Here is a 110,800-nt window from a genome sequence, read left to right as displayed (position 1 = left end):
GAGAGCGGCCTCCTTCTCGCTGATCTGCCGAGTGAGCGTGTTCAGCGAGGTCTGCAGTGGGGTGAGCTGGTTCTGCAGCGAGAGGATCGCGTTCTCCGCGGCCGTGATCGAGGAGTTGAGGCCGGCGAGGGTCGTTCCGAGCCTGGCGACCTCTCCGTCGAGGCGGGTGACCTCGGCGGTCTCCTTGGTCACCGCGGAGTCGGCTGCGGTGAGGGTTGCCTGCAGGCCGGGGAGAGCGTCCTCGAGGGCCGCGAGCTCAGCCTGCTTCTGCACGATCTCTGCCTTCGCCGTGGTCACGTCCCCGGTCAGGCCCGGAAGCGCGGCCTCCAGAGCCGCGAGCTCCGTCTTCTTCGCGGTGACGGCAGCGTCGGCGTCGGTCAGGGCGGTGTTCGCCGGGGCCCGGGCGGCGTTGGCGTCGGCCAGCGAGTCGGCGGCCGAGGTGACCTGCCCGTTGGCCCCGGCCAGGCTGGTCTGCAGGCCGGGCAGCTGCTGCTGGAGATTGCTGCTCTCCTGCTGCTTCGCCGACAGCGACGAGTTCAGCGTCGCGAGCTGACCCTGCAGCGTGGTCAGGTCACCGTTCAGGGCGGTGATCAGCGCGGTCTTGTTCGCGGCGGCCAGCTCCGCGGCGGCGATCTCCGTCTTCTTGGCGGTGATCGCGGCGTTCAGCTCCTGCTTCTTCTTGTCCGCGTTGCCCTTGATCGCTGCGAGCTCGGCCTCGAGGGTGGCGAGCTGCGTCCGCAGCGCGGCGGCGTCGGCGACGGGCGTCGCGGAGGCGGCGGCAATCTCCTTCTGCTTCGCGGAGATCTCCGCGGTCCTGGTGGTGATGTCACCCTGCAGACCCGCGATCTCCGCCTGCAGCACCGGGAGGCCGGCCTCGATGGTGCCGATCTGCTGGGTGAGCGTCGTGACGCTCTGCTCGGCCAGGCGCAGGTTCTCCTCGGCCCTGACCACCGTGGCGGTCGCCTCGGCGGCATCGGTGTCAGCAGTCCTGGCCGCGGTCTCCAGCACCGGCAGTGCGAGGCGGGCATCCGCCAGCTTCTTCTCCGCCGCATCCACCAGCGCCTGCGCCGCGTCGCCCCGGGCGACCAGAACGGCCAGCTCCTCGGTGCCCTTCTCGATCGCGGCGACCTGGCCGTCGACCGTGGTCTGCGCCGTCGTCGCCGCGGCGGTCGCGCCGTCCAGGCGGGCCCTGGCAGCGGCCAGGTCGGTCTCCTGGGCCCCCTTGTCGGCGAGAGCCCGGGTCCTGCTCGTGTCGAGGCCGGCGAGCTCGGTCCGTGCAGCGGTGAGCTGCGCCTGCAGCGGCGTGACCTGGTCCACCAGCGCCGTCTTCTGCCCCTGCAGCGCCGTCAGCTCGGTGTTCGCTGCCGCGATCGCCGCCGTCATCGTCGTCTTGTCCGCCTCCAGCCTGGTCAGCGACATCGTCACCGAGTCGATCTGCCCGACCAGTGTGGCGTACCGCGCGTCCAGTGCGGCGATCTCGGTCTCGGCTGTCGTCACCTGCGCGGTCAGGGAGTTCTGCGTGGTGACCAGCGCGGTCCGCTCGGCGGTCAGCGTCGCGATCCGCTCCGCGTTCTGCTTCGCCGCGGCCTTGAGCAGATTCGGCTGCGCGTTCCCGCGGTGTGCGAGCTGGTTGGTCACACCGTTGCAGATGCCCGCAACAGGGGCGGACTCGGCCGACGCCTGCGGGGCCAGGACCAGCATGCTGGTCAGGACTCCCGGCAGGATGACGGCGCTCGCAACGCGGCGGATGAGGACTGATGTCGCGTTGATATCGTGCAAGGCTACTCCTGGAGACCTGAAGGGAACGTGGGGGTGACGTCCAGAATCTACGGAGATCGGTTGCGCGGAGACACGGTATCCAGTACCCGACCTTCCCCTCTGATACTCGTTCCCCGTCCCGTTTCCTACGTGGTACCGCGCGATCACTGCAGGAACGGGCGGTGGCCGACAGGCCACGGGCATCGCCCGGCGCAGCGATCCGCCGGGGTGCTGCGACCAGGGTCTGATTGAATCGGAGGATGAGCACTCCAGAGCACATCCAGGACCTCGGCGCCTATGTGGCGGCGTCCCCGTCGAGCTTCCACGCCGTGGCAGAGGCCGGCCGACGGCTCGCCGCCGCAGGATTCCGCCGGCAGACGGAGCAGGACGCCTGGGAGGGCGGTGCAGGTCGCTTCTACGTCATCCGGGACGGCGCGCTGATCGCATGGTCCGTCCCCGACGACGCCGGCCCCACGACGCCGTTCTCCATCCTCGGCGCCCACACCGATTCGCCGTCGTTCAAACTCAAGCCGAAGCCCACCACGGGAAGACACGGTTGGCTGCAGGCCGGGGTCGAGGTCTACGGAGGCCCGCTGCTGAACTCGTGGCTCGATCGGGAACTCGCGCTCGCGGGCCGCCTGACGCTGCACGACGGCAGCGAGCACCTGGTGTCCACCGGGCCGTTGCTGCGGTTCCCGCAACTCGCGATCCATCTGGATCGAGCCGTCAATGACGGGCTGGCGCTCGACAAGCAGCGGCACATGAACCCCGTGTGGGGCCTCGGCGACCCGGCGGAGGCCGACCTCCTCGGACTGCTCGCCGCCCGGGCGGGCATCGATCCGCACGACATCGGCGGCTTCGACGTCGTCGTCGCCGACACCCAGGAACCGCGTGTCTTCGGCGCGCAGGGGGAATTCCTCGCGTCCGGACGACTCGACAACCTCTCGTCCGTGCATGCCGGGCTCACGGCGCTGATCGACGCTGCCGGTGGTCCTTCCGACGGGCCCATCGCGGTCCTGGCGGCCTTCGACCACGAGGAGGTGGGCAGCGGCTCCCGCTCGGGCGCCAGCGGTCCCTTCCTCGAGGACGTCCTCCTGCGCATCTCACTCGGACTCGGGGCCGGTACGGAGGAGCGCCTGCGTGCCCTCGCGTCGTCGTTCTGTGTGTCGGCGGACGCCGGCCATGCGGTCCACCCCAACTACGCGGAGCGGCACGATCCCGCGAACCTGCCCGTGCTCAACCGGGGACCACTGCTCAAGATCAACGCCAACCAGCGGTACACCACGGATGCACCGGGCGCCGCCTACTGGGCCGCACTGTGCCGGGCGAGCGGTGTGCCCTACCAGGAGTTCGTCTCCAACAACGTCATGCCGTGCGGCTCCACCATCGGTCCCCTCACAGCGACACGCCTCGGTATCCGCACGGTCGACGTCGGGACGCCACTGCTGTCCATGCACTCGGCGCGTGAACTGTGCGGCGTCGAGGATCCCGGTCACCTCGCGAAGGCCACCACGGCCTTCTTCCGCGGCGGCCTGTAGGGCTCGTGTTCGTCCGCGGAGGATCGTCCGGTAACATTGATACGTCCGTGCCACAGCCGGTCGGTGGTAAATACCGCTGACGGCGGCCGGATCAACGCTAAAGAACCTCCTGTTGCGGAAAGACCGCGACCGTTCAGCCCAGAGGAGGTGGGTTCACACATGCGTGCATATGAATTGATGGTAATCATCGACCCCGACGTCGAGGAACGCTCCATCGACCCAACACTCGAGAAGTTCCTGAATGTCGTCCGCAACGGCGGCGGCACCGTGGACAAGGTGGATATCTGGGGACGTCGGCGCCTTGCGTACGAGATCCAGAAGAAGACCGAGGGCATCTACGCCGTCGTCAACTTCACCGCGACCCCGGCCGTGGCTTCCGAGCTCGACCGCCAGCTGAGCCTCAACGAGACGATCATGCGCACCAAGATCATCCGCCCCGAGGAGCAGAAGGTTTCCGCCGAGTAGTCTCGGCAGATCCCTCATCCATCCATCCCGCTCCGGCGGGTAGGAACTCAAGGAGGCACCATGGCAGGCGAAACAGTCATCACGGTGATCGGCAACCTCACCAACGATCCCGAGCTCCGGTTCACGCCGTCGGGATCGGCGGTTGCCAACTTCACCATCGCGTCCACTCCTCGTACGTTCGATCGCCAGACCAATGACTGGAAGGACGGCGAAACGCTGTTCCTCCGAGCATCGGTATGGCGTGAAGCCGCGGAGAACGTCGCCGAGACCCTGACCAAGGGAACCCGCGTGGTTGCCCAGGGCCGACTCAAGTCACGTTCGTACGACACCAAAGAAGGCGAAAAGCGCACCGTCATGGAGCTCGAGGTGGACGAGATCGGTCCGTCCCTGCGCTATGCGTCCGCGAAGGTCACCCGTACCCAGCGCTCCGGCGGCGGGAACGGCGGCAACTCCGGTGGTAACTCCGGTGGCGGCTTCGGCGGTAACTCCGGCGGCTCGAACTCCGGTTCGGGCTGGGGTGGAGGCCAGCAGGCCCAACAGCCGGCGGAAGACCCCTGGGGTGCACCCTCGGGCGGGAATTCGCAGGGCTGGGGCAACGGCCCCGACTCCGAGCCTCCCTTCTAGGCAGCAGGGTCCCGTTCCCGGGACCCCTGCCGCAGTCACTCCTGTGACTGGCAGTTCCCATCCCGCAGAACCGTTCTGCGGGCTCCAACAGAAAAAGGAGCACCACGATGGCTAAGGCTGAACTCCGTAAGCCCAAACCAAAGTCCAACCCCTTGAAGGCCGCTGACGTCACCGTCATCGACTACAAGGACGTAGCCCTGCTGCGTAAGTTCATTTCCGATCGCGGAAAGATCCGTGCCCGTCGCGTCACCGGTGTGACCGTGCAGGAGCAGCGCAAGATCGCCCAGGCAATCAAGAACGCCCGCGAAGTCGCTCTCCTGCCGTACTCCGGCGCCGGCCGCGGCTAGGGAAAGGGACACACACTATGTCGAAGCTCATTCTGACCCAGGAAGTCACCGGTCTCGGTGCTGCAGGCGACGTCGTCGAGGTGAAGAACGGTTACGCACGTAACTACCTTCTGCCCCGCGGTTTCGCCCTGATGTGGAGCAAGGGTGGCGAGAAGCAGGTCGAGTCGATCAAGGCTGCCCGTTCCGCCCGCGAGCACGCATCGCTCGAGGACGCCCAGCGCCAGGCCGCCGCACTGTCGGCCAAGCCCGTCACCCTGACCGTGAAGGCTGGTGGCTCCGGCCGCCTGTTCGGCACGATCAAGGCCGACGACGTCGCCAAGGCCGTCGAGGCCGCCGGTCTCGGCAAAATCGACAAGCGCAAGGTCGAACTCCCGGCTCACATCAAGTCGGTCGGTTCGTACCAGGCCAACGTCCGTCTGCACGAGGACGTGGCAGCTGTGATCGACCTGGACGTCGTCGCAAGCTAGCGCCAGCGAAACGGATCCACCAGGAAGCCCCCGCGGAAGCGGGGGCTTCCTGTCGTTGGAGGCAGTGACGCCCTGCCCGAGCATCCCCGCGCCTGCCTCGCGAGTGCGACCGTCCCGGGCGCTCCGCGCCGTCCTCCGCTGCCCTGGAAGGACTGTCCGAGCACCTACGCAAGACATGGCGGCAGCGGCATGAAGGGCTCATGGACGGCGAGGCGGCTACTCCCCGGGGACCAGCAGCGGACTATTGGGTACGGCTACCGGCATGGACGCCCGGTCCGGCGCGCGCTGGTGCGGATTCCGGCCGACGCCTCCGTGACCGGCTGGGGATATGTCCCTTGGAGGGACATCCGGAAGTGCTGTCGGGCACCTTGTCAACAGCGACCCTGTGGACGGAGCACCTCCTGATATTCCCTCCGATCCACAGGCCGGGGATAACGTTTGCGCAGGTCAGAGGCCCTATTGCGGACGAGAATTATTGTTGTCCACAGGGTTCTCCCCATCCTGTGCACAAGATGCGCCGCGTAATCCACAGCTTAAGTCCACTTACCCACAGTCCCTGTGGGGATGGCGCTTTGCTCCCTCCGCAGAGAGGGCTACCGTAGCGGGTGATTCCCAATAGTGAGGGTGACGGGTGATAGGCCTGACCTGTCAGACCCACCCCGGGCATCCGGTGACCGCTGCGGCGACCACCGCTTTGACAGCAGGAGAAAGGCCCTTCAGTGTCCCTGGCACATGCAGATACTTCATCGGACACTCGTACGCCGGACTTCTCGCGTACCCCTCCCCAGGATCTCGTCGCCGAGCAGTCCGTCCTGGGCGGGATGATGCTTTCCAAGGACGCCATCGCCGACTGCGTCGAGGTGCTCCGGGGGCTGGACTTCTACCGTCCCGCCCACGAGAGCATCTACGAGGCGATCATCGATCTCTACGGGCGCGGGGAGCCCGCGGACGCCGTGACGGTGTCCGACGAGCTCACGAAGCGCGGGGAGATCTCGCGCATCGGTGGCCCGGCCTATCTCCACACGCTGATCCAGTCCGTCCCGACGGCTGCCAATGCCGGGTTCTACGCCGAGATCGTCCGGGAACGCGCCGTCCTGCGGCGTCTCGTCGATGCCGGCACGAAGATCGTCCAGCTCGGGTACTCCAACGACGGCGAGGTGGACGACCTCGTGAATGCCGCGCAGGCCGAGGTCTACGCGGTCGCCGAGCGGCGCACCGCGGAGGACTACGTCGCACTGAAGGACATCATCGAGGGGACGGTGGACGAGATCGAGTCCGCGGGTCATCGCGGAGAGGGCATGACCGGCGTCCCCACCGGGTTCTACGAACTCGACGAGCTGACCCAGGGTCTCCATGGCGGCCAGATGATCGTCGTCGCCGCCCGCCCCGCCATGGGTAAGTCCACCTTCGCACTGGACTGGGCCCGCTCGGCCGCCATCAAGCACAACATGACCACGGTGTTCTTCTCGCTCGAGATGGGGCGCAACGAGATCGCGATGCGCCTCCTCTCCGCCGAGGCCACGATCGGGCTCCAGGACCTCCGCAAGGGAACGATCAAGGACGAGCAGTGGGGCAAGATCGCGACCACGATGGGCCGGATGAACGATGCACCGTTGTTCATCGACGACAGCCCGAACATGTCGCTGATGGAGATCCGTGCGAAATGCCGCCGCCTGAAGCAGCGGCACGATCTCAAGCTCGTGGTGCTGGACTACCTGCAGCTGATGTCGTCGGGCAAGCGTGTCGAGTCCCGTCAGCAGGAGGTGTCGGAATTCTCGCGTGCCCTCAAGCTGCTGGCCAAGGAGCTGAATGTTCCGGTGGTGGCACTGTCACAGCTGAACCGAGGCTCCGAGCAGCGCACGGACAAGCGTCCCCAGGTGTCCGACCTCCGCGAGTCCGGTTCGATCGAGCAGGATGCCGACATGGTGATCCTGCTGCACAGGGACGATGTGTACGACAAGGAGTCAGCGCGTGCCGGCGAGGCCGATGTCATCGTCGCCAAGCATCGTAATGGCCCCACCAAGACCCTTGTCGTCGGGTTCCAGGGCCACTACTCGCGCTTCAACAACATGGCGGCGGACGGCGGGGGCTACTAGTCCTTCTTGGGCCCGAGTTCGTTGATGACGGTCTTCAGGCGGTCGCGCAGGTCTTCCGACGCGAGTCCGTCCTCGGCCATCAGCTCGTGCTCGATGTTCTTGGCACGCTCGAGCGCCTTCATGCCTGCTGATGTGATCGTGATGCGCTGACTGCGGCGGTCAGCGGTGTTGCGGAGCCTCGTCACGAGGCCGCGCTTCTCCAGGCGGTCGAGGGTGCGCCCGACCGTCTGCGCCTGCACGTGGACGAGCTGGGCCAGACGCACGCCCGTGAGCGTACCTTCCCGCTCGAGGACTCCGAGCGTGGTCAGCCCGGCGTGCGTGATGCCGATGCTCAGGAGCTTCTCGTTCCACGAGTGCTCGACGATGCGGGCCGCGGTCGTTAGCAGGCGGCTGGTCGACCAATCGTTCAACTCCGGCACGATTGCGTGTCCTTCCCCTCGGTTGTACGCGGTGGATGCGCTTGTTCCTACTACTTACTGTAGACAACTTCACCCCAAATAGACAGCAGGCTTATCATCGGGTGGTCCAGGGGATTCCCTTCGCTCCTGGTGGTTCGGGGCGAGGGGCGTGCCGGGGACGACGAAGGGCCCGGAGACACGCCCCGGGCCCTTCGTGGATCACGAGGCTCGCTTAGAGGTTGTCTCCCCGACGGGTGTCGCCTCGGCGCGTGTCGTCTGCGCCGTCGACCTCGATCTCTTCCTTGCGGACGTCACTGCTGACCGTCTCGTTGGTGGTGACGGTCTCCTTGTCGAGGCGGACGCGCTCCACGGGGACCGCTTCCTTCTCGACGACGGGGCGCTCGGCGTGGAGCGTCACTTCGTGCTCCTCCTCGCTGATCGCCGGGCCACTGTAGGCGTCGTCGCGATTGGCGTCCGTGATGGGCTCACGCTCCAGGCGGACTTCTTCGTGGCTGACGGGAACGGTCTGGGTGACGTTCTCGGTGACCACGTACTTGCGCAGACGGGCGCGGCCGGCTTCGCGGGTCTCCGTGCCGACGTGCAGCTGCTCCTCGGAGAGGGTCATCGCGTCGTCCGTGGTGGGTCCGGAGGTGTCATGTCCCACGGTGTCCCGGCCGGTGCCGCGATCGGTGCCCGCGTAGGTGTCCGTGCCCGTATCGGTCACGCCGGAGTGGCGTCCGGACGTGGTGTCGATGTCGACATCGCGATCGCGCTGCCCGACACCGCTGGTGGTGTCGGTGGTGTTCGTCGTATCGGTGTAGCCACCGGTGCCGCCGCCGATCTCGTAGTGGCGGTAGAGGCGGTCCTCTTCCTCGGGGCTCAGGTTGCCGTCGGACTCGATGCGCGGGGCATCCTTCACCTGGTGCTTGCTGTAGGGGACGCGCACGTCATGGCCTTCGACGTCGGCTCCCTGAAGGGGCACGAAGGACTCGGAGGTGCCGAACAGGCCCGTCTTCGCCGTGACCCAGCTGGGCTCTCCGGTCTGATCGTCGAGGTAGACCTGGCCGATCGAGCCGATCTTCTCTCCGTCCGAGCCGAGGACGTTGCCGCCGTTGCCGAGCAGGGTATCGATGTTTGACTGGGTGATCATTTCCTTCTCCTTCTGAGATATCTCACTGTGAGGGTATGGAACTATCGGCTGTAGGTTCCGCCGGGGCCGAAGCCCTCGGGAACCACCGGCCTCTAGAGTAAGCACACTTAGTACTTAATTGGAAGCATGCTTAGCGTCGGGATTCGGATGCCGACGCCGCGGCGGCCGTCGGCGGAGGGTGCCGGGCCGGCCCGACGACGGCCCCCGGGCGGTTTTCCACCGGGCGCACCCTGTCCGTAGAATGGCCGGAAGGTCCAGCCACCGGCCGAACAACATCCGATACGATCCGATGCATGGCTTCCCATGCGGGGATCCCGCGTGTACCTGGACCGCGCCCGCCTGTCGGCGGTGCTGCGGGCCGGCTCTTCCTGGCGTGCACGGGATCCGGCACGGTGTGCAGCCGGTCGTTCGCCGAGCCCCCGGGAAGGGCGCCATGTCAGCTGTACGACCCCCTCACATCAACGACGTCCTGATCGCAGCCGCCGATCTGGAAGATGCAGAATTCGAGCGTGACCGGCTCGCCATGGCCTGCGGAGAAGCAATCCGCCAGGCTCTCGCCGACGGATTCACCGCCGCGCAGATCGCGTACGCCGCCAACATGGCGGAAGTCGAGGTGCATCGCCTGGCGGAGGCGCCGTCCGCCGGTCCCGACGTCCTGACCGATGCCCTGGCGCTCCGCGGGATCGCCGGCCGACAGGAAGCAGGACTCGTCGTCCTGGAATCGCCGGCGGGGGACCCGCGGCCTCGCGAGGACCGGGTCCTCCGCCATCTCGGGGAAGCACTGCCGGAAGCGCACCGGGAACCCGATGCCGCCCACTGATCCCGCGGCCGGATCGGATGTGCCCGGATCGGATGTGCCCGGGGCCGGAGATCGGACGCCCGGTGGTCGGGCCGCACTCCTCATCATCGACATGCAGAACGCCTTCTTCGAGGACGAGGTCCTCGCGAAGGCCCAGGGCCCACTCGTGGCCGCCTGCAACGGTCTGATCGACGCTGCGCAGCGGGGCGGGAGCCCAGTTCTCGTGGCGCGCACCGAGCACCTCGCGGATCGGTCCACGTGGACCACCTCGATGCTCGACGACGATCAGGGCTTCATCTTCCGCGGCACGCACCAGGCCGCCGTCGTCGACGGTCTGAGGGTCTCGGGCCTCGAGACCGTCACCAAGACCCGTGACAGTGCCTTCTTCGGCACGGACCTCGCGGAGCGCCTCCGTGGCCATGCGGTGGAGCGCCTCGTCCTCGCGGGGGTATCGACACACAACTGCGTGGCACACACGGGGGCCGATGCGTTCGCGCACGATTTCCGGGTCAGCTATGCACTCGACGCCATCGGCAGTACCAATGCCGACTATGCCGCAGCAATGCTCGAGATCCTCTCGGTGGAGTATCGGCAGCCCATCGTCGGCCTGGTGGAGGCGGGAGCGCTCCTCGGGTAGGTCCGCCGGGCACTGGGTGATCGGTAGCGCGGTGCGGACGGCCACCCGGACGCGGGGGAGTCCGCCACGAGGAAAGGCCACCGGACGGGATCCGGTGGCCTTTCCTCATCCTGCGTCGCGTATCAGCTCTGCTGGACGTTCGACTTCGCGTCCTGGGCGCTGCCCTTGACGTCGCTGGCGGCGTGCTGGCCTTCGTCCTTCACCGTCTGCACCGAATCGGCGGCCGAGTCCTTGACGGACTGCACGGCCTCCTGTGCGGGCTCCCGGACCTCCTCGACGACCTGCTTGGCCGCCTCGGTCACCTTCTCCTTGAGGGGAGCGGCCTGCTCCTTCAGCTGCGAGGCGGCCTCCTGCTCCTTCTCGCTGGACGGGATGAGCGATGCCACGAGGAGCCCGGCACCGAAGGCGATCAGGCCGGCTGCGAGAGGGTTCCCCGCAGCCTTGTCGGACAGCTGGCGAGGGGCGTCCTGCACGGCGTGTCCGGCGTGGAGGGCCTTGTCCTTCGCGGCTCCGGTGGCGGACTGTGCGGCACCCCGTCCGCTACCGGCGGTGTTCGCGAAACTGTCCTTGACGCCGGAGGCCTTGCCGGTGACGGAGTCCTTCACATCCCCGGCGGTGCCCATGACGGAATCCTTGACGTCTTCGGCCTTACCCATGACGGTCTCCTTCACGTTGCTGAAGCTGTTCTTGACCTTCTCGGTCTGCCGGTGCGCGATGTTCGCAGGGTTCACCTTGTCGGCCACCGCGTCGACGTCGGTGCCCAGTTCCTGGCGGGTGCGTTCGATATCTGCACGGATCTCATCTGGCGTCTGGCTCATCGGGTGTGCTCACCTGGTTTCAGTGTCGGAGGGATCTCTTTGACGGTCTCCGCTGTCTGAGGGAGACCCTTGATCTGCTTCATTTCCTTCTTGCCCTGCAGGGCAAGGACCGCTGCGATGATGCCCCAGATCACTGCGACGATGACGGCGGCCCAGCCGATCGGCATCAGCGCATCGAGTCCCCACATGAGTGCGAGGGAGAGGAACAGGAGGACGAAGTGGCCGCCGATGGCCGCACCGGCGAACATGCCGGCGCCCTTCCCGGCGTTCTTCGCCGATTCGGTCGCCTCGGCCTTCGCCAGGGCCACCTCCTGCCGCATGAGCTTGGAGAGGTCCTTCGTCACCTCCCCGAGCAGTTCGCCCACCGAGGCGTTGGCGGAGCGCTGCTCGGCCTCCGATGGTGGTGGAGCGGCGGCCTGGTGGGCGCCCCCTGTGTATGCCTCACTCATCAGCGCAGGCTCCCGTCATTCGGGAGGGTGCCCACGGGAGGGGTGCCCGGGGGAATGGTGGGGTAGTCGTCCGTCGGGTCGACGAAGGCGGGGTTGGAGCCGGCGACATGCTGGCCCCGCGTGGTCTCACCGAATCCACCGGTGGCGGGAGTTCCGCTGTACAGGTCGGAATCGACCTCGGTGTAGCCGGGGTAGGAGCCCGTGGTGGAGGTGCCGGTCGAGCTGGAGCTCCGGCCCGTGCCGGAGGTGCTGCCCGACTCGCGGTTGCCCGTGAGGCCCTTCGTGAGACGGCCCACGATCAGGCCGGATCCTGCTGCGATGGCGAGGAAGGTGCCCGGCTTGCGCCGTGCGAAGGCCTTGACGTCCTCGAGGATGTCGGAGGCGTCGCGACCCTCGAGCCAGCTTGCCGCCGAATCCGTGCGCTGCGATGCCTGCTGGACGATGTTGGCCACCATGTGGTTGTCCGACTTCTCAGCCATGGACTTCAGCTCGTCGGAGATGCCGCGGATGCCCTCGGTGATCTTCTGCTGCTGCGAACCGGCCTGGTTCTTCACCTCGGAGGTCACGGTTCCGAGCAGGTTCTTGGCCTGCGATCCGGCCTCGGCAGCAACGCTCTTCGCCTCGGAGGCTGCGGTGCCGGCTACGTTCTTGGCTGCTTCCTTGCCGTCCTGGCCCACCTGCTTGGCCTGGTCCTTGGCGACGGAACTCTTCGAATCACCGGATCCCGAGTTGCCACCGGTGAATTCCGTGGTGCCGAGCTCGGTGGTCTCCAGGTTCGAGGTGGACGACTCGTTGCCGGTCGTGGAGGGAACCAGGGGGTCCTGCGGCCAATTCTGCGTAGTCATGGTTCTTCCTAACGTTGATATTGCCGTTAAAGCGGACGTTCCATCGTGTTCTCGATGCGACGGTCCGGCATGTCGTGCTGGACTTATCACTGAAGCTAAGCATGCTTACATTCGACGGCGCAAGTCCTTTCTCCACATCGCGCAACCTCTAAATAAGTACGCTTAGTATCTTCCGGAAATCCTAGGCGCACGGTTAGCGTCGGATCAAGAGGCCCTGCCTGCGGCCGCTTCCAGAAGGAGCGGACCCAACCCGGGCGGGGCCCGATGTGGGGAGGGTAAGCACCAGTGTTTTTCCACAAGCAAGAGCTCCAGTACAAGGCCAGCCCGGACAAGCCGGATGCCGTCTACGCGCGGAAGCTGCAGGAGGTCCTGGGCGGCCAGTACGGTGAGATCACCGTCGCCCTGCAGTACAGCTTCCAGGCATGGAACGCGCACATCCCCGGCAAGTACCGTGACCTGCTGTTCGGCATCGGCGCGGAGGAGATGGGACACGTGGAGATGCTCGCGACGATGATCGCGCAGCTCCTCGAGAAGGCCCCCCTCGGGATCACCGAGGACGCGGTCCAGTCCGATCCGGCCATCGCTGCCGTGCTCGGCGGGACGGACATGCAGCATGCGATCGTCGCCGGCGCCGGCGCCCGGCCGGTGGACAGCATGGGCAACCCCTGGCAGGGCAGCTATGTCACGGCCAGCGGCAATCTGCTGGCGGATTTCACGGCGAACGCGAACGCGGAGATGCAGGGCCGACTGCAGGTGGCCCGGCTGTACCACATGACGGACGACCACGGGATCCGGGACATGCTCTCCTTCCTCCTGGCCCGCGACACCATGCACCAGAACCAGTGGATCGCGGCAGCCCGCGAACTCCAGGAATCGAAGCTGGAGGAACTCCCGGTGCCGAGCAACTTCCCGCTCAAGAAGGAAGCCAGGGAGGTCTCCTACCAGTACCTCAACTTCTCGGACGGCAAGACCGCCTCCGAGGGCAGCTGGGCGGCCGGGCCGACGCCCGACGGCAAGGGGGAGTTCACCTACCACGAAGGCCCCACCACCCGTGCCCCCATGCCGCCCGCAACCCATCCGGACTCACGCTTCTACGGCACCACGGAGATCCCGAACACCGTCGAGAAGATGGCCGGCACCGTGCAGGACAAGCTCAACCGCGAGTAACGCATCGCAGCACCCGAAGGAAAGGAGATCGTCATGACGAATACGAACAACCGCACGGTGGAGAGCGGACGTACCACCCTGCAGCGCGCTGCCCAGGCCGTGGGCGTCGTCTTCCTGCTCGTCGGGATCCTGGGGTTCATCCCGGGGATCACCTCGAACTACAGCACGATGATGTTCGCCGGCCACCAGTCCGAGGCGATGCTGCTCGGCATCTTCCAGGTGTCGATCCTGCACAACATCGTCCACCTGCTCTTCGGCGTCGCCGGACTCGCCATGTCGAGGACGGTGTCGGGAGCACGCTCGTACCTCCTCGGCGGCGGGATCATCTACGCCATCCTGTGGATCTACGGACTCGTGATCGGTCAGGAGTCGGCCGCCAACTTCGTGCCGGTCAACACGGCGGACAACTGGCTGCACTTCCTGCTGGCGGTCGGGATGATCGGCCTCGCCCTCGCCCTGAACCGCGGGAACCGTACGACGCGACGCGCCTGAGGCCGCAGCTCCCGCGCCAGGGCGCCAGGGCCCCGGGAGCAGGGATCACGTCGGCCCGGCGGGCATCCGTGCCCGCCGGGCCGGCGTCGTCCGGTGCAGGGACCTCCGGCCTCTGCACTCCCACGCGGGCAGAAGCGAAGTACGCTTAGCATCACTGCTCCGGATCGACGGTGCAGGTACGACGAACAGAAGAGGTCCTCGATGCAGCAGCCCTCCCCGCGCGGAGAGATCAGTGCCCTCGTCCTGGCCATCATCGCCGGCACCGCCGCGTCCGGGCAGGACTCCCTGGAGCGGCTCGATGCGCTCGTCGGCGCAGCGGTCCACGAGACGGCCGACATCCTGTACGACGACGACCTCCAACTTGCCCTCTTCTGCATGTACGAGCTGCACTACAGCGGTGTCGACGGCGCGGGGGACGACTGGGAGTGGAATCCGGACCTGCTGCGGGTACGGCACCGGATCGAGGCTGCCTTCGAGTGCAGGGTGCGCGACGAGGTCGTCCTGCCCGAGCTGCCCGCAGCGACCAGCGAAGCCGTCTGCGCGGAACTCTTCCGCATGACCGGGGAGGACTCCGGCCCCAGTATGTCCCGCTTCGTGGCCAGGTCCGCGACGAACGACCAGTTGCGGGAGTTCCTCGTGCACAAGTCCGTCTACCAGCTCAAGGAAGCCGACCCGCACACATTCGCGATCCCGCGGTTGGCCGGCCGGGCGAAAGCAGCCCTGGTGGAGATCCAGGCGGACGAGTACGGGAACGGTCTGCCGGCCCGCATGCACTCGGCACTGTTCGCCCGCACCATGCGCGATCTCGGGATGGATGACACCTACGGCGCCTACCTCGATGCGGCTCCGGCGATCACGCTGGCCACCAACAACCTGATGTCGCTCTTCGGCCTCAACCGTCGGCTCCGAGGAGCGATCGTCGGGCACCTCGCCGCCTACGAGATGACGTCGTCCCAGCCCAACCGCCTGTACTCGCGGGGCTTCAAGCGCCATGGCTACGGCGAGGACACCCTCGAATACTTCGACGAACACGTCGAGGCCGACGCCGTCCACGAGCAGATCGCCGGGAGGGACATGGCCGGCGGACTCGTGGAATCGGATCCGCGCCTGCTGCAGGACGTGCTGTTCGGTGCCGCAGCCGGGCTCGCGATCGACACCCTCATGACGGTCCACATCATGGCGGCGTGGGAAGCCGGCCGATCCTCGCTGCGCGCCTCGGAATCGATGGCGTCGTGAGCGCCGGCACCACTCCTGCAGCCTCCGGACCGCTGCCCGAGCGTGCGCTCGGCTCCGGCAAGGCGGCTCCGGTCTCCGTCGTCGCCTGCCCCAACGGCCCACTGCTCATCCGGGGGGATTTCGAACTGGTCGGCGCGGGCGGCGACGCCCTGCCCCGCACCCGGCGGACGGTCGCGCTCTGCCGGTGCGGAGCGTCCGTGCTGAAGCCGTACTGCGACGGGTCGCACAAACTGACGGGTTTCCGTTCCGAGCCCTGAACCGCACCACGGGACAGGATCGTCGACCGCATGACCAGCCGGCATGCCGGACTGGAACACGAGAGGTGGGGGCACATGATCGACCTGAACAGCGACGTCGGTGAATCCTTCGGCAACTGGACGTTCGGCGACGACGCACGCATCATCGAGTCGGTCTCGAGCGTGAACGTCGCCTGTGGATTCCATGCCGGTGATCCCACCGGTATCCGGACCACGTGTGCGGCGGCCGCCACCGCCGGCGCCACGGTCGGCGCGCACCCCGGCTACCGCGACCTGGCCGGCTTCGGGCGGAGGTTCATCGACGTCGACCCGGTAGAGCTGACCGACGACGTCGTGTACCAGATCGGTGCGCTCCAGGCGCTGGCCCGGGCGGCCGGTACCGCAGTGAGATACGTGAAGCCCCATGGCGCCCTGTACAACACCATCGCCGTGCACGAGCGACAGGCGCGGGCGGTGGTGCAGGCGGTGCGCGAGGTCGACGGGACGCTGCCGCTGCTGGTGCTGCCGAACACGGTCATCGAGGCGGAGGCGCGGGCGGCCGGACTCCGCACCGTGGTCGAAGCCTTCGCCGATCGTGCCTACACACCCGACGGCGCGCTCGTGTCGCGGCGCGAGCCCGGAGCCGTGCTCCACCACGAGTCCGACGTCGTCGAGCACGTCCTCCGCATGGCGGCCGACGGCGAAGTGGTGGCGGTCGACGGATCCCGCATCCGCATCGCCGCCGAGAGCATCTGCGTCCACGGTGACACCCCCGGTGCCGTCGCCATGGCGGCAGCGGTACGGCGGGCACTCACGTCCGCTGGGATCACCGTCGGTGCATTCGCCTGAGGTGGCCGGCCCGGGAGGGCCGGCCGGCATGATGCTCCGGGCCGTCGGCGACCACGGGCTGCTCATCGAACTGCCCGGCCTGCCGGAGGTGCTCAGTGTCCAGGCGCAGTTGCAGGCGGACCCGGTCGAGGGCCAGGTGGACGTGGTCGCGGCCGCCTGCACGGTCCTCGTCACGGTGCAGGAGGCACGGCAGGTGGCGGCGCTCGCGGCCCGGCTCCGCTCGGTCGATCCGTCGCTGCCCGTCGAGCGCGAGGACACGCTGGTCACCATCGGGGTGAGCTATGACGGCGCGGATCTCGCCGAGGTTGCCCGGCACACGGGACTCAGCGAGGAGGCCGTCGTCGCAGCGCACACGGGCACACCCTGGGTCGCGGCCTTCGGAGGTTTCGCACCGGGCTTCGCCTACCTCACCGGCGGCGATCCACGGCTGGAGGTGCCGCGCCGGGTCTCGCCGCGCACCGCCGTCCCTGCCGGTTCGGTAGCACTGGCGGGGACGTTCTCAGCCGTCTACCCGCGCGAGTCACCCGGCGGCTGGCAGCTCGTCGGGCGGACCGATGCGGTCCTGTGGGACCCCACCCGTGCCGAGCCCGCGTTGATCCGGCCCGGCAACCGCGTGCGGTTCACCGCGGTCCGGGAGCTGGTCGAGCTCCCCGTCCGGACGGCCGGCACCCCGGTCGGTCCTTCCCCCGGGACACCCGACCGAGGCGAGGGGCTGTCCGTCGTCGCGCCCGGTCTCCAGAGCACGCTGCAGGACCTCGGCCGGCCCGGGCTCATGGCGCTGGGCGTCGCTGGAGCAGGAGCGCTGGACCGTGCCGCGCTGCGGCAGGTGAACAGGCTGGTGGGCAATGCGAGCGGGTACGCCGCCATCGAGAGCCTCAACGGCGGGCTCGCACTCGAGGCCGCGGGGGACCAGGTGCTGGCCGTCAGCGGCGCGGACGTGGACCTCACCATCTCGATGCCCGACGGGCGGGAGCGTACGCCGTCGCTCGGCGCGCCTTTCCTCCTGCGGGACGGTGAGGTGCTGCGGCAGTCGGTGCCGGCGTCCGGATTGCGTACGTACACGGCCGTCCGCGGCGGCTTCGCCGCGGACGAGGTGCTGGGCAGCCGTTCCACGGACTCGATGTCCGGGCTGGGGCCGCCCGCCCTCGCGGCGGGCATGTCGCTCCCCGTAGGACCACCGGCACCCGGCTCGACGGTCGGCGACCCGGAGGTCCCGCGGGAATCCCGCTCGCCGGCCACCCTGCGCGTGATCCCCGGCCCCCGGGCCGACTGGTTCGACGACGACGGCGGCCTCGACCGTCTGTGCGGCACGGACTGGACGGTGACGTCGCAGTCCAACCGCATCGGCCTGCGGCTCGACGGCCCTGCGTTGCAGCGGACGCGGCAGGGGGAACTCCCGAGCGAAGGAACGGTGCCGGGTGCCCTGCAGGTGCCGCCGTCGGGCCTGCCGGTCCTGTTCCTCGCCGACCACCCGGTCACGGGGGGCTACCCGGTGATCGCCGTCGTGATCTCCGAAGACCTGGACCGCGCCGCGCAGTTGCCGCCGGGATCCGTGGTGCGCTTCCGGTTCCCAGGCCCGGATCCAGGTGCTGTCGGACCCGTCGGATCGTAGGGGCATACCGGGCCTCGTAGGTCGCTTCCTCCACGAGAGCAGACGTGGCGTGCTCGTCGCGTCCGGCGACGATATGGATCCTTCCCGGCACCGGCGGGTCGTCGCCACAGAGTGTTTCGCGGCCGGAAATACGGGCGAAACCGGAGACCCATAGCGTTGGGAAGCACACCGAGTGCACAGGAGGCTGCCATGCAGACGCTGAGGGTTCGACAGGTTCCCTGGACCAACCCGGTAGCCATGGGGCTGCGGGAAGCGCTGCGAGCCGAGACGAACAAAGGCCACGCGCCGGGCACGCCCGAAGTGACCGACGACGACGGCGACCGGATCGCCGTCTTCCTCATCGCCTACGAGCTGGCCACCGGACAGCCGGTCGGCTGCGGCGGGCTGCGGCTCCTGGACGCGCTGCGCGCAGATGTCGACTCCGTCTACGTGCTGCCCTACGCCCGCTGGTCGGGCGTCTCCCAGGCCATCATTCGGGAGCTGATCTCGTGGGCGCGCGTGCACGGCATCGCCGCCGTCGGACCGGACGCGTCCCTGGCGCAGCTGAACGCCCTGCAGCTCTGACCCACGCCGGGGTCGGCCTGGAACCGCCGCCGTGCGCGCGTGTCCCCGGCCGGCGGGTAAGGCCAACCCGCGGGGAAGGCGCACCCCGGATCCGAGGGGGTCGTCCCCATGGCGAAGCGCCAGTGGCAGGGTCCCGACGGATTCCCTGCCACTGGCGCGAACGGTGCGGTCACCGCCCGGGCGATGAGGACGCAGAGCGGTTACGTGCGCGGCGGTGCCCCGAGGTCCACGGGATCCTCGTCCGTCAGGTAGGCGAACTCGGAATGGGCTGAGATGTCGATGCCACGCAGCTCGTCCTCCTGCTCGATGCGGAGACCCACCGTGCGCTGGATGACCTGGGCGATGACCCAGGTGACCACGAAGGAATAGACCAGGACAGCCACAGTGGCGAGCACCTGGATCCCCAGGAGGTCGAACCCGCCGCCGTAGAAGAGTCCGGAGACACCGTTGGGGGCGTCCTCGGTGGCGAAGAACCCGATGAGCAGGGTGCCCAGGATGCCGCCGATCAGGTGGACGCCGACGACGTCGAGGGAGTCGTCGAAACCGAGCCGGAACTTCAGTTCGATCGCGAGGGAGCAGACGGCTCCGGCGATCGCGCCGATGGCGAGGGCGCCCAGCGGGCTCACGGCACCGCAGGCCGGGGTGATGGCGACGAGCGCGGAGATCAGGCCGGACGCCGCACCCATGCTGGTGGCGGCGCCGTGCCTGAACCTCTCCACGAGCGCCCAGGCGAGCAGCCCGGCCGACGCGGCGACGGCCGTGTTCAGGAAGACGACCGACGCGGACTGGCCCGCGGACAGGGCGGACCCTGCATTGAAGCCGAACCAACCGACCCACAGGAGCCCGGCTCCCACGAGGACGAGCGGCCGGCTGTGCGGCTTGGCATGGTCCACGGTGGGCCAGCCGTGGCTGCGGCCAAGGACGAGCGAGAGGGCAAGGGCTGCGATGCCCGCGTTCATGTGGACCGCCAGGCCGCCGGCGAAGTCGATCGCACTGAGGTTGTTGGCGATCCAGCCACCCACCACGGAACCGTCCTCGGAACTGAAGGCGAAGACCCAGTGGGCGATCGGGAAGTACACCAGGGTGGCCCAGACGCCGGCGAAGATCATCCACGCCCCGAACTTCATGCGGCCCGCAGCGGCACCGGCGACCAGCGCCGTGGTGACACAGGCGAAGAACAGCTGGAATGCGGCGAACAGGATGGGCGGTATCGAGGCGGTGGGATCATCGGCGAGCAGCTGGCCGAGGCCGGCGTACTCGGCGACATCGCCGATCAGTCCGAGGCCGCCCACCGAGTCGCCGAAGGCCATCGAGTAGCCGAAGAGCACCCACAGCACGGCGACGAGGCTCGCCCCGCCGAAGCACATCATCATCATGTTGAGGATGCGGCGCGAGCCGACCATTCCTCCGTAGAACAGGGCCAGGGCCGGGATCATCAGACAGACGAGCGCAGCGCTGGCAAGAATCCAAGCGACGTTTCCAGAATCCATGGGAGGTCCATTTCCGTGATGGCGCCTGCGCGTGCCCGAGGGACGGAGCCCGGGGTCGCATGAGGGGTGGGTGCGGAGCCGGGATGGCACGCGGCGCTCAGCCATGGTAGTCAGCGGCACGTTTCAGCATCCGGCGGGCACCGTTAACTCTGTGTTACGGCTCGCCCCGTCCCTAGCCGCCGGCGACCGACTGGATGATCAGGACCGTCGCGCCCGGAGGTACGGCGGTGCCGAGCCCGTTCAGGCGCCGTACGTCCTCGCCGTCGACGTAGATGTTCACGTAGCGCCGCAGTGCTCCGGTCTCCTCACGGATCCGCTGGTCGAGCAGCGGACGTCCGGCGCCCAGCCCGTCGAGCAGTGCCGCCACGTCTCCGGCGTCCGGCACGTCCAGCCGGACCTCGCTCCGCCCGTCGACGTAGGGGCGGAGGAGCGTGGGGATGAGGACGGTCACGGCAGCCATGGTGGGTCCCTGTCAGGAGGGAACGACCGCTGCGCGGACGGAGAGCACATCCGGGAGGTGACTCGCGACCTCGCGGAAGGTGCGGCCCTCGTCCGCGCTCGCGTAGACGGCTCCTCCGCGGGTCCCGAAGTAGACACCCGGGACATCCGCGGTGTCGACGCAGGCCGCGTCGCGGAGGACGGCGTTGAAGTCCGCCTCGGGCAGGCCGGCGGAGCTCGCCTCCCAGGTCGCACCGCCGTCGTCGGTCCTGTGCACCAGAAGACGCCCGTCCGGCGGGATGCGCTCGCCGTCGGCCTTGAGGGGGATGACCCAGGCCGTTCCGCTCCGGTGCGGGTGGGCGAGCATCACGAAGCCGAAATCCGCCGGCAGGCCCTCGGCGATCGACTGCCAGGAGTCCCCGCGATCAGTGCTCGTGTAGACGCCGTGGTGGTTCTGCGCGAACAGGCGGTCGGGATCGACGGCGTCGCGGGCCACCTTGTGCACGCACTGGCCGAACTCCGGGTTCGGGTCGGGCATGAAGTACGCGCTGATGCCGCTGTTGCGGGGCTGCCAGGAGATCCCGCCGTCGTCGGAGCGGTAGACGCCTCCGGTGCTCATGGCCACGTGCAGAGTGTCGTCGGCGGGACTCGGCAGGACGGTGTGGGCGGCCGCCCCGCCGAAGCCGGCACCCCATTCGGTGCGGTGCGGGTGGTCCCACAGGCCCCTGTTGAGCTCGAACGTCTCGCCGTGGTCGGTCGACTTCCAGACCGAGATGGGCTGACACCCGGCCCACACCACGCCCGGCCGGTTCTCCGCGTCGGGTTGGATCTGCCAGATCCGTTCGAGGGCTGCGCCGTCGTCCGCGCCGAAGCGGATACTGCCTTCCTTCGGCTCCGTCCAGGTCTCTCCGAGATCGTCCGAATGGGCGATGCAGGGGCCGAAGTGCCAGGACATCCGGCCGGCGAAGAGACGGGTCCGGCCGCCACGCGTATCGATCCCGACGCTCGGGATCTCCTCCATGAGGAACTTCGGCTCCGACAGCGTCCAGTTCTCCGGATCCGAGCTCCGCGCGAGCCACAGCCCCTTCTTGGTGCCGATGGCGAGGACGGTCGTCCCTGCTGCTGTCATGGCTGCCCCCGTTGGCATGGAACCGGTCGCGGACCGGAGATCGTGATGCGGATCACTTGGAAGGGTGCCATCCACCACTCGTTTTGTACAGGGCCGGCTACCCGCTTCTGTCCGCATGGGCAGCCGCCCGGCGAGACCGTGTCAGAGTGGGCATATTCGGTCACTGGGGGCGGAACACCCGTTCATCCTGGAGGAACCGTTGAGTCAGATCGTCCTTGCGAATACCGCGCCGGCACGGCCGTGTCGCGGCACCGAGCACCCCCCGGACGGACGCCGCTGGTGCGTCGGCAAGTGCTGTATCGAAGCGCGTCCCGGGCTGCTCGTCCTGTGGTGGGCTCCCGGTTCCCTGCTCACACTCGCGGACATCCTCTCGTCCTACGACGGCATCCGTGAACTCTCGGACGGCTACCGCCTGCCACTCGTGGTCCACGTGCAGGGCATGGTGGGGATGACCGCGGGCGCACGCGCCCTCCTGCTCGAAGGGGACCTCTCCTCCCGTGTCGGATTCGTCGGCACGGGGCCCGTGGACCAGGTCATCGTGGCCTTCCTCGAGCAGGCATTGTCCGAGACCTGCTACTTCCGCAGTCCGGCCAGGGCCGAGGCGTGGGCCCGCGGGGCGGGGAGCGACGATTGACGGGTACGCCATCGGATCGGTCGTCGCCGCGGAGCGGCGCGCCCCCGGTCGCCGGCGGGGAAGAGGGCTTACGTGACACCGCACCCGCCGTCGACCGGCAGGAGATAGCTCCGCTGATTCCCGGGGGCTCTCCCTCGGGCTGGATCCGCGACTCCCTATTCCTTGCCGGCCGCTTCGTCCGGGTGCACACCGCGGCGGAGGACGGCCATTCTGTTCTCCGGTTATCGTGTCGTCACATGGACTTCCCGCCACCCGGAACGGGAAAGGACGCGTCAGCGACTTTCGTTATAGGCGTCGATGATCGATTGTGTGATGCGGCCGCGGGAACTCGGGTTGAATCCGTTCTCCTGGGCCCACTGACGGATCTGCTGCGTGTCCTCGCGCTTGGATCGGGAGGAGGAAGCCTTCGGGCTCCCGGCCGACTGCTTCCCCGAACCGGCTTTCCGGCCCTTGTCCACGTAGCCGGAGAGGGCGGAACGTAGCGCATTCGCGTTCTGCTCGGTGAGATCTATTTCATAATTCGTGCCGTCGAGGGCGAAGCGCACCGTTTCCTGCGCTTCTTCCCCACTGAGGTCGTCGACCAATTGGACCTGTACCCGCTGCGCCATCACATTCTCCTGTGTTGTCCGGATGAATTCGTCAGCCCCATATTCCCGACCCTATCCTGCAAACTCGCCGAGAGGAATGAATTGCACGGATGGTGGACGGCAGGTCCATTGTCGCCGAGGGCCCGACGGCAGGTGCGATCGGCGGGCTCTGCTATTCCCCGCGCCCGGGCGTCCCGCGCTCGTCGATCACCGGGGGCAGCCCGAAGGCCTCGAACATCTCGGGATACAGGAAATTGTGGTGGCCGACGATCAGTCCCCCATCGGTCTCGATGACCTGGATGGCCCAGGGCTTCCAGAGCCCGGGCTCCACGAGGTGGTAGTTGGCGAACCCGCCTGCGCCGTTGACGTCCAGCGGGAGGAGGCGCCCGAACTCGCAGACGCTGCCCTCACCCACGAACCAGGCGCGGACATCCGCCGGGCCGGTGAGCCACAGATCGAAGGGCGGCATGGAGAGGACGACGTCGTCGCGCAGGAGCGAGACGAGCACCTCCATGTCGTAGGCCTCGAACGCCCGCAGATACCTGGCGAGCAGGTCCTTGTGCGCCGGATCCTCGAGGGGCATGGAGGTGGTGGGCTCGAAGCCCGCCATGGTCTTGCGGGCACGCTGAAGGGCGCTGTTGATCGAAGCGGTGGTCACCTCCAGCAGGGTGGCGACCTCGGCGGCGGACCAGCGCAGGACCTCGCACAGGATCAGGGCGCTGCGCTGCAGTGGCGGCAGGTGCTGCAGCGCAGCCACGAAGGCCAGCCGGATCGTGTCACGGGCCTCGGCGACGACGGCGGGATCACCCGAGGTGTCGATCACCCTCTCGTCCCGGATCGGCTGCACGAAGGCGCTCTCCGTGAGGGGTGCGCCGAGCACCGCGTCCGCGGTCCGCGTGGAGGGCCCGAGGTCCATGGGCCGGGCCCGGCGCTGGGGGCTCCGGAGCATGTCGACACAGACGTTGTGCGCGATCCGGAAGAGCCAGGTGCGCAGGGCGGACCGCCCGGCGAAGGAGTCCCTGCTGGACCAGGCCTTGATCATGGTCTCCTGCACGGCGTCCTCGGCCTCCGACGCCGCCCCCAGCATCCGGTAGCAGTATCCGGTGAGGTCGCGCCGGGACGCTTCCAGGAGTTCCTCGAACGGCACCCCTTCCCGCTGCATTCCTGGCGTCGTCCCTCGGGCGGTGGCGGGTTGCATGCACTGAGCCTAGCGATGGCTGTCCCTGCGCGGGAGGAGGGCTGCGCAGAAAATTCGGCCGGTATCGATGATTCTCCGGCCTCCGTGGCGTCTACTGGGACACGTTGCCATCACCGACGAACGGAAGCACCTCATGCGCAGACTCACAGCAGGACTCTTCTCCTCCGTGGACGGAGTGGTCGAATCACCCCACCTGTGGCAGTTCGACAGCTTCGACGCGGAACTCGGCGTCGGCATGGGCGAGATGATCGCCAGGGTGGACACCGTGCTGCTCGGCCGCCACGGCTACGAGGAGTGGGCGCAGTACTGGCCCGCAGCGGAAGCCGCCGATCCCTTCGGTGGCTTCATCAACCCGGTCCGGAAGTTCGTCGCATCCCGGACCCTCAGTGGTGACCTGGGCTGGACCAACGCGTCCCTGATGGACGCACCCCTCGAGGAGTTCGTCCGCTCGCTCAAGCAGACGGACGGCGGGGACATCGCCGTGTGCGCCAGCATCTCCCTCGTCCGCCAGCTCCTGTTCGCCGGGTTGCTCGACTCGCTCATGCTCATGATCCATCCCGTGGTGGCGGGCACGGGCCGCCACCTCTTCGAAGCATCCGACCCGGTGACCCGCCTGGAACTGCAGGAGACGACCACCACCAGCAAAGGCAATGTCCTGGCCTCGTACGGGCTCCGCGGCGAATAGGAGGGAAAGACATGTCATTTCAGGCATACCTGGATGCGATCGAAGTGAAGACGGGGCTGACACCGCGCCAGCTGCTCGAGCGGGCGACCGCGCGCGGCCTCGCCACGCCGGGGACGAAGGCCGGGGAGATCGTCGCCTGGCTGAAGGAGGACTACGACCTCGGGCGGGGCCACGCCATGGCCCTGGTGCACGTCATCAGGAACGGCGCGACGATCAGTGGAAAGCATGTGGGCGCCGACGGTGCCCACCGGGACGAGTCGGCGGAGCTGTGGCTCGACGGCAGGGCGACCAGGCCGGCGGGTGAGGCGCCCTGACGCTGCGGCGATCCACCTAGACTTCTGGTCATGGCCGTCCTCATCGATCCGCCGTCCTGGCCCGCCCACGGGACCGTCTTCTCCCACCTGGTCTCGACGTCGTCGCTCGATGAACTGCATGCGTTCGCGGAGGCGGCGGGCATCCCGCGCCGGGCCTTCGACGAGGACCACTACGACGTTCCCGCGCGGCGCCATCGGGACCTCGTCCTCCGGGGAGCGCGGGAGGTCAGCGGGACGGAACTGGTGCGTGCGCTCATCGCGAGCGGGCTGCGGATCCCCGCCCGGCAACGGGCGCCCCGGCTCCGAGCCGCCCTGGCGTCCCGCTGGGAGTCGCTCCTGCCGGCGCAACCAGCCCTGGGTCGGGAACTGCTCGACCGATGGAGTGAGCCGCACCGGAAGTACCACACCCCCACCCATCTGATCGCCGTCCTCGAGGCGCTGGACGTCCTGATGGAACCGGCCGACGCGCTCCTGCGCCGGTCCGTGCTGCTCGCCGCCTGGTTCCACGACGCCGTGTACGAGGGATCGGCGGGGACGGACGAACAGGCGTCCGCACACCTCGCCGTCGAACGCCTCCGGGAACCGCTGGGCACGTCGGCGGCGCGGGAGGTCGGGCGCCTGGTCCTGGTCACCGTGGCACACGATCCGGCCCCCGACGACCGTTCCGGCCAGCTGCTCTGCGATGCGGACCTCTCGGTGCTCGCGAGCCCTCCCGAGGCCTACGCCCGCTACACCGACGCCGTCCGGCAGGAGTACGCGCATATTCCCGATGATGCATTCACAACGGGGAGGCGGGCCGTGCTGCTGCGGCTGCTGGCCCTCGACCCGCTGTACCGCACGGCTGCAGCGCAGGGCCACTGGGCGGAGCGCGCGCAGCGGAACCTGATGCAGGAACTCGAGTCCCTGGTGTAGCCACGGGATGCGTCCTCCGGAGCACGGGTCTAGGATCGCCGCATGGACCCGATCGGCGCGGTACTGGCAGAACTGCAGGAACCGGACCGGACCTGCCTGCAGCGCATCATCGACATCGCCCGGTCCGCCCGTCCCGAGGCCGAGGCGGGTCGGAGCTACGGCCTCCCGGCCCTCCTGCTCCAGGGGAGACCGCTGGTCGGCGTCGGCGCTGCCGCGAACCACCTCTCGCTCCATCCTTTCTCTCCCGCGGTGGTCGAGGCCGTAGCGCCGTCGCTCGGTGGGTTCTCACTGTCGAAGGGGACCATCCGGTTCTCCGCGGCGCAGCCGGTGCCCGACGATGTCGTGCGGGAGATCGTGCGCCTGCGGAGCATCGAGATCACAGGGCCGTAGGGCGGGGCGCAGGACCCGTAACCGGTCGGGCCGCAGCGGGGCGTCGAAGCCGTCGTGGCCGTGGCCTCGCGCTCCGGTCACGGTTCGGCGCGAATTCCGGCGGTTCCATGGCCTTCCGGAAGGCAGCGGCCGAAGATGAGGCATGACGTGGTCGACAAGGCTGGGCGTCGTGGCCCTCGCAGCGGTGTTCCTCTCGGCGTGTGCGACACCGGGTGCTCCGCCGGGGCAGCCATCGGCTGCCGATCCCGGCGCGACCGGACCAGCGGACGCACCGCTGACGGCTGCACCCGCCGCGCCCGGGGCGGTCATCGGCCAGGGCACGGTCCTCCAGGTCGCGGACGCACCACCGCAGTTCTGCCTCGGCGGCGTGATGGAGTCCTACCCGCCCCAATGCAGCGGACCCCCGATCGAGAACTGGGACTGGTCCCTGGCGCCGCAGGCCGAGTCGGCGTCGGGCGTGACCTGGGGCGCGTATGCGGTGAGGGGTACCTGGAACGGCGCGGTGTTCACGCGGACCGGAGAGCCGATCCCCCTGTCCCTCTACGACGCCCTGCCCGTCGAGGACCCGCGTCTCGCCGAGGGTCGGGAGGGCCCTGCGAGCCCGGACGAGCTCGAGCGGATCCAGCAGGAGATCCTCGGGACCGGTGGGTTGCCCGTACTGGGTGGTGACCTGCACGACGGTTACCTCACGGTGACGGTGGTGTACGACGACGGCTCCGTCCAGACGCGGATGGACGCCGAGTACGGGGCGGATGTCGTCGTCGTGCTGTCCGCACTGCGGCCGCCTGCGTGACCGGACCGCCCAGCATCGGGGCGCGGGGTCGTCCAGTGCAGAAAAAGTCCTGCACGAAGCGCCACCCGGGTGCCAGAATGGACGGAGCAAGGATGCCCGGCAGGCGCCGGAGCTTCCATGGGCGGTCAGGAAGCCGGCTGCCGGAGGAACCCTGCCGCGCTGCCCGTCGGGTGGTGGACACCGAGCGGCTTCCCGCCCCCGTCCGGGCCGCCCGAAGGAATCCCCCTATGCAAGGCTTGTGTACCGCCACCGCGATGAGGCACGCGGACCTGTCCCTGGCGATCGTCTGGGACCACTTCCTGAACATGGGAGGTTCAATCGGCCGGTTCGAGGTCGATGCCTACCTCCACGGTCTGATGGTCCTGCCGGCCGACGATCGCGACTGCGTCTCCCAGGCCGTCAACGAACTGATCGACGACCTGGCGATGTTCGGTTCCGACTCCTGCTGCCGCGCTCCCTACAGCGGCTCCGGCCCAGCGGGCGTCCACACCTTCCGGACCTGCTCGGCGACGGCACGCGGGCGGGCGGTCGCCGCCGTGGAGGGCACCAACCGGCCTACCGGTCCTGCAGGGCGTCGAGCGCAACAGCCATCGCCGCAGCAACCCGCCCGTCAAGCCGTGCGCCGGGAACGGTGACCAGGTACCTGTCGCGGAGGGACTGGCCGCGCTCCGAGCTCAGCAGGAGCGCGCCTGCCGGATCCAGGAAGTCGAAGTGGAACCTGAACGGTGACGGCAGGGAGTCGAGGACCGGCAGCATCTCCCAGAGCCGCCGGCCGAGGGCCACCCCGACGCTGCGCTCGCTGCCCGTCGCCTGGATGCCGGAGGCCTCGAGGTGCCAGGTGGAGCGCAGCAGGGATGCGCCGAAGTCCTTGCGGAAGCTGCCGATGGGCCGCCCGTCCGCGTCCAGGACGTCATAGGTCGCGCCGATGTCCAGCCGCTGCCGGGCCCGGAAGGAGAACAGGGGAAGCCGCCGCGACTCGTCCTGGTAGAAGGTGACCTGCTCCCTGAAGGCGGCGCGCTTCTGCTGGGCGAAGGCCAGCAGGTCGCCGGGACGGCCGTCCGCACCGGCCGTCCGTATCTCGTAGCGGTTCACCAGAAAGGTCACCTTCTGCGTGACCGTGAAGCGCTCCACGCCGTATGCCAGATCCATGCCGCCCTGTCCTAGTCGGTCCGGGTCCCGCACGGGTGGCGGGACGGGTCCTCCGAGACTAACCAGTGGTGCGCCGGTGCACGTCGTCCCCAGGGTGGACACGCCCGTCGGCGCCAGGGGTGCGGTGCGGGTCCAGCGGCCGGCGTCCGACGACGACGGTGGCGCCGGTCTCCTCGAGGGTGCAGGACCACGCCTGGTAACCCCCGTCCGCGAGCAGGCGCACGCAGTGCTGCTCCTGGTCCTCCCCGACCTCGAACAGCAGGTGCCCACCCGGTGTCAGCCACTGCCGGGCCTCCCGGACGACCCTCCGCTGGACCGCCATGCCGTCGCGTCCGCCGTCGAGGCTGGCCAGAGGTTCGTGCACCCTCGCCTCGGCCGGCAGGGTCTGCACCCGCGCGGACGGCACGTAGGGGGAATTGCAGAGCAGGGTGTCGACGGAGCCCTTCAGGGTCAGGGGAAGCGGATCGAACAGGTTGCCCACGTAGAGCGCCGCGTCCCAGCGGGCGAGATTGCGGCGAGCCAGGTCGACGGCGGCACACGAGATGTCGGCTGCGTGCAGGCGCACATCCCCGACGGCGTCGGCGAGCGCGGCCCCGAGCGCCCCGCACCCGCAGCAGAGGTCGAGGACCGTAGCGCCGGCCGCCGTCAGCTCGACGGCGCACGCCACGAGGAACGCGGACCGCTGGCGCGGCACGAACACGCCCGGGCCCACCTCCAGCCTCAGCCCCCGGAAGTCCACCCAGCCCAGGATGTGCTCGAGCGGGAAGCCGGCCAGGCGCTTGTCCAGCATGGCTGCCAGGACCTCGTCCGTTGCACCGCTCCCGGCGAGCAGGCGGGCCTCGTCCTCCGCGAACACGCATCCTGCCGAGCGCAGCCGCACCGTCAGTTCCGCCTCGGTGGGGCGGGTTCCGACGGGGGTCGGGGCGGAGTGCTGCATGGAACGGCCCTTCGGCGGAGGCGGCCTGGCACCACGAGGATAACGGGGATCAGGTGTCGGTGTCGCTGTGTGCCATCGCCACGGGCTTGGACTCCACGCTGCCCCGCTCGCGCAGGTAGACCGAGGCGCCCACCATCACGGCGATGACCATGAATTCGCTCTGCCAGTTCTGGAACGACTCGAACCAGAACCTCGAGGTTGCCAGATAGCCGAGCACCGACACCCCGGGCTGCCCGTGGCTTGCCTGCTCGTCGTTGTACGCCTCGCTGCCGCCGACCGCGTGCAGGAGGAAGGATGCCGCGAAGAGTGCGAAGAACAGGATGGACAGCGAGTGTTCATAGAGCGTGAGGGCCAGTCCTCCGCGCCGGACGGGCCACGGGGCGTCCTTGTCGCCTGCCGCATCCTGCGGGTCGTCGTCCTGCGGTTCGTGCTTGTCCGGCAGCTTCGATTCCGAGGAACCCCGCTGGAAGAGGTAGGCCGTGAGCACCACGTACATGCCCATCTGGAGGAACTCCGACTCCCAGTTCTCGAAGGTGGCCTCGAGGAAATCACCCGTCGCGAGGAACCCGGCCGGTGTCACGGTCGGTTCGCCGTGCGTGAGTTGTTCCTCGTTGTAGTGGAGCACCCCACTGAGCACCATCCCGACGAACGAGAACAGGAACAGTGCGAGGTTCGCGAGCAGGAGCCCGTGATCCCTCATCCAATGCTTCATCGTGGCACCCGTCCTTCCGATCGATCCCGCGCAGTCCGCGTCACTTCAACGCTAGGAAAGGCGGCGACGGGGCGGCAAGCGGAACCCGGGCGGCATCCGCGGTTGCATCGGCGCCGTTCCCGTGGGCTCCGGCTGGTGTCTTCCCGGGGAGGGCGGCGCCAGGGATAGTCTGACGGCATGCAACGCGTCGCGGTGATCTCGGACCTGCACGGGAACGTCACCGCCTTCACGGCCGTCCTGGAGGACCTCCGGCGGCGCGGCATCACCACCGTCTACAACCTGGGTGATGTGGCAGGGAAGGGGCCGCGCGGTTCCGAGTGCGTGCGCCTGAGCCGGCTGCACTGCGCCGTGACGGTGCGTGGGAACTGGGACGACTTCCTGCCGAGCGGGACGCCCGAGTGGCGGGACGAGGCAGGGTGGTGGTGGCACCACGAGCTGACGGCGGAGGACCGCCGGTGGCTGCAGGCCCTTCCGCTCGTCCACGACATCACCTTGAGCGGCCGCCGCATCCGGATGTTCCACGCCTCTGCACGGAGCGTCTACCACCGGGTCCACGCACGGCACAGCGACGAGGACTTCGAGGGCATGTTCGCGGCGACCGGACTGACCGGGAGTGGACCCCTGCCGGACGTGGTCTGCTACGGCGACATCCATGACGCGTTCGTGTCGACCAACCGGAGCCGCACGCTGGTGAACGTCGGCAGCGTGGGGAATCCACTCGACCAGCCGCAGGCGTCGTACGTGATCCTCGAGGGCGAGTCCGACGGCGGTCGCGACGATCCGTTCGGCATCCAGTTCGTGCGGGTCGCCTACGACGTCGAGGCGGAGATCGCCGTCGCCGCCGAGCTCGGGATGCCGGCCCTCCAGGCCTACGCCATCGAGCTGCGGACGGCCGTCTACCGGGGGCAGCACGCGCGGCTCGGGATGCTGGACGGGGGGCAAGCGTCCGGTCGGGGGCCGGCTGCTTGACCCCTGACCGACGCCCCATGTCCGTGCAAGCACATCGATGTATTCAACGTCAGTCCGCGGACACGTCCGGGCCATTTGCTGCGTATGTCCAGTGTGCGCCGTACTCCTCAACGTGCGGGGTGAGCTCCCTCAAGATCGCCTCAGGTTGACAGTCGGGCCGGTGGCCGGAGGAGAGGCCGTGCTCCAGCATCCCCGCCATTGGGTATGATTTCTCTGGCCGTTTAGCAGCAGGCGGCCCACCACCTTCCTCTTGCCCAGCATCGCGCGTCGACCGGGGCGGGGTTGATGCAAAGGTTTGCCGTTGGCCGATCACGAGAAAGAGAAGAGTCCGGTGTTCCCGGGCCTGCTGCAGGACATGGTCCTCGACAGCGACGACGTGGAGGAGTTCCTGACCAAGCTGGTCAAGGTCGCAGGCCACACGCTGTCCGCCGAGGACGACGAGGTCCTGTGCGGCGTGACCCTTCTCCGTGCCCGCACCAAGACGACGGTCGCGAGCAACAGTCCGGACGCGCAGAAGATGGACGAGGTCCAGTACGAGTACAACGACGGACCGTGCCTGCGGGCCGCCCGCCTCGGCGTCGTCCACTACGTCTCCGACTTCGACACCGAGGAGCGCTTCCCCGAGTACAGCCGGGCGATCAGCGACCACGGCATCAAGTCCGCCCTCGGGGTGCCCATCCGGCTGGAGGGTGATGCAACGGCCGCGCTCAATTTCTACTCGCCGCTCACCGACGCGTTCACGGAGAGGGCGATCGAGGCCGCCGAGAGGTTCGCCGCGGAGGTGTCCGCGTCCCTCAGGCTCGCGGTGCGTATCGCGAGCCTGACCGAGTCCAGCGCCGACATGCGAGCGGCCATGGAGAGCAGGACGACCATCGACCTCGCCGTCGGCGTCATCATGGGGCAGAACAGGTGCTCCCAGGATGCTGCCATGTCGATCCTCAAGGCGGCATCCAGTGCGAGGAACATCAAGCTGCGGGACGTGGCGGCCTCCGTCCTGCAGTCGCTCGGACAGGGGCCCGCCAGGACACACTTCGAGTAGGGCGCACTCCAAGGGGAACGGGGAGCAATGGACGAGCGGAACCGGCGCGGGCGGATCGCCGACGCGTTCCAGCGCGCAGGCATGTCGGTCGCCGAGGCGTGGATCCAGTACTTCGCGCTGGGTGGCTCCCTCTCGGGGCTGGAGATCGACGCCTATCTCCGCGGGTCGGCGGATCTCCCGCCCCTCGAGTCCGACCTCCTCGCCGAGGCTGCGCGGGAGGCGTCCGGGCAGGGCGCCGCACAGGAGATCGGGCCGTCCGCCGGGACGGAGCTGCCGGGTGGCCAGGAGCTGGAGCTCATCCGCCAGTTGGGAGCGGCAGGATCGGTCCTCCTCGACGCCGGGACGGCGGAGCGGGAGCGGCTCCGGTCCCTGGCCGGAGTTCACCTCCTCGACACCCCGCCCGAAGAGCGGTTCGACCGCATCACCCGTCGGGCCGCCGAGCGGTTCGGCTGCGAGGTGGCGACGCTGGCACTGATCGCGGACCACCGGCAGTTCATCAAGTCCGCGGTGGGGAAGGCGAATCAGGACCTCGAGCGGACACAGGCCTTCTGCGATGCCACGATCCGGTCCGCCGGGCCCCTCGTCCTGCCCGATACCGTGCAGGACGAGCGTTTCCGCTCGCACCCCTTCGTCGCCGGTGAACCGCACATCCGGTTCTACGCCGGGTATCCCCTCCGCGGCCCGGGAGGATGGCTGATCGGGACACTCTGCGTCATGTCCACCTCGCCACGCCTCTTCCCGGGACAGGACCTCGAGGACCTCGAGTCCCTCGCCCAGGAGATGCAGCACGAGGTGTATCCGGGCTGGAGGGCGTGGAGCCTCCTCTGAGGTGTCAGCCCTCCGCAGCGGGCCGATCCGTGAGCTGCACGTCAACGCTCCGCGTCTCCGAACCCCGCCGGGTCTCCACGGCTACCGTCTCCCCGGGATCCCGCCGGCGCAGCGCCGAGAGGAGATCCTCGGGCGCCGACAGCTCCTCGTCCCCGATCCGGGTGAGGATGTCACCCGGCCAGATGCCCGCGTCGTCGGCCGGTCCGCCCTCGGACACGGACAGGACCACCACCCCCGTGGTGTCCTGCAGGTCCAGCTGCTCGGCGATCTGGGGCGTGATCGCGCCCGGCGCCAGGCCCATGAAGGCGTGTTCCGCCGTTCCGTCCTCCCGGAGCTCCTCGGCCACCTCCGTGGCGGTCGGGGCGGGGATCGCGAAGCCGAGGGCGACGGCGCCCTGTGCGGGCGGGATGTAGGCCTCGCTGATGCCGATGATCTCGCCGCGGCCGTTCACGACGGCGCCACCCGAGTTGCCCGGGCTGATGGCGGCGTCGGTCTGGATGAGGTCGACGAGCGACTGGCTGGTCGATGCGGACCCCGGGATCTCCCGGTGCAGGCCGGAGATGATGCCCGATGTCGCGGTGTTCTCGAACCCGAGGGGGGACCCGATGACGACGGCGAGTTCACCGATGCGCGGCAGCCCGGACTGGAAGGTCGCTGCCGGCAGATCGGCGCGGTCGGCCCGCACGAGTGCGAGGTCGGACACCGCGTCGGTCGCCTCCACGGTCCCCGACACCCGCTGTCCGTCGGCGAAGGCGACCTCGACGTCGTCGTTGCCGCGGACCACGTGTTCGTTGGTGAGGATCAGGCCGTCCTCGGTGTAGATCACGCCGCTGCCCAGGCCGCCCTCGGTGAAGATGGTGACCACCGACGGCTGTACCGCGTCGACGATGTCCGGGATGCTCAGGTCCTCCTGCTGCCCGCCCGACTCCCCGGACGAGCTGTCCGACGAGCCGTCCGACGAGCTGTCGGTCGCACCCCCGCCCTGCACCTGGGCTGGCGCGCTCGATGCGGGGTCGGGAGTGCCGGTATCGGTGCAGGCCGTCACGGCGAGCAGGAGGGCGAGGGTCAACGGGACCGCCGACGTGCGGGTCCTGGTCTTCGGCATCATGGTGGCGTCCTCCTCGGATGGCCGGCTGTCCGGACAGCAGTGCGGCCGGGACGCGCGGTGTGCGCGTTCCGGGTGATTAGACCGTACGAAGGCCGGCCTGCGGCGGACAAGGAGGAAAAAAGGACCGCCGGGGCTGGACAGGGCGACCGGGGGAGCGTCCCGCGCAGCGGGCGGTCAGGACCGTCCTTCGTCGTCGCGGTCGTGCCGGCGCAGGGGATGGTCGCGCCATGCGTCCCGGTCCGATGGCTCCGGCCCGTAGCCGGGGCGCAGCAGCGGCTCGTCCGGGTCGTCCTCCGGATGGGACTTCCGTGGAGCTCCCCTGCGGTGCGTGAGCCAGTAGCCCCGGCCGATGCATGCGGCCGCGGCGAGGATGATGAGCAGGCCGATGGCCAGGAGCAGCGGAGCCTCGGCCGGCACCGGCGTGCCCGTCGACTCCGCCCGGGCGAAGTCCGAGACGGCCTGGGGCACGAAGAGGGTGCTGATGAACAGCAGGACCAGTCCTGCCAGGTACTGCCTGGTGCCGAGTTTCATGACTCCCCTGTGGCTGGGCGGTTCGGGCCGTTCCAGCTTAGGCCCTGCGGCCCCTCGGCCTACGCTGGGACGGTGCACGAGACCCTCCCCAGCAACCGTCAGCTCAGCCGCAGTATCCTGCGGCTCGCCGTCCCGGCGCTCGGTGCCCTCATCGCCGAGCCGCTCTTCCTGCTCGCCGACTCCGCGATCGTCGGGCATCTCGGCGTCGACGAGCTCGCCGGTGTGGGCCTCGCATCCACGGTGCTGCAGACCGCCGTCGGACTCATGGTCTTCCTCGCGTACTCGACCACTCCCGCCGTCGCCCGTCTCCTCGGTGCGGGCCGTCTGCCCGAGGCGCTCGCTGCAGGGCGCGACGGCGTGGGTCTCGCCGTCGCGCTCGGGGTCCTGCTTTCCGTCGCGGGCTGGGCCACCGCGCCCCGGCTCGCCTCCCTGCTGGGTGCCGAGGGCGCCGTCCACGCCTTCGCGGTCGACTACCTCCGCTGGTCGATGCCGGGGCTGACGGCCATGCTCGTGGTGCTCGCCGCCACCGGGGTGCTGCGCGGGCTGCAGGACACGCGCACGCCGCTGGTCGTCGCGGGCGCGGGCTTCGGCGTCAACATCGTCCTCAACTACCTGCTCGTGTACGGCGCGGGGATGTCGGTCGCCGGCTCCGCGCTGGGGACCAGCCTCGCCCAGTGGGGGATGGCGGCCGTGTACCTCGTGATGATCGTGCGTGCCTCCCGTCGGGAGCAGGTCCCCCTGAAGCCGTCCCTCCGCGGCATCCGCAGCACGGCGAGCGTCGGCTCGTGGCTCATGCTGCGCACGCTGTCCCTGCGCGTGGCGATCCTCGCCACCGTCCTCGTCGCGACGGCGCAGGGTCCCCTCAGCCTCGCCTCGCACCAGCTCGTCATGACGGTCTTCACCTTCCTCGCCTTCGCCCTCGACGCCCTCGCCATCGCCGCGCAGGCACTGATCGGCAAGGAGCTGGGGTCGGGGAACCGGCCGCTGGCCCGTGCACTGACGCGGCGGATGATCACGTGGGGGGTGGGCTTCGGCGTTGTCACGGGAGGCCTGCTCGCGGCCGTGGCTCCCTTCGTCGGGTGGATCTTCACCACCGACCCGGCCGTCCAGTCCGCCTTCGCGGCAGGCTTGTGGGTGCTCGCCGCGTCCCAGCCGGTCTGCGGCTTCGTGTTCGTGCTCGACGGCGTCCTCATCGGCGCGGGCGACGCCCGGTACCTTGCCACGGCCGGCGTCGTGAACCTCGTCGCCTACCTGCCGCTGCTGGCCCTCGTCGGCACGGCGGAGCTGTCGGGCGGCGAGGGGATCGTGGGGCTGTGGCTCGCCTTCGGCATCGGCTACATGCTCGCGCGCGCGGCGACGCTGGGCTGGCGCGTCCGGGACGACCGCTGGATGGTCACCGGGGCGACGCGCCGCGGGGCGGAAGGGGCCGGGTAGCCGCTACGGCCCGCCTCGGGCAGGACGGGACTCCCGGCTCAGAGGTCGCCCAGTTCGTGCCACACCTCCAGGACGACGGCCCGCGCGTACTCCTCCGCCAGGTCCTCGTTCCGGTCGGCGATGGCGCGGGCGACGCCTTCGTGGTTGTCGAACGAGACGGGCGCCGGATCGGCCGGCGAGAGGCCGAGGTCTGTGCGGCCAGCGAGCACCTCCGTCACGATCCCGTGCAGGGACGCCATCATGTCGTTGCCGCTCGCCGCCAGCAGCAGTGCATGGAAGGCGATGTCGGCGTCGAGGTAGGGCTGCTCGTGCCCCCGGCCCGCCTCGCCGAGCACCCGCAGGCGGGTGGCGAGCTCGATCAGTTCGGCGGCGGTCTCGGGTGTCGCCCTGCTCGCGGCCAGGCGGGCGGCTGTCGGTTCGAGGGCGAGCCGCATCTCGGTCAGCCGGTGCAACTGGGTGACGCGTTCCGGTCCCAGGAGCCGCCAGCGGATCAGCTGGGGGTCCAGGACGTTCCAGGCGGCGACCGGGAGGACGGTCACGCCGACCCGCCGACGGGATTCGACCATGCCCATCGACTCGAGGATCCGCACGACCTCGCGGACGACGGTCCTGGACACTCCTGCCTCGTCCTCCAGCTGTGCGAGCGTGATGACGCTCCCCGCCGGCCGGACGCCCTGGGCGATCTCGCTGCCCAGGCGCTCGAGGACGGCGTTGTGCAGCACGGGAGCAGGTGCGGATGAGGGACTACTGCGCGTCAAAGATGTGATCTTTCTTGCTTCGAGCGTGATGTGCGTGCCAGACTACGGTTCCAAGCGCAAAGTCGCCCCATCGCGGGCCGAACATCAATGGAGAGTTCTGTGGAAGATTGGACCCAAACGCTGGGCGCGGGACCCCTGCTGGGCATCGCGGCGGGCGCAGTCGCCCTGATCCTCATCCTGGTCATTCGATTCAAGGTACACGCGTTCCTGACGCTGGTCCTCGTGTCCCTCCTGACCGCCTTCGCCACGGGGATCCCCACGAGCGAAATCGTCACCACCCTGGTGACCAGCTTCGGTACCACCCTCGGTTCCGTCGCCCTGCTGATCGGCCTCGGCGCCATGCTCGGCAAGATGATCGAGCACAGCGGCGGCGCTCGGGTGCTCGCCGACAAGCTGGTCGACGTCTTCGGTGAACGGCGTGCACCGTTCGCCCTCGGCCTGGCCTCCCTGATCATGGGCTTCCCGATCTTCTTCGACGCGGGCCTGATCGTCATGCTGCCGATCATCTTCGCCGTCGCCCGACGCCTGGGCGGCACCAACGTGCTGCTGTACGGTATCCCGGCTGCCACCGCCTTCTCCGTGATGCACGTCTTCGTGCCACCGCACCCCGGCCCTGTCGCAGCGACCGAGCTCTACGGCTCGAACCTCGGCCTCGTGCTCCTCATCGGCCTGCTGATCGCCTTCCCGGTGTGGTACGTCACGGGCTACCTGTGGGGCAAGTTCGTGGCCACCAAGTACATCCTCCCGGTCCCGGCGCTGTTCGGCACGCTCGACGCCGACCAGCCGACCAACCCGCCCAAGTTCTCCACCGTGGTCGCGATGCTGCTGCTGCCGCTGCTCCTCATCTTCATGAACACCGGCCTGGACTTCCTCGACGCCGCGGGCGTCGTCGACGCCGAGCAACAGACCTGGGTGCAGGTGCTGAGCGCCATCGGCTCGTCCCCGGTCGCGCTGCTCATCTCCGTCCTCGTGGCCACAGCGGTGCTCGGCCACCGGCGCGGCGAGAACGGCACCGCCCTGGAAAAGGTGCTCGACTCCGCGCTGGGCCCGGTCTGCTCGGTCATCCTCATCACCGGCGCCGGCGGCATGTTCGGCGGAGTGCTGCGTGCCTCCGGTATCGGTGACGCGCTCTCGGACTCCCTCGCCTCGATCGGGCTGCCGATCATCCTCGCCGCGTACCTCATCGCCGTGATCCTCCGCGTGGCCCAGGGCTCCGCGACCGTGGCACTGGTCACCACCGCCGGGCTCATGGCCCCCGCGGTTCTGGCCGGCGGCTTCAGCCCCCTCGAGATCGCCGCCATCACCCTGGCCAGCGCCGCCGGGTCCGTGTTCGCCAGCCACGTCAACGACTCCGGCTTCTGGCTCGTCGGCCGGCTCATGGGCATGGATGTGAAGACCACGCTGAAGACCTGGACCGTCCAGCAGTCGCTCGAATCCGTGGCCGGATTCGGACTGACCCTCCTCGTCTTCTGGATCGGCTGATGACCCCGCACGCGTTCGACATCACCGGTCGGCTCGCACTGGTCACCGGCTCCTCGAGGGGCCTGGGGTACGCCCTCGCGACCGGCCTCGCCCAGGCCGGCGCCCGTGTGATCGTGCACGGACGCGACGCAGGGGCCGTGGCGGATGCGGCGTCGAGCATCGGTGAGGCGACCGGGACGGTGCCCGCCACCACGACCTTCGACGTCACGGACGTGGACGGGGCGGCCCGGGGTATCGCGGCGCTCGTCGCCGAGCACGGGGTGCCGGACATCCTCGTCAACAACGCGGGCATCCAGCGGCGCGCGCCGTTCAACGACTTCGACCCGGCCGACTGGGACGACATCGTCACGACGAACCTGTCGAGCGTCTTCTACGTCTCCCGGCAGGTCACCCGCGGCATGGCGGAGCGGGGCTCGGGCAAGGTGATCAACATCGGTTCGGTCCAGTCCATGCTCGCCCGGCAGACCATCGCGCCGTACTCGGCCACCAAAGGCGGGGTGGCCATGCTCACCAAGGGCATGGCTGCCGACCTGGCCCGGTTCAACATCCAGGTCAACGCCATCTCTCCCGGCTACTTCGCCACCGAGATGAACCGTGCGCTGGTCGAGGACGAGGCGTTCAACACCTGGGTGATCAACCGCACCCCCGCCCAGCGGTGGGGGAGGTTCGAGGAGCTCGTCGGGACGCTCGTCTACCTGGCCTCCGACGCATCGACCTTCGTGTCCGGTCAGAACATCTTCGTCGACGGCGGGATGACGTCCGTCGTCTGACAGCCTGCACGGCGGCTGCGGCCGCCCGGCGTCGAATCGAAAGGGAAGGCACCACATGAGAGGCCTCGTCATCAACGGCAAGCTCGACCTCGTCGAGGCCGAGCTGCCGACACCCGAGCCCGGTCCGGGCCAGGTCCGGCTCCGGATGGCCTTCGGAGGTGTCTGTGGATCCGACCTCCACTACTACAACGAAGGCGCCAACGGGGAGTACGTCGTGCGCGAACCGCTCGTCCCCGGTCATGAGGTGTCGGGCACCGTGGACTCCGACCCATCCGGTGAGCTTGCTCCCGGGACGCCGGTGACGGTCCATCCCGCGACGTTCGGGCGTCCGGAACACGGCATCGAGGACCGCAGGCACCTGTGGCCCGGGGGTGCCTACCTCGGCAGCGCCTCCACCTGGCCGCACACCCAGGGCGGGATGAGCGAGTTCCTGCTCGTCGACAAGCACATGGTGCGTCCGCTCCCGTCCGGGCTGCCGCTGCGTCGGGCCGCCCTCGCCGAGCCGCTCGCCGTCGCCCTCCACGGGATCACGGTCGCCGGAGGGGTTCGGGGCAAGCGGGTCCTCGTGTCCGGTTCCGGGCCCATCGGCCTCCTCGCCATCGCTGCCTGCCTCGCCGAGGGCGCCGCCGAGGTCGTGGCCACCGATGTGCTCCCCGGCCCCCTGGAGCGCGCCCGACGCCTCGGGGCGCACGGCACCGTGCAGGTCGGCACCGAGGAGATCCCGGCCCTGGCATTCGACGTCGTGCTGGAATGTTCCGGCGTTGCGGCCGCCGTCAGCACGGCCCTGCTGGCCGCCCGCCGGGCGGGCATCGTCGTCCAGGTCGGCATGGTGCCCAACGAACCCCGGGGCATCAATCTCGCCCCGCTGATCTCGAAGGAGCTCCAGCTCCGCGGGGCCTTCCGGTTCGACGACGAGATCGACCGGGCCATCGAACTGCTCGACGACACCCCGGGGATCGAGGACGTCATCACTCACGAGGTCCCGGCCGACCGCGCGCTCGAGGCCTTCGCCGTCGCCCGGGACTCCGAGACCTCCGGCAAGGTCGTCATCTCGCTGTGGCACGGCGAGCGATGACCCCGGGAGCAGCTCCGGCCGGGCCGGTCGTGATCGGCGTGGACCTCGGCACCACCAATACGAAGGCGGTCGCCTTCCGGACGGACGGCACGCTCGAGGCGTCCCACGCGGCGGGCTATCCGCTCGACGAGCCCCACCCGGGGCAGGCGGTCCAGGATCCGCAGCTCATCCTCGCCGCGGTGCTCGAGTCGGTGCGTGAGGTCGTGCGCCAGGTGGGCGCCCAGCGCGTCGCAGGGCTCTCGTTCAGTTCGGCGATGCACAGTCTCATCGGACTCTCCCCGACCGGGGAACCGCTCACCGAGGTCGTCACGTGGGCCGACACCCGGTCGCGTGTCCAGGCCGAACGGCTGCGGGCGTCGGTCGGCGGGCTCGCCCTGCACCGGCGCACGGGCACCCCGGTGCACCCGATGTCCCCGCTCCCGAAACTCGTCTGGTTCCGCGAGCAGGAGCCGAAGCTGTGCGAGAGCATCGGGTTCTGGGTCGGCATCAAGGAATTCGTGCTGCTGCGGATCTGCGGCGCGCTGGTGGTGGACCACTCGATCGCCTCCGCGACCGGCCTGATGAACATGAGCACCCTGGCGTGGGACGAGGAGGCGCTCGCGCTCGCAGGCATCCAGCCCGAGCAGCTGCCGGAGATCGTCCCCACCACGACCGTGCTGCCCGCCCTCACGGACGACGCCGCTGCCGCGATGGGTCTGCCCGGCACGACGCCCGTCGTGGTCGGCGCCGCGGACGGTCCCCTCGCCAACCTCGGCGTGGGCGCCGTGCGCCCCGGCGTGGCGGCCTGCTCGATCGGTACCAGCGGAGCGCTGCGCGTCGCGGTCGACCGGCCCGCGGTGGATCCGCTCGGCGGCGTGTTCTGCTATGCGCTGACGTCCACCCGGTGGGTGGTCGGCGGCGCGATCAACAACGGTGGGGTGGTGCTCGGGTGGGCCGGTGACGCGATCGCCCCCGACCTGGCCGAACCGCCCGAGGAGGAACTGCTGGCCCTGGCAGCGCGGGTGGCTCCCGGATCGGGCGGGCTGCTCATGCTCCCGTACCTGCTCAGCGAGCGGGCGCCCCACTGGAGTTCGCTGCCTCGCGGCGCCTACGTCGGTCTCACCAGGGCGCACCGCAGGGAACACCTCGTGCGGGCGGCGCTCGAGGGCGTCTGCCTCCAGCTGGCGCTGGTGCTCCACTCGATGCGTTCCGCCGGGCTCGACGTCACCCACGTCCGCGCGACCGGGGGTGTCATGCGCAGCCCCCTCTGGCGCCAACTCCTCGCCGACACGTTCGGGATGCCGATCGAATTCGCACACGGGCAGGAGGGCTCGGGCTTCGGCGCGGCGCTGCTCGGGATGGAGGCTCTCGGCCTCATCGAGTCGATCGACGTCGTCGCCGACATGGTCGAGATCGAGGAGACGGTGCGCCCCCAGCCGGCCGCCGCCGCGGTCTACGCCTCCCTGCTGCCGGTCTTCGCCGAGCTGTACGACGCCCTCGTCCCGGCCTTCACGTCCCTGCGCCGGCTCGCCCCGTCCCTACCGATCGAACTCGACCCCGGCGCTCCTCCCGGCCCCGCCCCGTCCGCTCCGCCGCTGTGAGACCGCGACCCCGGGCTCTGGCGCGTCCGCCACGGGAGCGGGAGGATGGAACGACGACGAACGAGTGCAGGGGAGGCCGGAGTGCCGGAGGTGACGGTGGGAGTGCCGACGGTGGCAGACGTGCTGGCGGAGCTGGCGGAGCTCGAGGACCCGCGGATCCGCGCGGTGAACGAGAAGCACGGTGACGACCACGGGGTGAACCTCACCTCGCTGCGCGCGCTCGCGAAGCGGCTGAGGGCGCACCACGATCTCGCCCGGGCGCTCTGGGCCACGTCCGACACCGCAGCGCAACTCGTGGCGCTGCTGATCTGCCGGCCGAAGTCCTTCGGGCACGACGAACTCGACGCCATGCTGCGCCAGGCACGCTCGCCGAAGGTGCACGACTGGTTCGTGAACTACGTGGTGAAGAAGAACCCGTACGCCGAACGGCTCCGCCTCGAGTGGATGGCCGATCCGGATCCCGTCGTGGCCAGTGCGGGCTGGGCTCTCACCAGCGAGCGCGTGGTCAGGAAGCCCGAGGGCCTCGACCTGCCCGGGCTGCTGGACACCATCGAGGCCGGCATGAAGGAAGCGCCGGACCGCCTGCAGTGGGCCATGAACCACACGCTCGCGCAGATCGGGATCGAACACGAGGCGCAGCGGGCCAGAGCCCTCGACATCGGGGAACGGCTCGAGGTCCTGAAGGACTACCCGACGCCGCCCAACTGCACCTCGCCCTTCGCGCCGAGCTGGATCACCGAGATGGTGAGCCGGCAGGAACGGGCCTGACCCGGCCGGTCCCCGCCTCGACGTCCTGCGGCAGACTGGTAGGAGTGACGATGGCCGAGCGAGAGGAGCGCCTTCCCGTGACCGTATTCCATCCGGACCTCGCCGTCGGACGGTGGATCCCCCCACTGTCCTTCGGACCGCGCCTGGCGCGTCTCGCCAACGTGCCGCGCAGGAGTGCCACCGACATACCCGAGGACCTCCTGGTCGACGACATCGCCGTGCCCGGTGCCGATGGCGCGCCTGACGTGGGCGTGCGCCTGATCCGTCCGAGGACTCTGGTGGGAAGGGCACCCGCTCTGCTGTGGCTGCACGGCGGAGGCATGATCCTCGGGAGCAGTTCCCAGGACGATGCGACCAACTTCGCCTTCGCACGCACCCTCGGGATCACCGTCGCGTCCGTCGACTACCGGCTGTCGCCGCAGCACACCGCGCCGGCCGCCCTCGAGGACGCGTACGCGGCCCTGACCTGGCTCGCGGCCCACGCGGAGGAGCGGGGTATCGATGCCGATCGGATCGCGATCGGAGGACAGAGTGCCGGTGGAGGACTCGCAGCAGGTCTCGCGCTCCTCACCCATGACCGAGGCGGGGTGCGGCCCGCCTTCCAGTTGCTGGTGTACCCGATGATCGATGACCGGACCGTGGTGCGCACCGACGCGGATACCCGCCACGTGCGGGTATGGACCCCGGGGAGCAACCGCTTCGGCTGAACGTCGTACCTCGGCCGAGCCCCGGGCGGCCCCGGCGTGTCACCCTATGCGGCACCGGCCCGCCGGGAGGACCTCACCGGGCTGCCGCCGGCGTGGATCGGCGTGGGGTCACTCGACCTCTTCTTCGACGAGGACACGACGTACGCGGCGAGGTTGGAGGAGGCGGGCGTGCCCTGCGAACTGGTCGTCGTGGACGGCGCGTTCCATGGTTTCGACACGCTGTTCGCGCGGAAGGGAGTCTCCCGGAGGTTCTGGCGGGCCCAGGCCGATGCCCTGCGGAACGCGCTGTTCACCGGGTAGGGACGGGGCGGCGGGTGCGTTCCGAGGACTAAACTGGACTCGCCGGAGATCGCCGGTCCCGCACCCCGTCCAGAGAGGTCTTCGATGGCTGCTGCACCGCCCGACCCCGGCGCCGGGTCCGACGCGTCCGAACTGTCGGTCTGGAAGCCGTTCCTGGCCCGTGCCGGGGTGGGCGCCGTCTTCGGTCTCGTGACCGTCTTCTGGCGCGAACCCTCCACCCTGGTGATGTCCGTCGCCGGCGGGCTCTACCTCCTGCTCACGGGCGCGGCCTACCTCTGGACGCACCGCCTGCCATACAGGGCTTCCCGCACGCGGCTGCTGCCCGACATCGGTGGCGGACTGCTCCTCGGTGCGGGTATAGCGAGCCTCGTGTTCCTCGATGACCGCAGCTTCGCCTTCGCCGGCGCGGTTGCCCTCGTCGTCGCCGGCGGGGTCGAAGTGCTGCGCGGACTCACGGCCCGCGGTTCCGTGATGGCACGGGACCTCGTGATCGTCGGGACGGTGGCGGTCGTCACGGGCGCCCTGCTCCCGCTCGTCGAGCACCTCGGAGCCCATGCACTGCTCGGTGTGGCCGGTGGCGGGGCGCTGCTCACCGCCGTCGTGCTCGGGATCGCCGCCCTAAGCTACCGGCACGATTCAGCGCTGAGCGCACCGGCCACTTCCGGCGCCCGGGGCGAGCCGGACACCGTAAACTAGAGTCTCTACAGCTCGTAGAAATATTGCATCACCGGAAGGAGTGCCCGTGGCCAAGCGCCAGCCTGGGAAGCCCTCGCAGGGTCGATTCCGCCACGGCATCAAGGCACCGCTCGTGTTCTCGGCCGTCCTGGCCCTCGTGGCCGGGGTGGCGACGTCGATCTTCGCCACGGGAGGCGGCAGCAACGTGCTGCGCGTCGACCTCGGCCTCACGGCGGCAGGGATCGCGTTCATCGTCTCCCTCGTCATCTGCGCCATGCTCATGATGGCGGAGACCCCGAACTCCGAACACCTCAGCAAGGGCTCCGGTGTCAACCGCTCGTCGGCGAAGCCGGACCGGAAGGCGGCGCCCGCCCCGCCCGCCGCGGATCCCGCCGCGGATCCCGGGCCCGACGACGAACCCCGCTACGGCCAGCGCCTGCCACGGCAGGACACCTGACCGACCAGCCTCCGTCGGGTCCCCGCCCGGATGCCGGCCGGCCGCCTCCCGCTGGGGCGGGACCCTGCCGGGGTTCCCACCCCGCACCAATCAGTACATGAGGTTATGTACCATTGGCGGATGGCTACGCTCACCCATCACTCGGTGCTCGCCAGGTTCGGCTATGCCCTCTCGGATCCGGTCCGCGCCCGCGTGCTGCTGGCCCTCCGGGATGCCCCGTCCTATCCGGGTGACCTGGCCGAGCTGGCGGGCGTGAGCAAGCAGCGGTTGTCGAATCACCTGACGTGCCTGCGCGGATGCGGGCTGGTCGTCGCCGTCCCCGAGGGGCGGCGGGTCCGGTACGAGCTGGCGGACCCGGAACTGGGGGACGCACTGACCGCCCTCCTGAGCGTCGTCGCGGTCAGCAGCCTCGAGTGCTGCTGCACCGCTGACGAGAATCACGTCGACGGAAGGGCCTGCTGCTGATGAGCACTCACACGTCGATCGGGTCGGGCCGATCACTGCGACCTGCGTCGACCGCGGAGCGTCGCGTGATCCTGTCCCGGCGCATCCGCCTCTTCGTCGCCGCGACGATCACCTACAACGTCTTCGAAGCGGTCATCGCGATCAGCGCCGGTACGATCGCGTCGTCGAGCGCCCTGATCGGCTTCGGGCTGGACTCGATCGTCGAGGTCCTCTCCGCGGCCGCGGTGGCCTGGCAGTTCGCGGGCCGCGACCCGGAGGCCCGCGAGAAGACCGCGCTGCGCCTGATCGCGTTCTCCTTCTTCGGCCTCGCCGCGTTCGTCAGTTTCGACGCCGTCCGCAGTCTGCTCGGTGGGGCTGCGGCAGATCACTCCCTCGTCGGGATCGTCCTCGCTGCAGCCAGTCTCGCCGTGATGCCGTTCCTGTCGTGGGCCCAGCGCAGCGCCGGACGCGAACTGGGCTCCCGCTCGGCCGTCGCGGACTCCAGGCAGACCCTGCTCTGCACCTACCTGTCCGGTGTCCTGCTGGTCGGGCTGCTCCTCAACAGCACCCTCGGCTGGTCCTGGGCCGACCCGGTCGCCGCCCTGGTCATCGCCGCCGTCGCCGTCAAGGAGGGCCGCGAAGCCTGGAAGGGCGATTCCTGCCGCGCCCCGAGCCTCGGAAACCTCGGAGACGGCGGGAGCGTTGATACCGGGAGTGACACCTCCGACAACGGCCAGGACGCCTGCTGCCCGCACGAGTAGGGAGACGAACAGGCCCTCAAGCCACCGGTCCCGGCATCGTGTCGGGACCGGGCACGAGAACGCATCCAGCCGACGAGGAGACACCACCGTGCCGACCCCCTTCCCCAGGACGAAGCCCAGGACGCCGACGGGCTTGAGCCTGCAGGACCGCATCACGATCGGGCTCATCGCCGCGGCCGCGGCGGCCGCTGTCGAAACCGCAGTGCAGCAGGGCGGGTTCAGGGACAGGCACGCGCGCATGGATGAGACGCAGGCGCAGTGGGGCCACACCGATGAGGATCGGTCGCCGGTCTTCCGCGGCTACGCCGAGGAGCTCGGTCTCGACCTGGCCGCCTCCGACGCCGCCTCCGACACCGCCGTCGAGGGTCCCGCGACGACGGAGCGCATCCAGAAGGACAAGGCCGACGGCATGGCGCCCGACGTCCAGGGAACCCCGGCGTTCTTCCTCGACGGCGAGAAGATCCAGCCCTCGAGCGAGGAAGAGTTCCGCCGGCTCATCGAAACCGCCATCAGCCAGGAGGAGTCGTCAGCGCAATGAACAACCTCTCCCGCGAGCGGTTCCCGAGCACGGCGGCGGGAGCCGACACCGACACGCCACCCTTCGCCCGCCCCCGAGCCTTCGGCCTGCTCCTCCTGGCCACCGGCATCACCGGCTGGATCGCGGCCGCCATCCTGATCCTCGAGAAGCTTCAGCTCCTGCAGGACCCGGACCACGTCACGAGCTGCGACATCAATCCCTGGGTGTCCTGCGGACAGGTCATGGAGACCTGGCAGTCAGAGCCCTTCGGCTTCCCCAACCCCTTCATCGGTCTCGTGGGATTCACCGTCATCATCACCACCGGCATGGGCCTGCTGGCCGGTGCCCGGTTCGATCGCTGGTACTGGGTGGGCGTGCAGGCAGGTGTCACGCTCGGTGTGGTGTTCGCGGCCTGGTTGTGGAGCCAGGCCCTGTTCGAGATCTACGTCCTCTGCCTCTACTGCATGATCGTCTGGGCGGCGATGATCCCCCTGTTCATCCTCACCACCGTCCGGAACATGGTCCACGGCGTCATCCCCGCACCCGTCGCCGTCACCCGATGGCTGGCGGCATGGGTGGGACCCGTCATCGCCGTCACCTACATCGCCGTCGCGGCCTCCGTGTTCTTCCGCTTCCTCCACGTCTTCATCTGAACCGCCGCCGCAGGCGGACGGCGGGGAAAGTGCGCTCAGTGGGGCGGCCCGGTCAGGGTCCTGTGGACCCGTCCCGCCGGCGCGTGGAGCGATGGCGGGACGGGTGGCGGCCCCGAAGGATCGGCCACCCGTCCACGAGTACGCTGCATCAGCGGCCGGTGCGACGCTTGCTGTAGACGTCGAAGGCGACGGCGAGCAGGAGGACGAGTCCCTTGATGACCTGCTGCCAGGCCGCGTCGACGGAGAGGATGGACAGCCCCTGGTTCAGGACGCCCATGACCAGGCCGCCGATCACCGCGCCCACCACGGTCCCGACGCCGCCCTGCACAGCCGCACCGCCGATGAAGACGGCGGCGATGGCGTCCAGTTCGAAACTGCCTCCCGCCGATGCCACGGCGCTGCCGGCACGCGCGGTGCTGACGACGCCGGCGAGGCCTGCCAGGAAGCCCATGTTCACAAAGATGAAGAAGTTGACCCACTTCGTCTTCACACCGGACATCATGGCCGCGTAGAGATTCCCGCCCATTGCATAGACGTGCCGGCCGAACACGGTCCGTGAGAGCAGGAACGAGTACAGCAGGACGAGGGTCGCGAGGATGATCAGGATGATCGGTGTACCGCGGTTGTACGCGAGCAGGTAGCACAGGTACATGATGGCGACGACGGCGATGGCGATCTTCAGGACGAAGGACAGGGTGCGCTCGCGGGGGAGGTTGAGGCGCCGGAGGTCGGCGCGCCCCTTGAGCTGCTGCGCCACGAGGGCCAGGGAGGCCAGCGCACCGATGCCGAGCGTGATCAGGTCCGGTGTGCCGGTGGCAGGGAGCGTGCCCGAGCCGATCGAGTTGAAGGCCCGCGGCAACCCGCTGATCGTTCCGCCGGTCAGCAGCACGAGGGCCACGCCGCGGAAGACCAGCATGCCCGCGAGGGTCACGATGAAGGCCGGTATGCCCACGAAGGCGACCCAGAAGCCCTGCCAGGCCCCGATCAGGGCGCCCACGAGGAGCGACAGCGCGACGGCGGCACCCCACGGGAGTCCCCAGCTGTTCATGGAGAGCGCAGCCACGGCGCCGACCGTCGCGACGATCGAGCCGACGGACAGGTCGATGTGCCCCGCGATGATGACGATCACCATCCCGATCGCGAGGATGAGCACGTAAGCGTTCTGCTGGATCAGGTTGCTCACGTTGCCCGGGTACAGGAGGCGCCCGCCGGTGAGGACCTGGAACAGCAGGATGATGACGGCGAGGGCGGCGAGGATGCCGTACTGCCGCATGTCGACCCGGCGTCGCCTCTTCTTGGCGGGATCGGGGCGAGGCGGGACGGGAGCCGTGGCCTGCTCGGGCGTGGTGGTGGTCATGAGGCCTGTGCTCCTTGGTTCCTGGCGGCGGTCATGTGGCGCATGAGTTCCTCCTGGCTGGCGTGGGCGCGATCCAGCTCGCCGGTGAGTTTGCCTTCCGCGATGGTGTAGATGCGGTCCGAGAGCCCGATCAGCTCGGGCAGCTCGCTGGAGATGACGATCACCGCTTTGCCCTGGGCCGCCATCTCGTTGATGATCCCGTAGATCTCGTACTTGGCGCCCACGTCGATGCCCCGCGTCGGTTCATCGAGGATCAGCACGTCGGGGCCCGAGTAGATCCACTTGCTGAGGACCACTTTCTGCTGGTTCCCGCCCGAGAGGTTACCGACCACCGAGGTGACGCTCGGCGTCTTGATGTTCATCTGCCGGCGGTACTCGTCGGCGACGGCGTACTCCCGGTGGCGGTCGATGATCCCCAGCCGGGCGAGCTTCCCGAGGGCCGCGGCCGAGACGTTGACGGTGATGCTGCCGATCAGGTTCAGGCCGTAGCGCTTGCGGTCCTCGGTGACGTACGCGATCCCGTTGCGGATCGCCTCCCCGACGGTCCGCGTCTGGATCTCCACGCCGTCCTTGTAGACGCGGCCGGAGATGCCGGTTCCGTAGGAGCGACCGAAGATGCTCATGGCCAGTTCCGTGCGGCCCGCCCCCATGAGTCCTGCGAATCCGACGATCTCGCCGGCGCGCACGGAGAAGGACGCCCTGTCCACCACGGTCCGCTCCACATCGATGGGGTGGTGGACGGTCCAGTCCTCCACCCGGAACTTCTCCTCCCCGATGGAGGGCTCGCGCGGGGGGAACTGGTGGTCCAGCGGGCGCCCGACCATGGCTCGGATGATGCGGGTCTCGATGTCGTCGCTGTCCGTGACGGCGAAGGATTCGATGGTCTGCCCGTCGCGGATGACGGTGACGGTGTCGGCGATCGCGCGGATCTCCTTGAGCTTGTGGGAGATGATGATCGACGTGATGCCCTGCGTCCGCAGCTGCTCGATCAGGCTCAGCAGATGGGCCGAGTCGTCGTCGTTGAGGGCGGCCGTGGGCTCGTCGAGGATGAGGATCTTCACCTCTTTCGACAGGGCCTTGGCGATCTCGACGAGCTGCTGCTTGCCCACCCCCAGTTCGAGGACCTTGGTGGCGGGGTTCTCCTGCAGGCCCACCCGGGCGAGGAGTTCCGTGGCCTGCAGATTCGTCCTGTTCCAGTCGATCACCCCGCCCCGCTGCACCTCGTTGCCCAGGAAGATGTTCTCGGCGATGGACAGGTACGGACTGAGGGCGAGTTCCTGGTGGATGATGACCACGCCGTCGCGCTCGCTGTCGTTGATCGAGCCGTAGGCGACCGGCTTCCCGTCGAGCGTGATCGTGCCGTCGAAGCTGCCGTGCGGGTAGACACCGCTGAGCACCTTCATCAGGGTGGATTTCCCGGCGCCGTTCTCGCCGCAGATGGCATGCACCTCGCCGCGCTCCACGCTCACCGAGACGCCGTCGAGGGCCCGGATGCCGTTGAACTCCTTGACGATGCCGTCCATCTCGAGGATGACGTTGCTCATGCTGTTCTCGCTTCGCTCTAGGGCAGGGCGGGGCGCGGCTCGTCGCCGCGCCCCGCCCTGCACTCGGTGGTCAGAGACCGATGTCTGCTGCCTTCACGAAGCCGGACTCCACGAGCGTCGGCTCGACGTCGTCCTTCGCCACGACCACGGGATCGAGGAGGTAGGCGGGGACGACCTTGGTGCCGTTGTCGTAGGTCTCGGTGTCGTTGACCTCGACCTCCTCGCCGGCGACGATCGCCTGGATCATCGACTCCACCTGGCCGCCGAGTTCGCGGGTGTCCTTCCAGACGGTCATCGACTGCTGGTCGGCCAGGATCGCCTTGACGTTGGCTACGTCGGCGTCCTGTCCCGTGATGAGCGGCCAGTCCGTGCCCGGCTTGTAGCCGGCGGCATCCAGGGACGCCTCGATGCCGAGCGCGAGGCTGTCGTTGGGTGAGAGCACGACGTCGACCTTGTCACCGCCGGTGTAGAACGACTGCAGGCGGTTGTCCATCTCGGCCTGGGCGTCGTCGGAGCCCCAGCCGAGGATGCCGATGGCCTTCCAGCCGTCGTTGTCCGCCGGCGACTTCCCGGAGGGGACGACCAGCTGGCCGGACTCGACGTAGGGCAGGAGGACGTCCCACGCCCCGGCGAAGAAGAACGCGGCGTTGTTGTCGTCGGGGCTGCCCGCGAAGGGCTCGAGGTTGAACGGGCCCTTGCCGTCGGCCAGTCCGAGCTGCTCCTCGATGAACTGGCCCTGGAGCTGGCCCACCTTGTAGTTGTCGAAGGTGGCGTAGTAGTCCACGGCCTCGGTGCCGTTGATCAGGCGGTCGTAGGCGATGACCTTGACGTCCTGGGACGCTGCGTCCTCGAGGGCGGGCCCGAGGGTCTGGCCGTCGATGGCCGCGACGACGAGGATCTTCGCCCCGCCGGCCACCTGGTTCTGGATCTGGCTGATCTGCTGGTCCGTCTTGTTGTCCGCGTACTGCAGGTCGACGGTGCAGTCGGCGGCTTCGAGCTTCTCCTTGAGTCCCTCGCCGTCGTTGATCCAGCGCTCGAGGCTGCGGGTGGGCATGGAGATGCCGACGTTGCAGCTGGTGGTCGCGTCATCGCCCTCGGCTTCGGGGGCGGTCGATCCGGCCGGCGCACAGGCCGACATTCCCGCTGCGACACCGACTGCCAGCAGGAAGGCCGAGACATTCTTGATCGTGGTCATGGGTTGAGCCTTTGAAAAGGATCCGTCCGGGTGGCGGCACGCCCGGGGCAGGGGCCGGAGGTAACGGTCGGCATGCCTTGGTGTGCCTTATGGCTGGATCGAGCTGATACAACGCTGTAGCGCCCGGTCGATGTCACCATCGACGATATGTAGGCGAAGACAACATATCCGTGGAAGGCAGGCTGCGACAAGGGTGTGGGCGAACGTTATCGAAGTGAGACGTTCGGGGGTGATCAGGCGCTCCGGGCCTTCCGGGCGCGGTAGGCCTTGACGTGCGTGCGGTTCGCGCAGTTGCCCATGTCGCAGAAGCGCTTCGAGCGGTTGCGGCTGAGGTCCAGCACCACTCCGTCGCAGTCCTCGGCCGCGCAGGAGCGGAGGCGGTCGAGTTCGTGACCGCGGATCACGTCGGCCAGTGCCATGGCCGCCTCGGTCGCCATCCGCTCCTCGAGCGGCGCCTCGGGTGCTGTGGCATGGAGGTGCCAGTCCCACTCGTCGTGCCGGACGAGCTGGGGGAGTGCATTGGCGCGCCGCAGGATCGCATTGACGAGCGCGACGGCGTCGTCCTCGTCCGCGAACCAGAGGACCTCCAGCTCGGCGCGCAGTGCGCGCACGGCGTCGAGTTCCGCCTCGGTGTGTGTCCGCGAGCCGGAGAAGCGCTGCTCCTCGAGGAAGCGGTCCAGGCCTTCCAGGGTGTCCAGCGGGTCGACGTCGTCCTTCGCACTGTTGATGAGTGCGGCCGCGGACGCGAGCGCCACCTCCGTGTCATAGGTGAAAGACATGTTGACTCCTGACATCACGAACCCCTAGTGTCACGACCATAACCACTTGTCACTCATGACACCACTTCTCGACCCGAAGGAGCGGACGTGCCCCTGCGCCCCACCGCCGGCCTCTGGCTGGCAATCGTCTCCGCCGCGACGTTCGGCGTCTCCGGACCGTTCGCCAAGTCCCTCCTCGAGATCGGCTGGAGTCCCGGCGCCGCCGTGGGGCTCCGGATCGGGGGTGCCGCCGTCGTGCTCCTCGTCCCGGTGCTGATCGCCATGCGAGGCCGCTGGGCGACACTCCGCGGCAATGCCCTGACGATCGTCATCTACGGGACCACGGCGATCGCCCTGTGCCAGCTGTTCTACTTCAATGCCGTGCAGCGCATGTCCGTCGGGGTGTCGCTGCTCCTCGAGTACCTGGCGCCCGTGCTGATCGTCGGCTTCCTGTGGCTGCGCTCGCGGAAGGCGCCGCAGGTCCTCACGATCATTGGTTCCGTCACGGCCGTCCTCGGACTGCTGCTCGTCCTGGACCTCACGGGTGACACCCGGCTGGATCCCGTGGGCGTGCTCTTCGGTCTCGCCGCGGCCGTGTGCCTCGTGGTGTTCTTCCTCATGTCCGCGAAGGTGGACGAGTCCCTCCCCCCGCTCGTGATGGCCGGCGGCGGGATGGTGGTCGCGGCGGGAACCATAGCGGTCCTCGGCCTGACGAACATCATGCCGTTCCGGTTCGTGTTCGCCGACGTCTCCCTGGCCGGGGCGACCTACAGCTGGATCGTGCCGGTCGCCGTGCTCGTCCTCGTGGCGACGGTGGCCGCCTACGTGACCGGGATCCTCGCCGCGCAGCGCCTCGGGTCCAAGGTGGCCAGCTTCGTGGCGCTGACCGAGGTGATGTTCGCGGTGCTCGCGGCCTGGCTGATCCTCGGTGAGCTGTCCGGACCCCTGCAGCTGCTCGGCGGGCTCCTGATCGTGGCCGGCGTGGTGTGCGTGCGGCTGGACGAGCTGCGGAGCGCGGACGCCGCAGGGACTGCCCTGCTCGACCAGCCCAACCCGGTGGAGCCGTTGCCGCGGGGGTGACGGCGCGGACGAAGCAGCGTCGTCATGCTGGGTCGGGTTTCCGGCGGTGAGGTGAATGTCGATAGAGTGCCTACACATGGCTCAGCAGGGGGCTCGACCAACGCCTTCCCACGGAGTCGATGATGAGCCCTCACACCTCACCTGCGAGACCGGACCTGGTGCGCCGACCGGCCCAGGAAGCCATCGCACAACCGCGGCCCAACTACTTGCGCATGTCGATGCGGGAACTGCGCGTCCACGCCAACCGCCTGTACCAGGCCCTGGACATGGAGAACCCGCCGGAGAAGGCTCGCTACGAGTACCGGCTGGTCAGCGCCATCCTCCTGATGCGCGCGGACCTCGCCCGACACCGTCTTGCGGTGCAGGCGCATACTGAGGCATGACCACTCGCCCGAAGACCGACGATCCGCTCGTGCTGCCGGTTGTCCTGCCGGCGCCGACCCCGGCGAGTGTCCGCCGTCGTCCATCCCACCGGGCGACTGAATCCAACACCTCCCTACGAGGACTCGCCAAACGACGATCGGACTCGATGACGCGACTGGGTGCTCGAGCAACCCGGGGCAGCCGACAGTCCGTCGTCATGCCTGGTGCTGCGCCTGTCGTCGCTCCTGGCATTGCACCTCCTGCGCTCACCGTCCCGAGCTCGCCCTGATCGCGACGGGCTCAGAACACGGCGACACCGATTCCAGGAGGGCCCTGGCCGAGCTCCCGCACCTGAGGGATCTCAGCCAGGACCACAGAGCCCGATCATCGCGGTCGCCCCAGAGGACGAAGGAGACGAGAAGCTGATGCGCATCTTCACTCGCCACGCAGCCCGGCAGCCCACGGTCACGGACGTTCGTGCCTTCCGCACGGCGGGACGGGGGCCGGCCTCGACCCCAGCCGACGAGGACAGTTCCGGGTCGGCGACCGCCCGGAAGCAGGAAACCCGTCCATCCTCGGGGACTCCACGCGCCGTCGAGCGCATCCGACGCACGATCGCACCAGGATCAGGACGACTGCTCACCCATGCGCGCGGGTCCGTCCTTCGGACGTCTCCATGCTGACAGTTGCCGAACCACACTCCGATCCCACGGCCGCGCACGAACCTCGTCCGCTACTGGTTGCAGTACGCGAGGCTACCTCAGTGAATCCTGCCCTCGAATGGGCTGCGCGTCGTGCGCGTGACACCGATCGTGCGTTGATGCTCGTTCACGCTGTTCCGAGTGCGGATCTGATGCCGCCCGGCACCCGATACGGGCCTGTCGTCGAACGGGGCAGAGCTCTGCTGCGGGCCGAGTCGCTGCGCCTGGAGGCGCGATCACCGGGACTCAGGACGAGTACGTACCTGCATTGCGGAGATGTCGTCCATGCTTTGCTCGGCCTGTCCGCCGGAGCTTCTCTGCTCGTCGTCGGAGCGGACAGGATGAACACCCGCACAGGCGTCTTCCAGGGATCCGTGGCGATCGAGGTCGCGCTCGGGTCCGCGGCTCCCGTGCTCATCGTCCCGCTCGGTCATCGAGGTGGTGGTCAGAACGGGACGGGGGCAGGACACGTCGTCACGGGTGTCGACGGGTCCGCGGAGTCCTACGAAGCGTTGAGACGGGCAGCTTTCGAAGCCAACCGGATGCGGACACCTCTGAGAGTTGTGGAGGCCGTCCGGCCGTCCTCACCGGTCACGGAGGCGCGGACAGTGAGTACGTCGGCGATTCTGAGCGCACTTCGGACCGCGTACCCGGCCCTGATGGTGAGTTGGATCGTCGATACGGTGCATGCTCCTGCCCGTGCGCTGGCTCGACACAGCCGGGATGCCTCATTGCTCGTCATCGGGCGGCACGGGAAGGGTGCGAGAGCAGGGATGGGACTCGGATCTGTCACCCACGCGGTCCTGCTGCGGCCTCCCTGCCTCACCCTCGTCATCCCGGCGCCGGATCAGATCCATCGGCGTCCAAGCGTCTGACCTCATCCGTGGGGGGCTGCTATGTCGACCTAAGCGGCGACGCGGAGGGAGGTGGCCGTGAGCCGCGCGGGTACCCCGGTACCTCGTCAGTCGAGGAGAGGAAGTCGCGCGAACTCGGCTCTGGGGCGTTGGGGGAGCTCATCGATCAGCTCGTTCACAGCCATGGCAACGGTGTTCCGTTCGCTCTGCGACAGTTCGTACACGCCGTGCAGATAGGCGTCCATCTCGAAGAGCTCCAGCTGCCCGCCGATCGCGTAGTAGTGGACCCATAGATCTGCAGACGTCAGACCGGCATGATGGACTGCCAGATGAGTGCTCCGTTGTTGCGTGTACGCGGTCATACCATCGCCTGCTCAGGCTTCAACCGGGAACGATCATGTCCATGTTCCTGAAAACACTCCTGGGGACCCGGACCGGACCCAGACGAACACCTTTATAAGCCAGCTTACCCTCTGTGCTCCCCACAAGGCCTGGCAGAAGCTCGCTGACCGGCTGGAAGGGCCCACCAGGTGTCCACTCCTGACCGTGACGGCTGCCGCACATGAAACAGCAGGGGCCGGCACTCCCCGACGGTGCCGGCCCCTGCTGCGGTCATGCTTGTCGAAGTCAGCCTTCGACGGCCGCGATCTCGTTCGGAGCGACGGGGAGCTCGTCCGAGGACGTGATCTCACCGGTGGCGATGTCGACGGCGTGGAGCTTCTTGGCTGCGGGATCGGTGATGTACGCGGTGCCGCCGACGACCTTGATGGCGGGGTGCGGATCCTGCCATTCGACCGGGCCTTCCCACGCGTCGATGACCGGCAGGGAGTCGGTGATCTCACCGGTCTCGGGGTCCATCGAGTGCAGGGCTCCGTCGGAGGCGAGGATCAGGACCTCGTCGTTCGGTCCGCGGGCCACGTCACGGAAGGTGTACTCGACGCCCTCGGGCAGGTCGATCACCTTCATGGTCTTGGTCTCGGTGTCGATCAGCGTGAGCTGGTGCAGGAGGTAGCCCTCGAGGTCGGGGTCGTCCTTGTAGTCGCCGGCGATGATGGGGCTGGTCTCGCTGACGTACGCGTTGCCCATACGGCCGAATTCGTCCGGCGCGTCGATCTTGGTGATCTCGCCGTTGTCGTAGACGAGTGCGCCGTCGCTGCAGCCGAACACGACGGCCTCGTTCATGGCCGTGCCCTCCCCGTGGACGGAGGGGCACTCGTCGCTCGTGGCGACCTCGTTGCCGTCGGCGTCCAGAACCTGGATGCCCGAGCGGCTCTCGGAGTTGCCGACGGTGGTCAGGAAGGTGCCGTCGTCAAGAACGATGGAGACACCGTGGTGGGCTTCTTCGCCTTCGATGACCTCGGTCGCCGGGAGGCTTTCGGGGTCCTCGAGGAGATCGTCGGTGGTGTAGATGGTGGTGTCGCTGGTGCCGTCGGCGTAGAGGATGGTCTTGTCGCCGTGCTGGACCACGTGGCCGGCGGTGTCGGCCTCGAACATGAGGCCCGTGAGCTTCGGTTCCGCCTGCTGTGAGCCGGAGGAGTCGGTCCACGTGCCGAGGTCCAGGACCTGGAAACCCTCGGGCACGGTGACGAGGGCGTGGCGTCCGTCGCCTGCGGGGTTCAGGCGCGTGAAGCCGTCGATGGGCAGGTCGCCCTCGAGCTCCAGCGTGGTGCCGTCGAGGACCACGATTCCGCCGTCGTAGGTCAGGGCGACGCGGGGCGTCTGCTCGCCGGCTGCAGCGGCTGAGGTGGTGGTCTCCGGCATGGCGGACGTGTCTGCCGCCGGTTCCGAGGGAGACCCGCAGCCGGTCATCAGGAGGGCGGAGGTAGCGACCGTGGCTGCGAGGGCCAGGCGCTTCGGGCGGTACGGGAGCGGGTTCGTCGTCATCATCGTTCTTTCTGTGTTCTGGACTTTCAAGGAGAGAGTCCGGCGGCGATGCGTTCGGTGTTGGTGCGCATCATGGTCAGGTACGTGTCTGCGCCCTCGCCCCGGTCGGTGAGGGATTCGGTGAAGAGCTCGACGACGTCGACGTCGATGTTCGCGCCGTCGGCGAGTACCTGGACGAGGCGGTCGGGTTGGGAGGACTCGGCGAAGATCGTGGTCACCTGTGCTTCCTCGATCGCTCCGACGAGGTCGCGGAGATCGGAGGCACTGGGGGAGGCGAGGGTGGTGCCTCCCGGGATGACGGCCCCGATGAGCCGGAAGCCGTACCGTTCGGCGAGGTAGCCGAAAACGTGGTGATTGGTGACGAGGTTCCGCCGCTCCACCGGGATGGCCGCGAAGGCTTCGGTCATGGTCCGGTCGAGATCGGTGAGCTCGGTCTTGTAGGCCGAGGTGGAGGACTCGACGGCTTCCGGGTCGATGTCGTCGATCCTCAGGGTCTGCTCCTGAAGTTCGTCGACGACCTCGATCATGAGTGTCGGGTCGGTCCAGAAGTGGGGGTCCATGGACCCCTCGGATTCCCCCTCCGCATAGGCGAGGGGTTCGATGACGTCACCGGCGACGAGGAGGGGTACGTCGTCGGACTGGGCGCTGTCGATGTGCTGCTGGAGCCCCTCTTCGAGGCCGAGCCCGTTGGTGACGATGAGATCGGCCTGCCGCATCATCGCCCCGTCCTGCGCGGAGATCTCGAAGGAGTGCGGGTCGGCATTGGGTTGCATGAGGACGCGGACATCGGCCTCGTCGCCGACGACGTTCTGCACGACGTCGCCGAGGATGTTCGTGGTGACCACGATGACGGGCTTGGTGCTCCCGGCGGTGGCGCACCCGGAAGCCCCGACCATCGTTGTCACGGCCAGGACCAGTGCCACGTACCTACGTGTTCGAGTCATCGCCCGACCTCCACCAGGTGCGCGGGGACGGTGTCGGTGTCGAACGTGCGGGCGATCCGGGCGTTGTCGGCGAAGTCGATCTCGAACAGGGTGTGTTCGGCCGGGGCATTGAGGTATGCGCGCTGCTGGTCGACGGTCAACTCGACCCCGGTCATCAGGTCGGGGTCCTGCAGGGTCTGGGGTAGCAGGGGTCCGGTGGCGGCAATCACCTCGTCGGTCTCGGCGGTGAGGACGAGGATGCGGCCGTCTGCGGCGAGGGCGACGACATGGCCTTCCCGGTCGTCGACCGCGGAGACCTGCAGGAGCGGGACTTCGGTCGGGACGAACTGCCATGAGCGTTCCCGGGTGTCCAGCAGCCAGGCGCCCTGGTCCCCGGCGACGGCGGCGACCGTGGGGCGGCCTTCGCGGGCCCGGAACTCCGTGGCCTTGGGCGCGTCCATGTCGGCCGGGTAGGGGATGCGCTCGTAGCTGACCTGATCGCCGTCAAGGGTTGCCAGGAGGGCGCCGTCGTCGCAGCCGATGACAGTGCCGACAGCTGTGGCGATGGTGCCCTGGGCGTCCACGCACTTGGCGGACGTGCCGTCGATCGGTCGACCGTCCTTGCCGTATGCCTGCACGGACGCGGCGGTGCCCGTGCTGCCGGGTTCGGTGAGGAGGGTGAGGTCCGAGAGCGGGACGAGCATCCCGGCATGTGGTTCTCCGGAGAGTTCGATGCGGACATCGAGCTCGCCCCTGGCCAGGGCATCGTTGTCGAACACAGTGCCCTTGCCGCTGTCGGGGAAGTAGACGCCCGTCCCCGATGAGCCGGAGGTGACGACGGCTTCGCCGTCGCCTTCGACGGTGCCGATGGTTCTGGGTTCGCCGCTGTAGTAGTGGAAATGGTCCTCGTGATCCCACGTCCACATGCCGCTGTCGACGATCGTCAGGGCTCCCGTGGTCGCTGAGGACGCGAAGAGGTACCGCCCGTCCGTCGAGGTGCTGCTGACCTCGGGGACGTCGCCGACGGTGGTGGTCGTTCCATCGGCGAGGTTGAGCAGGACGATCCGTCCACCGGTGTCCAGGGTCATCAGGTGAAGCTGCGGTTCAGCGACTTCCGTGGAGCCCTCAAGTGTTCCGTGACCGTCGCCGATCTGGGGCGAGGCCGAACTGGAGGCGGCCGGAGGGCCACTGGCGATATCCACGGAGGGGCCGGACGGGGTGGTGGTGGAGCAGGAAGCAAGAGTCAGGGCGAGCAGAGGGAGGCAGAGCACAAGAGTTTCAGGCGTTCGCACGAAGGGCTTTCTGTGATGGACGTTCCGGTTCCGAACCGGCTGGACGCTCGACGTTCTGTGGAGAACTGTCAGAAGAGGTGGTGCGCCGGGTCATGCCGCGGACGATGCTCGACACGGCGGCACAGGCGATGGCGGCAAGGGCGATCGAAGCGCCGGCGGCCGTCCCGTGATGCCACGAAGCCAGGAGCCCGAGGAAGACCGAGAACGCCCCGATCAGGGCCGCAAGCCCCATGGTCGTCGGGATGCGCGTGGTCCACGCGGCAGCGGCGACAGCAGGGGCGAGGAGCAGTCCGATGACCAGCAAGGCGCCCACCGCCTGGTAGGAGGCGACGACGGCCAGGGTTACGAGTCCGACGAGGAGTACCTGGGCCGGCCGGGGACGCAGTCCCATGACGTGGGCGACGCGGCGGTCGAAGGCGAGGGCGACGAAGGAGCGGTGGAAACCTGCGGCGATCAGCACCGTGAGAATCAGTGCGCCGGCAAGGAGCTGAACCTCGCTGGGCCCGATGGCAAGGACGTCGCCGAACAGGATGGCTGTGGCATCGGTCGCGAAGCTGCGGGAGTGGGAGATGATGATGACCCCCGCGGCGAGCATGCCGACGAAGAAGAGACCGATGCTCGTGTCATGGGACAGCCGGCCCCGCCGGGCGAGGAAGCTCACGCCAAGACTCATCACCACGGCACTGCAGGCCGCGCCGAGGATGACCGGGACACCCGCCAATGTCGCGAGGGCCACGCCGGGCAGCATTCCGTGCGCCATCGCCTCCCCGAGGAACGCCATGCCCCTGATGACCACCCACGTGCCGACCACGGCGCAGATGGCGGCGCACAGCGAACCGCCGATGAGAGCACGCAGCATGAAGTCCGTGGAGAAAGGTTCGAGGAACAGGGTCACCCTGCCACCCTAGACTTAAATGAGTTTCGTTCTCAATATGCTAGTTTCGTGGGATGCCTTCCGCTCGACGCGCCTCCTCCCCGCCTCAGCAGCACTTCAGCAGATCCAGCCCGCCCCCGTCGGACTCGGGGGCGGGTTCATCGGGGCCGATCGTGCTGACGGATGTGTGGTTCGATCACGACGGAGTCGACGCTCTGCGCGGCATCACGCTGTCGATCCAGCCCGACGCCGTCACGGCGATCGCTGGACCCAATGGCTCAGGAAAATCCACGCTGCTGGCGGTGCTTGCCGGGGTGCTGGCACCCCGCCGCGGAACGGTGTCGACACCCCGGAATGCGCGCAGGGCGCTTGTCGTCCAGCGCAGCGAAGTCTCCGACCGCATGCCGCTCACGGTTCGCGACGTCGTAACCATGGGTCGCTGGTCCACGGCGGGAATGCTGCGACGCCTGCACGCCGAGGATCACCGCATCATCGATGAGTGCATCGACCTCGTCGGCCTGGCCGGCTATCAGAGCCGGCCCCTGAATGCGCTGTCGGGAGGGCAGCGACAACGCGCCTTCCTGGCTCAAGGACTCGCACAGCGTGCGGACATCGTCCTGCTCGACGAGCCCACCACCGGTCTGGACGCCACCACACGGGCCCTCGTGGCAGAGGTTCTGGTCGCGGAGCGGGGTCGCGGGGCAACCGTCGTCTGCGTCTCCCACGACGAGACCACCCTTGCCGCGGCCGACCACATCATCACCCTCGATGCAGGTCGCATCTCGCCCGACTCCGGAACGTCTGGTGGCCCGGCCATCCTGCGGTCCCATGCGCGGGTCGAGTGAGCCGGGCTATGCCGGCGGGTCTGCTCCGAGGACGGAGGTCTGGGTCCCTGTCTGCGGATACGGCGTGTTGCGTAGTCGGACGTGGAGCCATCAGCTCAAGGGCGCTCAGAGGCCGTCGGGAGGACTTCGAATCACGGTGCACATGAGAGGGGGTGCCAGCTGTCGCCGGCACCCCCTCTGATGAGTGTTGGCAGTTACTTGGTGGTCATTGGGCCGAATGTCGCGTCGATGTCGGCCATCTCCATATCGGCCGTGGCCTGGATCAGGTCGAGCAGTTGGGGATCCAGTCCGGGGGCGAACTCCTCCAGCCGCTCGGGGGCGATCTCCGACGGCACGCCCTCGGGGGCCTGCTCGCTGGCGTCGAGGGTCGTTCCGTCGTTCGACGGGGACAACCCCTGGTAGATCTTGCCGGCCTCCGACTGACCCTTGAGATCGAAGGTGTACTGCTTGCTCTGCAACCCCAGGTCGAGGAGCTTCTTGACCTCGGGGAACTGCTCGGCGTTGGTCTTCGGGATCGGTAGCAGCGACTTCCAGTTCACCCCGAGGGTCTCGAGGGCCTTCGCGTAACCGTTCTCGTGGGCCTGGTCGCGGACGATCAGGTAGGAGATCGTGGAGCGGGCGGTCTTGTTGTCGGTCATCTCGTACATGCGGCACTTCTGCAGCCGGCCGGTCGCCTCGAGCATCAGGTTGTACAGCAGGTCAAGGGGAAGGTTGCCCGAGTTGTACACGTAGCTGCCGCTCCAGGGATTGCCCGCCGAGTCGACGGGCAGTGCACCCTGTGCGCCCACGAGGTAGTGGTGGATGTTGCCCTGGGACAGGGCCAGGTTCAACGGGATCGCGCCACCGGCCCCCGGGGTGTCCAGCGGATCCTCGAGCTTGCCCTGATAGCGGGGGGAGCCGTCGAGGAGCCGGGAGATCGTGGTGCCGATCAGCTCGACGTGGCTGATCTCCTCGGTGCCGATGCCCTGGATCAGGTCGCGGTAGGGCTTGGCGGCTGCGCCACGGAAGTTCATGCTCTGGAACAGGTACTGCATCATGGTGCGCATCTCGCCGAACTGCCCGCCGAGACCTTCCTGCAGGGCGTTGGCGGCGGCGGGATCCGGCTCGTCGGGGATGATCTCGTTGATGAGCTGCTGAACGTGGAAGAACATGGAACCTCCTGATGACAGGCGGAAAAGGAAGCCGCCTTACCTTCACCTTCCACCGCCGGACCCGAGACCACAAGTGGGCAGCGACCTGCTGCGAGGGAGTTCGAACGAATGCCTGGAGTGTGCACCAGCGCGCAGCGGTATCAGGGGCGAAGCAACTAGTCGTAGGAATGCCGACCTGGACGTTTACATGAGGGACAGGGTGAAGGAGAGGACGAAACCGGCGGCGGTGCTCATGGCTACTGCGGGTCCCCCGTGTTCATAGGCTTCGGGCATGAGGGTGTCGGCCAGGGACGCGATGACAGCGCCGGCGGCGAAAGCCAGGGGCAGTGAGATGGCTTCCGGGTCTGCCCCTGAGAGGGGACCGGCGCCGATGAGGACGGCGGCAACCAGGAGGACGGCACAGGCTCCCCATAGGCCGAGTATCTTCGACGTCGATGAGCCCTGGGAGCGCATGGATGATGCTCCGACGAGGGCTTCGGGGAGGTTGGAGACGAAGATCGCAGCCAGCAGGGCAAGGCCTCCGGTGCCTCCGCCCAGTGCCACGCCGAGGGCGACGTTCTCCGGGACCCCGTCGAGCGTGACGGCGGCGAGCAGGGCCAGGCCTGCCGCGCCGCGTACTGAGGCCCGGGACGCGGGATGGTCCGAAGCGGCAGCGTCGGTGTCCAGTTTCGCGCTGCCTTCGTGCTCGGCGGCCGGTGCGGGATCCTCGCCGGCTTGGGCCCATCGATCGAGCAGGGCGCTGAGGACGGTGAAGACGAGAGCGCCTGCAAGCAGGCCCAGTGCTGCCCGCCAGATACCACCCTGTTCGAAGGCGTCCTCGAACAGTTCGAAGGCCAGGGCTGTGATCAGAGATCCTGCGGCGAAGGACAGCAGGATTGCCAGCACCCTCTTGGGCAGGTTGAACCGCACACCGACCAGCGCCCCGATGATCAGCGCGCTGGAGGCCACCACACCGAACACGAGCGACATCATCATGCGGCCAGTATGCGACCACGACAGGGGCCAGGCCAACGACGACGGCGAGAGGCCCTTCTCTCAGGATCTACTTCGACACGCACTGCAGTGCGCCTTTCCACCTCCCGTCGCTAGTAGGGCGCTTCTCAAGAGTTCTCGGCGGCGTCACTCACGCCGACAACAAGCCGTTCCTGACTCGGTTGCAGAGGAATCACGCTGATCTTCCGGCGCATCCGGATGCCGGCGTATGAACGTGAGTCCGCCGATCTCTTTCGAGCATCGCGTCGTCAGACGCCTTCGGTGGTGCACAGGTTCAGGAGCGCGGCGACCGGAGGCGTGAAGGTGTTCAGGTGCCGATGATGGTGAGCCAGCCGGCGAGGGCGAGGAGGGTGATGATGAGGACGGGGATGGTCAGGAGGATCCCGGTGCGGAAGTACTGGCCCCAGCCGATGTGGATGCCCTTGCGGTCCAGGACGTGGAGCCAGAGCAGGGTGGCGAGGCTGCCGATGGGGGTGATCTTGGGGCCGAGGTCGGACCCGATGACGTTGGCGTAGATCATCGCCTCCTGCGTCAGCCCGGTTGATCCCGCGGCCCCGATGGCGAGGGAGGCGATGAGGACGGTGGGCATGTTGTTCATCAGGGACGCGAGGACCGCGACGAGGACGCCGACGCCGAGCGCGGTGATGAGCACGCCGTTGTTGCTGATGGCCGAGAACACGCCGGCGAGTTCGTCGGTGAGGCCCTGGTTCCGCAATCCGTAGACGACGAGGTACATGCCGATGGAGAACAGGACGATCTGCCAGGGTGCTTCCTGCAGGATCCGCGGAACGGAGATCCGACCGTTCGGGAGCGTAGCCGCACCGCCACCAGCTGAGGAGGGGGACGCATCGTCGTTCACGTCCGAGCTGAACGTGCCAGAGGCCGGGTGGGCACTGTTCGCTGTGGCACCGGTGGGGCGGTGGGCCGCTCCGACAGTTTCGTAGTCGAGGTCGGCTGCCTGCCCTGCCGCATCGATCTCGGACACAGGTTCCTGCATCGCCGGGACGGGCATGCGTGGGAAGAGGAAGGCAGGTTTGCGGGATGCCACCAGCATGAGGACCACTGCGCCGACACCTGCCACGGCGGACAGTGGGATGTGCAGTGGTTCGGCGGCGAAGTAGCCGATGAGCAGGACTCCGAGAATGACCCACCCGGTCTTGAAGGTCAGGGGGTCCGCGATTGCCGACTCGGGTGTCTCGAGGGCGCTCATGTCGTAGGTGCGGGGGATCACCGTGCGGAAGAACAGCAGGAGAACGCCGAGGCTCGCGGCGACGGACACGATACCGACCGGGACCATGACCGCGGCGTAGCGGGCGAAGCTGATGTCGAAGAAGTCGGCGGTGACGATGTTCACGAGGTTGGAGACGACCAGGGGCAGGCTCCCGGCGTCGGCGATGAAACCGCAGGCGATGACGAATCCGAGGGACGCCTTCGCGGGGAATTTCAGGGCCAGGAGCATCTGGATGACGATCGGCGTGAGGATCAGCGCCGCTCCGTCGTTCGCGAACACGGCCGCGATCGCGGCACCGAGCAGGACGATGAGGGTGAAGAGCAGACGCCCGTTGCCTCTGCCCCAGCGGGCGACGTGCAGGGCCGCCCATGTGAAGAACCCGGATTCGTCGAGGATGAGGGAGATGATCACGATCGCGACGAACGCGAAGGTCGCGTTCCAGACGATGTCCCACACGACCGGGATGTCCGACAGGCTCACCACCGTGGTCAGAAGCGCGAGGACCGCGCCGCCGAGGGCGGACCAGCCGATGCCGAGGCCTTTGGGTTGCCAGATGACCAGGGTCAGGGTGGCGAGGAAGATCAGGACGGCGACCACGGTCATGGCAGTCATAGCAGCAGGGCTCCTAGCAGGAGGGCAGGAAAAGACGCACCGACGAACTCACCTGTGGGTGTGAGGTGAGGTTGTAACGGGCTCGGAAGCGAACACCGGGCGCCGGCAAGAGAACATGACCGTTGTCGCCCGGGTGAGAAGCCCTGGTGCTGGGGTCAGCGAGTGGTGAGGGTTGCGTGGAGGGCGGTGACGCGGTCGAGGATGTCGTCGCGGACCAGGCGCATCCGCTCGATCCCGTCGATGCCGCGTTCGCTGGGTTCGTCGGTCTCCCACCGCTCGTACAGAGTGCCTTCGACCTCGTCGACCTGCGCCTCGGCGCCGAGGATGACCACGAGGTCCGCCTGCTGCTGGTCTTCGACGGTGATCTGGCGGGGCACTTTCTGACTGATGTCGACCCCGACCTCCGCCAGGACCTCGGCAGACAGGGCATTGACGGAGGATCCGGGCTTCGACCCGGCAGAGGCGGTGGTCACGGAGTCTCCTGCGACCTTGTCCATCAAACCGGCGGCCATCTGGGACTTCCCCCCGTTCTTCACACACACGAACAGGACAGAGGGCTTATCAGCCTTGAAACTCACAGGAATACTCACTTCTGGTCGGTAAGGAGGAAAGCAGGGGCCAAGCAAGATTCGGGAGGCTGGGGTGTTACTCGGGTTCGGTGAGGACGCCGGCGAGGGCGTCCAGAGCGCCGGGCACGATCGAGAAATACGCCCACACGCCGCGCTTCTCGCGGTGCAGGATCCCGGCGTCAACGAGGATCTTCAGATGATGCGACACCGTCGGCTGCCCAAGGTCCAGCGGCTCGGTGAGATCACACACGCACGCCTCGTTCTCCGCGCTGGAGTAAATCAGGGAGACCAGACGCAACCGATTCGGATCGGCGATCGCCTTGAACTGCCTGGACAATGCTTCAGCCCGCTCCACGCTCATCGCGGGCGCCCCGGACGGTACGCAGCACGGGCCCGCATCAACCATCTCGATGGTCGCGAAGTCCTTGGTCGAAGCAATGGTTCGGGGCTCGGAAATCGCCGTCATGCCAGCCAGCATACTCGTACATCGACAACCGTCGATATGGCGCAGGCCAGGATCATGGGCATTTCGGGCGGGGGCCGGTAATCGATAGTGCGGGCGATGGCGCATCACGTGGCATAGAGGCGCAAAAAAGGACGAGCAGTCCGGCGAGGAGCAAAGTGTGCACTACGGTGGAATAGGTAAGTAGGCTGATGATCGGCCGGGGCTTTTATCGATGTGATCGGGCCACTGCCTCGGATGCAGCATGTGGGACTCGGTAGTGGGGACGGTCGGGCTCGGAGGTCCAATGAACGGCCAGATACAGATCAGGCTGACGACGCTCGCCCTGGCGAGATCGCATTGCACGGTGAGTGAGCTGTGGGTGAAGTACTACGCCCTGGGCGGCAGCGTCTCCCAGTTCGAGGTCCAGGCCTACCTCGGCGGACTGCTCGTCCTGCATGGAAGTGAGCGGAACATTCTCGCCGATGCCATGAACGAGCTCCTCGAACACACGCCGGTGGACATCCGTGTTCCCCGCAGCGAGGAGGACGAACCTGCCGAAACATCCGGGGACTCCAAGCGGTCCCTGGGCGCCCTGGGTGCGTTCCTGTTCACGGCGGAGGAAGCCGAGCAGGAACGCCTCGACGCCGTCACCCGGACGGACCTGTTGGACTCACCAGGGGAGGCGCGCTTCGACCGGTACACGCAGCAGGCCAGGGATTATTTCCAGGTCAGCTCCTCCATCGTGGCCCTGATCGATGATCACAGGATGTTCCTGAAGTCTGTCCTCGGACCCATCGAGCAGAACCTGCCGAGGGAGATCACGTTCTGCAATGCGACCATCCGTAATGCGGGACCGCTGATCGTCCCGGACGCGCTCGAGGACGGCCGATTCAGCGCGAATCCCCTGGTGGTCGGGGAGCCGTTCATCCGCTTCTACGCCGGCTACCCGCTGCGCGGTCCGGGCGGATGGACCGTCGGGACCCTGTGCGTCATCGATCAGCACCCCCGTAGCTTCTCGGCGCAGGACGGGCGGTTCCTGCGCAGGATCGCCCGCCTCGTCGAAGACGAGATCAACGCCTGACCACCACGCAACACGGATCTCACATCGTCCATACCCCTGCCGCCTTGCCTCTGGGCCCTTCCGTGGCAGGTGCGTCGGGCATCTGTCGAGCGGCCCGCCGGGAGGTGCAGGCCAGGATCAGGACTCGAAGTGCGTGGTGACGGGTTCGTGCTGTCCGAGCGAGGCGAGGATGTCGACGGACAGGTCGCGGAGCTTCACGTTCCGGTTCGAGGAAGCGCGGCGCAGGATCGCGGTCGCTTCTTTCTGTCCGCACCGGTTCTGAGCCATGATCGCCCCGATAGCCATGTCGATACTGGTCCGGGACTCCATGGCCACCCGCATGTTCGCTGCCGCATCCGTGAGCTTCGCGACCCGCACCGCCAGACGCAGGGACTGGGACACATCCCGGGCGAAACCCTCGGCGACACGAATGCCCTTGTCATCGAAGGTTCCGGGTTCCGTGGAGTAGAAGTCCAGGCCGGCGCTCGCACCCTCATCCAGACGTATCGGTATCCCGAGTGCTGATCGCAGCCCGTGCGCTGCGATCGCTTCGCGGTACTCCGGGAACCGGGTCTCGGTGAGAAAATCCGGAATGTGGACCGTCACGCCCTCACGGGCTGCACGCAGACACGGTCCGTCGTCGAATCCGTACTGCACCTCATCAACCTGCTGGGCCCTGGCACTGCTGCTGGCCACGGTGGTCATGGATCGGGGCTGCAAAAGCGTGATCCCGCAGAAAATGTCCCCGTAGCGCCCTGTGAAAGCCTCCGCAGCGACACTGACGAGCCCGGTCAGGAACTCCTGGACGTCATCGCTCTCGAGCACCATGTTCTGCAGCTGAGCGGTGATGGTGTCCCGCTCGGCCTCACGGGCCAGTTCGTTCTCGTCCGGCATCAATTCCTCATCCACGTATCGGTCGGTAGAAAAGGCTCGCTGCTGAACCAGTGGCCACCTCAAGCGCTCATCGAATGCTACGGCAATCGCACCGAAGCCCATCTCCACGATGCCTCAAGCGCCCTCAGCGACGGCCGCAGAACCCGCCGTCCGCGTCCTTGTCATTGCCGGCTGCGCGACAGTGCGCCCTGGTATGTCGACCCTGGCCGTCTCCGCGACGAACGCCAGACGTGCCGCGCCGATCATGACAGCTGAGGTGAAGCCGTGAGGGAGGGTGCGTGCAAGGGGAGGCCTTCAGGAGTGCTGTGGAGTGCTGTGGAGTGCTTCAGTCAGTAGCTGCGGCAGCAACTGGACGCCCTGATGACGGATGAACAGGGGGGCCATGAGCCACACGCAGATGCAGGCGCCCGACCCACGGCGGCCTCGACCCGCCGCTCGAGCTCGTCGATGAGCATCTGGTACCGGTCATGTGCTCCATATGGCGGGTGATCAGCGTCCATCAGTGCGTACGCCTGGTTCAGCAGGATCCGCAATCGTCGTGTGGACAGCGCTGCGATGTCGGCTGGAGTCAGTTGCTCATCGGTGGGAGCGTCGTCGCGATCCTGCTCGGCTGCAACCCACGCAGTCAGCTGGTCCGTGTCAACGGCACCGGACTGTCCAGGGCGCGCGGATCCCCTGGAGGTTCTGGTGTTCGTGAGAAGCGTGAACTTCGATGCCGAGGTGGTGGTTCCTGATGCGGGATTGTTCAGAAAGTCGGTCATGGCCGTCTCCAGGTGCGATGCACATCCGTGGCCCGTGTCTGGACCTATGTGTGTTGTGAACACTAGACCTGATTCTCGTGGAAGCCACCAGCAGAAGCTGAACATCCGGTGACAGATCCCGATCACAGCTGAACAGAAGAAGTCGAACCTCCAAGGAGGTGTGGCGGATGGGCGACCTCCCAGTGGCGGATCGCTCACCCGCATGATGCGGAGACGCCGCCAACGGGCTGCCCTACCGCAGCGGGCGGAACGTCGCCCGGATGTCGTCGACGAGGAGCTCCGGCTGCTCGAGCAGCGCGAAGTGGCCGCCGTCCGAAACCTCGCTGAAGTGCACCAGGTTCGTGTAGCGTCGTTCGGCCCAGCGGCGTGAACGGCGGACGTACTCGCCGGGCATGATGCTGAGCCCCACGGGAAGCGTGAGCGGCTCCTCGATCGTTCCCGGGTTGGCCCAGCCGTTCCTGCCCGCCTCCCAGTACATGCGGGCCGCCGACGCCGCCGTGTTGGGCAGCCAGTACAGCATGATGTCGTCGATCATCTCGTCGAGGGTGAAGATCGCCTCGGCATCCCCGTGCCGGTCGTGCGAACCTCCGACGTCCTGGAACATCGCGTAGATCCACGCCGCGAGACCGACCGGCGAGTCCGAGAGCGGGTAGCCGATCGTCTGGGGCCGGGTGGACATCTGCTGCGAGTAGGCGGAGAGCGTCTGCCAGTAGTACCCGCCCTCCCGCAGCATCACCTGCTCCTCGTCGGAGGCCGAATGCATCTCCTCGTCGGAGGGCATGAAGAGGGCCATGTTGAGGTGGATGCCGGCGAGCCCGATGTCCTGCGACTGCTGCAGTGCCGCGAGTTCGGCGGTGACGGAGGCGCCGAGGTCACCGCCCTGGGCGAACCAGCGCGTGTACCCGAGACGTTCCATGAGCGCGGCCCAGGCCCTGGCCGTCCGCTGCGTGTCCCAGCCGGTCCCGGTGGGCTTCCCGGAGAACCCGAATCCCGGCAGGCTCGGGATGACGACGTCGAACGCGTCCGAGGCATTGCCGCCATGCGCTTCCGGGTCGGTCAGCGGCCCGACGACGTGCCGGAACTCCAGGACCGATCCTGGCCAGCCATGCGTGAGCAGCAACGCAGGAGCCCCGGGCACCGAGGACCGGACATGCACGAAGTGGATGTCGAGCCCGTCGATCGTGGTGGTGAACTGGCCCCACGCGTTGAGCAGCGCCTCGGTGCGGCGCCAGTCGTACGCGGAGGCCCAGCGGTGGGCCAGCGCCTGGAGCTTCTCCAGCCGCGGTCCCTGGGATGTGTCCGCCACGGTCTCGCGGTCCGGCCATCGGGCGGACCGGATACGCCGGCGGAGGTCATCGAGATCGGCGTCCGGGACGTGCAGGTTGAAGGGGCGGACGTCCGTCGGATCGCTGGAATGTTCCACGGACGGGAGGTCCGATACGGAGGAGTGTGCGTGGGGCATGGCGACCTTCGGGCAGGGGGCGGACGAGCCGACCGGTGATCGTCTATAAGTGAGATCATATTTCCTTGCTACTATTGCCTCATGCCCGCTGCTCCTGTCCCCGACCCTCTCGATCCCTCAGGCGTCGACTGGGAGGCCGGAGGCATCCGGACGGAACTCGGCTGGTCCCTCCAGGCGATGTCGCAGGGTTTCTCGCGCATCGCGACGGGCGCCGTCGCCGACGTGCCCGGCGGTCCGCGCGGCTACCAGGTCCTCGTGGCGATCACCACAGAGGATCCGACCTCGCAGCTCGTCCTGGCACAGCGGCTCGGTATCGACAAGACCGCGATGACCTACGTCGTCGACGCCCTCGAACGCGAGTCCCTCGTCGAACGCCGACCGGATCCGCAGGACCGCCGGATCCGCCAGGTCCTGCCCACCGCCCACGGCCGTGCCCTCCTCGCCTCGGCCCGGGCAGCCCTCCGCGAGGTCGAGGGCGTACTCCTGCGCGGACTCACCGCAGACGAGCAGTCGCATCTCCGCCGGCTCATGGCACGCGTCGCGCTCGACGCCGGTGACGCCGAATCGTGCATCGGGTCGCCGGCGGGAGCCGAGCAGCCGGTGGTCGCGCCTGACTCCCCACCCCCTCGACGTCGGACCGACGTCCGTGACAGCGCCCCCACAGAGAAGAGCACCCCGTCATGACCACCCTCCTCGTCGCCGGCGCCACCGGTGACCTCGGTCGCCGGATCGTCCGCGAACTGCTCGCCGCGCATCCCGAAGCCCTCGTGCGCGTCCTCACCCGTCCGGGCAGCGGGACCGCCCAGGCCCTGTTCGGGGAGCAGGACCGCGTGGAGGTCCGGGAGGCCGCCTACACGGATCACGCGGGCCTCGTCGCCGCCCTCTCCGGTACCGACGTCGTCGTGTCCGCTGTCAGCGGCGCGCGGACGGTGGTCCTCGATGCCCAGCGGGCGCTGCTCGCCGCGGCCGTCGAGGCGGGCGTGGCACGGTTCGTCCCCTCCGACTACTCGGCGGACTACCGCCGCGTCAGCCCGGGCAGCAACCGCAACTTCGAGCTGCGCAGGGACTTCGCCGCGTACCTCGATGCGGCTCCGATCCGCGCCACGTCCGTCCTGAACGGCGCCTTCGCGGACATGCTGACAGGGCAGGCTCCGATGATCCTCTTCGCCCGTCGCAGGGTGCTCTACTGGTCCTCGCCAGACCAGGTGCTGGACTTCACCAGCAAGGACGACGTCGCCCGGACCGTCGCGCACGTCGCGCTGGACGACGCCGCGCCCCGTGTCGTCGAGGTGGCGGGGGACCGCGTCACGGCACGGGACATCGCGCGGATCATGACAGGACTCACCGGTACCCCGTTCACCACGCAGTGGGCCGGTACCACGGGGATCCTGTCCGGCATGGCCAGGATCGGCCGTCGCGTGTCGAGGGACGAGGAGGCGACCTTCCCGGCATGGCAGGGCATGCAGTACTTCGTCAGCATGTTCAGCGGTGAGGCCGAGCTGCGGCACGTGGACAACGATCGCTACGGACCGCAGGCCTGGACGGGCGTCCGCGACGTCCTCGAGGCGCACGTCGAGGGCACCGGCACCAGAGGCTGACCGCGGCGCCGGCGAACGGGGTAGGGCCGCCCGTGTTCGTACAGGTGCCGGGAAGCGTGGAGTGCGGGCAGTTCCTCAGGGGCGTCTGGCGGGAGCGATCACCCGGATCACCGCCGAGTCGTCCTCTGCGGCGAGGCCCTGCGCCTGTCCCAGCAGGTAGAGCTGCTCCGCGGCCGAGGCGACCGGAGAAGCGAGGCCCGCGGCACGGGTGGCCTTGCCGACGATACCCATGTCCTTGACGAAGATGTCGAGGCGGCTGAGTACCTCCGCTCCCTCCTCCGAGTAGGCCTCCAGCATCCGCGGTCCGCGGTTCGAGAGCATGAAGGATCCGGCCGCCCCGGCCTGGAGGGCGGCGAGGGTCTTGGCGGGGTCCAGGCCCAGGGCGTCGGCGAGGGCCATCGCTTCGGCCGCGGCCGCGATGTGCACGCCGCACAGCAGTTGGTTGACGGTCTTGAGCGCCTGCCCGTCCCCGGGGTTGTCCCCGACCACGGTCAGGGTGGACGCCAGGAGGTCCAGGACCGGACGGGCTTTCTCGAGGGCAACGGGTTCGGCCCCCACCACGATCAGGAGGTCCCCCTCGCCGGCGCGCTTCGGCCCCCCGGAGAGGGGTGCGTCGACCAGGGCGACGCCGTGGTCCGCGAGGCGTGCGACGGTGGCCGGGATCGCGTCGGTCCCGACGGTGCTGGTGAGGACGACGACGGCGCCCTCCCTCAGCACGGGAGCCACCCCCTGGTCGCCGAACAGGACATCGTCGAGCTGTTCGCCGTTGCGGACCGCGAGGAGCAGCGCGTCCGTGCCCGTCGCCGCCTCCTGTGCCGAGGCGAAGGTGCGGATCCCGGCCTCGCGTGCCAGCACGAGCCTCGGCTCCGCGATATCGAAGCCGTGGACCGTGAGGCCCGTGGCGAGGCGGGTGGCCATCGGCAGGCCCATGGCGCCGAGGCCGAGGACTGTGACGGAGTAGCTGTCGTTCATGGGGATCGCCGTCCAATGCTGGGTAGGAGCTGCGGGGAGGTGTCAGAAGGTGGAGCTGAGTTTCCTCGTGACGTCGGCGAGGGAGGAATCGTCCCCCACGTTGCCGGCGAAGACGACGAACGGGATGCCCTTCGCGGGCCCGTCCACCGGCTCCCACAGGCTCACGATGCCCGGGAGCATCGGGCCCCGGACCATGGCGTGCCTGATCTGCAGGCCGTGCGCGGCGACGTCCGAGGAGGTGATTCCTCCCTTGGCGATCACGAAGCGGGGCGGGAACAGTCCGAGGGTGCGGTTCACGACGGTGACGACGGCGGCCGAGACCGTCCGTGCGATCCGGAGGCTGGCGGCGGCGTCGCTGGTCCGTACCAGCAGTCTGCTCGTGTGGAGGATGACGTCACCGTGCGTGAGCCGGTCGACGACGTCCTCGACGATCCCGTCGAGGTGGCCGGCCGCGCGCTCGTCGAGGAGTTGCTCGACGTCGATCTCGATGGTGTGCGCGTGCTGGTGCTGCTCGGTGAGGATGCCGAGTTGCCGGGTGGTGACCCCCACATGTGAGCCGACCACGATCAGCCCGCCGGCGGTCGATGGCTCGTTGCCGGCATAGGCCTCGGAGCCGGTGAGTTCGGCACGGATCTCCTGGCCGATCCGCGCCCGCATGAAGGGCGGCCCGACACGGTACAGGAGCTTCTTCCCGCGGCGTTCGGCTTCCTCCAGACCGAGCGCGAGGGCACGGAGGTCGTTCTCGGTCACGACGTCGGCGACGATCGGTGTCGCTCCGGTCGCATCGGCGACGGCATCCGCGATGGCACGGGCCGACGCGGGAGCGCCGCCACCCGTGCTGCCCGCGCGGATGATGCCGAGGTCCAGGACGATCACGGACGCCGCCGGGACACGTCCGCCGGTCTTCTCCTCGACGTACTGCGCGAGGGAGGCGTTCCGGTAGCCGAAGGTGGCGTCACGGGCGAACTCCGTGTCGGACACGGGGACGAGCTGGTCCTCGCCGAGTTCCGGCGCACGCACGTAGTGCACGCCGCCGATCGTGATCCGTCCGGCGTCCGGGAAAGCCGGGACGATCACGACGCCGTCGGTGGACTCGCCCGTGGCGTCGAGGACGGTCGCGGCGATCGTGTCGGGTTCGAGGGGGAAGTGTCCGCGGAGCGTGGAGTCGCCACGGCTCACGAAGCCGAGTCGCAGGGCGGAGGCTTCCGCCGCCGCTGCGGCGAGGGCGTTCCGGACGATCTCCTCGTTCCGGGCCGCCGCCTCCGGTGCGTCGAGGCTGCGGGTGTTCGTGAGCACGTACACGGCCGGCTTCCCCTGACGGAAGGCCCAGGAGAAGTCCTCGGTCTCCCACCGGGTCAGGACGGGGAGGTCCGCGACGGACTGCGTCCCGGTCGGGTCGTCGTCGAGGACGACGAAGATCCGCGGCGGGCGCCCGGCGGACCGGACGGCTGCCGCTACCTCTCCCGCGGAGATGGGCGCGTCCGGCGGGTAGTCGGACAGCAGGTGCGTTTCAGTGGGCATGCAGCGCTCCGTGATGCGGTGGGTGGACGCCTGGGCGGCAGTTGGGGGACGTGCCGGTGGCGGTGCGGAGGATCGTCGTACCGCCACCGGTGGTCGCCCCGTCAGTGGCCGGGTGCTGCCGCCGTCTTCTCCTCGGCTGCCAGCAGGGCATCCGAGCGGGACCGCATGTTGCGGGTCAGGATGAACATCACCGCGGCCAGGAAGGCGAAGACGCCTACCGAGATGGTGCCGTAGAGCCCCGTCTCGGTCGTGAAGCGTTCATCGATCGCGGTGCGCATGATCGGGGCCACGAACCCACCGAGGTTGCCCAGCGAGTTGATCAGCCCGATGCCCGCTGCCGCTGCCGTTCCGGTGAGGAACGCCGTCGGATAGGACCAGGTGATGGGGCCGCAGGCCAGGAAGCTGGAGACCGAGACCACGAGGAAGGCGATCGCCAGGACGGGCATCCCGTTCTCGCCGGCGAAGGCGGCACCGATGGTGGCCAGGCCGGTCGAGGTGTAGAACATGGTGCCCCACGTGCGGCGACGCCGGATGGTGTTGGCGTTCTTGCCCACGATGTAGCAGACGAACAGGCCGACGAACCAGGGGATGGCCGAGATGAGGCCGATCTGCCAGAACTCGGCGTCCGGGCTGATGATGCGCCGGACCTGCTGCGGGAGGTAGAACGTGGTGCCGTAGACCGCGACCTGGAGGCAGAAGTAGATGACGGTGAAGTACCAGACCTTCCAGTTGCCCATGGCCCGCATGATGCCGGAGGGCCCGTCCGTACTGCGGACCTCGTCCTCCGCTTCCATGACCCTGAGCAGTGCGCGCTTCTCGTCCTTGTCCAGCCACTTCGCCTTCTGCGGACTGTCGATCAGGAAGAAGATGGCGGCGATGCCGGCGATGACGGCCATCATGCCCTCGGTGAAGAACATGACCTGCCAGCCGCGCCACGGGGTGTAGGTGTCCCCGAAGGAGATCAGCGCGCCCGAGATGGGATTGCCGAGCATCTGCGAGAAGGGCTGTGCGAGGTAGAACAGTGCGAACATCTGGACGCGGACCTTGTTGGGGAACCACTCCGAGAGGAACATGATGACGCCCGGGAAGAGCCCGGCCTCGGTCACGCCGAGCAGGAATCGCAGGATGATGAACATGGTGTCGCCGGACGTGAAGGCGAAGGCCGCGGCGACGATGCCCCAGGTCACTGCGATCCGGGCCAGCCACCAGCGTGCCCCGAACTTCTTGAGCAGCAGGTTGGACGGGATCTCGAAGATCGCGTAGCCGATGAAGAAGATGCCGGCACCGAGGGCGAACGCTCCGGCGCTGATGCCGCGGTCCATCTCGAGGGCATCCTCGGCGTAGCCCACGTTCGTGCGGTCCAGGAACGCGACGAAGTACAGGATGATGAGCATCGGCATCAGGTGCCGTGCAGCTTTCTTGACGGCGGAGGCAAGCGCGGGGCTGTCCAGGTCGTCTTTGACCGCGTCCGTAGCGGACATGGGACTCTCCTTAGTGCGGTTGTTGTGGTGGTGGTGTGCGGCTCAGCCCACGAGTGACGGGAAGATGAGCCAGGCCCCGATACCGACGAGGATGATGCCGACGGCGAGGAACAGGATGCGGGATTTCGACCAGTCGCCCATGTCAGTGCATGTAGAGTCCGCCGTCGACGTTCAGGGTCTGGCCCGTCACGAATCCGGCGTCCTCGCTGATGAGGTAGGCGATGGCTGCTGCGATGTCCCGGGGGGTGCCGATGCGCGGAAGGACGCCGTCGGCCGCCATGGCGGCCTTCCGTTCCTCCGTGAGCGTGCCACCCATGATGTCCGTGTCGATGGGACCGGGCGAGATGGCGTTGACGGTGATGCCCGCCCCGCCCAGTTCACGTGCCACGGAGCGCGTGAAACCGATGACGCCGGCCTTCGCCGCGGAGTAGACGGTCTTGGAGAACGTCCCGCCACCGCGCTGCGCGGACACCGAGGACAGGTTGACCACGCGCCCGACGCCGTGCCCGACCATGGACTCGACGGCTCGCCGGGTGGCGTAGTGGACGCCGTTCATGTTGATGCCCATGACGCGGTTCCACTCCTCGGGAGTGACCTCGAGGTACGGCACGGGGCTGGAGACGCCGGCGAGGTTCACCAGGGCGACGACCTGCGGGAGGGCGGCCTCGAGGCTGTCGAAGGCTGCCCGCACCTCGGATTCGTCCGCCACATTCGCTCCGGCACCGGCGGCCGTGACGCCGTGCTCCTCGGCGATCTCGCGGGCGACCGCCGTGGCCGCCCCGTCGTCGAGGTCGATGATGCCGATGTTCCAGCCGAGGCCGGCGAGGTGGTGCGCGGACGCGCGACCGATACCGCGCGGTGAGGCGGCGCCGGTGAGGATGACCGACCTGGAGTCGGGAAAAGCTGATGCCACGGGAGGATCTCCTTGCGATCAGTGGATGGGTGCAGGACCGAGTTCGTCCATGAGTTTCTTGATGGCCACGTACGCCCTGTTGCGGTAGGCGATCAGCTCCGCGGTGCGTTCGGCCGGGACGTCGAGGTAGCCGGCGCCGGTCTTGGTGCCGAACTTGCCGGCGTCGACGAGTTCCTTCAGGGAATCCGGTGTCGCGAAACGCTCGGGCCAGCGCGTCTGGAGCGACGCGTAGCAGAACGAGTACACGTCGAGGCCGGCCATGTCCGCGATGGCGAAGGGACCGAAGACGGGGAGCCGGAAGCCGAAGGTCGTGCGGACGATCGTGTCGATGTCGTCCGGGGTCGCGATGCCCTCCTCGACGATCTGCGTGGCCTCGTGGAACAGCGCGTACTGGAGCCTGTTCAGCACGAAGCCGGTGGCATCCTTCACCCGCGCCGTCTCCTTGCCGGTGGAGGCGACGATCTCCTCGACCACGGGGATGACGGCGTCGTCCGTGTCCGGGTGCGGGATGAGTTCGACGCCGGGGATGAAGGGTGCGGGGTTCGAGAAGTGGACGCCCAGGAACCGCTCCGGATGCTCCACCGCCTCCGCGAGGGCCGCGATCAGGATGGTGGAGGTGTTCGAGCCGATGATGGCATCGGGTCGGGCCGCCGCGGAGATCCGCCGGAGTGTCTCGTGCTTGATCTCGATGCGCTCCGGCACGGCCTCCTCGATGAATTCGGCGTCGGACACCGCGTCCTCGATCGAGTCGGCGGCCGAGACGTTCGCCTCGATGCGTTCGCGGGCATCCACGGGGAAGAGGCCGTCGGCGGCGAACTGCTCCGCCTCGGTCAACAGGCGCTTGAGGTTGGATTCCGCGATCTCGGCGCTCACGTCCGCGATGCGGACGGTGTGCCCGGCCAGGGCGAGGACCTGGGCGATGCCGCCGCCCATGTAGCCCGATCCGACGACGGCGATTCTCTTCGGTGTCATGCGTCCTTCTTCCCAGGCAGGAGTGAGCGGATGTAGGTCTGGTTGGTGGCGCAGTTGCCGAGGCTGTCCCCGCCGTAGTGTTCACACAGGAAGATGCCGTCGAAGCCGAGCTCGATGGCGTCGCGGATCACCTGGCGGTAGTTGATCAGCCCGGCCTCCATCGAGCTGGGGACGCTCGTCGCCCATGAGCCGTCGGCTGCCTCGTCCCGCGTGTAGTTCTTCACGTGCCAGTAGTTGGCATAGGGGAGGAGCTTCGCGTGGAGTTCGCGCCAGTCCTCCACGGGGCGGTGCAGGCGGATGAGGTTGGCGATGTCGGGATTGATCCCCACGTTGTCGAGGCCGATCTCCTCGACGAGCCGCACGGCGCTGTCACCGGTGCCGAGGTACGTGTCCTCGTACAGCTCCAGGGACATCTTCAGTCCGACGTCGGCCGCATGCCGGCCGAGTTCCCGCAGCCGGGTGACCGCCGCCTGCCATACCTCCGGATCATCCGGGTCCTTCGGCCCCTGCGCCGTCCAGAACCACAGCGCGCGCCGCTGCGCCTCGCTGAAGGGCTGGTGGAGTCCGGTGGAGAAGACCTCCATGCCCCACTCGGCCGCCGCGTCGATCGTCCGGTGGGCGTAGGCGAGATTGCGCTCCTCGTGGCCCGGCATGATCACGCTCTGCCGCTGCAGGTGGACCGACGGGATCCGGACGCCGTGCGAGGCGGCGATGGACAGGAACTCGTCGCGCCGGGACGGTTCGAGGTCGGCCGGCCGGACGTGGCTGTCGGCGAGCTCGGCCAGCGAGAATCCGACGTGCTCCACCTGGCTGAACATGTCGTCCCAGGCCTCGGGGGCGGCGTCGTGGAGTGCGACTCCCTCCTTGCTCACCGTGGGAATGCCGTGCAGGCAGGTGGCGATCGGCCAGTCCTGCGCCGAGAAGGCGGGGTGCAGAGACATCTTCTTGCTCCATTGCAATCGGGGATACCGGGGAAGAGGAAAGATCCTATAGGAAATATAGACGCAGGTTCCCGGCTCTGCAAGGCTTTTCGGAACAGGCGCTTCAGCTCGGGGGCGAGTCGCTCAGGGAGCGGGCACGGACGCCCTCGATGTGGGCCCGCAGGGCCCGGACGGGTGCTTCGGCGTCTTCAGAAGCGAAGGCGTCCAGGATTGCGGCGTGCTCCGCGGCCGCTTCGGAGACATCGCTCGTCCCCCTGATGACGGCCTGCCGCATCCGGTGGGTCAGCGCTCCCAGGTTGGCGTACATGTCCTGGACGTAGCGGTTGCCCGCGGCGTCGAGGACGACCAGGTGGAAGGCGTTGTCGGCGTCGAAATAGTCGTGGATGGTCCGGATCGGGACGTCACCCCTCAGCATCGCGGCGGTGACCCGCTCACCCATCTCGTGGTGGTGCTCGTGTGCCTGGCGCAGGGCGGGCAGGAAGGAGGCAGCACGTGGTGCTGCGAGCCGGGCGGCCTCGACCTCGAGCATGATCCGCGCCTCGAACAGCTCGTCGAGCTGCTCGGGGCCGAGGGGAGGAGCGACGCGGTACCCCTTGAGCGCCTCCCGGGTCACGAGTCCGGTGCGTTCGAGCTGGACCATGGCCTCCCTGACGGGCGTCGGCGAGACCTTGAGTTGCTTGGCGACGGTGTCGATCGACAGTCTCGCCCCTGGTTCCATCTCGCTCGACAGGAGGATGTCCAGGATCCGGTCGTACACGCGGTCCCGCAGGCCGCGCCGGTCGATGTCCGGAGCCGGTTGGTCAGAGTGCGCTGCTGTCATCACCGAACCCAATCTCCCATGCCTCGTCCAGGATATCCGCGAACGCGGCCGGATCATGGGCGAATCGGCCGAGGAACATGCCGTCGACATCGGGAGCGATGCGCCCCAGCAGCCCGGGGCCGGCACTGCCGCCGTAGATCACCCGTGGCTCCTGCACCAGTCCGTCGTCGCGCAGGTGTGCACGGAGGGCGCCGGTGACGGCCCGTATGTGGGTGTCGGGTGCCGGAACGGACTTGCCGATCGCCCAGACGGGCTCGTAGGCCACGATCACCTGCCCGCCGGTCCCGTCGCGGCGCGCGGCCGCGAGGCACGCCTCGAGCTGTTGCACGCACGCCCGGATCGCCAAGGAGTGCTCGCCCTGTTCCTCCTCGCCGATGCAGAGGACCGGCACGAGGCCGTGGCGGAGGCTCGCCAGGACCTTCCGGGCCGCGGTGGAGTCCGTCTCGCCGAACATCGACCGCCGCTCCGCGTGGTTGATCTCCACCAGCCGGACGCCGATCTCCGCCAGTTCGGCCGCCGACACCTCGCCGGTGTAGGCGCCGGCATCCTCCCAGTGCACGTCCTGCGCTCCCACGAGCAGACCCCCGGGCACGGCGAGGTCCCGCACGGCGGGGATGGAGGGGAACGTCGGGATGACGAAGGGCTCCACCACGCCCTGCTGGACCGCCGGATGGGTCGAGGCGATCTCGGCCACCCGGCGCGTCCACTCGAGCTGGCGCCGATGGCCGAAGTACATCTTGAGGCTCGAGCCGATGGTGAACCTCGGCATGGGTGCGCTACACGCCCTCGTAGGCGCAGATGTCGTTCACCTTCGCCTGGGACGCACTCGAGGTGTCGAACGTGTAGGTCAGCCATTCCCGGACGAGCCGGCGGGCGAGTTCGCTGCCGATGACGCGCTGGCCCATGCAGAGCACCTGGCAGTCGTTGGACAGGACGGACCGCTCCACGGACAGGGGATCGTGGGCCGTGGCGGCGCGGATGCCCTGCACCTTGTTCGCGGCGATGGCGACGCCGAGGCCGGTTCCGCAGATGAGCAGCGCCCGGTCCGCCTCGCCCCGCGCGACGCGCTCGGCGGCCTCGATCGCGATCTTCGGATAGGACGTGTGCCCGTCCTCGCCCACGCCGACGTCGACCACCGACTCGACGAGGTCGTTCTGTTCGAGATCCCGCTTGAGGATCTCCTTGTACTGGTATCCCGCGTCGTCGCAGCCGACGATCAGCCTGAGTGCCATGTTTCCTCCTAGTGGTCGTCCGGGCGGGCGCCCGGTGCGTTACGGATGACGTCCGAGACGGTGGTGCAGATCAGCGCGAAGGACACCGCGCCGGGGTCCGGCGTCCCGACGGACTTCTCGCCGTGGGACCGCGCGCGCCCCAGGGTGGCGCGCATCGACGCCGTGGCCTCCGCCGCTGCCGTGGCCGCGGCGGCTGCTCCCGCCCACGCCTCGGCGAGCCCGGATCCGTCGCCCACCCGTGTCGAGAGTTCATCGGAGAAGGGGACGACGGCGTCGACCATGGTCTTGTCGCCGACCTTCGCCTTTCCGAAGGCCATCACGGCGTCCCTGGCCGCGGAGATCCCGCGTGCGAGGTCCTTCGGGGTGGGGCGCGCGTCGTCGCCGACCACGGTTCCGAGCGCCTTGAGCATCGTCGCCCAGATGGCGCCCGAGGTGCCACCGGCGCGGTCGCTCCAGGCGTTGGCCGCGTGACGCAGGGCCGTCTCGGCGCCGGCACCCTGCTCGACGGCGGCTCGAGCCGCGTCCCGGCCGGCATGGGCGCCGCGCTGCATGCCGATCCCGTGGTCGCCGTCGCCCGCCACCTGGTCGAGGCGGCCGAGTTCGTCGGCGTGCTCGTCCACCGTGCGTGCGAGCGCCTCGAGGGCCGTGACGATGGTCGCCGCGCAGGCGCGGGACTCGGCCGTGGAGCTTCCGATGACCTCCTCGGCGTCGTCCTTCACCACCGCGTCGAAGCGCTGCTGGTCGCCCACCTGTCCGCGCCGGAAGCCGGGGGTGTCCGCCGGCGCCGTCCAGAGACGTTCGAGCTCCTCGTCGAGCCACAGCAGGGTGAGGGAGCAGCCGGCCATGTCGAAGCTGGTGCACAGCTCGCCGACCTCGGGATCGACGATGCTGATACCCCGCTCAGCGAGGAGTGCGTGCACGGTGCGGTAGACGACGAAGAGTTCCTCGTACTTGACGCTCCCGAGGCCGTTCAGCAGGGGCACGACGCGCGCGCCCGCCAGGTCGACGCCGTCCGGCACCTCCTCGAGGAGACTGCTGACGAACAGTTCGGCGAGGCCCGCCGCCGTCGGGATGTCGACCTCGTCGATGCCGGGCTCCCCGTGGATGCCCAGACCGACGGCCATGCGTCCTGCAGGGACTTCGAAGAGCGGCGCATCGGCGCCGGGGAGGGTGCAGCCGCCGAAGGCGACGCCGAGGGAGCGCGTCCTGTCATTGGCGCGCCGTGCGACACGCTCGACGCCGTCGAGGTCGTAGCCCACCTCGCAGGCTGCACCCGCGACCTTGAACACCGTGAGGTCGCCGGCGATCCCGCGGCGCTTGTGTTCCTCGCCCCGGGGCGCGCTGATGATGTCGTCGGTCACGGTCACCGTCCGGACGTCCATCCCCGCCTCACGCAGTTCGGCCTGTGCCTCGTCGAAGTGCAGGACGTCACCCGCGTAGTTCCCGTAGGACAGGAGGACCCCGCGCCCCTGGTCGGCCGTCCGGGCGACGGTGCGTACCTGGTGGGCCGACGGTGAGGCGAAGAGGTTGCCCATCACCGCCCCGTGCGCCAGGCCCGGGCCCACGAGGCCGCCGAAGGCGGGGTAGTGTCCGCTGCCGCCCCCGATGACCAGGGAGACCGTCGGTTCCGCCGGTCGTCCGACACGCACCACGCCCCCCGGGATCTGCTGGACCCAGCGCGAGGCGGCGGCGGCGAAGCCGTCCATCATCTCGTCGACGAAGTTCTCCGGTTCGTTGAACAGACGCGTCATTGCGATCCCTTCTGAGTTTCGTAGATTCTATAGGATAACCGGAGAATCGGCACCCGTTCCAGACCGTGGCCGTGGCCGTGGCCGTGGCCGGTGCGGCGGCGGTCGGCGAGGCGTCAGGGCCGGAGCGGTGCCGTCGAGGATCGCACGATCAGGTGTGTGGCCAGTTCCATGCGGGTGGCATCGGGCGCCTCCCCGCCCATCTCCCGGAGGAGCGCACGTACCGCGGCGCGGCCCATGTCCCGTAGCGGCTGCGCGACGGTGGTGAGCTGCGGTGAGGACTGCTCGCTGATGTAGGTCCCGTCGAAGCCGACCACGCTCAGTTCGTCGGGGACCGTCATGCCCAGCGAGTGCGCCTCGGCCAGCACTCCCAGCGCGATACTGTCGGAGGCCGCGAAGATGGCGGAGGGCGGGTTGTCCAGGGCGAGGAACCGGGCCAGGGCCTGGCGCCCCGTCTCCGGATCGAAGGCGCCCGCCAGGACGTACTCCTCCGAGATCGGGATACCCCGCTCGAGGAGGGCGGCCACGTACCCGTGCTCGCGGTCCTGGCTGCATTCCGCGCTCGAGTGCCCGCCGATGAACGCGATGCGCGTGTGTCCGAGGCCGAGCAGGTGTTCCGTGGCAGCTTTCCCCCCGGACCAGTTGGTGGCGCCGACGCTCGCCACGCCGGGCCCGGGTGGATTGATGGGGTCGATCACCACCACGGCGATGCCGCGCTTCCTCACGTCCTTGATCTCACGCGGAGACCAGCGCGAGGTGACGAGGAGGAGGCCGCGGCGGCCCGACGCCTGCATCTTCTCGGCCCGCTCGCCGGCCGTGAGGTGCGTGAGCCCCGTCTTCGAGAGGACGATCTCCGCTCCCTGCGCCTCCGCGCACTCGAGGATCCCGTCCATCACCTCCGCGTAGTACGCCGTCGTCACGCTGTCCACGGCGACGTCGATCAGGGTGGAGGCCGGGGGTGCGAGGGCGAGCCGCTGCCCGGGTGGCTGGTACTCGGACGACCGCAGTGCCGCCAGCACGCGCTTCCGGGTGGCCGGTGCGACGTCCTCCCGCCCGTTGATCACCTTGGACACCGTCGGAGTCGAGACTCCGGCGAGGGCGGCGACGGAGGCCAGGGTGGCCCTGGTGCGAACTCCACTTTCCGACAATGTTTCGAAATCCTTCCCGGAGCACATCCGGCCCCCTCCTGCACGAGTCTGACGGGTCCCGTCTCGCAGGGCAAGATCCCCAGCAGAAGAGGGAAGAAGCAGGGGTATTGACCGCCCGCTGTGATGCAGGTAACTTTCCCCTTGTTAGTTTGTTGTTATCGAAAACATTTCGAAATCTCTTCCGCAGCGTGGCGGTCAGCGACCGCATACCCGCGGAGTTGACCTGCCCATCTCAGCCGGCCCCCTGCCTCGAGCTGAGTCGACTACGGAAGAACTGATGAAAATGCGAACAACCACCTCCCTCATCTCGGCAGCCTCCGCCATCACCCTCGCCCTCGGTCTGGCCGCCTGCGGATCCAGCGGACCCGCCGACCCCGCCGCCGATTCCGATTCCCCCACCATGTGGGCGCTGACCGGCAGCAGCGAGAACATCTTCCGCTCCTCCGTCGAGGACTGGAACAAGGCCAACGCGGACGACAAGATCAACCAGGAATTCTTCGCCAACGACGCCTACAAGACCAAGGTGCGCACCGCGGTGGGCGCGGGCGAGGGACCCACCTTCATCTACGGGTGGGGCGGTGGCGTACTGAAGTCCTATGTCGATGCCGGCCATGTCGGCGACCTGGACCAGTTCCTCGCCGACAACCCCGAGGTGAAGGAGCGCTACATCCCCTCCGTCCTCGAGAACGGCGTGATCGACGGCAAGACCTATGCCCTCCCGAACAACAACATGCAGCCGGTCGTCCTCTACTACAACAAGCAGGTCTTCGAGGACATGGGCGTCGAACCCCCCGAGACCTGGGACGACCTGATGGCGCTGGTACCGGAGTTCAACGACGCGGGGATCGCGCCCTTCGCCCTGGCGGGCCAGTCGAAGTGGCCGAACCTGATGTGGCTGTCCTACCTCGTCGACCGCATCGGCGGACCCGAGGTCTTCCAGGCGATCCTGGACGGGGAGGAGGACGCCTGGTCCGATCCCGCGGTGATCGAGGCCCTCACGAAGATCCAGGAGCTGGTCGACGCGGGCGGGTTCATCAACGGCTTCTCCTCGATCGCGGCCGACGCGGGAGCCGACAGCGCCCTCCTGTACACCGACAAGGCGGCGATGATGCTCCACGGCGGCTGGGTCTACCAGAACCTGAAGAACGACGCCCCGGAGTTCGTCGAGTCGGGAGAGGTCGGATTCGTGCCGTTCCCCGAGGTCGAGGGCGGCGCGGGCGACCCCGCGAACGTGGTCGGCAACCCCGCGAACATGTGGTCCGTCTCCTCCACGGCCTCCGAGCAGCAGAAGGAATCCGCACTGAACTACCTCAAGGACGGACTGTTCAGCGAGGAGTACACGCAGGCCATGATCGACTCGGGCGCGGTTCCCGCCGTCAACGGCATCGAGGACCAGCTCGCAGCCTCCGAGGACAAGGACTTCGTGGAGTTCGTCTACGGCCTGGCGCAGGACGCACCGAGCTTCCAGCTCTCCTGGGACCAGGCGCTGAGCCCCGCCCAGGGCGACGCCATGCTCGCGAACCTCGACCAGATCTTCATCGGCGAGATCACCCCCGAGGAGTTCGCCGAGAACATGAACGCCACCCTGGGCAAATGAGCACGCTGCTGAAGCCCAAGCCCGCCATGAGAGTGCGGGGCGCCCGGGCGGAAGGCCCCTCGGCGTGGATGGTCGTCCCGGCGCTGGCCTTCTTCCTGGTCTTCGCCGTCCTGCCCCTGCTCGGCGTGGTGTTCCTCAGCTTCACCAACTGGAACGGGCTGGGCGCGATCACCTGGGCCGGACTGGAGAGCTGGCGAACCGCACTCACCGACTCGGTGACCCTGAACGCGCTGATCGTCACGCTGAAGATCATGGTCTACTCGCTCCTGGTGCAGGTCCCGATCAGCCTCCTCCTGGGCGTGTTCACGGCGGGCAACCAGCGCTACCGGGCGGTGCTGGCGGTCCTGTACTTCGTCCCGCTGCTGCTCTCGTCGGCTGCGGTGGCGATCGCGTTCAAGGCACTGCTGGACCCCAACTTCGGCATGGGTCCGGGCCTGGGCCTGCCGATCCTCGCCCAGAACTGGCTCGGCAGTGCCGACCTGGTGCTGTTCGTGGTCATCTTCGTCATCGCCTGGCAGTTCGTCCCCTTCCACACGCTCATCTACCAGGGTGGCGTCCGCCAGATCCCGGCGTCCTTCTACGAGGCGGCCCAGATCGACGGGGCCGGCCGGATCCAGCAGTTCTTCCACATCACCCTGCCCCAGCTGAAGTACACGATCATCACCTCGTCCACCCTCATGGTCCTGGGATCCCTGGCGTACTTCGACCTGATCTTCGTCCTCACGGCAGGCGGTCCGGGGTACGCGACCCGTCTCCTCCCGCTGCACATGTACCTCACCGGCTTCCGGGCCAACGACATGGGAGCAGCGAGTGCCCTCGGCGTGATCCTCGTGGTGATCGGGCTGGGTCTCGCCCTCGTGTTGCAGCGGCTCGGCGGCAACAGCCGCAGTGCAAGCCAATTGGAAGGAGCGTAGCCATGGCACTGGCAACCGAGACGGCGCAGGGCGCCGATGAGCAGGCGGGCGAGCGCTCCCAGCGGAAGCGGGTGGGCAGGAGCAGTCCGAACGTCCTCGGGGGGCTCGGCGGCTGGGTGTGGCTCGCCCTGATCATCCTGCCCGTCTACTACGTGATCATCACGAGCCTGAAGAACCAGGCGGGCTTCTTCGGCTCGAACCCGCTGGCGCCACCCACGGACCCGACCCTGGCAAACTACCGGACGGTCCTCGAGGCGGACTTCGTCCGGTACTTCGTGAACAGCGTCATCGTGACGCTGGGAAGTGTCATCCCGGCCGTGATCGTCTCGTTCATGGCGGCGTACGCGGTGGTGCGGGGAAGCGGGCGCATCATCACGTCCGCCCATACGCTGTTCCTGATGGGCCTCGCCATCCCGCTGCAGGCGACCATCATCCCCATCTACTTCATGATCACCAAGGCGCACCTCTATGACACACTGCTGGCGCTGATCCTGCCGTCGATCGCCTTCGCCATCCCCATCTCCGTGCTGATCCTGTCGAACTTCCTCCGGGACGTCCCACGGGAACTCTTCGAATCCATGAGGCTGGACGGCTGCTCGGAATTCACCATGATGTGGCGCCTCGCCCTGCCGCTGGTCCGCCCGGCGGTGGTCACGATCGCCATCTACAACGCACTGCACGTCTGGAACGGGTTCCTCTTCCCGCTGATCCTCACGCAGAGTCCCGACAAGCGGGTCCTGCCGCTCTCGCTCTGGGCGTTCCAGGACGAGTTCAGCGTGAACATACCGGCGGTCCTCGCCGCCGTCGTGCTCTCCACCCTCCCGCTGGTGGTCCTCTACGTGCTGGCCCGCCGCCAGCTCGTCAGCGGACTGACCGCCGGGTTCAACAAATAGACCGAAAGGAATCGCCAGCCTGATGACTTCTCCACAGCAATCGGCCCTGCGGGTCGGGATGGTCGGCTACGCCTTCATGGGAGCGATGCACTCCCATGCCTGGCGTACCGCCCCGCGCTTCTTCGACCTCCCGCTCCAGCCCGAACTCGCCGTCCTCGCCGGCCGCGACCCGGCCGCCGTGGAGGCGGCGGCCGGCAGGTTCGGCTGGCGGGAGACCGAGACCGACTGGCGGGCCCTGGTGGAGCGTGACGACGTCGACCTCATCGACATCTGCACCCCCGGGGACACCCACGCCGAGATCGCCATCGCAGCACTCGAAGCGGGCAAGCACGTGCTCTGCGAGAAGCCGCTCGCGAACTCGGTGGAGGAGGCCGAACGCATGGCGGCGGCGGCCCGGGCCGCCGAGGCGAAGGGGGTCTTCGCGATGTGCGGGTTCTCCTACCGCCGCACGCCCGCCCTGACCCTGGCCCGGCGGCTCGTCGACCAGGGGAGGCTCGGGACGATCCGGCACGTCCGGGCGCAGTACCTCCAGGACTGGCTGACGGACGAGACCGCACCGATGACCTGGCGCCTGGACAAGAGCAGGTCGGGGTCGGGTTCCCTCGGGGACATCGGAGCGCACAGCATCGATGCCGCGCAGTACGTGACCGGGTTGCCCATCACGGGAGTCTCCGGCCTCCTCACCACCTTCGTCCACGAACGTCCCCTCGGCGGGACCCTGGTGGGTCTCGGCGGCCAGGGTTCCAGCGACGGGGCGACCGGCACGGTGACGGTGGACGACGCCGCGATCTTCAGTGCACGCTTCGAGTCAGGAGCGATCGGCGTCTTCGAAGCCACCCGCTTCGCGACCGGCAGGAAGAATAACATGCGCCTGGAGGTCAACGGGAGCCTCGGCTCGCTCGCCTTCGACTTCGAGAACATGAACTCCCTGGAGTTCTACGACGCGACGCAGCCTCCCGAGACCGCGGGGTTCAGCACGATCAACGTCACCGATTCCGTGCACCCCTACACGGGCAACTGGTGGCCGGCCGGGCACGGCCTCGGCTACGAGCACGGCTTCACGCACCAGGTCGTGGATCTCGTGCAGGCCATCGCCGACGGCACCACACCGTCACCGTCCTTCGACGAGGCACTGCGGGTCCAGAAGGTCCTGCACGCCATCGAGAAGTCCGCCGCGAGCGACTCGGGGTGGCAGCATGTCTGAGGCCTTCGCGACCGGAGCTGCCACCCCGCGCCCGGTGACCCTGTTCACCGGCCAATGGGCCGACCTGCCGTTCGAGGACGTGGCGAGGATGGCCGGTGAGTGGGGCTTCGACGGCCTCGAGATCGCCTGCTGGGGAGACCACCTGGACCCGGGGCGGGCCGCGCAGGACGACGACTACGTCCAGGACCGCCTCCGGATCCTCGAGGAGAACAACCTCGCCGTCCACGCGATCGCCATCCACCTGACCGGGCAGGCCGTCGGCGACGACCCGATCGACGAGCGCCACCAGGACATCCTCACCCCCGAGGTCTGGGGGGACGGCGATCCCGAGGGAGTCCGCCGGCGGTCCGCCGAGGTCGTCAAGGACAGCGCCCGGGCCGCAGCCCGGCTCGGGGCGTCGGTAGTCACCGGGTTCACCGGATCCTCCATCTGGAAGTACGTCGCGATGTTCCCTCCCGCCTCCGAACGGATGATCGAGCGTGGCTACGAGGACTTCGCGGCTCGCTGGAACCCGATCATGGACGTGTTCGACGCCGAGGGGATCCGCTTCGCGCTCGAGGTGCATCCGTCCGAGATCGCCTACGACTACTGGACGACCCGGCGCACGCTGGAGGTCATGAGGAACCGGCCCGGCTTCGGGCTCAACTTCGACCCCTCGCACTTCGTCTGGCAGGACCTCGACCCCGTGATGTTCCTGCAGGACTTCGCGCCGCACATCTTCCACGTCCACGTGAAGGAATCCGTCCGGCAGCTGAACGGACGCAACGGACGCCTCGGCTCACACCTGCCGTGGGGGGACCCGCGGCGGGGCTGGGACTTCGTCACCGCCGGGCACGGGGACGTGCCCTGGAAACCGATCTTCCGCATGCTCAACGCGATCGGCTACCAGGGACCCACCAGTATCGAATGGGAGGACGCCGGAATGGATCGCCTCATCGGCGCGCCGGAGGCCCTCGCCCTCGTGCGGCAGCTGGCCACCATAGCCCCCTCGGGGGCCTCGTTCGATGCAGCCTTCTCCGCCCGCGGGCGCGACAGCCGATCCACGACCACGAAAGAGGCATCATGACCAGCAAGGAAGCACTCGTCGTCCGCGGCGGCTGGGACGGGCACCAGCCCGTCGAAGCCACGGACCGTTTTCTCCCGTTCCTCCGCGAGCACGGCTACACCGTCCGCATCGAGGAGTCACCGAAGATCTACGCCGATGCCGACTACATGTCGACCGTCAGCCTGATCCTGCAGTGCAACACGATGAACACCATCGAGAAGGACGAGTTCGCCGGGCTCCGGGCGGCCGTCGAGGCCGGGACCGGACTCGCGGGCTGGCACGGCGGGATCGCGGACTCGTACCGCAACGAATCCGACTACCTCCACCTCATCGGCGGTCAGTTCGCCTGCCATCCCGGCAAGCACCCGGACGAGAGGACCGGCGAGCAGTCCGACAACTACGTGCCGTACCGGGTGACCATGCTCCCGGCCGCCGCGGATCATCCGATCACCCGCGGCATCGGGGACTTCGACCTCGTGACCGAGCAGTACTGGGTGCTCGCGGACGACTACATCGACGTGCTCGCGACGACGACCCAGGCCGTCCGCGCATGGGACCCCTGGAACCGTCCCGTCACGTCCCCCGCCATCTGGACCCGCCAGTGGGGCGAGGGCCGTATCTTCGTCGCCACCCCCGGACACCGCGTGGAGATCCTCGACGATCCCAACGTCCGGACCATCATCGAAAGGGGTTTGCTGTGGGCGAGCCGTTGAACGTCGGAATCATCGGCTGCGGAGCGATCGTGGCCCAGTACCTGAAGACCCTGCCGTCGCTGGGATCGGTGAACCTGAAGGCCGTGGCGGACCTGGACCCGGGCCGGGCGCAGGCCGTGGCGGACTCGCAGGAGGGAGTGCGGGCCCTGACCGTGGACGAGCTCCTGGCCGACCCCGGGATCGACACCGTCCTGAACCTCACGATCCCTGCCGCCCACGCGGAGGTGGCGGCTCGGGCGATCGCGGCCGGCAAGAACGTCTACGGCGAGAAACCGCTGGCGGCGAACACGACCGAGGCCCGGGAGGTGCTCGCCCTCGCGGAGGCCGCCGGGGTCCGGGTGGGGTGCGCTCCCGACACGGTGCTCGGGACGGGCATCCAGACCGCTCGCCATGCGATCGACGACGGCCTGATCGGCCGGCCCATCTCGGCCACCGCGACCATGGTCACGCCCGGCCATGAACGCTGGCACCCCAACCCGGACTTCTACTACGTGCCCGGTGGCGGGCCGCTGCTGGACATGGGCCCGTACTACGTCACGGCGCTGGTCACCCTGCTGGGGCCGGTCACGTCCGTCATCGGAGCGGCCAGCCACACGCGGGAACAACGGACCATCGGCGGCGGACCACGGGCGGGCCAGACGGTGCCGGTGACCATCGACACGCACGTCACCGGTGTGCTCGTGCACGAGTCGGGCGCCCTCTCCACCCTGGTCATGAGTTTCGACGCCGTGCAGACGCGATCCTCCAACATCGAGATCCACGGCGAACGGGCCAGCATGACGGTCCCCGACCCCAACTACTTCGACGGGGAGGTGTCCGTCTGCGCCCTGGAGAACAGGGGCAACGACAGGGAGATCGGGTGGGAGGTCCTCCCCGCCAGTGCAGGCTATATCGGAGCCGGCCGCGGGTACGGCCTCGCGGACATGGCCCTCACCCCGCCGGGTGAGCAGCACCGGGCCAACGGGGAACTGGCCTACCACGTCCTCGACGTCATGGAATCCCTCCTGCAGTCGGCTGCGGACGGGATCGCCGTCCCCGTCCGCAGCACCGTGGAACGGCCCAGGGAGGTTCCCCTGACATCACTGTCCGATCTGGCATCGGCCACATCCCGCTGACGGACCGACGGCGGAAAAGACCGGAGCGGTGCCGGCACCCGGTCGGCAGGAGCCGATCGGGTGCCGGCACGGGCCGGCGGGATCACCGCCCGAAGCTGCGCAGCCTCAGTGAATTGGCGACCACGAGGACAGAACTCGCCGCCATCGCCGCCCCCGCGAGCATCGGGTTGAGCAGGCCCAGTGCAGCGACGGGGATGCCCACGGCGTTGTAGAAGAAGGCCCAGAACAGGTTGCCCTTGATGGTGCCCAGCGTCCGGCGCGAGAGCTCGATCGCCTGGGCGACCTGCTCCAGACTGTTGCCCATCACGGTGAGGTCCGCCGCCTCGATGGCGACGTCGGTACCCGATCCCATCGCGATGCCGAGGTCCGCCTGGGCGAGCGCTGCGGCATCGTTGACGCCGTCGCCGGCCATGGCCACGGTCGCCCCTGCCGCCTGCAGTTCGCGCACGGCGTCGACCTTGCCCGCCGGAGTCACCCCGGCGCGGACGTCCACGGCGTCGATCCCCACCGCGGCAGCCACCTGCAGGGCCACGGCACGGTTGTCGCCCGTGAGCAGGACGGGCCGCAGCCCGAGCCGGCGCAGGTGTCCGATCGCGGCCGCGGAACCCTCCTTGACGGTGTCGGACAGGGTGATGATGCCTGCGACGTCGCCGTCGACGGCCACCCACACCGCCGTCGCTCCCGCGTCCTCGGCGGTGCCGAAGGCCGCCGTCTGCTCACCGGTGGGGCGGATCCCGTTCTCCTCCAGCCAGGCTGCCCGGCCGGCCGTGACGGTCACGCCGTCGACCTCGCCGCGCACGCCGCCGCCGGGAGCGCTGGAGAAGCCCGTCGTCTCCGGGAGCCTGCCCTGCGCGGCGGCGTGCCGGGCGATCGCCTGGGCGATGGGGTGCTCGCTCGCGGCCTCGACGGCGCCCGCGAGGCGCAGCAGGCCGGGGGCGTCCATGTCGGACAGCACGACGACGTCGTCCACGGCCATGGCGCCCGTGGTGACCGTGCCGGTCTTGTCCAGCACGATCGTGTCCACGGTCCGGGTGTCCTCGAGGACCTGGGGTCCGCGGATGAGGATCCCGAGCTGCGCGCCGCGGCCCGTGCCGGTGAGCAGAGCTGTGGGCGTCGCGAGGCCCAGGGCGCAGGGGCAGGCGATCACCAGGACCGTGACGGCCGCGGTGAAGGCCGCGTCGAGGTCGCCCGTGAGGACGAGCCAGAGCACGAAGGTGAGGATCGCGAGGACGAGCACCACGGGGACGAAGACGGCGCTGATGCGGTCCGCGAGCCGGGCGATCCGGGCCTTCCCGCTCTGCGCCTGGCTGACGAGGCGGCCCATGTGCGAGAGCACGGTGTCGGAACCGACGCGCGTCGCGCGGACCACGAGCCTGCCCGAGGTGTTGATCGTGGCACCCGTGACGGCGTCGCCCGCGGTCACCTCGACCGGGATGCTCTCTCCCGTGAGCAGTGCGGTGTCGACGGCGCCGGCGCCCTCGGTGACCACGCCGTCGGTGGTGATCTTCTCGCCCGGACGGACCACGAACTCGTCGCCCGGCATCAGCGTGTCGGCGGGCAGGGTGACCTCTATGCGCTCGCCGTCGACGGTGCGGAGCACATGCGCTTCCTTGGCGCCGAGGCTCAGGAGCGACTTCAGGGCGTTCCCGGCCCGCTGCTTGGCCGACGCCTCGAGGAAGCGGCCGAGCAGCAGGAACGTCACGACGACGGCGGCCACCTCGAAGTAGAGGGCATGCGCGTCCATGCCGGCCATGCCGGGGTGCTGCGTCAGGGTGGGATCGGCGGCGAGCTGCCAGGCCGAGAAGAGGAAGGCCGCAGTGACGCCGATGGACACGAGGGTGTCCATGGTGGAGGACAGGTGCCGTGCGTTGACGGCGGCGGCCCGGTGGAACGGCCACGCCGACCAGGTGACCACGGGGACGGACAACGCGAAGACCACCCACCCCCAGTTCGCGAACTGGAGTGCGGGCACCATGGAGATCAACAGGACCGGCACGGACAGGAGTGCGGCGAGCACCAGCCGGGCCCCGAGCAGGGACGGCGTGTGCTCGTGGTCGTGCGCGTCCCCGCCCGGTCGGTCGGGATGCACCACGTGGGCTCCGTATCCGGTGGCTGTGACGGTGTCGATCAGGTCCTGGTCGCTGATGGAGGCGGGAACCCTGACCACGGCGCTCTCCAGTGGCAGGTTGACGCTCGCCTCGACGCCGTCGAGCCTGCCGAGCTTCCGCTCGACACGGCCCACGCAGGACGCGCACGTCATGCCCTGGATGGACAGTTCGACGACGCGCTGCTCCTGGTCGGCGCCCTGCGCCGGGATCTGCTGCGTGGCCATGTCAGGACCCGGCGGGCACCACGGTGTAACCGGCCTCGGCGACGGCTTCGTCGATCGAGGCGGCATCCAGTGGCGCGGAGGACGAGATGGTGGCGGTCGACGTCCCGCCGTTGACGAGGTCGACGTCGACGGTCTCGACGCCGGGGAGCCCGGACAGCTCGCTCGCGACGGCACTGACGCAGTGGCCGCAGGTCATGCCGGTGATGTTGATCGTGGTGGTGGTCATGGTGTTCTCCTCGGATCGGGGTGGATGGTGGCGGATCAGCGCAGGAGCCGGCCGATCGCGGCCGTCGCTTCCTGGACCTTCTCCTGGACGGCGTCGTCGTTGCCGGAGACCTGGGACTCCTGGGCTGCTCCGACGACGCAGTGTGAGATGTGTTCTTCGAGCAGTCCCATGGAGACCGCGTGGAGTGCCTTGTTGACGGCTGCGACCTGGGTCAGGATGTCGATGCAGTACTTGTCCTCGTCGACCATCCGCGCGATGCCGCGCACCTGGCCCTCGATACGGCGGAGCCGCTTGAGGTAGGCGTCCTTGTCGGCGGTGTAGCCGTGCGGTGCCGTGGTCCCGTCCGTTGTGGTCTCGGTGGTCATCGATTCGCTCCTCGCATGTCGTCTACGATACCCTCAGGGGGTATAAGCCGCCACTCCGACCGGATATTCCCGTGTCGAGGAAACGCCCAGCCGGACACCGTAGGGTGGCTGACCGGCACACCTCCGAATCCAAGGACGTCCATGACCCTCTCGCTGTCCGGCTGGCAGAAACGAGTGCTCCTGATCCTCGCCGCGATCGCGGTACTCGCCCTCTTCGCGCTGGCCTTCACCGCAGGACGCATCTCGGCAGGGCCCTCGTATCCGGGCAGGGACAGCGCGGATGCGGGATTCGCCCGGGACATGCAGGTGCATCACAACCAGGCCGTCGAGATGTCGATGATCGTGCGTGACAGCGCCACCGACGAGACGCTCCGCGCGATCGCCTACGACATCGCACTCACCCAGCAGCAGCAGGCGGGGCAGATGTACGCCTGGCTCGAGGAGTGGGGGCTGGGCCAGAGCAGCCCGCAACCCCGCATGGAGTGGATGGCCGCGGGATCCGGTGACCACGGCGGCATGGACATGGGCTCGGGGGACGGTGCGTCCATGCTCACCGCCGACGGCCTCATGCCCGGGATGGCGACCGAGGCCCAGCTCGAGGAACTGCGCGCCGCCGACGGCGAGGACGCCGAGAGGCTCTACCTCACGCTGATGATCAACCATCACACGGCCGGCGTCGAGATGGCCGAGGCGGGTGCCGAACTCGCGGAGACGAGCCAGGTCCGGTCACTGGCCACCAAGATCCAGTCCGGCCAGCAGGCCGAGATCACGCTCATGCAGGGCATGCTCGACGCCCTCTAGGCCGCCCGTCCGGGCCGCGACCCGCTGGGTCGGGTTCGAGGACTGGCGCGACCCGCCGGTACATTTGTTTCCGGCGCAATCCGATCCGCGGTGTACGCCGCAGCCACTCCAGCACCGAAGGACATCTCGTTGAACAAGAAACGTTCCCAGGAGAACCAGGACCGCCAGGCGCGCCTGGCCGCCATCCAGGCCCAGCAGCGGGCCGGTGAACGCAAGCGCAACGCCCTGATCTTCGGTGGTATCGGAGCCGTGATCCTCGCGGTCATCATCGCCGTGACCCTCGTCATCGTGAACCAGGTGCAGGTGAACCGGGACCGTGAGGCTGCCGCCTCGCAGCCCATCGAGGGGATCCAGGAATACCCCGACGTGACGTTCAACCACGTCGACGGCCCGGTCGAGTACGAGCAGTCGCCCCCCGTCGGCGGGGACCACAGCCCCGTCTGGACCAACTGCGGCGTCTACACGGAGCCCGTGCCCAATGAGAACTCCGTGCACTCCATGGAGCACGGAGCCGTCTGGATCACCTACGACCCGGAGATCGGGCAGGAGGAGATCGACAAGCTGACCGAACTCGTGGGGACGCGTTCCTACGTGCTGCTCAGCCCCTACCCGGACCTCGGCACCCCGGTCGCCGCCAGTGCCTGGGGCCTGCAGCTCGAGGTCGACTCCGCGGACGACGCGCGTCTGGCCACCTTCCTCGACAAGTACATCCAGGGCGAGCAGACGCGCGAGCCCGGCGCTGCCTGCTCCGGCGGGATCACCCCGGCCGGTCGCGCCTCCTAGTTCCTCCGATCCGCGTCCGGCGGCGGCGCGGCGGGCCGGAAGCGGCTCGTCGCGCCGCCGTCGTCGGTCCTGGGTCCGCCCGGTCCGACTCCGCCCCACCCTGATCCCGGCCCGCCTGACGACCGGATGCGGAAGGTCGACGATTGTTTCCCGTGGGCCTGCCGTGCGGGTAGCGTGGCGGACGATGGGCCGTGTACCGGCGGCCCGATGCGAGCAGAAGGTGGATCCCGGTGGCTGACGACCAGATACTCGGCGAAGTGTCCCTGCCGGGCATGCTGCAGGACATGGTGCTGGAGAGCTCCGACGTGAACGAGTTCCTCGACGGGCTGGCGAAGCTCGCTGCGGACGCGCTGTCGTCGGAGGGCAGCGAGGTGTTCTGCGGGGTGACCCTCCTCCGGTCGCGCGCCAAGGGAAACGTGGCGAGCAGCAGCGAGCAGGCGCGGTTGATGGACGAGGTCCAGTACCAGTTCGACGACGGCCCGTGCATCCGGGCCGCACGCGAGGGCCAGGTCTACGTGGTGCCGGACTTCCGCAGCGAGTCCCGCTTCGGGGAGTACACCAGGGCCATCGCCGACCATGGTGTCCGCTCGGCGATCGGAGTGCCGATCCCGCTCGACGGACTCGCCGCAGCCGGTCTGGACCTGTACTCGACCCGGGAGAACGCCTTCGACGAGGCCGCCATCGCCGCCGCCGTCGACCTCGCACGGGAGGCCTCGAAATCCCTCCGCATGGCTGTCCGCGTCGCGCACCTCTCCGACACCGGTGACCAGCTCCGGGCCGCGATGAGTTCGCGCACCACGATCGACGTCGCGGCGGGCATCATCATGGGGCAGAACCGGTGCAGCCACGACACCGCGATGACCATCCTCAAGGCTGCGTCCAGCGGCCGGAACAAGAAACTCGCGGACGTCGCAGCAGCGGTGGTCACCTCGATCGGGCAGGAACTCCCAGAGACACACTTCGACTCGTGAGCGGCAGGATCCCGCCGGCCACCGGCAGTGTCGCAACGCCCGCCGTCGTCGTCGATCTCGACGTCCTGGAACGGAACATCGCCGCCATGGCGACCTCCGCGCGGGAGCGGGGGATCGCGCTGCGCCCGCACGCCAAGACCCACAAGATCGCCGAGATCGCGCACCTGCAGGTCGCCGCGGGTGCCGTCGGCCTGACCGTCGCGACCATCGGCGAGGCCGAGGCCTTCGTCGCCCGCGGCATCGAGGACGTCTTCATCGCCTACCCCCTGTGGGTCGACGAGCGGGACGCCGGGCGCCTGCTCGCGCTGGCCGACCGCGCCCGCGTCCAGGTCGGCGTCGACTCGGCGGAGGGCGCCCTGCAGCTGGCCCGCAGCCTCGGGCCCGGTGCCGCCCGCATCGGCGTCCGCATCGAGCTGGACAGCGGACACCACCGCAGCGGAGTCCTGCCGGGGGAGGCCGTCGGGGTCGCCAGGGCCGCCGCATCCGCCGGACTGGAGGTCCGCGGCGTCTTCACCTTCCCGGGCCACAGCTACGGCCCCGGAGCAGCGGGTCCCGCGGTCGCCGACGAGCAGGCCGCCCTGTCCGCCGCCGCGGCGGCCCTTCTCGACGCAGGCTTCAGCGATCCCGCCGTCAGCGGCGGGTCCACGCCGTCGGCGCCCCTGTCCTCGGGCGACACCCTGACGGAACTGCGCCCCGGTGTGTACGTATTCGGGGACGCGCAGCAGTGGGAGCTCGGCAACTGCCGGCCAACGGACATCGCGCTGAGCATCGAGAGTACGGTGGTGAGCCACCGGCGGGGCGCGGACGGAGGCCCGGACCGCTTCATCCTGGATGCCGGCAGCAAGGTACTGGGCAGCGACCGCGCCGCCTGGGCCACCGGGCACGGCAGGCTGCTCGACCACCACGACGCGCGCATCGTGGCGTTGTCCGAGCACCACGCCACCGTCGAGTGGCCCTCCGGCCGGGAGCTTCCACCGCTGGGCTCGCGGCTGCGGGTGGTCCCGAACCATGTCTGCATGACGATCAACCTCGTGGACGAGGTGCAGGTGGTGCGCGACGGCGCCGCACAGGGACGCTGGGCGGTCACGGCGCGGGGACGGAACAGCTAGGCGCTGCCCGGGCCCACTGTCCTTCCGGCCGGATCTCCGCCCGGCGCTTCGTGGAGCAGACGACGATCACGTACCACCTCGCCGGGCTGCTGCAGAAGACCGGCTCGCGCGACCGGCTGCACGCCGTGCTCCCGGGTATCCGGAACGGGTTGCTCTCCATGGGGTCGCGCTGACGGCAGGCCGGTCCATAATGGAGACATCGAAGGGCCACACCGTGGGGGAGTGCTGATGATTCCGGGAAGACGACGGCGGGCCGGCGCGGTGACCGCGGCGCTGGTGCTTCTGGTGACGGGGTGCGGTGGTAGCCGGCCGGCCGATGTCCCCGAACGCCCGGTCCAGGGCAACGTGCTGGACGCCGCCGAGATCCTCACGCCGGGCGAGGAGAAGGACCTCGACGCCCTCATCGAGCGCCGGAACAGCACCACCGGTGCCGCGCGGGTCGCCGTCCTGACGGTCGACGGCGCCGGAGGGTCCATCGAGGACTACGCGCGCGCGGTGGGCACCGCCTGGCAGGTGGGCGACGAGGGCGCCGACAACGGCGTGCTCCTGGTCGCGGACACGGGTGAGCGGGAACTGCGCATCGAGACGGCCGACGGCGTGCGGGAGGCCTTCTCGGACGACGACGCCGAGGACGTCGTCGAGGACGTCCTCGAACCGGCCTTCGCCGATGAGGACTACGCCCGGGGGCTCACGGAGGCCGTGGACCAGGTGTACCTGTACGCGGAGGGCTCGGAACCGGAGGAGGAGCCCTTCGACTGGGTGCTGTTCGCCTGGGTGGGCGGAGGCATCGCCCTCCTGCTGTCAGCGGTCATCGGGTGGATCGTCGCGGACTCCCGCCGCCGTCGTCGACGCGCCGACGAGGAACTCCGGGGCGCCGAGGAATCGGACCCCGATCTCCGGCTCACCGAGGAGCAGCGCGACGCCTACCGGAAGTACCGGTACAGCAACCGTGGCAGTGACGCCGTGAGCAACCCGGCCCTCTGGCTGCCCCTCTACGTGGCGAACCCCGCGCTCTACTCCGGCGGCACCGCTGGCCACTCGTCGGGTTCCTCCATGAACGGCGGCGGCGGTTTCAGCGGCGGCGGAGCGTCCGGGAGCTACTGACCGACGCTCTACTGGTCGACGGCGGCACCGATGGGCTCGAGGACGACGTCGGGGAAGTCCTTCCTGAAGTGCCCCACCTTCCACTTGTCACCGAAGACGGCCACGATCTCGCCGTCGGACCGGAACATGATCTCACCGCCGCGGAAGGTCTGCGGCACGCCCTGGCTCTCGGGCGCCACGCGCATCGCGAGCGTGTAGGACAGGTGGTCCAGCGACGTCGGCGCATTGAACTCGGTGCCGAGCCGCTCGGCGGCGACCTCGAACTGCAGGGCACCGACGGCGGCCAGGACGGGCGCCTGATCGCCTCGGAGGTCCGAGCGCAGCACCTGCACCACACCCTCGTGCTCGAGCTGCTCGATGCCGCGGCGGAACTGCTTGTAGCGTCCCGGATCCTTGGCCCGGGCGACGGCGAAGAGTTCGGGGGAGAAGCGGGGGATGTCGGGGAACTGCACGGGCTGCTCGGCGAAGAGGCTGTCGCCCACGCGGAGGCTCGTGGCATTCACGAGGCCGACGACGTCGCCCGGCCACGCGGTGTCCACCACCTCGCGGCTGCGGCCGAGGACGCGGTGCGCGTACTTCGTGGCGAAGGGCTTGCCGGTCCGCTGGTTGGTGATGACCATGCCGCGCTCGAACGTGCCGGAACAGATGCGCAGGTAGGCGATGTGGTCGCGGTGCGCGCTGTCCTGGCCGGCCTGCACCTTGAAGACGAAACCGGACATGGGCGCGTCGATGGGCCGGGGCTCGTCCTCCTTGGAGGGACGCGGCGAGGGCGAGGGTGCCACATCCACGAGGATGTCGAGGAGCTGGGAGACGCCGAAGTTCTTGGCGGCCGCCGCGAACAGGACGGGCGTCTGCCGCGCGGCTTCGAACTCCTCGCGGTCGAAGGAGCCGTTCGAGGACTCGACCAGGCCGGACTCCTCACGCGCGTCGACCCACGGACCCGCATCACGCGGGTCGAGGGTGTCGATGTCGACGTCGGTCTCCTCGGCAGCCTGGGCGCCCGCCTCGACGGCCTCGAGGGCGATGGCCCGCTGTGCCCGGAGGTCCAGCAGCCCCTGGAAATCGCCGGCGATCCCGGCCGGCCAGGTCAGCGGGACAGGCGTCATGCCGGTGCGCTCGCCGACGTCGTCGATCAGCCCCAGCGCGTCCAGGCCCGGCCGGTCCCACTTGTTGATGACGGTGATGATCGGGATGTTGCGGGCCTTGCAGACGGCCAGCAGCTTCACGGTCTGCGGCTCGAAGCCCTTCGCGGCGTCGATCAGCATGACGGCGGAGTCGACGGCGGCGAGCACGCGGTAGGTGTCCTCGGAGAAGTCGGCGTGGCCGGGGGTGTCCACGACGTTCAGGATGGTGTCGCGGTAGGTCAGCTGCAGCGCGGCCGAGCTGATCGAGATGCCGCGCTCCTGCTCGATGCCCATCCAGTCGGACACGGTCGCGTGGCGGCTCGACTTGCCGTGCGTGACACCGGCGTCCTGGATGGCCCGGGCGAGGAGTGCGAGGGCCTCCGTGAGGGTCGACTTGCCGGCGTCGGGGTGGGAGATGACGGCGAAGGTGCGACGGCGTCCGGCCTCGCGGCGGACGGCGTCGGCGTCGAGGACGGGGGATTCGGTTAACAGGGCCACATCCCCATTGTCCCCGATCCTGGTGAGCAGCCGGCCGGGGAGGCCGCGTGTTCGCTGTCCGCGTGGATGCCGGGGACTACCCTAGGAGGCAGATCACCGCGCGCTGCTACTGGGAGGACGTTCGCGACATGACCGATCAGGCATCCCTGCAGAAGGCTGACCGAGGCTCCGGGCACGCCGACCTGCTCTCGCGGTACGGGCTGGGCGTGGCCCTGGGCGAGGTGGCGCCCGCCGGTTCCCTGCCGCAGCCGGCCGCTGCCTCGAACGCCCCGGCCGCCCTGCAGAATCTCGTGGCGCTCGCCGTCCAGCTCTGCAACGCCCGGTACGGGGCCATCAACGTGATCACCGAGGACGAGTTCCACCAGATCGCCGCGCTGGGACTCGAGCCGCTCATGTGCGCGCGGGACGACTCGCTGTGCGGGCAGGTGCTCAAGTACGGTTCCACCGTCGTGGTGGAGGACTGCAGCGAGGACGTACGGTTCCGGGCGAACCCCTTCGTGGACGGTCGCTTCGGGGCCGTCCGGTTCTATGCCACCACGCCTCTCCTGACGACGGACGGCGTACCCCTCGGCACCCTCTGCATCTTCGACGAGGAGCCGGGCAGCCTCACCGGACAGCAGACGGTGGGACTCGAGACCCTGGCCGCCCAGGTGGTCGACGTCCTCGACCTCCAGCTGCGGACACGCCAGCTCGACGCGACGATCTCCGAGCTGCAGCGCAGCAATGAACTGCTCGGCGAATTCGCGGGCCGGATCAGTCACGACCTGCGTGGACCCCTGACCAACGTCGTCGGACTCGCGGAGCTCGCCGAGGACGAGCCCGACCTGCAGGAGGGCCCTGCGGGCACGTACTTCAAGCGCATCGGTGCGAGCGCCCTCCGCATGTCCTCCATGGTGGAGAACCTCCTCGGCTATTCGCGGGTCGGCGGGGCCGCGCATCCGGAGACCGTCTCCCTCGCGGCCGTGGTCCAGGCCGCCGTCGACGACCTGGGGCACCACGTGGACGGCGTGCGCATCCACACCGAGGACTTCTCGGCCAGCGCCGATCGGGAGCAGCTGCGCGTCCTCATCCAGAATCTGGTGGCCAACGCCGTCGCCTACGCGCGTCCCGGCATCCCACCGGAGGTACGCATCAGCGGTATCGCCACGCCCGGATCCTGGCGCCTGGAGGTGGCCGACAACGGGAAGGGCATCCCGCCGAAGGACTACGACCGCGTCCTCGAGCCGCTGGTGCGCCTCGGCCGTGACGGGGATCCGTCCGGCACCGGGATCGGCCTCGCGACCTGCATGCGGATAGCGCAGGCCCACGGCGGACGCCTCGCCTTCGCCCGGACCCCCGGCGGCGGCCTCACCGTACAGGTCGAGTTCGGCCCCGGTCCCGTCGGATAGGACCCCGCCGGGCTTCAATCGGAAAGCCGACCCGCCAAAGTACTGGACCCACGCCCCGCAGGAGCCTATTTTCGACGTAAGGGACGTCGTCCGCGTCCCGTAGGTGGTAGGGCATGCTGGTCTTCAAGGTGGATGTCGAGGCAGCTGAGGACGGGTTCACGGTGACCTGCCCTGATGTCCCGGCGCTCCACCACCGCATCGCGTCGCTCTGGGAGGCCTGCGGCGTACGTCCCGTCCTCGCCGAACTGAACGGTGTCCCGGACGACCTCGTGTGGCTGCAGATCAGGGCAAGGGCAGGAGCGGTGACCGTCGTCTCGGACGTGCATCCACTCCACTGGGTCGCGTTCCACTCGGTCGCCCGGCCGGCGCACCCGTCCTTCGACCGCGGGAGCATCGTGTTCGACCACGCCCTGACCGCCCTGCGGCACGAGGCCGATCAGGCCGAGCGGGAGTGCCGTGGGCATGCCAGGGTCAAGGTCATCGTCTCCTTCCTCGACGGCACCAAGGTCCAGGTCCCCCGGACCGGGGGTTACCCCCTGGCTGACGTCATCGACGGCACGCGGGCGACGGGCGACCTCAGCGGCTGGCTCAGGGAGCGACTGACCGGACAGGTGTCCCCCGTCTCGGACTGGCATGCCCCCGTCATCGGGTTGCAGGTCGGCGTCTTCGCGCCCGAGGCCGCGGACGCCCGCCGCTATCGGTGAGGCTTCTCCGGGTATCTCCGGCTTGTGCACCCTCGACCACGTCCTCTAGAGTTGCCGCAATAATGAACGCCATTCATTTTGTGGCGCAGGTCATCCATCCGCACCCCGAAAGGAAGATCCCGTGGGCTCCTCCCCCTCCTCGACCGTCCCCCAGGAAGCCGGGACCCTTCCAGCGCCGGGTGCCACGATGCCCGCCGAATGGGAGCCCCACGCCCGGACGTGGATGGCGTTCCCGCCCGCCAACGACACCTTCGGGGAGCAGGGGAGCGCTAGCCTGGACCGGGCGCGCAGGGCCTGGGTCCGCGTGGCGCAGACCATCGCCCGGTACGAGCCGGTCACCGTCCTCGCCGATCCGGCAGACCTGGACCGGGCGCGCGGCATGCTGGGAGAGGACATCACCGTCGAGGCGGTGCCCCTCGACGATGCGTGGCTGCGCGACTCCGGCCCCACCTTCGTCCAGGAGCCGGGCGGAGGAGTGGCGGCGGTCGACTGGGTCTTCAACGGGTGGGGAGCGCAGCACTGGGCCGCCTGGACCGAGGACGCGAAGGTCGCGGCGGCCGTCGGACGGCTCGCCGGGGTGGGCGCGACGACGAGTGACCTCGTCAACGAGGGCGGAGGATTCCACGTCGACGGGCGAGGCACCGTCCTGCTGACCGACACCGTCCAGCTCGACCCGGGCCGGAATCCGAGCGCGACCAAGGAGTCGGTGGAAGCCGAGTTCCACGCCCGCCTGGGCACCCGGCACGCCGTCTGGCTGCCCTGCGGGCTGACGCGGGACTACGACGAGTTCGGCACGCGGGGCCACGTGGACATCGTCGCCGCGTTCACGGCCGCCGGGACGCTGCTCCTCCACCGGCAGGACGCCCCGCAGCACCCGGACCATGAGGTGACGCGCAGGCTGCGATCCGTCCTCGCCGCAGCCGTCGACGCCGACGGCGCCCCCCTGCGGATCGTCGACGTGCCCGCACCCACCGCGATCCGGGACGACGGGGAGTTCGTCGACTGGTCCTACATCAACCACTACGTCGCGAACGGCGTCGTCGTCCTCTGCGCCTTCGACGATCCCCGGGACGAGGTGGCGGCAGGCATCCTCGCCGAGGCCTACCCCGGGCGGACGATCGAACTGGTGGACGCCCGCGACATCTTCGCTTTCGGCGGCGGCATCCACTGCATCACGCAGCAGCAGCCGCGAGCGCGAGGGGGCGAGCAGTGATGCCGATCGATGTCGTCGAAGCCACCATCCGGGACCTGCGCGAGGCCCTGGCCGCCGGCCGGACGACCAGCGAGGAGCTCGTCACCGAGTACCTGCGCCGGATCGAGGCCTACGACCGGGGCGGGATACGCCTCAATGCGCTCGTCGTCCTGAATCCGCACGCCCTCGAGGAGGCCCGGGCCTCGGACGAGCGGCGGGCACGCGGAACGGTGCGGGGGCCGTTGGACGGTGTCCCGTACACCGCGAAGGACAGCTACAAGGTGAAGGGCCTGACCGTAGCCGCCGGCTCTCCCGCCTTCGGCGACCTGGTCGCGCAGCAGGACGCCTTCACCATCGGCCGGTTGCGCGACGCCGGAGCCGTCCTCGTAGGCCTCACGAACATGCCGCCCATGGCCAACGGCGGCATGCAGCGCGGTCTCTACGGGCGGGCGGAGAGCCCCTACAGCGCCGGCTACCTCACTGCCGCGTTCGCCTCGGGGTCGTCCAACGGCTCCGGGACGGCGACCGCCGCGAGCTTCGCGGCCTTCGGGCTGGCGGAGGAGACCTGGTCCTCCGGACGGTCACCGGCCTCGAACAACGGCCTCTGCGCCTACACACCCTCCCGCGGCGTGATCTCCGTCCGGGGGAACTGGCCGCTCGTGCCGACCATGGACGTCGTCGTGCCGCACTCCCGCACCATGGCCGACCTCCTGGAGATCCTGGACGTCGTCGTCGCCGACGACGACGATGCACGCGGGGACTTCTGGCGCGCCCAGCCGTGGATCGACATCCCCGCCGCGTCGGCCCTCCGGCCCGACTCGTACGTCTCCCTCGCTCCGCGCGACGCCGACGAGGCACGCGGGTACCTCGCCGGGAAGCGTTTCGGCGTGCCGCGCATGTACATCAACGGGGACCCCGAGGCCGGTACCGGCCCGTCCGCCGACATCGGAGGGCCCACGGGCCGGGCTATCCGCACCCGGGCCTCCGTCCTCGACCTGTGGGCGGCCGCCCGGGCGGACCTGGAGCGGGCCGGGGCGGACGTGGTCGAGGTGGACTTCCCCGTCGTCTCCAACTACGAGGGCGACCGTCCCGGTGCTCCCACGATCACGACTCGGGGGCTGGTGAGTTCCGAGTTCCTGCAGAGCGAGATCCTCGACCTGTCCGCGTGGGCCTGGCACGACTTCCTGCAGGCGAACGGCGACCCGGCCCTGGACTCCCTCGCCGACGTCGACGGTGCAACGATCTTCCCGCCGGACGGCGGGGCACTTCCGGACCGGTACAGCGGTTTCGACGACGACATCGCGGCATATCCCGAGTTGATCCGGCGGCACGGTGCGGTGAAGCTCGTGGACATCCCGCACCTCGAGGAGGGTCTCCGGGGCCTCGAGGAGACACGCCGCGTGGACCTCGACGAGTGGATGGCCGGTCTCGGGCTGGATGCCGTCGTCTTCCCGGCGGCAGCGGACGTCGGACCGTCCGACAGCGATACGAATCCGGCATCGGCGGACATCGCCTGGCGGAACGGCGTCTGGGTGTCGAACGGCAACCTCGTGCCCCGGCACCTCGGCATACCGACGGTCACCGTGCCGATGGGGGTGGCGCAGGACCTCGGGATGCCCGTGGGGCTGACCTTCGCCGGCCCCGCCTACAGCGACACGGAACTGCTGCGCCTCGCGGCCGCCTTCGAGGCCACGGGGTCGCGACGCTCGGCCCCGCCGCGGACCCCGCCGCTGTAGGGGCGGGGTGGCTCGCGGCGGCGCCGGAAGCACCGGCGCCGCCGCCGTCGTCCTACGGGCGGGGCTCGACCGCCGCGGCCCTGGCCTCGCCGCGCAGGCTCCACGCCGCGAGGACCGATGCCCCGACCATGAGCAGGGCAGCGATCCCGGAGGTCACCGTGACGCCGCTGTCGAAGGCGGAGAAGGCCGAGTCCCGGAGCAGGGACGCGCTCGTGGGGCCGAGCTGCGTCGCCACCTCGACGGCGCCGCCGAGGGTCTCGGTGGACGTGTCCGCCTGCGTCGAGCTGAGGCCCGCAGGGAGCCGCAGGTTCTGCTGGTAGGACGCGAGCAGGATACTGCCGAGCACGGCTGTGCCGAGGACCGAGCCCACCTCGTAGGCGGTCTCCGAGACGGCGGACGCCGCACCCGCCTTCGCGGCGGGCACCGAGGACAGGATGAGGTCGTTCGAGACCGTCTCCGACGCGCCCACGCCGATGCCGAGGATGACGAAGGCGATCATCAGGAACCCTGCCGATCCGCCCTCACCCAGCAGGGCGATCATCGAGTAGGCGGCCGCCGAGAAGAGCAGCGCCACCGGGACGACGGCGTGCGGGGGCAGCCTGCGGGCGAGCGGCACGACGGCGAGGCCGGCGATGATCGTCACCACGAGGCCCGGCAGCAGGACGAGCCCGGCATCGAGGGGGCTGTACCCGAGGACCAGCTGCAGGTGCTGCGAGACGAAGAACAGGAAGCCGACGAGCGAGAAGATCGCGAGCAGGTTGACCAGGACGGCCCCGGTGAAGGCGCGGACCCTGAACAGGCGGACGTCGAGCATGGGATCGCGACGCCGCAGCTGGCGCACCACGAACGCCGTGCCGGCAGCGAGGCCGATGAACGCGGCCGTCACCGAGACGAGCAGCGGTCCGCCCTTCGCGAGGTTCTTGATGGCGTAGACGACCGGCAGCATGGTCGCGATGGACAGGACGATGCCGGCGTAGTCCACGCGGCCCGGGGTGGCGTCCCTGGATTCGGGCACGACGGCCGGGGTCAGCGCGAGCATGAGCACGAGCACGGGCACGGCGAGGAGGAACACGGAGCCCCACCAGAAGTGCTCGAGCAGGGCGCCGCCGAGCAGCGGGCCGAGGGCCGCGCCGGCCGAGAAGCCGGCGGCCCAGACGGCGATGGCGACGCGCCGCTGGTTGCGATCCGCGAAGATGTTGCGGATCAGCGAGAGCGTCGAGGGCATGAGCATGGCACCGAAGACGCCGAGGCCCACGCGTGCCGCGACGAGGAATCCGGCGGTCGGTGCGAAGGCGGCCACGACGGAGAAGAGGGCGAAGCCGGCCGCTCCGATCATGAGCAGGCGGCGCCGGCCGAAGCGGTCGCCGAAGCTGCCCATCGCCACGAGCAGTCCCGCCAGGACGAGGGGGTAGCTGTCGACGATCCAGAGGAGCGTCGTGCCGCTCGTCGCGAAGTGGCGGGAGATCTCGGGCAGCGCGAAGCTCAGCACGGTGTTGTCGACCGAGACCAGCAGCACCGGCAGCATCAGCACGGCAAGGGCGAACCATTCGCGGCGGCCGGCAAGGGATACGGGGGAGGAAGGAACGGCACGCGGGTTCACCTCGGACACACGTGCGGAGGGGGAGGGTGTTGTCATCCCTCTAAGCTATACCGTCCGGCCGGTACAGTACAACAAAAGTGACCGGTATCATCGTGGGGTGTCAACTTCCCGCGAGCGCATCCTCGACAGCTTCGAGAACGCGCTGATCCGTGACGGCGAACGGGCCGCCACCATGGAGGCGGTCGCCGCCGCCGCCGACGTCTCCAAGGGCGGCCTCCTGTACCACTTCCCCTCCAAGGAAGCCTTGGTGGAGGGCCTTGCCGACCGGCTCCGCGGCCTCGCCGACCGGGACCGGGAGTCCATGGCCTCGGCCCCGGACGGAGCGGCACGCTACTACGTCAGGACCTCCGTCTTCGAGGACAGCGCCCTGGACCGCGCCCTCGTCTCGATGGCCCGCCTCGCGCAGCAGGGCCATCCGACGGCGAAGGCCTCGCTCGCCGAGATCCAGGAGCGATGGCTGGACGCCCTCGAGGCGCAGCTCGGTGACCGCACGACGGCGCGCGCCGTCAAACTGCTCGGCGACGGGCTCTACTACGATGCCGCCTTCTTCGCCTCGGCGGGCTCCGGGCGGACGAGTCCCGAGGAGATCGCCGAACTGCTCGACGTCGTCGACCTGATCGTCTCGGGACGCGGAGCCGGCACCTCCCAGGAGTAGGCATGATGCCGGGTGGTCCCGGACGCCCGGACGCCTCACTAGAGTGGGCCGTACAGCCACATCCGGCAGAACCACCGACCAGAGGGACGATCACGTGATCAAGGGTTTCAGGGACTTCATCCTGCGCGGGAACGTCATCGAACTGGCGATCGCGGTGGTGATCGGCAGTGCCTTCACCGCGCTCGTCGGCGCGTTCACGGCGAACATCATCCAGCCGGTCATCGCGTCCGCGGGCGGGGTCGACGTCGGCCTCGGCTTCCGGATCCGCCCGGGGAACGACGCCACCTTCGTCGACATCGGAGCCGTCATCACGGCCGCGGTCACCTTCCTCATCACCGCAGCCGTGGTCTACTTCCTCTTCGTGATGCCGATGAACCGGGCGACCGCCCGCCTGCGCGCGCTCGCAGCACCCGAGGAACCCGCGGAGGAGCCCCTGCCCGTCGACACGGCGCTGCTCACCGAGATGCGCGACCTCCTCAAGGAGTTGGCCGCCCGGGACGTCCGGCACTGAGGGCGCAGGCGGACGGCGACGCAGCGCGGCGACGGTACCTGTGCGGCGTTGCCGGCGCCGCCCCGGGCTGATGCGGTCACGCAGGGCGCCCGCGGTGTCGGGGGATCAACATCCCCGACGCCAGGTCAGTTGCTGGGAGTCGAGGTGATAGGTGGCGCTTGGACAGTCGGGCTCGGGTCCGCAGGAACAGGCTGCGGAGGGAGCCCTGTCGACGAGGACGCCGGCGGCCCGGACGGTGTAGGCGGCGACGGCTGGAGAGTTGTGGGCGGCGTCGGTGAAGGCGACGGATCGAGAGTCGTGGGCGGCGTTGGTGAAGGCGACGGATCGAGAGTTGTGGACGGCGAAGGTGGGACTGTCTTGTCGGAGGGACTATCGGCGTTCGCCTCAAGCGGCACCGAGATGCTTCTTGTTACCGGTTCCGCATCCCCGTCCTGTGTGGACGCAGTAACAACCACGCTTGCCTGTCGCACGCTCTCTTCCACCCACTGCCCGCGCACTATGCAGGAATCTCCTGGTTTCAGAACCTCGAGACATTCATCCGAGATCAAGATGAACGACACGTTCCCACTCAGACCTACGTCAGGGACTATGTCCTGACTGCTGTCATTGCTTATCTCGATGGACTCGACTGCCCCAGCTTCCGCGACGGGCCCGCCATCATCGAAGTCGACCACCCAGCTGCTCTCCCCGATCTTCACACGGTTCACGACACCCTCGGGACCATCGGTTCCGGTAGCCTCGACTTCTGGTTCCGGTGCGCAGGCGCCGACAATCACGACGCACAAGAATAATGCCGCCGACTTCGCGATCGACCGTGGCTCCATCGGACTAGCCACCTCCCGGGTTGAATTCGATTCGATTCTCGGCGTCGTCGTCCAGGATTATCGCAACACCAGACGTTCTCGACCAGCCTGCCGGCAGAAGGAAGTACTTGCCCGCACTCAGGGTGACAAATTTCAGTCCCGTATATTTGAAACGATACTTTCCGTCCGGAGAAGATATGACCTCTTCTTTCACGGGGCTTCCTATGGCCAGGGACTGAGAGCTGTAAACAGTGACCGAGGGACGCTTGTACAAATCTCGGGCGTACTCCCTGGATCGGCCGGTACCCAGCGCTCCTGCATATAAGGAGCACGCCCAGAAGAGGGCCACGACCACCAGGAGAACTACGGACACATAGCCGAGCTTCTCCCACACGGGTAAGTGCCTGGTTTCTCGATTGTTCAGCGCAGACAGACAGCGCAGCACCCAGAAACCGTAAGCGCAAAGCCCGATTCCGCCGCCCAGGACCGCGGGCTCGAACAGGAAGAAAGTGGCGAAGGGTGGTTCTTCGAAGATGGACCAGACTGCGAGCAATGTGACAACGGTTCCCACCAGGAGGAGTAGCCATGCGCCGATCCTCAAAGGGACGAGACCAGTCAGCCGCCTGATCATGCTTGCCGTCACGGCGTACACTCCGATACAGACAACACCTACCAGCAGGATCAATATCGCTGGGACGATTATCGCATCGGCGCTTCGCAGGAGGTAATCGACTGTCGAGTACTCCAGAATGCTCTGATCGATGCCGAAATAAGCGGTCCGCGTCGCCGTCATCGTCCAGCCGAACCAGAATGACAAAGCAGTGGCGACGGTGGTCAGGGGCGCGATAATGGCAAACCACTGCAACAGCGAGTGGCTGAGATCTGCCCCCTTCGCGGTTGTAGTTGCCCCCCTACGTGGCGCGGCCCGTAGTCTTTCCGATTCGGATGTGTTCATCAGGCGCCTGCGCTGCGCGTTGTCGGGGCCTCCCGGAGTTCTGCTCAACGTCCGCGCCTCCTTCCAATGCCTCACTCCCGTCGTTCGACCGACGCGGGCGGACAGAATGGTGCCACTACCTATTTCCCCATCCTGAGCGTTACCACTCCGTTACTGCGCTTTAGCGGTCAGGTCGCTCGTGCATGATTTCTGCATATGTCATGCGTTCCCAGGTGAAGCTCAGGCCGACCACGAAGTCATTGCACGGAGGAGAGGCGAATCGTCACGTTGCGGGGGTGGCCTCCGGTCAGGATCGGGGTGCTTACCGTGGAGATCTGGTCGCCCCGACTGATGCGGCCGTCTCCGTCGAGGTCGGCGTGGACGCGAACTTCGTAGCGGCTCGTGGGGTCCACCTCGGGCACGGAGAGTACGAAGGTCAGACTCGTGACGCCTGGTGGATGTTCAGCAGTAAGGGAGAGGCGGGCCGCCACCACTGCGGCCGCATCTGCGCGGGAGGTGTCCTCGACGATCACGTGGAGTGCCGTGCCCGATGGTATTGCCCGCGCTGGGTCGAAGAGAACTGTGCCGGAGAGCGACATGGGAATCAGTGACATGGGAACATCCTCCAGAACCAGGGCCGTGATGTCTGTGAAGGCTTATCCGAGGCACACGCCGGCTGGACAGTGTCCACTGCTGCCGTCCTTCCGGGGGTGGGCCTGGCACCTCTGGCTCTCCCCTCCGCGGCGAGGCAGCCGCAACCATCCAACACCTGAACAGTCGTTCAGGTGAGCGCAGGGACGACACCTACTACCCAAGGTCCTTCACCGGAGAGGGCCATGGGGGAAGTGAACCAGCCCTTGGCATCACGCCACCTGGATTGGGTGGGCCCGTGGGCGAAGGATTTCCCTTCGGTGGTGCGAACGAGGAAGTCTGCCCCCGCCCCCGCCCCCGCCCCCCGCCCCCGCTCCCGTTGCCGGCGCGGACGCAGATCCTCGTGCCAGGGAAAGGCGGCATCTGCTGCGTCTCGTGAGGGCTCCCCGTAGCCATGGGCTTCCGAGTTCATCCACCGACCGCGCATATCCCCGGCCCAGCACTGTCAAAACGTCCGGGCCGGAGTATCAAGCGGTTCTGCGGCAGAACGACTCGACCTCAGCCGGCCAGGAAGCGGGGGTGCTTCTCGACCCGCCACCCGCCGGCCGTGTAGGCGAAGTTGTCCACCACCTTCACCGGAGGCTGGAACGTGCCGTTGCCGTTGTTCAGCGACACCCACACCCCGGCATCACCGAACCCCACGATGTCCGCCCGCCCGTCTCCGGTCAGATCCGCCAGGAAGCGGGGGTGCTTCTCGACCCGCCACCCGCCGGCCGTGTAGGCGAAGTTGTCCACCACCTTCACCGGAGCCTGGAACGTGCCGTTGCCGTTATTCAGCGACACCCACACCCCGGCATCACCGAACCCCACGATGTCCGCCCGCCCGTCTCCGGTCAGATCCGCCAGGAAGCGGGGGTGCTTCTCGAC

Annotated in this window: 114 protein-coding genes and 1 pseudogene (1 of these 115 cut by a window edge); 63 read left to right on the top strand and 52 right to left on the bottom strand. The window is 68.7% G+C overall.

The window, feature by feature from the left end; all coding sequences use genetic code 11:
* Positions 1 to 1,779, bottom strand: the 5' portion of a protein-coding gene (locus AC0Z9V_RS14545) for a coiled-coil domain-containing protein (RefSeq protein WP_485141945.1). The gene continues 213 nt to the left of window position 1, outside the view; the window shows 1,779 of its 1,992 coding nt (coding positions 1-1,779); it begins with the start codon at positions 1,777 to 1,779; its stop codon lies beyond the left edge, outside the window.
* A 239-nt stretch (positions 1,780 to 2,018) separates the two neighbouring features.
* Here AC0Z9V_RS14545 and AC0Z9V_RS14540 point away from each other — a divergent pair, with 239 nt between their 5' ends.
* From AC0Z9V_RS14540 to dnaB, 6 genes are all read left to right on the top strand, one after another.
* A complete protein-coding gene (locus tag AC0Z9V_RS14540) occupies positions 2,019 to 3,296 on the top strand; it encodes a M18 family aminopeptidase (protein ID WP_459269151.1) in 1,278 nt (425 codons plus the stop codon).
* A gap of 159 nt (positions 3,297 to 3,455) precedes the next feature.
* Complete coding sequence (gene rpsF / locus AC0Z9V_RS14535; protein WP_043442549.1) at positions 3,456 to 3,761, top strand: 30S ribosomal protein S6; 306 nt, start codon at positions 3,456 to 3,458, stop codon at positions 3,759 to 3,761.
* Positions 3,762 to 3,821: 60 nt separating this feature from the next.
* Complete coding sequence (locus AC0Z9V_RS14530; RefSeq protein WP_133079960.1) at positions 3,822 to 4,385, top strand: single-stranded DNA-binding protein; 564 nt, start codon at positions 3,822 to 3,824, stop codon at positions 4,383 to 4,385.
* A 107-nt stretch (positions 4,386 to 4,492) separates the two neighbouring features.
* On the top strand, positions 4,493 to 4,732 hold the full coding sequence (gene rpsR, locus AC0Z9V_RS14525) for a 30S ribosomal protein S18 (protein WP_005273147.1): 240 nt from the start codon (positions 4,493 to 4,495) through the stop codon (positions 4,730 to 4,732).
* A 17-nt stretch (positions 4,733 to 4,749) separates the two neighbouring features.
* Positions 4,750 to 5,199, top strand: coding sequence for a 50S ribosomal protein L9 (rplI, locus tag AC0Z9V_RS14520; RefSeq protein ID WP_133079959.1), 450 nt, complete (start codon positions 4,750 to 4,752; stop codon positions 5,197 to 5,199).
* Between the two features lie 719 nt (positions 5,200 to 5,918).
* A complete protein-coding gene (gene dnaB, locus AC0Z9V_RS14515; RefSeq protein WP_133079958.1) occupies positions 5,919 to 7,295 on the top strand; it encodes a replicative DNA helicase in 1,377 nt (458 codons plus the stop codon).
* On the opposite strand, the gene AC0Z9V_RS14510 is transcribed toward dnaB, so the two are convergent.
* Both AC0Z9V_RS14510 and AC0Z9V_RS14505 read right to left on the bottom strand, forming a co-directional pair.
* The gene (locus tag AC0Z9V_RS14510) at positions 7,292 to 7,714 is read right to left on the bottom strand and encodes a MarR family winged helix-turn-helix transcriptional regulator (RefSeq protein WP_244185929.1); all 423 of its coding nucleotides are present in this window, start codon (positions 7,712 to 7,714) and stop codon (positions 7,292 to 7,294) included. The two genes, dnaB and AC0Z9V_RS14510, sit on opposite strands and share 4 nt — an antisense overlap.
* 211 nt (positions 7,715 to 7,925) lie before the next feature.
* Entirely contained in the window at positions 7,926 to 8,843 is a 918-nt protein-coding gene (locus AC0Z9V_RS14505; RefSeq protein ID WP_459288006.1) for a DUF2382 domain-containing protein, read from the bottom strand.
* A 433-nt stretch (positions 8,844 to 9,276) separates the two neighbouring features.
* Between AC0Z9V_RS14505 and AC0Z9V_RS14500 the strand changes: the two genes are divergently transcribed.
* Together AC0Z9V_RS14500 and AC0Z9V_RS14495 are read left to right on the top strand one after the other, a co-directional pair.
* The gene (locus AC0Z9V_RS14500; RefSeq protein ID WP_208739938.1) at positions 9,277 to 9,663 is read left to right on the top strand and encodes a hypothetical protein; all 387 of its coding nucleotides are present in this window, start codon (positions 9,277 to 9,279) and stop codon (positions 9,661 to 9,663) included.
* Positions 9,664 to 9,682: 19 nt separating this feature from the next.
* Positions 9,683 to 10,279: a cysteine hydrolase family protein gene (locus AC0Z9V_RS14495; protein WP_244186011.1), complete on the top strand. Its 597-nt coding sequence runs from the start codon at positions 9,683 to 9,685 to the stop codon at positions 10,277 to 10,279.
* A gap of 122 nt (positions 10,280 to 10,401) precedes the next feature.
* Here the strand turns inward: AC0Z9V_RS14495 and AC0Z9V_RS14490 are convergent, their stop codons facing one another.
* From AC0Z9V_RS14490 to AC0Z9V_RS14480, 3 genes are read right to left on the bottom strand one after another with little or no spacing between them, the layout of a single operon-like run.
* Complete coding sequence (locus tag AC0Z9V_RS14490) at positions 10,402 to 11,097, bottom strand: DUF3618 domain-containing protein (RefSeq protein ID WP_208739940.1); 696 nt, start codon at positions 11,095 to 11,097, stop codon at positions 10,402 to 10,404.
* Positions 11,094 to 11,546: a phage holin family protein gene (locus tag AC0Z9V_RS14485; protein WP_133079952.1), complete on the bottom strand. Its 453-nt coding sequence runs from the start codon at positions 11,544 to 11,546 to the stop codon at positions 11,094 to 11,096. Before AC0Z9V_RS14485 ends, AC0Z9V_RS14490 begins: the two co-directional genes overlap by 4 nt.
* Positions 11,546 to 12,391, bottom strand: coding sequence for a hypothetical protein (locus AC0Z9V_RS14480; RefSeq protein ID WP_208739941.1), 846 nt, complete (start codon positions 12,389 to 12,391; stop codon positions 11,546 to 11,548). Before AC0Z9V_RS14480 ends, AC0Z9V_RS14485 begins: the two co-directional genes overlap by 1 nt.
* Positions 12,392 to 12,676: 285 nt before the next feature.
* Between AC0Z9V_RS14480 and AC0Z9V_RS14475 the strand changes: the two genes are divergently transcribed.
* The 7 genes from AC0Z9V_RS14475 to AC0Z9V_RS14445 all read left to right on the top strand — a co-directional run bounded on the left by AC0Z9V_RS14475 (position 12,677) and on the right by AC0Z9V_RS14445 (position 18,547).
* On the top strand, positions 12,677 to 13,558 hold the full coding sequence (locus tag AC0Z9V_RS14475) for a manganese catalase (RefSeq protein ID WP_133079950.1): 882 nt from the start codon (positions 12,677 to 12,679) through the stop codon (positions 13,556 to 13,558).
* A gap of 33 nt (positions 13,559 to 13,591) precedes the next feature.
* Positions 13,592 to 14,050, top strand: a complete 459-nt coding sequence (locus tag AC0Z9V_RS14470; protein WP_133079949.1) for a DUF4383 domain-containing protein — start codon at positions 13,592 to 13,594, stop codon at positions 14,048 to 14,050.
* 201 nt (positions 14,051 to 14,251) lie between these two features.
* A complete protein-coding gene (locus tag AC0Z9V_RS14465) occupies positions 14,252 to 15,286 on the top strand; it encodes an iron-containing redox enzyme family protein (RefSeq protein ID WP_485141944.1) in 1,035 nt (344 codons plus the stop codon).
* Positions 15,283 to 15,543 carry a CDGSH iron-sulfur domain-containing protein gene (locus tag AC0Z9V_RS14460; RefSeq protein WP_485141943.1) on the top strand — a complete coding sequence of 87 codons (261 nt, stop codon included), beginning with the start codon at positions 15,283 to 15,285 and terminating at the stop codon, positions 15,541 to 15,543. The genes AC0Z9V_RS14465 and AC0Z9V_RS14460 overlap by 4 nt, the downstream gene beginning before the upstream one ends.
* A gap of 30 nt (positions 15,544 to 15,573) precedes the next feature.
* On the top strand, positions 15,574 to 16,371 hold the full coding sequence (locus tag AC0Z9V_RS14455; RefSeq protein ID WP_485141942.1) for a LamB/YcsF family protein: 798 nt from the start codon (positions 15,574 to 15,576) through the stop codon (positions 16,369 to 16,371).
* The gene (locus AC0Z9V_RS14450; RefSeq protein WP_485141941.1) at positions 16,358 to 17,983 is read left to right on the top strand and encodes a 5-oxoprolinase subunit B/C family protein; all 1,626 of its coding nucleotides are present in this window, start codon (positions 16,358 to 16,360) and stop codon (positions 17,981 to 17,983) included. The genes AC0Z9V_RS14455 and AC0Z9V_RS14450 overlap by 14 nt, the downstream gene beginning before the upstream one ends.
* Positions 17,984 to 18,172: 189 nt before the next feature.
* On the top strand, positions 18,173 to 18,547 hold the full coding sequence (locus AC0Z9V_RS14445) for a GNAT family N-acetyltransferase (protein WP_485141940.1): 375 nt from the start codon (positions 18,173 to 18,175) through the stop codon (positions 18,545 to 18,547).
* A 200-nt stretch (positions 18,548 to 18,747) separates the two neighbouring features.
* Here AC0Z9V_RS14445 and AC0Z9V_RS14440 read toward each other — a convergent pair whose 3' ends face one another.
* From AC0Z9V_RS14440 to AC0Z9V_RS14430, 3 genes are all read right to left on the bottom strand, one after another.
* Positions 18,748 to 20,037: an ammonium transporter gene (locus AC0Z9V_RS14440; RefSeq protein ID WP_485141939.1), complete on the bottom strand. Its 1,290-nt coding sequence runs from the start codon at positions 20,035 to 20,037 to the stop codon at positions 18,748 to 18,750.
* Positions 20,038 to 20,209: 172 nt separating this feature from the next.
* Positions 20,210 to 20,497: a MoaD/ThiS family protein gene (locus tag AC0Z9V_RS14435; RefSeq protein WP_485141938.1), complete on the bottom strand. Its 288-nt coding sequence runs from the start codon at positions 20,495 to 20,497 to the stop codon at positions 20,210 to 20,212.
* A 12-nt stretch (positions 20,498 to 20,509) separates the two neighbouring features.
* Positions 20,510 to 21,604, bottom strand: a complete 1,095-nt coding sequence (locus AC0Z9V_RS14430) for a WD40/YVTN/BNR-like repeat-containing protein (RefSeq protein ID WP_485141937.1) — start codon at positions 21,602 to 21,604, stop codon at positions 20,510 to 20,512.
* Positions 21,605 to 21,803: 199 nt separating this feature from the next.
* On the opposite strand from AC0Z9V_RS14430, the gene AC0Z9V_RS14425 reads away from it, so the two are divergent.
* Positions 21,804 to 22,238, top strand: a complete 435-nt coding sequence (locus AC0Z9V_RS14425) for a hypothetical protein (RefSeq protein ID WP_485141936.1) — start codon at positions 21,804 to 21,806, stop codon at positions 22,236 to 22,238.
* Between the two features lie 272 nt (positions 22,239 to 22,510).
* Here the strand turns inward: AC0Z9V_RS14425 and AC0Z9V_RS14420 are convergent, their stop codons facing one another.
* Positions 22,511 to 22,846 carry a histone-like nucleoid-structuring protein Lsr2 gene (locus AC0Z9V_RS14420; RefSeq protein WP_133079941.1) on the bottom strand — a complete coding sequence of 112 codons (336 nt, stop codon included), beginning with the start codon at positions 22,844 to 22,846 and terminating at the stop codon, positions 22,511 to 22,513.
* 151 nt (positions 22,847 to 22,997) lie between these two features.
* Positions 22,998 to 24,023 (bottom strand): sigma-70 family RNA polymerase sigma factor, encoded by a 1,026-nt coding sequence (locus tag AC0Z9V_RS14415; protein ID WP_485141935.1) that lies wholly within the window; start codon positions 24,021 to 24,023, stop codon positions 22,998 to 23,000.
* A gap of 133 nt (positions 24,024 to 24,156) precedes the next feature.
* Here AC0Z9V_RS14415 and AC0Z9V_RS14410 point away from each other — a divergent pair, with 133 nt between their 5' ends.
* The 5 genes from AC0Z9V_RS14410 (at position 24,157) to AC0Z9V_RS14390 (ending at position 27,117) form a co-directional block, all read left to right on the top strand.
* On the top strand, positions 24,157 to 24,708 hold the full coding sequence (locus AC0Z9V_RS14410; protein ID WP_485141934.1) for a dihydrofolate reductase family protein: 552 nt from the start codon (positions 24,157 to 24,159) through the stop codon (positions 24,706 to 24,708).
* An 11-nt stretch (positions 24,709 to 24,719) separates the two neighbouring features.
* Entirely contained in the window at positions 24,720 to 25,022 is a 303-nt protein-coding gene (locus tag AC0Z9V_RS14405) for a DUF4287 domain-containing protein (RefSeq protein ID WP_133079939.1), read from the top strand.
* 30 nt (positions 25,023 to 25,052) lie between these two features.
* The gene (locus AC0Z9V_RS14400) at positions 25,053 to 25,934 is read left to right on the top strand and encodes a DUF4031 domain-containing protein (RefSeq protein WP_485141933.1); all 882 of its coding nucleotides are present in this window, start codon (positions 25,053 to 25,055) and stop codon (positions 25,932 to 25,934) included.
* A 42-nt stretch (positions 25,935 to 25,976) separates the two neighbouring features.
* On the top strand, positions 25,977 to 26,324 hold the full coding sequence (locus tag AC0Z9V_RS14395; RefSeq protein ID WP_485141932.1) for an iron chaperone: 348 nt from the start codon (positions 25,977 to 25,979) through the stop codon (positions 26,322 to 26,324).
* A gap of 142 nt (positions 26,325 to 26,466) precedes the next feature.
* The gene (locus AC0Z9V_RS14390) at positions 26,467 to 27,117 is read left to right on the top strand and encodes a hypothetical protein (protein WP_485141931.1); all 651 of its coding nucleotides are present in this window, start codon (positions 26,467 to 26,469) and stop codon (positions 27,115 to 27,117) included.
* A 555-nt stretch (positions 27,118 to 27,672) separates the two neighbouring features.
* Here AC0Z9V_RS14390 and AC0Z9V_RS14385 read toward each other — a convergent pair.
* Genes AC0Z9V_RS14385 through AC0Z9V_RS14375 form a run of 3 tightly spaced genes read right to left on the bottom strand, consistent with a single transcriptional unit; the run spans position 27,673 to position 29,915 of the window.
* Positions 27,673 to 28,266 (bottom strand): LURP-one-related family protein, encoded by a 594-nt coding sequence (locus tag AC0Z9V_RS14385; protein ID WP_485141930.1) that lies wholly within the window; start codon positions 28,264 to 28,266, stop codon positions 27,673 to 27,675.
* A gap of 58 nt (positions 28,267 to 28,324) precedes the next feature.
* Positions 28,325 to 29,203, bottom strand: a complete 879-nt coding sequence (locus AC0Z9V_RS14380) for a putative protein N(5)-glutamine methyltransferase (RefSeq protein ID WP_485141929.1) — start codon at positions 29,201 to 29,203, stop codon at positions 28,325 to 28,327.
* A gap of 49 nt (positions 29,204 to 29,252) precedes the next feature.
* Positions 29,253 to 29,915 carry a DUF6766 family protein gene (locus tag AC0Z9V_RS14375; RefSeq protein WP_208740316.1) on the bottom strand — a complete coding sequence of 221 codons (663 nt, stop codon included), beginning with the start codon at positions 29,913 to 29,915 and terminating at the stop codon, positions 29,253 to 29,255.
* Between the two features lie 177 nt (positions 29,916 to 30,092).
* On the opposite strand from AC0Z9V_RS14375, the gene AC0Z9V_RS14370 reads away from it, so the two are divergent.
* The 3 genes from AC0Z9V_RS14370 (at position 30,093) to AC0Z9V_RS14360 (ending at position 32,751) form a co-directional block, all read left to right on the top strand.
* Positions 30,093 to 30,884, top strand: coding sequence for a metallophosphoesterase family protein (locus AC0Z9V_RS14370; RefSeq protein WP_485141928.1), 792 nt, complete (start codon positions 30,093 to 30,095; stop codon positions 30,882 to 30,884).
* Positions 30,885 to 31,185: 301 nt separating this feature from the next.
* Positions 31,186 to 31,923 carry a GAF and ANTAR domain-containing protein gene (locus tag AC0Z9V_RS14365; protein ID WP_459269170.1) on the top strand — a complete coding sequence of 246 codons (738 nt, stop codon included), beginning with the start codon at positions 31,186 to 31,188 and terminating at the stop codon, positions 31,921 to 31,923.
* A gap of 27 nt (positions 31,924 to 31,950) precedes the next feature.
* Entirely contained in the window at positions 31,951 to 32,751 is an 801-nt protein-coding gene (locus tag AC0Z9V_RS14360; protein WP_485141927.1) for a GAF domain-containing protein, read from the top strand.
* 4 nt (positions 32,752 to 32,755) lie between these two features.
* Here AC0Z9V_RS14360 and AC0Z9V_RS14355 read toward each other — a convergent pair whose 3' ends face one another.
* Positions 32,756 to 33,859 (bottom strand): S1C family serine protease, encoded by a 1,104-nt coding sequence (locus AC0Z9V_RS14355; RefSeq protein WP_485141926.1) that lies wholly within the window; start codon positions 33,857 to 33,859, stop codon positions 32,756 to 32,758.
* 174 nt (positions 33,860 to 34,033) lie between these two features.
* Entirely contained in the window at positions 34,034 to 34,390 is a 357-nt protein-coding gene (locus AC0Z9V_RS14350; RefSeq protein ID WP_459269173.1) for a hypothetical protein, read from the bottom strand.
* 72 nt (positions 34,391 to 34,462) lie between these two features.
* Between AC0Z9V_RS14350 and AC0Z9V_RS14345 the strand changes: the two genes are divergently transcribed.
* Entirely contained in the window at positions 34,463 to 35,824 is a 1,362-nt protein-coding gene (locus AC0Z9V_RS14345) for an MATE family efflux transporter (protein WP_485141925.1), read from the top strand.
* Positions 35,825 to 35,862: 38 nt separating this feature from the next.
* Here the strand turns inward: AC0Z9V_RS14345 and AC0Z9V_RS14340 are convergent, their stop codons facing one another.
* Complete coding sequence (locus tag AC0Z9V_RS14340; protein WP_485141924.1) at positions 35,863 to 36,546, bottom strand: FadR/GntR family transcriptional regulator; 684 nt, start codon at positions 36,544 to 36,546, stop codon at positions 35,863 to 35,865.
* Positions 36,547 to 36,681: 135 nt separating this feature from the next.
* Here AC0Z9V_RS14340 and AC0Z9V_RS14335 point away from each other — a divergent pair, with 135 nt between their 5' ends.
* From AC0Z9V_RS14335 to AC0Z9V_RS14280, 12 genes and pseudogenes are all read left to right on the top strand, one after another.
* Positions 36,682 to 38,064, top strand: coding sequence for a GntP family permease (locus tag AC0Z9V_RS14335; protein WP_485141923.1), 1,383 nt, complete (start codon positions 36,682 to 36,684; stop codon positions 38,062 to 38,064).
* Positions 38,064 to 38,834, top strand: a complete 771-nt coding sequence (locus tag AC0Z9V_RS14330) for an SDR family oxidoreductase (RefSeq protein WP_485141922.1) — start codon at positions 38,064 to 38,066, stop codon at positions 38,832 to 38,834. The genes AC0Z9V_RS14335 and AC0Z9V_RS14330 overlap by 1 nt, the downstream gene beginning before the upstream one ends.
* 55 nt (positions 38,835 to 38,889) lie before the next feature.
* Positions 38,890 to 39,909 carry an L-idonate 5-dehydrogenase gene (locus AC0Z9V_RS14325; RefSeq protein ID WP_485141921.1) on the top strand — a complete coding sequence of 340 codons (1,020 nt, stop codon included), beginning with the start codon at positions 38,890 to 38,892 and terminating at the stop codon, positions 39,907 to 39,909.
* Positions 39,906 to 41,489, top strand: coding sequence for a gluconokinase (locus tag AC0Z9V_RS14320; protein WP_133079924.1), 1,584 nt, complete (start codon positions 39,906 to 39,908; stop codon positions 41,487 to 41,489). Before AC0Z9V_RS14325 ends, AC0Z9V_RS14320 begins: the two co-directional genes overlap by 4 nt.
* A gap of 45 nt (positions 41,490 to 41,534) precedes the next feature.
* A complete protein-coding gene (locus AC0Z9V_RS14315; protein ID WP_485141920.1) occupies positions 41,535 to 42,257 on the top strand; it encodes a DNA alkylation repair protein in 723 nt (240 codons plus the stop codon).
* 50 nt (positions 42,258 to 42,307) lie between these two features.
* Positions 42,308 to 43,264: pseudogene (locus AC0Z9V_RS14310) on the top strand (alpha/beta hydrolase).
* A gap of 84 nt (positions 43,265 to 43,348) precedes the next feature.
* Positions 43,349 to 43,960, top strand: coding sequence for a hypothetical protein (locus AC0Z9V_RS14305; protein WP_485141919.1), 612 nt, complete (start codon positions 43,349 to 43,351; stop codon positions 43,958 to 43,960).
* Between the two features lie 46 nt (positions 43,961 to 44,006).
* A complete protein-coding gene (locus AC0Z9V_RS14300; protein WP_485141918.1) occupies positions 44,007 to 44,396 on the top strand; it encodes a hypothetical protein in 390 nt (129 codons plus the stop codon).
* A gap of 120 nt (positions 44,397 to 44,516) precedes the next feature.
* The gene (locus tag AC0Z9V_RS14295; RefSeq protein ID WP_485141917.1) at positions 44,517 to 44,861 is read left to right on the top strand and encodes an ArsR/SmtB family transcription factor; all 345 of its coding nucleotides are present in this window, start codon (positions 44,517 to 44,519) and stop codon (positions 44,859 to 44,861) included.
* A complete protein-coding gene (locus tag AC0Z9V_RS14290; protein WP_485141916.1) occupies positions 44,861 to 45,601 on the top strand; it encodes a cation efflux transmembrane domain-containing protein in 741 nt (246 codons plus the stop codon). Before AC0Z9V_RS14295 ends, AC0Z9V_RS14290 begins: the two co-directional genes overlap by 1 nt.
* A 133-nt stretch (positions 45,602 to 45,734) precedes the next feature.
* Entirely contained in the window at positions 45,735 to 46,139 is a 405-nt protein-coding gene (locus AC0Z9V_RS14285) for a DsbA family protein (protein WP_485141915.1), read from the top strand.
* Complete coding sequence (locus tag AC0Z9V_RS14280; RefSeq protein WP_485141914.1) at positions 46,136 to 46,771, top strand: vitamin K epoxide reductase family protein; 636 nt, start codon at positions 46,136 to 46,138, stop codon at positions 46,769 to 46,771. Before AC0Z9V_RS14285 ends, AC0Z9V_RS14280 begins: the two co-directional genes overlap by 4 nt.
* A 148-nt stretch (positions 46,772 to 46,919) precedes the next feature.
* On the opposite strand, the gene mmsB is transcribed toward AC0Z9V_RS14280, so the two are convergent.
* The 4 genes from mmsB to AC0Z9V_RS14260 all read right to left on the bottom strand — a co-directional run bounded on the left by mmsB (position 46,920) and on the right by AC0Z9V_RS14260 (position 51,646).
* Positions 46,920 to 48,128, bottom strand: coding sequence for a multiple monosaccharide ABC transporter permease (gene mmsB / locus AC0Z9V_RS14275; protein ID WP_133079916.1), 1,209 nt, complete (start codon positions 48,126 to 48,128; stop codon positions 46,920 to 46,922).
* Positions 48,125 to 49,672, bottom strand: a complete 1,548-nt coding sequence (gene mmsA, locus AC0Z9V_RS14270) for a multiple monosaccharide ABC transporter ATP-binding protein (protein WP_133079915.1) — start codon at positions 49,670 to 49,672, stop codon at positions 48,125 to 48,127. The genes mmsB and mmsA overlap by 4 nt, the downstream gene beginning before the upstream one ends.
* A 70-nt stretch (positions 49,673 to 49,742) precedes the next feature.
* The gene (gene chvE / locus AC0Z9V_RS14265) at positions 49,743 to 50,867 is read right to left on the bottom strand and encodes a multiple monosaccharide ABC transporter substrate-binding protein (protein WP_133079914.1); all 1,125 of its coding nucleotides are present in this window, start codon (positions 50,865 to 50,867) and stop codon (positions 49,743 to 49,745) included.
* Positions 50,868 to 51,100: 233 nt separating this feature from the next.
* On the bottom strand, positions 51,101 to 51,646 hold the full coding sequence (locus AC0Z9V_RS14260; protein ID WP_133079913.1) for a CGNR zinc finger domain-containing protein: 546 nt from the start codon (positions 51,644 to 51,646) through the stop codon (positions 51,101 to 51,103).
* A gap of 87 nt (positions 51,647 to 51,733) precedes the next feature.
* On the opposite strand from AC0Z9V_RS14260, the gene AC0Z9V_RS14255 reads away from it, so the two are divergent.
* From AC0Z9V_RS14255 to AC0Z9V_RS14245, 3 genes are all read left to right on the top strand, one after another.
* Positions 51,734 to 52,705, top strand: a complete 972-nt coding sequence (locus AC0Z9V_RS14255; RefSeq protein WP_485141913.1) for an EamA family transporter — start codon at positions 51,734 to 51,736, stop codon at positions 52,703 to 52,705.
* A gap of 122 nt (positions 52,706 to 52,827) precedes the next feature.
* Positions 52,828 to 53,088, top strand: coding sequence for a hypothetical protein (locus tag AC0Z9V_RS14250; protein ID WP_133079911.1), 261 nt, complete (start codon positions 52,828 to 52,830; stop codon positions 53,086 to 53,088).
* A 656-nt stretch (positions 53,089 to 53,744) separates the two neighbouring features.
* The gene (locus AC0Z9V_RS14245; protein ID WP_485141912.1) at positions 53,745 to 54,644 is read left to right on the top strand and encodes a universal stress protein; all 900 of its coding nucleotides are present in this window, start codon (positions 53,745 to 53,747) and stop codon (positions 54,642 to 54,644) included.
* Between the two features lie 86 nt (positions 54,645 to 54,730).
* Here AC0Z9V_RS14245 and AC0Z9V_RS14240 read toward each other — a convergent pair whose 3' ends face one another.
* The 5 genes from AC0Z9V_RS14240 to aztB all read right to left on the bottom strand — a co-directional run bounded on the left by AC0Z9V_RS14240 (position 54,731) and on the right by aztB (position 59,617).
* Complete coding sequence (locus tag AC0Z9V_RS14240) at positions 54,731 to 54,985, bottom strand: hypothetical protein (RefSeq protein ID WP_485141911.1); 255 nt, start codon at positions 54,983 to 54,985, stop codon at positions 54,731 to 54,733.
* A gap of 265 nt (positions 54,986 to 55,250) precedes the next feature.
* Positions 55,251 to 56,507, bottom strand: coding sequence for a zinc metallochaperone AztD (gene aztD, locus AC0Z9V_RS14235; RefSeq protein ID WP_485141910.1), 1,257 nt, complete (start codon positions 56,505 to 56,507; stop codon positions 55,251 to 55,253).
* A 26-nt stretch (positions 56,508 to 56,533) separates the two neighbouring features.
* Complete coding sequence (gene aztC, locus AC0Z9V_RS14230) at positions 56,534 to 57,451, bottom strand: zinc ABC transporter substrate-binding protein AztC (RefSeq protein WP_485141909.1); 918 nt, start codon at positions 57,449 to 57,451, stop codon at positions 56,534 to 56,536.
* Positions 57,448 to 58,518 (bottom strand): ABC transporter, encoded by a 1,071-nt coding sequence (locus AC0Z9V_RS14225; protein ID WP_485141908.1) that lies wholly within the window; start codon positions 58,516 to 58,518, stop codon positions 57,448 to 57,450. The genes aztC and AC0Z9V_RS14225 overlap by 4 nt, the downstream gene beginning before the upstream one ends.
* A gap of 190 nt (positions 58,519 to 58,708) precedes the next feature.
* Positions 58,709 to 59,617 (bottom strand): zinc ABC transporter permease AztB, encoded by a 909-nt coding sequence (aztB, locus tag AC0Z9V_RS14220; RefSeq protein ID WP_485141907.1) that lies wholly within the window; start codon positions 59,615 to 59,617, stop codon positions 58,709 to 58,711.
* A 152-nt stretch (positions 59,618 to 59,769) separates the two neighbouring features.
* Here aztB and aztA point away from each other — a divergent pair, with 152 nt between their 5' ends.
* Entirely contained in the window at positions 59,770 to 60,441 is a 672-nt protein-coding gene (aztA, locus tag AC0Z9V_RS14215) for a zinc ABC transporter ATP-binding protein AztA (RefSeq protein ID WP_485141906.1), read from the top strand.
* 194 nt (positions 60,442 to 60,635) lie between these two features.
* Here aztA and AC0Z9V_RS14210 read toward each other — a convergent pair whose 3' ends face one another.
* The 5 genes from AC0Z9V_RS14210 to AC0Z9V_RS14190 form a co-directional block, all read right to left on the bottom strand.
* Positions 60,636 to 61,592 carry a manganese catalase family protein gene (locus tag AC0Z9V_RS14210; protein WP_133079904.1) on the bottom strand — a complete coding sequence of 319 codons (957 nt, stop codon included), beginning with the start codon at positions 61,590 to 61,592 and terminating at the stop codon, positions 60,636 to 60,638.
* A gap of 183 nt (positions 61,593 to 61,775) precedes the next feature.
* Positions 61,776 to 62,567, bottom strand: a complete 792-nt coding sequence (locus tag AC0Z9V_RS14205; protein WP_485141905.1) for a ZIP family metal transporter — start codon at positions 62,565 to 62,567, stop codon at positions 61,776 to 61,778.
* A 325-nt stretch (positions 62,568 to 62,892) separates the two neighbouring features.
* Entirely contained in the window at positions 62,893 to 64,428 is a 1,536-nt protein-coding gene (locus AC0Z9V_RS14200; RefSeq protein WP_485141904.1) for an arsenic transporter, read from the bottom strand.
* A gap of 155 nt (positions 64,429 to 64,583) precedes the next feature.
* Entirely contained in the window at positions 64,584 to 64,970 is a 387-nt protein-coding gene (locus AC0Z9V_RS14195) for an arsenate-mycothiol transferase ArsC (protein ID WP_485142057.1), read from the bottom strand.
* Between the two features lie 103 nt (positions 64,971 to 65,073).
* Complete coding sequence (locus AC0Z9V_RS14190; protein WP_459269440.1) at positions 65,074 to 65,463, bottom strand: ArsR/SmtB family transcription factor; 390 nt, start codon at positions 65,461 to 65,463, stop codon at positions 65,074 to 65,076.
* 283 nt (positions 65,464 to 65,746) lie between these two features.
* Between AC0Z9V_RS14190 and AC0Z9V_RS14185 the strand changes: the two genes are divergently transcribed.
* Positions 65,747 to 66,523 carry a GAF domain-containing protein gene (locus tag AC0Z9V_RS14185; RefSeq protein ID WP_485141903.1) on the top strand — a complete coding sequence of 259 codons (777 nt, stop codon included), beginning with the start codon at positions 65,747 to 65,749 and terminating at the stop codon, positions 66,521 to 66,523.
* A gap of 117 nt (positions 66,524 to 66,640) precedes the next feature.
* Here the strand turns inward: AC0Z9V_RS14185 and AC0Z9V_RS14180 are convergent, their stop codons facing one another.
* A complete protein-coding gene (locus tag AC0Z9V_RS14180) occupies positions 66,641 to 67,411 on the bottom strand; it encodes a GAF and ANTAR domain-containing protein (RefSeq protein ID WP_485141902.1) in 771 nt (256 codons plus the stop codon).
* A 978-nt stretch (positions 67,412 to 68,389) separates the two neighbouring features.
* Positions 68,390 to 69,619 carry an epoxide hydrolase family protein gene (locus AC0Z9V_RS14175; RefSeq protein WP_485141901.1) on the bottom strand — a complete coding sequence of 410 codons (1,230 nt, stop codon included), beginning with the start codon at positions 69,617 to 69,619 and terminating at the stop codon, positions 68,390 to 68,392.
* Positions 69,620 to 69,700: 81 nt separating this feature from the next.
* Here AC0Z9V_RS14175 and AC0Z9V_RS14170 point away from each other — a divergent pair, with 81 nt between their 5' ends.
* Together AC0Z9V_RS14170 and AC0Z9V_RS14165 are read left to right on the top strand one after the other, a co-directional pair.
* Entirely contained in the window at positions 69,701 to 70,303 is a 603-nt protein-coding gene (locus AC0Z9V_RS14170; RefSeq protein ID WP_208740165.1) for a MarR family winged helix-turn-helix transcriptional regulator, read from the top strand.
* The gene (locus tag AC0Z9V_RS14165; protein ID WP_485141900.1) at positions 70,300 to 71,217 is read left to right on the top strand and encodes an NmrA family NAD(P)-binding protein; all 918 of its coding nucleotides are present in this window, start codon (positions 70,300 to 70,302) and stop codon (positions 71,215 to 71,217) included. The genes AC0Z9V_RS14170 and AC0Z9V_RS14165 overlap by 4 nt, the downstream gene beginning before the upstream one ends.
* A 75-nt stretch (positions 71,218 to 71,292) precedes the next feature.
* Here AC0Z9V_RS14165 and AC0Z9V_RS14160 read toward each other — a convergent pair whose 3' ends face one another.
* The 11 genes from AC0Z9V_RS14160 to AC0Z9V_RS14110 form a co-directional block, all read right to left on the bottom strand.
* A complete protein-coding gene (locus AC0Z9V_RS14160; RefSeq protein ID WP_133079896.1) occupies positions 71,293 to 72,189 on the bottom strand; it encodes an NAD(P)-binding domain-containing protein in 897 nt (298 codons plus the stop codon).
* Between the two features lie 42 nt (positions 72,190 to 72,231).
* A complete protein-coding gene (locus AC0Z9V_RS14155) occupies positions 72,232 to 73,710 on the bottom strand; it encodes a four-carbon acid sugar kinase family protein (RefSeq protein WP_485141899.1) in 1,479 nt (492 codons plus the stop codon).
* A gap of 101 nt (positions 73,711 to 73,811) precedes the next feature.
* Positions 73,812 to 75,191: an MFS transporter gene (locus AC0Z9V_RS14150; protein ID WP_133079894.1), complete on the bottom strand. Its 1,380-nt coding sequence runs from the start codon at positions 75,189 to 75,191 to the stop codon at positions 73,812 to 73,814.
* Between the two features lie 142 nt (positions 75,192 to 75,333).
* Positions 75,334 to 76,104, bottom strand: a complete 771-nt coding sequence (locus AC0Z9V_RS14145; RefSeq protein WP_133079893.1) for an SDR family NAD(P)-dependent oxidoreductase — start codon at positions 76,102 to 76,104, stop codon at positions 75,334 to 75,336.
* 18 nt (positions 76,105 to 76,122) lie between these two features.
* Complete coding sequence (locus AC0Z9V_RS14140; RefSeq protein ID WP_485141898.1) at positions 76,123 to 77,076, bottom strand: 3-hydroxyacyl-CoA dehydrogenase family protein; 954 nt, start codon at positions 77,074 to 77,076, stop codon at positions 76,123 to 76,125.
* Positions 77,073 to 78,017, bottom strand: a complete 945-nt coding sequence (locus AC0Z9V_RS14135; protein ID WP_133079891.1) for a sugar phosphate isomerase/epimerase family protein — start codon at positions 78,015 to 78,017, stop codon at positions 77,073 to 77,075. The genes AC0Z9V_RS14140 and AC0Z9V_RS14135 overlap by 4 nt, the downstream gene beginning before the upstream one ends.
* 103 nt (positions 78,018 to 78,120) lie before the next feature.
* Complete coding sequence (locus AC0Z9V_RS14130) at positions 78,121 to 78,837, bottom strand: GntR family transcriptional regulator (RefSeq protein ID WP_133079890.1); 717 nt, start codon at positions 78,835 to 78,837, stop codon at positions 78,121 to 78,123.
* A complete protein-coding gene (locus AC0Z9V_RS14125) occupies positions 78,818 to 79,606 on the bottom strand; it encodes a triose-phosphate isomerase family protein (RefSeq protein ID WP_485141897.1) in 789 nt (262 codons plus the stop codon). The genes AC0Z9V_RS14130 and AC0Z9V_RS14125 overlap by 20 nt, the downstream gene beginning before the upstream one ends.
* A 7-nt stretch (positions 79,607 to 79,613) precedes the next feature.
* Positions 79,614 to 80,069, bottom strand: coding sequence for a ribose-5-phosphate isomerase (locus AC0Z9V_RS14120; protein ID WP_485141896.1), 456 nt, complete (start codon positions 80,067 to 80,069; stop codon positions 79,614 to 79,616).
* A gap of 8 nt (positions 80,070 to 80,077) precedes the next feature.
* A complete protein-coding gene (locus AC0Z9V_RS14115; protein ID WP_459269451.1) occupies positions 80,078 to 81,820 on the bottom strand; it encodes a dihydroxyacetone kinase family protein in 1,743 nt (580 codons plus the stop codon).
* Positions 81,821 to 81,933: 113 nt separating this feature from the next.
* Positions 81,934 to 82,965 (bottom strand): LacI family DNA-binding transcriptional regulator, encoded by a 1,032-nt coding sequence (locus tag AC0Z9V_RS14110; RefSeq protein ID WP_208739834.1) that lies wholly within the window; start codon positions 82,963 to 82,965, stop codon positions 81,934 to 81,936.
* A gap of 277 nt (positions 82,966 to 83,242) precedes the next feature.
* On the opposite strand from AC0Z9V_RS14110, the gene AC0Z9V_RS14105 reads away from it, so the two are divergent.
* The 7 genes from AC0Z9V_RS14105 to AC0Z9V_RS14075 are packed head-to-tail and all read left to right on the top strand — an operon-like array spanning position 83,243 to position 90,446.
* Positions 83,243 to 84,562 carry an extracellular solute-binding protein gene (locus AC0Z9V_RS14105; RefSeq protein WP_133079884.1) on the top strand — a complete coding sequence of 440 codons (1,320 nt, stop codon included), beginning with the start codon at positions 83,243 to 83,245 and terminating at the stop codon, positions 84,560 to 84,562.
* Positions 84,559 to 85,476, top strand: a complete 918-nt coding sequence (locus AC0Z9V_RS14100; RefSeq protein WP_133079883.1) for a carbohydrate ABC transporter permease — start codon at positions 84,559 to 84,561, stop codon at positions 85,474 to 85,476. The genes AC0Z9V_RS14105 and AC0Z9V_RS14100 overlap by 4 nt, the downstream gene beginning before the upstream one ends.
* 2 nt (positions 85,477 to 85,478) lie before the next feature.
* On the top strand, positions 85,479 to 86,369 hold the full coding sequence (locus tag AC0Z9V_RS14095; protein ID WP_208739840.1) for a carbohydrate ABC transporter permease: 891 nt from the start codon (positions 85,479 to 85,481) through the stop codon (positions 86,367 to 86,369).
* A gap of 22 nt (positions 86,370 to 86,391) precedes the next feature.
* On the top strand, positions 86,392 to 87,573 hold the full coding sequence (locus tag AC0Z9V_RS14090; protein ID WP_485141895.1) for a Gfo/Idh/MocA family protein: 1,182 nt from the start codon (positions 86,392 to 86,394) through the stop codon (positions 87,571 to 87,573).
* Positions 87,566 to 88,639: a sugar phosphate isomerase/epimerase family protein gene (locus tag AC0Z9V_RS14085; protein WP_208740293.1), complete on the top strand. Its 1,074-nt coding sequence runs from the start codon at positions 87,566 to 87,568 to the stop codon at positions 88,637 to 88,639. The genes AC0Z9V_RS14090 and AC0Z9V_RS14085 overlap by 8 nt, the downstream gene beginning before the upstream one ends.
* On the top strand, positions 88,636 to 89,331 hold the full coding sequence (locus AC0Z9V_RS14080; protein ID WP_459269455.1) for a ThuA domain-containing protein: 696 nt from the start codon (positions 88,636 to 88,638) through the stop codon (positions 89,329 to 89,331). Before AC0Z9V_RS14085 ends, AC0Z9V_RS14080 begins: the two co-directional genes overlap by 4 nt.
* Positions 89,316 to 90,446, top strand: coding sequence for a Gfo/Idh/MocA family protein (locus tag AC0Z9V_RS14075; protein ID WP_485141894.1), 1,131 nt, complete (start codon positions 89,316 to 89,318; stop codon positions 90,444 to 90,446). The genes AC0Z9V_RS14080 and AC0Z9V_RS14075 overlap by 16 nt, the downstream gene beginning before the upstream one ends.
* 82 nt (positions 90,447 to 90,528) lie before the next feature.
* On the opposite strand, the gene AC0Z9V_RS14070 is transcribed toward AC0Z9V_RS14075, so the two are convergent.
* From AC0Z9V_RS14070 to AC0Z9V_RS14060, 3 genes are read right to left on the bottom strand one after another with little or no spacing between them, the layout of a single operon-like run.
* Entirely contained in the window at positions 90,529 to 92,778 is a 2,250-nt protein-coding gene (locus AC0Z9V_RS14070) for a heavy metal translocating P-type ATPase (protein WP_485141893.1), read from the bottom strand.
* Position 92,779: 1 nt separating this feature from the next.
* A complete protein-coding gene (locus AC0Z9V_RS14065) occupies positions 92,780 to 93,004 on the bottom strand; it encodes a cation transporter (RefSeq protein ID WP_133079877.1) in 225 nt (74 codons plus the stop codon).
* Between the two features lie 35 nt (positions 93,005 to 93,039).
* The gene (locus AC0Z9V_RS14060; RefSeq protein ID WP_133079876.1) at positions 93,040 to 93,369 is read right to left on the bottom strand and encodes a metal-sensing transcriptional repressor; all 330 of its coding nucleotides are present in this window, start codon (positions 93,367 to 93,369) and stop codon (positions 93,040 to 93,042) included.
* Positions 93,370 to 93,510: 141 nt separating this feature from the next.
* Here AC0Z9V_RS14060 and AC0Z9V_RS14055 point away from each other — a divergent pair, with 141 nt between their 5' ends.
* The 6 genes from AC0Z9V_RS14055 to AC0Z9V_RS14030 all read left to right on the top strand — a co-directional run bounded on the left by AC0Z9V_RS14055 (position 93,511) and on the right by AC0Z9V_RS14030 (position 98,137).
* On the top strand, positions 93,511 to 94,170 hold the full coding sequence (locus AC0Z9V_RS14055) for a DUF305 domain-containing protein (RefSeq protein WP_485141892.1): 660 nt from the start codon (positions 93,511 to 93,513) through the stop codon (positions 94,168 to 94,170).
* Between the two features lie 129 nt (positions 94,171 to 94,299).
* Positions 94,300 to 94,953 carry a thioredoxin-like domain-containing protein gene (locus AC0Z9V_RS14050; RefSeq protein ID WP_459287887.1) on the top strand — a complete coding sequence of 218 codons (654 nt, stop codon included), beginning with the start codon at positions 94,300 to 94,302 and terminating at the stop codon, positions 94,951 to 94,953.
* A 230-nt stretch (positions 94,954 to 95,183) separates the two neighbouring features.
* Entirely contained in the window at positions 95,184 to 95,924 is a 741-nt protein-coding gene (locus AC0Z9V_RS14045; protein ID WP_485141891.1) for an ANTAR domain-containing protein, read from the top strand.
* On the top strand, positions 95,921 to 97,033 hold the full coding sequence (locus tag AC0Z9V_RS14040) for an alanine racemase (RefSeq protein WP_244186108.1): 1,113 nt from the start codon (positions 95,921 to 95,923) through the stop codon (positions 97,031 to 97,033). Before AC0Z9V_RS14045 ends, AC0Z9V_RS14040 begins: the two co-directional genes overlap by 4 nt.
* A 50-nt stretch (positions 97,034 to 97,083) precedes the next feature.
* Complete coding sequence (locus AC0Z9V_RS14035; RefSeq protein WP_459287881.1) at positions 97,084 to 97,206, top strand: hypothetical protein; 123 nt, start codon at positions 97,084 to 97,086, stop codon at positions 97,204 to 97,206.
* Positions 97,207 to 97,261: 55 nt separating this feature from the next.
* Positions 97,262 to 98,137, top strand: coding sequence for a TPM domain-containing protein (locus AC0Z9V_RS14030; protein ID WP_485141890.1), 876 nt, complete (start codon positions 97,262 to 97,264; stop codon positions 98,135 to 98,137).
* A gap of 8 nt (positions 98,138 to 98,145) precedes the next feature.
* Here AC0Z9V_RS14030 and AC0Z9V_RS14025 read toward each other — a convergent pair whose 3' ends face one another.
* Positions 98,146 to 99,759: a peptide chain release factor 3 gene (locus AC0Z9V_RS14025; RefSeq protein ID WP_244186106.1), complete on the bottom strand. Its 1,614-nt coding sequence runs from the start codon at positions 99,757 to 99,759 to the stop codon at positions 98,146 to 98,148.
* Between the two features lie 128 nt (positions 99,760 to 99,887).
* On the opposite strand from AC0Z9V_RS14025, the gene AC0Z9V_RS14020 reads away from it, so the two are divergent.
* From AC0Z9V_RS14020 to AC0Z9V_RS14005, 4 genes are all read left to right on the top strand, one after another.
* Entirely contained in the window at positions 99,888 to 101,147 is a 1,260-nt protein-coding gene (locus tag AC0Z9V_RS14020; RefSeq protein ID WP_485141889.1) for a GAF domain-containing sensor histidine kinase, read from the top strand.
* 113 nt (positions 101,148 to 101,260) lie between these two features.
* Positions 101,261 to 101,851, top strand: coding sequence for a hypothetical protein (locus AC0Z9V_RS14015; protein WP_208740286.1), 591 nt, complete (start codon positions 101,261 to 101,263; stop codon positions 101,849 to 101,851).
* Positions 101,852 to 102,038: 187 nt separating this feature from the next.
* Positions 102,039 to 103,064, top strand: coding sequence for an agmatine deiminase family protein (locus AC0Z9V_RS14010; RefSeq protein ID WP_485142056.1), 1,026 nt, complete (start codon positions 102,039 to 102,041; stop codon positions 103,062 to 103,064).
* Positions 103,064 to 104,779: an amidase gene (locus AC0Z9V_RS14005; protein WP_485141888.1), complete on the top strand. Its 1,716-nt coding sequence runs from the start codon at positions 103,064 to 103,066 to the stop codon at positions 104,777 to 104,779. The genes AC0Z9V_RS14010 and AC0Z9V_RS14005 overlap by 1 nt, the downstream gene beginning before the upstream one ends.
* Before the next feature lie 52 nt (positions 104,780 to 104,831).
* On the opposite strand, the gene AC0Z9V_RS14000 is transcribed toward AC0Z9V_RS14005, so the two are convergent.
* Complete coding sequence (locus tag AC0Z9V_RS14000) at positions 104,832 to 106,415, bottom strand: MFS transporter (RefSeq protein ID WP_485141887.1); 1,584 nt, start codon at positions 106,413 to 106,415, stop codon at positions 104,832 to 104,834.
* A gap of 61 nt (positions 106,416 to 106,476) precedes the next feature.
* On the opposite strand from AC0Z9V_RS14000, the gene AC0Z9V_RS13995 reads away from it, so the two are divergent.
* A complete protein-coding gene (locus AC0Z9V_RS13995) occupies positions 106,477 to 107,034 on the top strand; it encodes a TetR/AcrR family transcriptional regulator (protein WP_485141886.1) in 558 nt (185 codons plus the stop codon).
* A 94-nt stretch (positions 107,035 to 107,128) separates the two neighbouring features.
* Complete coding sequence (gene mscL, locus AC0Z9V_RS13990) at positions 107,129 to 107,545, top strand: large conductance mechanosensitive channel protein MscL (RefSeq protein WP_133081553.1); 417 nt, start codon at positions 107,129 to 107,131, stop codon at positions 107,543 to 107,545.
* Between the two features lie 828 nt (positions 107,546 to 108,373).
* On the opposite strand, the gene AC0Z9V_RS13985 is transcribed toward mscL, so the two are convergent.
* The 3 genes from AC0Z9V_RS13985 to AC0Z9V_RS13975 all read right to left on the bottom strand — a co-directional run.
* A complete protein-coding gene (locus AC0Z9V_RS13985) occupies positions 108,374 to 109,303 on the bottom strand; it encodes a hypothetical protein (RefSeq protein ID WP_459269003.1) in 930 nt (309 codons plus the stop codon).
* 236 nt (positions 109,304 to 109,539) lie between these two features.
* Entirely contained in the window at positions 109,540 to 109,896 is a 357-nt protein-coding gene (locus tag AC0Z9V_RS13980) for a YbaY family lipoprotein (RefSeq protein ID WP_459269004.1), read from the bottom strand.
* A gap of 535 nt (positions 109,897 to 110,431) precedes the next feature.
* Positions 110,432 to 110,800 (bottom strand): FG-GAP repeat domain-containing protein (locus AC0Z9V_RS13975; RefSeq protein ID WP_485141885.1); only part of this gene is annotated, 369 nt, incomplete at its 5' end.

The organism is Arthrobacter sp. UYP4 (assembly GCF_057291175.1).
This window is presented reverse-complemented; position numbering and strand designations above follow the sequence as displayed.

Coding starts and splice junctions, on each gene's coding strand:
- AC0Z9V_RS14540 (WP_459269151.1), top strand. CDS start 2,019: ATGAGCACTCCAGAGCACATCCAGGACCTCGGCGCCTATGTGGCGGCG.
- rpsF (WP_043442549.1), top strand. CDS start 3,456: ATGCGTGCATATGAATTGATGGTAATCATCGACCCCGACGTCGAGGAA.
- AC0Z9V_RS14530 (WP_133079960.1), top strand. CDS start 3,822: ATGGCAGGCGAAACAGTCATCACGGTGATCGGCAACCTCACCAACGAT.
- rpsR (WP_005273147.1), top strand. CDS start 4,493: ATGGCTAAGGCTGAACTCCGTAAGCCCAAACCAAAGTCCAACCCCTTG.
- rplI (WP_133079959.1), top strand. CDS start 4,750: ATGTCGAAGCTCATTCTGACCCAGGAAGTCACCGGTCTCGGTGCTGCA.
- AC0Z9V_RS14505 (WP_459288006.1), bottom strand. CDS start 8,843: ATGATCACCCAGTCAAACATCGATACCCTGCTCGGCAACGGCGGCAAC.
- AC0Z9V_RS14500 (WP_208739938.1), top strand. CDS start 9,277: ATGTCAGCTGTACGACCCCCTCACATCAACGACGTCCTGATCGCAGCC.
- AC0Z9V_RS14490 (WP_208739940.1), bottom strand. CDS start 11,097: ATGAGCCAGACGCCAGATGAGATCCGTGCAGATATCGAACGCACCCGC.
- AC0Z9V_RS14485 (WP_133079952.1), bottom strand. CDS start 11,546: ATGAGTGAGGCATACACAGGGGGCGCCCACCAGGCCGCCGCTCCACCA.
- AC0Z9V_RS14480 (WP_208739941.1), bottom strand. CDS start 12,391: ATGACTACGCAGAATTGGCCGCAGGACCCCCTGGTTCCCTCCACGACC.
- AC0Z9V_RS14470 (WP_133079949.1), top strand. CDS start 13,592: ATGACGAATACGAACAACCGCACGGTGGAGAGCGGACGTACCACCCTG.
- AC0Z9V_RS14465 (WP_485141944.1), top strand. CDS start 14,252: ATGCAGCAGCCCTCCCCGCGCGGAGAGATCAGTGCCCTCGTCCTGGCC.
- AC0Z9V_RS14455 (WP_485141942.1), top strand. CDS start 15,574: ATGACCAGCCGGCATGCCGGACTGGAACACGAGAGGTGGGGGCACATG.
- AC0Z9V_RS14445 (WP_485141940.1), top strand. CDS start 18,173: ATGCAGACGCTGAGGGTTCGACAGGTTCCCTGGACCAACCCGGTAGCC.
- AC0Z9V_RS14440 (WP_485141939.1), bottom strand. CDS start 20,037: ATGGATTCTGGAAACGTCGCTTGGATTCTTGCCAGCGCTGCGCTCGTC.
- AC0Z9V_RS14435 (WP_485141938.1), bottom strand. CDS start 20,497: ATGGCTGCCGTGACCGTCCTCATCCCCACGCTCCTCCGCCCCTACGTC.
- AC0Z9V_RS14430 (WP_485141937.1), bottom strand. CDS start 21,604: ATGACAGCAGCAGGGACGACCGTCCTCGCCATCGGCACCAAGAAGGGG.
- AC0Z9V_RS14420 (WP_133079941.1), bottom strand. CDS start 22,846: ATGGCGCAGCGGGTACAGGTCCAATTGGTCGACGACCTCAGTGGGGAA.
- AC0Z9V_RS14415 (WP_485141935.1), bottom strand. CDS start 24,023: ATGCAACCCGCCACCGCCCGAGGGACGACGCCAGGAATGCAGCGGGAA.
- AC0Z9V_RS14410 (WP_485141934.1), top strand. CDS start 24,157: ATGCGCAGACTCACAGCAGGACTCTTCTCCTCCGTGGACGGAGTGGTC.
- AC0Z9V_RS14405 (WP_133079939.1), top strand. CDS start 24,720: ATGTCATTTCAGGCATACCTGGATGCGATCGAAGTGAAGACGGGGCTG.
- AC0Z9V_RS14400 (WP_485141933.1), top strand. CDS start 25,053: ATGGCCGTCCTCATCGATCCGCCGTCCTGGCCCGCCCACGGGACCGTC.
- AC0Z9V_RS14395 (WP_485141932.1), top strand. CDS start 25,977: ATGGACCCGATCGGCGCGGTACTGGCAGAACTGCAGGAACCGGACCGG.
- AC0Z9V_RS14390 (WP_485141931.1), top strand. CDS start 26,467: ATGACGTGGTCGACAAGGCTGGGCGTCGTGGCCCTCGCAGCGGTGTTC.
- AC0Z9V_RS14385 (WP_485141930.1), bottom strand. CDS start 28,266: ATGGATCTGGCATACGGCGTGGAGCGCTTCACGGTCACGCAGAAGGTG.
- AC0Z9V_RS14380 (WP_485141929.1), bottom strand. CDS start 29,203: ATGCAGCACTCCGCCCCGACCCCCGTCGGAACCCGCCCCACCGAGGCG.
- AC0Z9V_RS14375 (WP_208740316.1), bottom strand. CDS start 29,915: ATGAAGCATTGGATGAGGGATCACGGGCTCCTGCTCGCGAACCTCGCA.
- AC0Z9V_RS14370 (WP_485141928.1), top strand. CDS start 30,093: ATGCAACGCGTCGCGGTGATCTCGGACCTGCACGGGAACGTCACCGCC.
- AC0Z9V_RS14360 (WP_485141927.1), top strand. CDS start 31,951: ATGGACGAGCGGAACCGGCGCGGGCGGATCGCCGACGCGTTCCAGCGC.
- AC0Z9V_RS14355 (WP_485141926.1), bottom strand. CDS start 33,859: ATGATGCCGAAGACCAGGACCCGCACGTCGGCGGTCCCGTTGACCCTC.
- AC0Z9V_RS14350 (WP_459269173.1), bottom strand. CDS start 34,390: ATGAAACTCGGCACCAGGCAGTACCTGGCAGGACTGGTCCTGCTGTTC.
- AC0Z9V_RS14330 (WP_485141922.1), top strand. CDS start 38,064: ATGACCCCGCACGCGTTCGACATCACCGGTCGGCTCGCACTGGTCACC.
- AC0Z9V_RS14325 (WP_485141921.1), top strand. CDS start 38,890: ATGAGAGGCCTCGTCATCAACGGCAAGCTCGACCTCGTCGAGGCCGAG.
- AC0Z9V_RS14320 (WP_133079924.1), top strand. CDS start 39,906: ATGACCCCGGGAGCAGCTCCGGCCGGGCCGGTCGTGATCGGCGTGGAC.
- AC0Z9V_RS14315 (WP_485141920.1), top strand. CDS start 41,535: ATGGAACGACGACGAACGAGTGCAGGGGAGGCCGGAGTGCCGGAGGTG.
- AC0Z9V_RS14305 (WP_485141919.1), top strand. CDS start 43,349: ATGGCTGCTGCACCGCCCGACCCCGGCGCCGGGTCCGACGCGTCCGAA.
- AC0Z9V_RS14295 (WP_485141917.1), top strand. CDS start 44,517: ATGGCTACGCTCACCCATCACTCGGTGCTCGCCAGGTTCGGCTATGCC.
- AC0Z9V_RS14290 (WP_485141916.1), top strand. CDS start 44,861: ATGAGCACTCACACGTCGATCGGGTCGGGCCGATCACTGCGACCTGCG.
- AC0Z9V_RS14280 (WP_485141914.1), top strand. CDS start 46,136: ATGAACAACCTCTCCCGCGAGCGGTTCCCGAGCACGGCGGCGGGAGCC.
- mmsB (WP_133079916.1), bottom strand. CDS start 48,128: ATGACCACCACCACGCCCGAGCAGGCCACGGCTCCCGTCCCGCCTCGC.
- mmsA (WP_133079915.1), bottom strand. CDS start 49,672: ATGAGCAACGTCATCCTCGAGATGGACGGCATCGTCAAGGAGTTCAAC.
- chvE (WP_133079914.1), bottom strand. CDS start 50,867: ATGACCACGATCAAGAATGTCTCGGCCTTCCTGCTGGCAGTCGGTGTC.
- AC0Z9V_RS14260 (WP_133079913.1), bottom strand. CDS start 51,646: ATGTCTTTCACCTATGACACGGAGGTGGCGCTCGCGTCCGCGGCCGCA.
- AC0Z9V_RS14250 (WP_133079911.1), top strand. CDS start 52,828: ATGAGCCCTCACACCTCACCTGCGAGACCGGACCTGGTGCGCCGACCG.
- AC0Z9V_RS14245 (WP_485141912.1), top strand. CDS start 53,745: ATGCTGACAGTTGCCGAACCACACTCCGATCCCACGGCCGCGCACGAA.
- AC0Z9V_RS14240 (WP_485141911.1), bottom strand. CDS start 54,985: ATGACCGCGTACACGCAACAACGGAGCACTCATCTGGCAGTCCATCAT.
- aztD (WP_485141910.1), bottom strand. CDS start 56,507: ATGACGACGAACCCGCTCCCGTACCGCCCGAAGCGCCTGGCCCTCGCA.
- aztC (WP_485141909.1), bottom strand. CDS start 57,451: ATGACTCGAACACGTAGGTACGTGGCACTGGTCCTGGCCGTGACAACG.
- AC0Z9V_RS14225 (WP_485141908.1), bottom strand. CDS start 58,518: ATGACCCTGGACACCGGTGGACGGATCGTCCTGCTCAACCTCGCCGAT.
- AC0Z9V_RS14210 (WP_133079904.1), bottom strand. CDS start 61,592: ATGTTCTTCCACGTTCAGCAGCTCATCAACGAGATCATCCCCGACGAG.
- AC0Z9V_RS14205 (WP_485141905.1), bottom strand. CDS start 62,567: ATGATGATGTCGCTCGTGTTCGGTGTGGTGGCCTCCAGCGCGCTGATC.
- AC0Z9V_RS14200 (WP_485141904.1), bottom strand. CDS start 64,428: ATGACTGCCATGACCGTGGTCGCCGTCCTGATCTTCCTCGCCACCCTG.
- AC0Z9V_RS14190 (WP_459269440.1), bottom strand. CDS start 65,463: ATGACGGCGATTTCCGAGCCCCGAACCATTGCTTCGACCAAGGACTTC.
- AC0Z9V_RS14185 (WP_485141903.1), top strand. CDS start 65,747: ATGAACGGCCAGATACAGATCAGGCTGACGACGCTCGCCCTGGCGAGA.
- AC0Z9V_RS14175 (WP_485141901.1), bottom strand. CDS start 69,619: ATGCCCCACGCACACTCCTCCGTATCGGACCTCCCGTCCGTGGAACAT.
- AC0Z9V_RS14170 (WP_208740165.1), top strand. CDS start 69,701: ATGCCCGCTGCTCCTGTCCCCGACCCTCTCGATCCCTCAGGCGTCGAC.
- AC0Z9V_RS14165 (WP_485141900.1), top strand. CDS start 70,300: ATGACCACCCTCCTCGTCGCCGGCGCCACCGGTGACCTCGGTCGCCGG.
- AC0Z9V_RS14160 (WP_133079896.1), bottom strand. CDS start 72,189: ATGAACGACAGCTACTCCGTCACAGTCCTCGGCCTCGGCGCCATGGGC.
- AC0Z9V_RS14155 (WP_485141899.1), bottom strand. CDS start 73,710: ATGCCCACTGAAACGCACCTGCTGTCCGACTACCCGCCGGACGCGCCC.
- AC0Z9V_RS14150 (WP_133079894.1), bottom strand. CDS start 75,191: ATGTCCGCTACGGACGCGGTCAAAGACGACCTGGACAGCCCCGCGCTT.
- AC0Z9V_RS14140 (WP_485141898.1), bottom strand. CDS start 77,076: ATGACACCGAAGAGAATCGCCGTCGTCGGATCGGGCTACATGGGCGGC.
- AC0Z9V_RS14135 (WP_133079891.1), bottom strand. CDS start 78,017: ATGTCTCTGCACCCCGCCTTCTCGGCGCAGGACTGGCCGATCGCCACC.
- AC0Z9V_RS14130 (WP_133079890.1), bottom strand. CDS start 78,837: ATGACAGCAGCGCACTCTGACCAACCGGCTCCGGACATCGACCGGCGC.
- AC0Z9V_RS14125 (WP_485141897.1), bottom strand. CDS start 79,606: ATGCCGAGGTTCACCATCGGCTCGAGCCTCAAGATGTACTTCGGCCAT.
- AC0Z9V_RS14120 (WP_485141896.1), bottom strand. CDS start 80,069: ATGGCACTCAGGCTGATCGTCGGCTGCGACGACGCGGGATACCAGTAC.
- AC0Z9V_RS14115 (WP_459269451.1), bottom strand. CDS start 81,820: ATGACGCGTCTGTTCAACGAACCGGAGAACTTCGTCGACGAGATGATG.
- AC0Z9V_RS14105 (WP_133079884.1), top strand. CDS start 83,243: ATGAAAATGCGAACAACCACCTCCCTCATCTCGGCAGCCTCCGCCATC.
- AC0Z9V_RS14100 (WP_133079883.1), top strand. CDS start 84,559: ATGAGCACGCTGCTGAAGCCCAAGCCCGCCATGAGAGTGCGGGGCGCC.
- AC0Z9V_RS14095 (WP_208739840.1), top strand. CDS start 85,479: ATGGCACTGGCAACCGAGACGGCGCAGGGCGCCGATGAGCAGGCGGGC.
- AC0Z9V_RS14090 (WP_485141895.1), top strand. CDS start 86,392: ATGACTTCTCCACAGCAATCGGCCCTGCGGGTCGGGATGGTCGGCTAC.
- AC0Z9V_RS14085 (WP_208740293.1), top strand. CDS start 87,566: ATGTCTGAGGCCTTCGCGACCGGAGCTGCCACCCCGCGCCCGGTGACC.
- AC0Z9V_RS14080 (WP_459269455.1), top strand. CDS start 88,636: ATGACCAGCAAGGAAGCACTCGTCGTCCGCGGCGGCTGGGACGGGCAC.
- AC0Z9V_RS14070 (WP_485141893.1), bottom strand. CDS start 92,778: ATGGCCACGCAGCAGATCCCGGCGCAGGGCGCCGACCAGGAGCAGCGC.
- AC0Z9V_RS14065 (WP_133079877.1), bottom strand. CDS start 93,004: ATGACCACCACCACGATCAACATCACCGGCATGACCTGCGGCCACTGC.
- AC0Z9V_RS14060 (WP_133079876.1), bottom strand. CDS start 93,369: ATGACCACCGAGACCACAACGGACGGGACCACGGCACCGCACGGCTAC.
- AC0Z9V_RS14055 (WP_485141892.1), top strand. CDS start 93,511: ATGACCCTCTCGCTGTCCGGCTGGCAGAAACGAGTGCTCCTGATCCTC.
- AC0Z9V_RS14030 (WP_485141890.1), top strand. CDS start 97,262: ATGATTCCGGGAAGACGACGGCGGGCCGGCGCGGTGACCGCGGCGCTG.
- AC0Z9V_RS14020 (WP_485141889.1), top strand. CDS start 99,888: ATGACCGATCAGGCATCCCTGCAGAAGGCTGACCGAGGCTCCGGGCAC.
- AC0Z9V_RS14015 (WP_208740286.1), top strand. CDS start 101,261: ATGCTGGTCTTCAAGGTGGATGTCGAGGCAGCTGAGGACGGGTTCACG.
- AC0Z9V_RS14010 (WP_485142056.1), top strand. CDS start 102,039: ATGCCCGCCGAATGGGAGCCCCACGCCCGGACGTGGATGGCGTTCCCG.
- AC0Z9V_RS14005 (WP_485141888.1), top strand. CDS start 103,064: ATGCCGATCGATGTCGTCGAAGCCACCATCCGGGACCTGCGCGAGGCC.
- AC0Z9V_RS14000 (WP_485141887.1), bottom strand. CDS start 106,415: ATGACAACACCCTCCCCCTCCGCACGTGTGTCCGAGGTGAACCCGCGT.
- AC0Z9V_RS13985 (WP_459269003.1), bottom strand. CDS start 109,303: ATGAACACATCCGAATCGGAAAGACTACGGGCCGCGCCACGTAGGGGG.
- AC0Z9V_RS13980 (WP_459269004.1), bottom strand. CDS start 109,896: ATGTCACTGATTCCCATGTCGCTCTCCGGCACAGTTCTCTTCGACCCA.